General features: G+C 61.0%; 106 protein-coding genes, 1 tRNA gene, 2 pseudogenes and 2 riboswitches (1 of these 111 cut by a window edge). Of the genes and pseudogenes, 35 read left to right on the top strand and 74 right to left on the bottom strand.

Annotated features, from left to right (window positions below; genetic code table 11):
- The 3 genes from HNO82_RS12715 to hemE all read right to left on the bottom strand — a co-directional run.
- Positions 1–995, bottom strand: partial view of a primosomal protein N' gene (locus tag HNO82_RS12715; protein WP_175343970.1) — the beginning only. The gene continues 1,168 nt to the left of window position 1, outside the view; the window shows 995 of its 2,163 coding nt (coding positions 1–995); the start codon lies at positions 993–995; the stop codon falls past the left edge of the window.
- A 300-nt stretch (positions 996–1,295) separates the two neighbouring features.
- Complete coding sequence (locus HNO82_RS12710) at positions 1,296–1,559, bottom strand: hypothetical protein (RefSeq protein ID WP_175343969.1); 264 nt, start codon at positions 1,557–1,559, stop codon at positions 1,296–1,298.
- A gap of 152 nt (positions 1,560–1,711) precedes the next feature.
- Positions 1,712–2,809 carry a uroporphyrinogen decarboxylase gene (hemE, locus tag HNO82_RS12705; RefSeq protein ID WP_249776991.1) on the bottom strand — a complete coding sequence of 366 codons (1,098 nt, stop codon included), beginning with the start codon at positions 2,807–2,809 and terminating at the stop codon, positions 1,712–1,714.
- A 232-nt stretch (positions 2,810–3,041) separates the two neighbouring features.
- Here hemE and HNO82_RS12700 point away from each other — a divergent pair, with 232 nt between their 5' ends.
- Complete coding sequence (locus HNO82_RS12700) at positions 3,042–3,839, top strand: transporter substrate-binding domain-containing protein (protein WP_008332975.1); 798 nt, start codon at positions 3,042–3,044, stop codon at positions 3,837–3,839.
- 30 nt (positions 3,840–3,869) lie between these two features.
- Here HNO82_RS12700 and HNO82_RS12695 read toward each other — a convergent pair whose 3' ends face one another.
- The 11 genes from HNO82_RS12695 to HNO82_RS12645 all read right to left on the bottom strand — a co-directional run bounded on the left by HNO82_RS12695 (position 3,870) and on the right by HNO82_RS12645 (position 12,621).
- On the bottom strand, positions 3,870–4,682 hold the full coding sequence (locus tag HNO82_RS12695) for a polyphosphate kinase 2 family protein (RefSeq protein ID WP_175343968.1): 813 nt from the start codon (positions 4,680–4,682) through the stop codon (positions 3,870–3,872).
- Positions 4,683–4,734: 52 nt separating this feature from the next.
- Positions 4,735–5,202 (bottom strand): CoA-binding protein, encoded by a 468-nt coding sequence (locus HNO82_RS12690; RefSeq protein WP_175343967.1) that lies wholly within the window; start codon positions 5,200–5,202, stop codon positions 4,735–4,737.
- Positions 5,203–5,569: 367 nt separating this feature from the next.
- The gene (locus HNO82_RS12685; RefSeq protein ID WP_006461340.1) at positions 5,570–5,992 is read right to left on the bottom strand and encodes a F0F1 ATP synthase subunit epsilon; all 423 of its coding nucleotides are present in this window, start codon (positions 5,990–5,992) and stop codon (positions 5,570–5,572) included.
- 116 nt (positions 5,993–6,108) lie between these two features.
- Positions 6,109–7,509, bottom strand: coding sequence for a F0F1 ATP synthase subunit beta (atpD, locus tag HNO82_RS12680; protein WP_175343966.1), 1,401 nt, complete (start codon positions 7,507–7,509; stop codon positions 6,109–6,111).
- A gap of 57 nt (positions 7,510–7,566) precedes the next feature.
- Complete coding sequence (gene atpG, locus HNO82_RS12675; protein WP_175343965.1) at positions 7,567–8,439, bottom strand: F0F1 ATP synthase subunit gamma; 873 nt, start codon at positions 8,437–8,439, stop codon at positions 7,567–7,569.
- A gap of 30 nt (positions 8,440–8,469) precedes the next feature.
- The gene (atpA, locus tag HNO82_RS12670; protein WP_034330981.1) at positions 8,470–10,011 is read right to left on the bottom strand and encodes a F0F1 ATP synthase subunit alpha; all 1,542 of its coding nucleotides are present in this window, start codon (positions 10,009–10,011) and stop codon (positions 8,470–8,472) included.
- Positions 10,012–10,056: 45 nt separating this feature from the next.
- On the bottom strand, positions 10,057–10,590 hold the full coding sequence (locus HNO82_RS12665; protein ID WP_008332984.1) for a F0F1 ATP synthase subunit delta: 534 nt from the start codon (positions 10,588–10,590) through the stop codon (positions 10,057–10,059).
- A 1-nt stretch (position 10,591) separates the two neighbouring features.
- Positions 10,592–11,062, bottom strand: a complete 471-nt coding sequence (locus HNO82_RS12660) for a F0F1 ATP synthase subunit B (RefSeq protein ID WP_008332985.1) — start codon at positions 11,060–11,062, stop codon at positions 10,592–10,594.
- A gap of 74 nt (positions 11,063–11,136) precedes the next feature.
- On the bottom strand, positions 11,137–11,382 hold the full coding sequence (gene atpE / locus HNO82_RS12655) for a F0F1 ATP synthase subunit C (protein ID WP_006461334.1): 246 nt from the start codon (positions 11,380–11,382) through the stop codon (positions 11,137–11,139).
- A gap of 76 nt (positions 11,383–11,458) precedes the next feature.
- The gene (gene atpB / locus HNO82_RS12650) at positions 11,459–12,280 is read right to left on the bottom strand and encodes a F0F1 ATP synthase subunit A (protein ID WP_008332987.1); all 822 of its coding nucleotides are present in this window, start codon (positions 12,278–12,280) and stop codon (positions 11,459–11,461) included.
- Positions 12,277–12,621 carry an ATP synthase subunit I gene (locus HNO82_RS12645; RefSeq protein WP_008332989.1) on the bottom strand — a complete coding sequence of 115 codons (345 nt, stop codon included), beginning with the start codon at positions 12,619–12,621 and terminating at the stop codon, positions 12,277–12,279. Before HNO82_RS12645 ends, atpB begins: the two co-directional genes overlap by 4 nt.
- An 822-nt stretch (positions 12,622–13,443) precedes the next feature.
- Here HNO82_RS12645 and galE point away from each other — a divergent pair.
- From galE to rfbD, 4 genes and pseudogenes are all read left to right on the top strand, one after another.
- Positions 13,444–14,454: a UDP-glucose 4-epimerase GalE gene (galE, locus tag HNO82_RS12640; protein ID WP_008332990.1), complete on the top strand. Its 1,011-nt coding sequence runs from the start codon at positions 13,444–13,446 to the stop codon at positions 14,452–14,454.
- Positions 14,455–14,539: 85 nt separating this feature from the next.
- Positions 14,540–14,686: pseudogene (locus tag HNO82_RS12635) on the top strand (glucose-1-phosphate thymidylyltransferase RfbA); the annotation flags it as partial.
- 2 nt (positions 14,687–14,688) lie between these two features.
- A complete protein-coding gene (gene rfbC / locus HNO82_RS12630; protein ID WP_175343964.1) occupies positions 14,689–15,234 on the top strand; it encodes a dTDP-4-dehydrorhamnose 3,5-epimerase in 546 nt (181 codons plus the stop codon).
- Between the two features lie 5 nt (positions 15,235–15,239).
- Positions 15,240–16,139, top strand: a complete 900-nt coding sequence (gene rfbD, locus HNO82_RS12625; RefSeq protein WP_217509906.1) for a dTDP-4-dehydrorhamnose reductase — start codon at positions 15,240–15,242, stop codon at positions 16,137–16,139.
- Positions 16,140–16,363: 224 nt separating this feature from the next.
- Here the strand turns inward: rfbD and HNO82_RS12620 are convergent.
- A tRNA-Arg gene (locus tag HNO82_RS12620) sits at positions 16,364–16,439 on the bottom strand.
- Positions 16,440–16,680: 241 nt separating this feature from the next.
- Between HNO82_RS12620 and HNO82_RS12615 the strand changes: the two genes are divergently transcribed.
- Entirely contained in the window at positions 16,681–17,241 is a 561-nt protein-coding gene (locus tag HNO82_RS12615) for a c-type cytochrome (protein WP_175343962.1), read from the top strand.
- Positions 17,242–17,414: 173 nt separating this feature from the next.
- Here the strand turns inward: HNO82_RS12615 and HNO82_RS12610 are convergent, their stop codons facing one another.
- The 5 genes from HNO82_RS12610 to HNO82_RS12590 all read right to left on the bottom strand — a co-directional run bounded on the left by HNO82_RS12610 (position 17,415) and on the right by HNO82_RS12590 (position 20,898).
- Complete coding sequence (locus HNO82_RS12610) at positions 17,415–18,113, bottom strand: YiaD family glycine zipper/OmpA-like lipoprotein (protein ID WP_008332996.1); 699 nt, start codon at positions 18,111–18,113, stop codon at positions 17,415–17,417.
- 184 nt (positions 18,114–18,297) lie between these two features.
- Positions 18,298–18,735 carry a hypothetical protein gene (locus HNO82_RS12605; protein WP_175343961.1) on the bottom strand — a complete coding sequence of 146 codons (438 nt, stop codon included), beginning with the start codon at positions 18,733–18,735 and terminating at the stop codon, positions 18,298–18,300.
- Positions 18,736–18,790: 55 nt separating this feature from the next.
- Positions 18,791–19,192, bottom strand: a complete 402-nt coding sequence (locus HNO82_RS12600) for a phage holin family protein (RefSeq protein WP_008332998.1) — start codon at positions 19,190–19,192, stop codon at positions 18,791–18,793.
- Between the two features lie 11 nt (positions 19,193–19,203).
- Entirely contained in the window at positions 19,204–19,512 is a 309-nt protein-coding gene (locus tag HNO82_RS12595) for an ElaB/YgaM/YqjD family protein (protein WP_008333001.1), read from the bottom strand.
- A gap of 228 nt (positions 19,513–19,740) precedes the next feature.
- Positions 19,741–20,898: a gamma-glutamyl-gamma-aminobutyrate hydrolase family protein gene (locus tag HNO82_RS12590; protein WP_175343960.1), complete on the bottom strand. Its 1,158-nt coding sequence runs from the start codon at positions 20,896–20,898 to the stop codon at positions 19,741–19,743.
- A 255-nt stretch (positions 20,899–21,153) separates the two neighbouring features.
- Between HNO82_RS12590 and kefF the strand changes: the two genes are divergently transcribed.
- Together kefF and kefC are read left to right on the top strand one after the other, a co-directional pair.
- Positions 21,154–21,717, top strand: coding sequence for a glutathione-regulated potassium-efflux system oxidoreductase KefF (kefF, locus tag HNO82_RS12585; protein WP_241821306.1), 564 nt, complete (start codon positions 21,154–21,156; stop codon positions 21,715–21,717).
- A gap of 70 nt (positions 21,718–21,787) precedes the next feature.
- Positions 21,788–23,626: a glutathione-regulated potassium-efflux system protein KefC gene (gene kefC, locus HNO82_RS12580; RefSeq protein ID WP_175343959.1), complete on the top strand. Its 1,839-nt coding sequence runs from the start codon at positions 21,788–21,790 to the stop codon at positions 23,624–23,626.
- A 189-nt stretch (positions 23,627–23,815) separates the two neighbouring features.
- Here the strand turns inward: kefC and HNO82_RS12575 are convergent, their stop codons facing one another.
- The 5 genes from HNO82_RS12575 to HNO82_RS12555 all read right to left on the bottom strand — a co-directional run bounded on the left by HNO82_RS12575 (position 23,816) and on the right by HNO82_RS12555 (position 28,847).
- Entirely contained in the window at positions 23,816–25,300 is a 1,485-nt protein-coding gene (locus tag HNO82_RS12575) for a DegQ family serine endoprotease (RefSeq protein WP_175343958.1), read from the bottom strand.
- Between the two features lie 172 nt (positions 25,301–25,472).
- Positions 25,473–26,807 carry an ATP-binding protein gene (locus tag HNO82_RS12570; protein ID WP_175343957.1) on the bottom strand — a complete coding sequence of 445 codons (1,335 nt, stop codon included), beginning with the start codon at positions 26,805–26,807 and terminating at the stop codon, positions 25,473–25,475.
- The gene (locus HNO82_RS12565; protein WP_008333012.1) at positions 26,804–27,460 is read right to left on the bottom strand and encodes a response regulator; all 657 of its coding nucleotides are present in this window, start codon (positions 27,458–27,460) and stop codon (positions 26,804–26,806) included. Before HNO82_RS12565 ends, HNO82_RS12570 begins: the two co-directional genes overlap by 4 nt.
- 21 nt (positions 27,461–27,481) lie before the next feature.
- Positions 27,482–27,676, bottom strand: a complete 195-nt coding sequence (locus HNO82_RS12560) for a DUF2905 domain-containing protein (RefSeq protein WP_008333015.1) — start codon at positions 27,674–27,676, stop codon at positions 27,482–27,484.
- A 10-nt stretch (positions 27,677–27,686) separates the two neighbouring features.
- The gene (locus HNO82_RS12555; RefSeq protein WP_175343956.1) at positions 27,687–28,847 is read right to left on the bottom strand and encodes a class I SAM-dependent methyltransferase; all 1,161 of its coding nucleotides are present in this window, start codon (positions 28,845–28,847) and stop codon (positions 27,687–27,689) included.
- Positions 28,848–28,883: 36 nt separating this feature from the next.
- Between HNO82_RS12555 and HNO82_RS12550 the strand changes: the two genes are divergently transcribed.
- Positions 28,884–29,651: an SDR family oxidoreductase gene (locus HNO82_RS12550; protein WP_175343955.1), complete on the top strand. Its 768-nt coding sequence runs from the start codon at positions 28,884–28,886 to the stop codon at positions 29,649–29,651.
- An 18-nt stretch (positions 29,652–29,669) separates the two neighbouring features.
- The gene (locus HNO82_RS12545; protein WP_008333021.1) at positions 29,670–30,059 is read left to right on the top strand and encodes a dihydroneopterin aldolase; all 390 of its coding nucleotides are present in this window, start codon (positions 29,670–29,672) and stop codon (positions 30,057–30,059) included.
- 216 nt (positions 30,060–30,275) lie between these two features.
- On the opposite strand, the gene HNO82_RS12540 is transcribed toward HNO82_RS12545, so the two are convergent.
- From HNO82_RS12540 to HNO82_RS12525, 4 genes are all read right to left on the bottom strand, one after another.
- The gene (locus HNO82_RS12540) at positions 30,276–30,908 is read right to left on the bottom strand and encodes a YitT family protein (RefSeq protein ID WP_008333023.1); all 633 of its coding nucleotides are present in this window, start codon (positions 30,906–30,908) and stop codon (positions 30,276–30,278) included.
- Entirely contained in the window at positions 30,901–32,091 is a 1,191-nt protein-coding gene (locus HNO82_RS12535; RefSeq protein ID WP_175343954.1) for an amino acid aminotransferase, read from the bottom strand. The genes HNO82_RS12540 and HNO82_RS12535 overlap by 8 nt, the downstream gene beginning before the upstream one ends.
- 120 nt (positions 32,092–32,211) lie before the next feature.
- Complete coding sequence (locus HNO82_RS12530; protein WP_175343953.1) at positions 32,212–33,528, bottom strand: MFS transporter; 1,317 nt, start codon at positions 33,526–33,528, stop codon at positions 32,212–32,214.
- A gap of 71 nt (positions 33,529–33,599) precedes the next feature.
- Positions 33,600–35,015 carry a M20 family metallopeptidase gene (locus HNO82_RS12525; RefSeq protein ID WP_175343952.1) on the bottom strand — a complete coding sequence of 472 codons (1,416 nt, stop codon included), beginning with the start codon at positions 35,013–35,015 and terminating at the stop codon, positions 33,600–33,602.
- Between the two features lie 264 nt (positions 35,016–35,279).
- Here HNO82_RS12525 and HNO82_RS12520 point away from each other — a divergent pair, with 264 nt between their 5' ends.
- From HNO82_RS12520 to rfbG, 3 genes are all read left to right on the top strand, one after another.
- Complete coding sequence (locus HNO82_RS12520; RefSeq protein ID WP_034351412.1) at positions 35,280–36,215, top strand: LysR family transcriptional regulator; 936 nt, start codon at positions 35,280–35,282, stop codon at positions 36,213–36,215.
- A gap of 202 nt (positions 36,216–36,417) precedes the next feature.
- Positions 36,418–37,380, top strand: coding sequence for a tRNA 2-thiocytidine(32) synthetase TtcA (ttcA, locus tag HNO82_RS12515; protein WP_085943577.1), 963 nt, complete (start codon positions 36,418–36,420; stop codon positions 37,378–37,380).
- Positions 37,381–37,823: 443 nt separating this feature from the next.
- Entirely contained in the window at positions 37,824–38,894 is a 1,071-nt protein-coding gene (gene rfbG / locus HNO82_RS12510) for a CDP-glucose 4,6-dehydratase (RefSeq protein WP_008333046.1), read from the top strand.
- 31 nt (positions 38,895–38,925) lie between these two features.
- Here the strand turns inward: rfbG and HNO82_RS12505 are convergent, their stop codons facing one another.
- From HNO82_RS12505 to HNO82_RS12415, 19 genes are all read right to left on the bottom strand, one after another.
- On the bottom strand, positions 38,926–39,969 hold the full coding sequence (locus HNO82_RS12505; RefSeq protein ID WP_249776990.1) for a class I SAM-dependent methyltransferase: 1,044 nt from the start codon (positions 39,967–39,969) through the stop codon (positions 38,926–38,928).
- A 108-nt stretch (positions 39,970–40,077) separates the two neighbouring features.
- Positions 40,078–41,148 carry a 3-oxoacyl-ACP synthase III family protein gene (locus tag HNO82_RS12500; RefSeq protein WP_008333052.1) on the bottom strand — a complete coding sequence of 357 codons (1,071 nt, stop codon included), beginning with the start codon at positions 41,146–41,148 and terminating at the stop codon, positions 40,078–40,080.
- Entirely contained in the window at positions 41,141–41,905 is a 765-nt protein-coding gene (locus tag HNO82_RS12495) for an SDR family NAD(P)-dependent oxidoreductase (RefSeq protein WP_008333053.1), read from the bottom strand. The genes HNO82_RS12500 and HNO82_RS12495 overlap by 8 nt, the downstream gene beginning before the upstream one ends.
- On the bottom strand, positions 41,892–43,154 hold the full coding sequence (locus HNO82_RS12490; protein ID WP_349627559.1) for a class I adenylate-forming enzyme family protein: 1,263 nt from the start codon (positions 43,152–43,154) through the stop codon (positions 41,892–41,894). Before HNO82_RS12490 ends, HNO82_RS12495 begins: the two co-directional genes overlap by 14 nt.
- A gap of 8 nt (positions 43,155–43,162) precedes the next feature.
- Complete coding sequence (locus HNO82_RS12485) at positions 43,163–43,420, bottom strand: acyl carrier protein (protein ID WP_175343950.1); 258 nt, start codon at positions 43,418–43,420, stop codon at positions 43,163–43,165.
- A complete protein-coding gene (locus HNO82_RS12480; RefSeq protein ID WP_175343949.1) occupies positions 43,408–43,986 on the bottom strand; it encodes a GNAT family N-acetyltransferase in 579 nt (192 codons plus the stop codon). The genes HNO82_RS12485 and HNO82_RS12480 overlap by 13 nt, the downstream gene beginning before the upstream one ends.
- Positions 43,983–44,699 (bottom strand): alpha/beta fold hydrolase, encoded by a 717-nt coding sequence (locus HNO82_RS12475; protein ID WP_349627562.1) that lies wholly within the window; start codon positions 44,697–44,699, stop codon positions 43,983–43,985. The genes HNO82_RS12480 and HNO82_RS12475 overlap by 4 nt, the downstream gene beginning before the upstream one ends.
- 85 nt (positions 44,700–44,784) lie before the next feature.
- The gene (locus tag HNO82_RS12470) at positions 44,785–45,543 is read right to left on the bottom strand and encodes an SDR family NAD(P)-dependent oxidoreductase (RefSeq protein ID WP_008333065.1); all 759 of its coding nucleotides are present in this window, start codon (positions 45,541–45,543) and stop codon (positions 44,785–44,787) included.
- 24 nt (positions 45,544–45,567) lie between these two features.
- Positions 45,568–45,795, bottom strand: coding sequence for an acyl carrier protein (locus tag HNO82_RS12465; protein ID WP_008333067.1), 228 nt, complete (start codon positions 45,793–45,795; stop codon positions 45,568–45,570).
- Positions 45,796–45,918: 123 nt separating this feature from the next.
- On the bottom strand, positions 45,919–46,683 hold the full coding sequence (locus HNO82_RS12460; protein ID WP_175343947.1) for an SDR family NAD(P)-dependent oxidoreductase: 765 nt from the start codon (positions 46,681–46,683) through the stop codon (positions 45,919–45,921).
- The gene (locus HNO82_RS12455; protein WP_008333070.1) at positions 46,680–47,771 is read right to left on the bottom strand and encodes a 3-oxoacyl-ACP synthase III family protein; all 1,092 of its coding nucleotides are present in this window, start codon (positions 47,769–47,771) and stop codon (positions 46,680–46,682) included. The genes HNO82_RS12460 and HNO82_RS12455 overlap by 4 nt, the downstream gene beginning before the upstream one ends.
- Before the next feature lie 27 nt (positions 47,772–47,798).
- On the bottom strand, positions 47,799–48,965 hold the full coding sequence (locus HNO82_RS12450; RefSeq protein ID WP_175343946.1) for a class I SAM-dependent methyltransferase: 1,167 nt from the start codon (positions 48,963–48,965) through the stop codon (positions 47,799–47,801).
- The gene (locus tag HNO82_RS12445) at positions 48,962–49,720 is read right to left on the bottom strand and encodes a cytidylyltransferase domain-containing protein (protein WP_175343945.1); all 759 of its coding nucleotides are present in this window, start codon (positions 49,718–49,720) and stop codon (positions 48,962–48,964) included. The genes HNO82_RS12450 and HNO82_RS12445 overlap by 4 nt, the downstream gene beginning before the upstream one ends.
- Positions 49,720–50,781: a pseudaminic acid synthase gene (gene pseI / locus HNO82_RS12440; protein ID WP_175343944.1), complete on the bottom strand. Its 1,062-nt coding sequence runs from the start codon at positions 50,779–50,781 to the stop codon at positions 49,720–49,722. Before pseI ends, HNO82_RS12445 begins: the two co-directional genes overlap by 1 nt.
- The gene (gene pseG / locus HNO82_RS12435; protein WP_175343943.1) at positions 50,778–51,827 is read right to left on the bottom strand and encodes a UDP-2,4-diacetamido-2,4,6-trideoxy-beta-L-altropyranose hydrolase; all 1,050 of its coding nucleotides are present in this window, start codon (positions 51,825–51,827) and stop codon (positions 50,778–50,780) included. Before pseG ends, pseI begins: the two co-directional genes overlap by 4 nt.
- Before the next feature lie 9 nt (positions 51,828–51,836).
- Positions 51,837–52,934 carry an aromatic ring-hydroxylating oxygenase subunit alpha gene (locus HNO82_RS12430; protein ID WP_249776989.1) on the bottom strand — a complete coding sequence of 366 codons (1,098 nt, stop codon included), beginning with the start codon at positions 52,932–52,934 and terminating at the stop codon, positions 51,837–51,839.
- Between the two features lie 225 nt (positions 52,935–53,159).
- Positions 53,160–54,323, bottom strand: coding sequence for a UDP-4-amino-4,6-dideoxy-N-acetyl-beta-L-altrosamine transaminase (gene pseC, locus HNO82_RS12425; RefSeq protein WP_175343941.1), 1,164 nt, complete (start codon positions 54,321–54,323; stop codon positions 53,160–53,162).
- Positions 54,323–55,324: a UDP-N-acetylglucosamine 4,6-dehydratase (inverting) gene (gene pseB / locus HNO82_RS12420; RefSeq protein WP_008333091.1), complete on the bottom strand. Its 1,002-nt coding sequence runs from the start codon at positions 55,322–55,324 to the stop codon at positions 54,323–54,325. The genes pseC and pseB overlap by 1 nt, the downstream gene beginning before the upstream one ends.
- 62 nt (positions 55,325–55,386) lie before the next feature.
- Positions 55,387–56,379, bottom strand: a complete 993-nt coding sequence (locus tag HNO82_RS12415; RefSeq protein ID WP_175343940.1) for a hypothetical protein — start codon at positions 56,377–56,379, stop codon at positions 55,387–55,389.
- 299 nt (positions 56,380–56,678) lie between these two features.
- Between HNO82_RS12415 and glmU the strand changes: the two genes are divergently transcribed.
- The gene (gene glmU, locus HNO82_RS12410; RefSeq protein WP_175343939.1) at positions 56,679–58,037 is read left to right on the top strand and encodes a bifunctional UDP-N-acetylglucosamine diphosphorylase/glucosamine-1-phosphate N-acetyltransferase GlmU; all 1,359 of its coding nucleotides are present in this window, start codon (positions 56,679–56,681) and stop codon (positions 58,035–58,037) included.
- Positions 58,038–58,169: 132 nt separating this feature from the next.
- Here the strand turns inward: glmU and HNO82_RS12405 are convergent, their stop codons facing one another.
- The gene (locus HNO82_RS12405) at positions 58,170–58,658 is read right to left on the bottom strand and encodes an Lrp/AsnC family transcriptional regulator (protein WP_008333095.1); all 489 of its coding nucleotides are present in this window, start codon (positions 58,656–58,658) and stop codon (positions 58,170–58,172) included.
- A gap of 211 nt (positions 58,659–58,869) precedes the next feature.
- Here HNO82_RS12405 and glmS point away from each other — a divergent pair, with 211 nt between their 5' ends.
- Positions 58,870–60,687, top strand: coding sequence for a glutamine--fructose-6-phosphate transaminase (isomerizing) (gene glmS / locus HNO82_RS12400; RefSeq protein ID WP_008333096.1), 1,818 nt, complete (start codon positions 58,870–58,872; stop codon positions 60,685–60,687).
- 985 nt (positions 60,688–61,672) lie between these two features.
- On the opposite strand, the gene HNO82_RS12395 is transcribed toward glmS, so the two are convergent.
- The 3 genes from HNO82_RS12395 to HNO82_RS12385 all read right to left on the bottom strand — a co-directional run bounded on the left by HNO82_RS12395 (position 61,673) and on the right by HNO82_RS12385 (position 65,028).
- Positions 61,673–63,388: a hypothetical protein gene (locus tag HNO82_RS12395; protein WP_175343938.1), complete on the bottom strand. Its 1,716-nt coding sequence runs from the start codon at positions 63,386–63,388 to the stop codon at positions 61,673–61,675.
- A 637-nt stretch (positions 63,389–64,025) separates the two neighbouring features.
- Entirely contained in the window at positions 64,026–64,532 is a 507-nt protein-coding gene (locus HNO82_RS12390) for an AbrB/MazE/SpoVT family DNA-binding domain-containing protein (RefSeq protein WP_175343937.1), read from the bottom strand.
- 31 nt (positions 64,533–64,563) lie between these two features.
- A complete protein-coding gene (locus HNO82_RS12385) occupies positions 64,564–65,028 on the bottom strand; it encodes a hypothetical protein (RefSeq protein WP_175343936.1) in 465 nt (154 codons plus the stop codon).
- 250 nt (positions 65,029–65,278) lie between these two features.
- On the opposite strand from HNO82_RS12385, the gene HNO82_RS12380 reads away from it, so the two are divergent.
- From HNO82_RS12380 to HNO82_RS12370, 3 genes and pseudogenes are all read left to right on the top strand, one after another.
- The gene (locus HNO82_RS12380; protein WP_249776988.1) at positions 65,279–65,650 is read left to right on the top strand and encodes a hypothetical protein; all 372 of its coding nucleotides are present in this window, start codon (positions 65,279–65,281) and stop codon (positions 65,648–65,650) included.
- Positions 65,651–65,849: 199 nt separating this feature from the next.
- A complete protein-coding gene (locus HNO82_RS12375) occupies positions 65,850–66,977 on the top strand; it encodes a hypothetical protein (protein ID WP_175343935.1) in 1,128 nt (375 codons plus the stop codon).
- A 365-nt stretch (positions 66,978–67,342) separates the two neighbouring features.
- Positions 67,343–67,649 (top strand): annotated as a pseudogene (locus tag HNO82_RS12370) (transposase); the annotation flags it as partial.
- An 89-nt stretch (positions 67,650–67,738) separates the two neighbouring features.
- Here HNO82_RS12370 and HNO82_RS12365 read toward each other — a convergent pair.
- Complete coding sequence (locus HNO82_RS12365) at positions 67,739–68,704, bottom strand: LysR family transcriptional regulator (protein WP_175343934.1); 966 nt, start codon at positions 68,702–68,704, stop codon at positions 67,739–67,741.
- A 178-nt stretch (positions 68,705–68,882) separates the two neighbouring features.
- Here HNO82_RS12365 and mdlC point away from each other — a divergent pair, with 178 nt between their 5' ends.
- The 4 genes from mdlC to HNO82_RS12345 all read left to right on the top strand — a co-directional run bounded on the left by mdlC (position 68,883) and on the right by HNO82_RS12345 (position 74,536).
- Positions 68,883–70,481, top strand: coding sequence for a benzoylformate decarboxylase (gene mdlC, locus HNO82_RS12360; protein ID WP_175343933.1), 1,599 nt, complete (start codon positions 68,883–68,885; stop codon positions 70,479–70,481).
- A gap of 86 nt (positions 70,482–70,567) precedes the next feature.
- Entirely contained in the window at positions 70,568–72,019 is a 1,452-nt protein-coding gene (locus HNO82_RS12355) for an aldehyde dehydrogenase (protein ID WP_175343932.1), read from the top strand.
- 214 nt (positions 72,020–72,233) lie between these two features.
- The gene (locus HNO82_RS12350; RefSeq protein WP_008333105.1) at positions 72,234–73,613 is read left to right on the top strand and encodes an MFS transporter; all 1,380 of its coding nucleotides are present in this window, start codon (positions 72,234–72,236) and stop codon (positions 73,611–73,613) included.
- The gene (locus HNO82_RS12345) at positions 73,610–74,536 is read left to right on the top strand and encodes a ketopantoate reductase family protein (protein ID WP_175343931.1); all 927 of its coding nucleotides are present in this window, start codon (positions 73,610–73,612) and stop codon (positions 74,534–74,536) included. Before HNO82_RS12350 ends, HNO82_RS12345 begins: the two co-directional genes overlap by 4 nt.
- Before the next feature lie 104 nt (positions 74,537–74,640).
- On the opposite strand, the gene HNO82_RS22110 is transcribed toward HNO82_RS12345, so the two are convergent.
- Entirely contained in the window at positions 74,641–74,871 is a 231-nt protein-coding gene (locus HNO82_RS22110) for a hypothetical protein (protein WP_217509903.1), read from the bottom strand.
- A gap of 12 nt (positions 74,872–74,883) precedes the next feature.
- Positions 74,884–75,255, bottom strand: coding sequence for a carbon-nitrogen hydrolase family protein (locus tag HNO82_RS12340; RefSeq protein WP_217509902.1), 372 nt, complete (start codon positions 75,253–75,255; stop codon positions 74,884–74,886).
- 431 nt (positions 75,256–75,686) lie between these two features.
- Here HNO82_RS12340 and HNO82_RS12335 point away from each other — a divergent pair, with 431 nt between their 5' ends.
- The 3 genes from HNO82_RS12335 to HNO82_RS12325 all read left to right on the top strand — a co-directional run bounded on the left by HNO82_RS12335 (position 75,687) and on the right by HNO82_RS12325 (position 82,502).
- A complete protein-coding gene (locus tag HNO82_RS12335) occupies positions 75,687–78,098 on the top strand; it encodes an autotransporter domain-containing protein (RefSeq protein ID WP_175343930.1) in 2,412 nt (803 codons plus the stop codon).
- 195 nt (positions 78,099–78,293) lie between these two features.
- The gene (locus HNO82_RS12330) at positions 78,294–81,143 is read left to right on the top strand and encodes a hypothetical protein (protein ID WP_217509901.1); all 2,850 of its coding nucleotides are present in this window, start codon (positions 78,294–78,296) and stop codon (positions 81,141–81,143) included.
- Between the two features lie 63 nt (positions 81,144–81,206).
- The gene (locus HNO82_RS12325) at positions 81,207–82,502 is read left to right on the top strand and encodes an HNH endonuclease signature motif containing protein (RefSeq protein ID WP_175343928.1); all 1,296 of its coding nucleotides are present in this window, start codon (positions 81,207–81,209) and stop codon (positions 82,500–82,502) included.
- A gap of 163 nt (positions 82,503–82,665) precedes the next feature.
- Here HNO82_RS12325 and HNO82_RS12320 read toward each other — a convergent pair whose 3' ends face one another.
- Positions 82,666–83,247 (bottom strand): mechanosensitive ion channel family protein, encoded by a 582-nt coding sequence (locus tag HNO82_RS12320; RefSeq protein WP_175343927.1) that lies wholly within the window; start codon positions 83,245–83,247, stop codon positions 82,666–82,668.
- A gap of 364 nt (positions 83,248–83,611) precedes the next feature.
- Between HNO82_RS12320 and HNO82_RS12315 the strand changes: the two genes are divergently transcribed.
- A complete protein-coding gene (locus HNO82_RS12315; protein WP_175343926.1) occupies positions 83,612–84,541 on the top strand; it encodes an NADP-dependent oxidoreductase in 930 nt (309 codons plus the stop codon).
- A gap of 42 nt (positions 84,542–84,583) precedes the next feature.
- On the opposite strand, the gene HNO82_RS12310 is transcribed toward HNO82_RS12315, so the two are convergent.
- The 7 genes from HNO82_RS12310 to HNO82_RS12280 form a co-directional block, all read right to left on the bottom strand.
- Positions 84,584–85,171, bottom strand: coding sequence for a carboxymuconolactone decarboxylase family protein (locus HNO82_RS12310; RefSeq protein WP_175343925.1), 588 nt, complete (start codon positions 85,169–85,171; stop codon positions 84,584–84,586).
- 252 nt (positions 85,172–85,423) lie between these two features.
- A complete protein-coding gene (locus tag HNO82_RS12305; protein WP_175343924.1) occupies positions 85,424–86,746 on the bottom strand; it encodes an MFS transporter in 1,323 nt (440 codons plus the stop codon).
- Positions 86,747–86,808: 62 nt separating this feature from the next.
- Entirely contained in the window at positions 86,809–87,804 is a 996-nt protein-coding gene (locus tag HNO82_RS12300) for a hydroxyacid dehydrogenase (RefSeq protein WP_175343923.1), read from the bottom strand.
- The gene (locus HNO82_RS12295; protein WP_175343922.1) at positions 87,747–88,436 is read right to left on the bottom strand and encodes an RraA family protein; all 690 of its coding nucleotides are present in this window, start codon (positions 88,434–88,436) and stop codon (positions 87,747–87,749) included. The genes HNO82_RS12300 and HNO82_RS12295 overlap by 58 nt, the downstream gene beginning before the upstream one ends.
- A gap of 37 nt (positions 88,437–88,473) precedes the next feature.
- Complete coding sequence (locus HNO82_RS12290) at positions 88,474–89,394, bottom strand: SMP-30/gluconolactonase/LRE family protein (RefSeq protein WP_008333148.1); 921 nt, start codon at positions 89,392–89,394, stop codon at positions 88,474–88,476.
- On the bottom strand, positions 89,391–90,728 hold the full coding sequence (locus HNO82_RS12285; protein WP_175343921.1) for an MFS transporter: 1,338 nt from the start codon (positions 90,726–90,728) through the stop codon (positions 89,391–89,393). Before HNO82_RS12285 ends, HNO82_RS12290 begins: the two co-directional genes overlap by 4 nt.
- Before the next feature lie 11 nt (positions 90,729–90,739).
- Positions 90,740–91,687, bottom strand: a complete 948-nt coding sequence (locus HNO82_RS12280) for an amidohydrolase family protein (RefSeq protein WP_175343920.1) — start codon at positions 91,685–91,687, stop codon at positions 90,740–90,742.
- A 127-nt stretch (positions 91,688–91,814) separates the two neighbouring features.
- Between HNO82_RS12280 and HNO82_RS12275 the strand changes: the two genes are divergently transcribed.
- The 3 genes from HNO82_RS12275 (at position 91,815) to HNO82_RS12265 (ending at position 94,982) form a co-directional block, all read left to right on the top strand.
- Complete coding sequence (locus HNO82_RS12275; RefSeq protein ID WP_175343919.1) at positions 91,815–92,696, top strand: LysR family transcriptional regulator; 882 nt, start codon at positions 91,815–91,817, stop codon at positions 92,694–92,696.
- Between the two features lie 242 nt (positions 92,697–92,938).
- Complete coding sequence (locus tag HNO82_RS12270) at positions 92,939–93,616, top strand: YitT family protein (RefSeq protein ID WP_237713604.1); 678 nt, start codon at positions 92,939–92,941, stop codon at positions 93,614–93,616.
- Between the two features lie 106 nt (positions 93,617–93,722).
- Positions 93,723–94,982 (top strand): nitrate regulatory protein, encoded by a 1,260-nt coding sequence (locus HNO82_RS12265; protein WP_175343918.1) that lies wholly within the window; start codon positions 93,723–93,725, stop codon positions 94,980–94,982.
- A gap of 25 nt (positions 94,983–95,007) precedes the next feature.
- Here the strand turns inward: HNO82_RS12265 and atzF are convergent, their stop codons facing one another.
- The 7 genes from atzF to HNO82_RS12230 form a co-directional block, all read right to left on the bottom strand.
- The gene (gene atzF, locus HNO82_RS12260) at positions 95,008–96,423 is read right to left on the bottom strand and encodes an allophanate hydrolase (protein WP_175343917.1); all 1,416 of its coding nucleotides are present in this window, start codon (positions 96,421–96,423) and stop codon (positions 95,008–95,010) included.
- Positions 96,420–100,043 carry an urea carboxylase gene (uca, locus tag HNO82_RS12255; protein ID WP_175343916.1) on the bottom strand — a complete coding sequence of 1,208 codons (3,624 nt, stop codon included), beginning with the start codon at positions 100,041–100,043 and terminating at the stop codon, positions 96,420–96,422. Before uca ends, atzF begins: the two co-directional genes overlap by 4 nt.
- Before the next feature lie 98 nt (positions 100,044–100,141).
- Positions 100,142–100,777 (bottom strand): urea amidolyase associated protein UAAP2, encoded by a 636-nt coding sequence (locus HNO82_RS12250; RefSeq protein ID WP_008333183.1) that lies wholly within the window; start codon positions 100,775–100,777, stop codon positions 100,142–100,144.
- A 14-nt stretch (positions 100,778–100,791) separates the two neighbouring features.
- A complete protein-coding gene (locus HNO82_RS12245; protein WP_175343915.1) occupies positions 100,792–101,523 on the bottom strand; it encodes an urea amidolyase associated protein UAAP1 in 732 nt (243 codons plus the stop codon).
- Position 101,524: 1 nt separating this feature from the next.
- Positions 101,525–102,301: an ABC transporter ATP-binding protein gene (locus tag HNO82_RS12240; RefSeq protein WP_175343914.1), complete on the bottom strand. Its 777-nt coding sequence runs from the start codon at positions 102,299–102,301 to the stop codon at positions 101,525–101,527.
- On the bottom strand, positions 102,298–103,113 hold the full coding sequence (locus HNO82_RS12235) for an ABC transporter permease (RefSeq protein ID WP_175343913.1): 816 nt from the start codon (positions 103,111–103,113) through the stop codon (positions 102,298–102,300). The genes HNO82_RS12240 and HNO82_RS12235 overlap by 4 nt, the downstream gene beginning before the upstream one ends.
- Before the next feature lie 136 nt (positions 103,114–103,249).
- A riboswitch (guanidine-I (ykkC/yxkD leader) is annotated at positions 103,250–103,350 on the bottom strand.
- An 83-nt stretch (positions 103,351–103,433) separates the two neighbouring features.
- Positions 103,434–103,589 carry a hypothetical protein gene (locus HNO82_RS12230; protein ID WP_175343912.1) on the bottom strand — a complete coding sequence of 52 codons (156 nt, stop codon included), beginning with the start codon at positions 103,587–103,589 and terminating at the stop codon, positions 103,434–103,436.
- Between the two features lie 440 nt (positions 103,590–104,029).
- A riboswitch (guanidine-I (ykkC/yxkD leader) is annotated at positions 104,030–104,129 on the top strand.
- Positions 104,130–104,195: 66 nt separating this feature from the next.
- Between HNO82_RS12230 and HNO82_RS12220 the strand changes: the two genes are divergently transcribed.
- From HNO82_RS12220 to HNO82_RS12200, 5 genes are all read left to right on the top strand, one after another.
- Positions 104,196–105,272 carry a putative urea ABC transporter substrate-binding protein gene (locus HNO82_RS12220; RefSeq protein WP_175343910.1) on the top strand — a complete coding sequence of 359 codons (1,077 nt, stop codon included), beginning with the start codon at positions 104,196–104,198 and terminating at the stop codon, positions 105,270–105,272.
- 137 nt (positions 105,273–105,409) lie between these two features.
- Positions 105,410–106,357 carry a TorF family putative porin gene (locus tag HNO82_RS12215; protein WP_175343909.1) on the top strand — a complete coding sequence of 316 codons (948 nt, stop codon included), beginning with the start codon at positions 105,410–105,412 and terminating at the stop codon, positions 106,355–106,357.
- A 173-nt stretch (positions 106,358–106,530) separates the two neighbouring features.
- Positions 106,531–107,238 (top strand): gluconate 2-dehydrogenase subunit 3 family protein, encoded by a 708-nt coding sequence (locus tag HNO82_RS12210; protein WP_008333202.1) that lies wholly within the window; start codon positions 106,531–106,533, stop codon positions 107,236–107,238.
- A 44-nt stretch (positions 107,239–107,282) separates the two neighbouring features.
- A complete protein-coding gene (locus tag HNO82_RS12205; RefSeq protein ID WP_175343908.1) occupies positions 107,283–109,064 on the top strand; it encodes a GMC family oxidoreductase in 1,782 nt (593 codons plus the stop codon).
- Positions 109,065–109,075: 11 nt separating this feature from the next.
- Positions 109,076–110,527: a cytochrome c gene (locus HNO82_RS12200; protein WP_175343907.1), complete on the top strand. Its 1,452-nt coding sequence runs from the start codon at positions 109,076–109,078 to the stop codon at positions 110,525–110,527.
- 21 nt (positions 110,528–110,548) lie between these two features.
- Here the strand turns inward: HNO82_RS12200 and HNO82_RS12195 are convergent, their stop codons facing one another.
- The 3 genes from HNO82_RS12195 to HNO82_RS12185 are packed head-to-tail and all read right to left on the bottom strand — an operon-like array spanning position 110,549 to position 112,314.
- A complete protein-coding gene (locus HNO82_RS12195) occupies positions 110,549–111,349 on the bottom strand; it encodes an alpha/beta fold hydrolase (RefSeq protein WP_217509900.1) in 801 nt (266 codons plus the stop codon).
- A gap of 13 nt (positions 111,350–111,362) precedes the next feature.
- Positions 111,363–111,674 (bottom strand): YciI family protein, encoded by a 312-nt coding sequence (locus tag HNO82_RS12190; RefSeq protein WP_175343906.1) that lies wholly within the window; start codon positions 111,672–111,674, stop codon positions 111,363–111,365.
- A gap of 13 nt (positions 111,675–111,687) precedes the next feature.
- A complete protein-coding gene (locus HNO82_RS12185) occupies positions 111,688–112,314 on the bottom strand; it encodes an FMN-dependent NADH-azoreductase (protein ID WP_175343905.1) in 627 nt (208 codons plus the stop codon).
- Between the two features lie 155 nt (positions 112,315–112,469).
- Here HNO82_RS12185 and HNO82_RS12180 point away from each other — a divergent pair, with 155 nt between their 5' ends.
- Positions 112,470–113,450: a LysR substrate-binding domain-containing protein gene (locus tag HNO82_RS12180; protein WP_175343904.1), complete on the top strand. Its 981-nt coding sequence runs from the start codon at positions 112,470–112,472 to the stop codon at positions 113,448–113,450.
- Between the two features lie 59 nt (positions 113,451–113,509).
- Here HNO82_RS12180 and HNO82_RS12175 read toward each other — a convergent pair whose 3' ends face one another.
- Entirely contained in the window at positions 113,510–114,403 is an 894-nt protein-coding gene (locus HNO82_RS12175; protein ID WP_008333205.1) for a LysR family transcriptional regulator, read from the bottom strand.
- Positions 114,404–114,697 lie beyond the last annotated feature (294 nt).

Here is a 114,697-nt window from a genome sequence, read left to right as displayed (position 1 = left end):
CACACGGCCAGGTCGCGGGCGGAATAGCGAAGGCCCTCTTGCTGCTTGTAGGAAGGATCGTGCTCCTCGTCGATGACGATGAGCTTGAGCGCAGGCAACGAAGACAGGATCGCCAGCCGCGTACCCAGCACGATGTGGGCCTGCCCCAGGTGCGCGGCCAGCCAGTTGCGGGCGCGCTCGCCCTCGGCCAGGCCGCTGTGCAGCGCCACCACATTCAGATGCGGGAAGCGCGCGCGGATATTGCCTTCCAGTTGCGGCGTGAGATTGATTTCCGGCACCAGCACCAGGATCTGGGCCGGGGCCACGGCGGGATCGACGGGCGCAGCTTGCGATGCGGCAGCCTCATCGGCAGCGCGACGCAGGATGGCAGCAGCCGCTTGCAGGTAGACCTCGGTCTTGCCGCTGCCGGTGACGCCGTACAGGAGCAGCGGCGCAAAGTCCTTTGCGCCGGCGATGGCGTCCACGGCCTGCTGCTGCGCCGGGTTCAGCGCAGGCGCTTCACCCAGATGCAGCGGATCAGGGGCATCCGGCGGCACTAACTCCGCCACCGCCTGGGGAATGGCTTCTGCCTCGGTGCGGGTCTTGCGCCTGGCCTTGCTCTTCTTGGGTGCGGCCAGACGGCCCAGGGCCTTGAGCGCCTTGTCCAGCGCGACCGTGGTCAGGGCGCGCAGGTTCTTGGGCAGGCCCGGCAGCATCACCTCGCCCAGCGGGCGCTGGTAATAGTCGGCAGCAAAGCCGCACAGCGCCAGCCAGTGCGCTGACATCGGCGGTAACTGATGGCGCACGGCAATGACATCCTTGATCTTGTCGGCCTGCAGGTCGGTTTGCGCCGCATGACCGACCACCACCCCCACCGCCTCACGGCGGCCGAACGGTACCACCACCAGTTGGCCAATGGCCGGCATGGGTTCGTCCGGCGTGGCGGGTTGCCAGCGGTAATCGAAGACGGTATGCAGGGGCGTATCGAGCGCCACCTGAAGCAGACATTGTTCCACGAACTTAAAGTCAATCCTGAAAAACCCGGCTAAGCCTCGGTTTCATCATCATTTTTGGACCTATCCACACAGGCTGTGGATAACTTTGGGGACAAGTACCCCTTGACATTTCCCCACGCAGACTGGCTCTGGCCTGCGGCGCACTGCTCAACGGCGAGGCAAAAAATAAAGCCAACAAAATCAATGACTTGGACTCATCTCTTATCCTGCAGAAAAAAATTTGCAGCGAAGTATTGTGCAGGTGCCAAAATCATCCAGTGTGCATAAGTCCTTCCGGCGGCACCACGGAGCCGGCGTTTGTCAAGCCCTGAGCGGCAAAAATTTGTCGGCTTTGGCTTGCAGGCTGCCGCCTCCTTGTCCTACAAACTTAAAGTAAACCTTCAAAGATTTCGATAAGCGGCGGTTTTGTAAACGCTTTTCGATCTTATGCACAGCAGCTGTGGATAACTTTGTGGGCAAGTGCCTCTTGACAAGGCCGAAGCCCACGGCCAGCGCGGTTTCCCGCAAAAACGCGTCAAGACGGCGAAAAAATAAACCCAATAAAATCAATGACTTGTGCAGCACCCTTCTGCACAATCCTTCATATTCAAATAAATTTGATTCTCAACAAGAAAATGGGCCGCCATGTGCATAAGTCCCGGTGCACTGGCAAGGATGTGCATCGGGACTTGCCCATCCGCACAAATACGAACAGATAACGACAGATATACGCACGTTCAACCGCGCAGAGCGCGGCTGATCTCGTGGACGGCCTGGGCGAGGGTTGCCACGGCTTGCGGCGGGGTGTGCTGGGAGATGCCGTGACCGAGGTTGAAGACGTGGCCGCTGCCGGCGCCGGGGCGGCCGAAGGATTCCAGCAGCTTGCGCACTTCCGCCTGGATGGCGTCGTCGCCGGCGAAGAGCACGTTGGGATCCAGATTGCCTTGCAGTGCCACCTTGTCGCCCACGCGGCGACGGGCCTCACCCAGGTTGACGGTCCAGTCCAGGCCGACGGCGTCGGCACCGATGGCGGCGATCTGCTCCAGCCACAGGCCACCGCCCTTGGTGAAGACGATCACCGGAATCTGCTGACCATCTTGCAGGCGCTGCAACTGGCTGACCACCTGCTCCATGTAGGCCAGCGAGAATTGCTGGTAGATGCCATCGGCCAGGGCACCGCCCCAGGTATCGAAGATCATCACGGCCTGTGCACCGGCGGCGATCTGCGCGTTCAGGTAGGCGGCCACGGCATCGGCGTTGGTCTTGAGGATGTGGTGCATCAGGTCGGGACGACGGTAGAGCAGGCTCTTGACCAGGCGGAAGTCATCCGAGCCGCCGCCCTCGACCATGTAGCAGGCCAGCGTCCAGGGACTGCCGGAGAAGCCGATCAGGGGCACGCGGCCATCGAGTTCGCGGCGGATCTGGGTGACGGCCTTGAAGACGTAGTCCAGCTTGTCCAGGTCCGGCGCCCGCAGGGCCTGGATGGCGGCCTCGTCGCGCAGCGGGCGCTCGAACTTGGGACCCTCACCTTCAGCGAAATACAGGCCCAGGCCCATGGCGTCGGGCACGGTGAGGATGTCGGAGAAGAGGATGGCGGCGTCCAGCGGATAACGTTCCAGCGGCTGCAGCGTGACCTCGGTGGCATAGTCGGGATTGGTGGCCAGACCCATGAAGGAACCGGCGCGAGCGCGCGTGGCGCGGTATTCGGGCAGGTAGCGACCGGCCTGGCGCATCAGCCACAGCGGCGTGTAGTCGGTGGGCTGGCGCAGCAGCGCACGCAGGAAGGTATCGTTTTTGAGCGGAGCGAAGGTGGACATGGAAGAGGAAGAGGACATGGTCGGCCTGCAATGCGGTCTGACGACAATCCGGCATTATCTCATCCTCCGCGCATGGCTTCCGGCTAATTGTCGCTATCGGCGTGCGCTGATATTGATGCAGGTCCTGGCGCGCGGTTTTGCTATGATCTGGCAGCAGTATTTAAGCGGCCCATCCAATCAACTAGAACCCATTTAGCAGCGGGCCGCGTTCATCATTGATCATCCATCATCACATCCACGAGGAGACTCCATGAAGTCCATCATCCGTACCGCCCTGCTGGCGGGTCTGGCGGTTCTGTCATTTTCGCTGTCGCTGTCGGCGGCACAGGCCGACGAGGCGCTCCCCGCTTCGCGTCTGGACCAGGTCATCAAGGCTGGCAAGCTGCGCATCTGCATGACCGGTGACTACAAGCCCTTCACCTATTACCGCCCTGACCAGACTTTCGAAGGCATGGATGTGGAACTGGGCCAGTCCCTGGCCAAGTCGCTGGGCGTGGAGGCGCAGTTCGTCAAGACCACCTGGAGCAACCTGATGAACGACTTCGTCGCCCAGTGCGACATCGCCATGGGGGGCATCTCGATCACCCTGGACCGCGCCCGCAAGGCAGCCTTCTCGGAGCCGGTGATGGTCGATGGCAAGGCGCCCATCATCCGCTGCGCCGACAAGGACAAGTTCCGCAACTTCGACATGATCGACCAGCCTGGCACGCGCGCCATCGTCAACCCCGGCGGCACCAACGAGCGCTTTGCCAAGGCCCGCTACAAGAATGCCACCCTGACGCTGCATCCGGACAACGTCACCATCTTCCAGCAGATCGTCGACGGCAAGGCCGATGTGATGGTCACCGATGCCAGCGAGACGCGCTGGCAATCCAAGCTGCATCCGGAACTGTGCCCGGTACAGCCTGACCAGCCGCTGCAGTTCGCTGAAAAGGCGTACCTGCTGCCGCGCGGTGATGTCGCCTTCAAGGCCTATGTGGATACCTGGCTGCACCTGGCCAAGGCCACCGGCGAATATCAGCGCATCTTCGACAAGTGGCTGAAATAAGCCAGAGCGCGGCGGCCCCGCCCCTCTTGTTCAGTCGAACTTGAGATCCTTGAGTTCGGGCTTGGGGTCGGGGAAGCGCAGCTTGAGCTTTTGCAGAGTCTCCAGGACCACATTGGCCACCAGCAGGTTGCGATGGGTCTTGGAGTCGGCCGGTACCACGTACCAGGGTGCATGCAGGGTACTGGTCTGGCGCAGCACCTCCTGGTAGCGCTGCTGGTAGGCGTCCCAGAACTTGCGCTCGGCCAGGTCTTGCGCATCGAATTTCCAGTGCTTCTCGGGATCATCGATGCGCGATTGCAGGCGTGACTTCTGCTCGGCCTTCGAGATGTGCAGGAAGAATTTCAGCACCACGGTCCCGGTTTCCCACAGCATGCGTTCGAAGTCGTTGATCTGACGATAGCGACGTTTGCATTCCTTCTCATCGATCCAGTCGTGCACGCGGGTGATGAGCACATCCTCATAGTGACTGCGGTTGAAGACCGCGATCTCCCCGGCCACCGGTACCTGCGCATGGACACGCCACAGATAGTCGTGCGCCAGTTCGATGGCCGTCGGCCCCTTGAAGTTGGCGATACGGATGCCCTGCGGATTGACGGCGGCAAAGACGTCATTGACGGTGCCATCCTTGCCGCTGGTATCCGTGCCCTGCAGGATCACCAGCACCTTGTGCTTGTGGCCGGCATACAGCATCTCCTGCTGCAGGCCGATCTGTGCGGCCAGACGCTGCACGGTGGCACGGTCGGTTTCCTTGTCGCCGCTGGAGAGCGGTTTGGTGGAGGCGTCGCTTTCCTTGAGGACGAACTTGGGATGGACGATGAATTGCGGCCCGATCTTCTTAGCCATGCTGTCTCGCTTTTCTCGTTATAAATGATTTACGGATTTCGCCAGCCTGGCATTACAACACGCCATGCGACTGCCCCATGGCATGTTCGATCTTGATGCACTTGTCCATGACCACCTTCAACCCGGCCGCACGCGCGCGGGCTGCGGCCTCTTCGTGAACGATATCGAGCTGCATCCACACGCATTGGGCGCCGATGGCGATGGCCTCGTCGACGACGGGCGGGATGTCGGCTGACTTGCGGAAGCAATCGACGATGGCGATGCGCAGGCCGTCCTGCGCCAATGCCGCGCTGGCCTCCGCCAGGCTGGCATGGCAGTGCTCGCCCAGGATGGTCTGGCCGGCGTACATGGGATTGACGGCGACGATGCGGTATCCCGCTGACTGCATATAGGCGGCCACGTCAAAGCTGGCGCGCTCGGGTCGGTTGGACAGGCCGACCACGGCAATGATGGGCTTGCCATGCTGGCGCGCGGTGGTCGAAGAAGGCGATGCGGAAGATGCGGGTGCAGCTGACGACATGGGGGCTCCTGTCCGGCTGATGGAAATGAGGCTAATGCTATCAATGATTGGGTCGGACAGAATTGGTTCTATCCTTCACGTCAGCGCACTTTACCCGAGGATGAAAGTTGCCGCAGCGCCAGTGTGCGCGACATGTGGGCAAACTTGATCCAGGTTGATTCATACGGCCTGGAAGCCGCCAGATTTGGTCAGCCCTGGGGCGGCAGAAGCGCCCAGGATCTGCACGGAAGAACTGGCCACGCGCATGAGAGGAACTGTGCGCGCATGAAAAAAGGCAGCCGAAGCTGCCTTTCATCTACTGCTGTACTGCTGTGCTGCTGTGCTGCCGTGCCGGAGCGCTCTTCGCCGGGAAGAACGCTCGCAGCGATCAGCGCTTCTGACGCAACTTCTGGATCGCGGCCAGCTGTGCCACAGCGGCGGCCAGTTCGGCCTGGGCTGCAGCGTGGTCGATCTTGGAGTCGCGGTTGACCAGCGCTTCCTCGGCCAGACGCTTGGCTTCGGCGGCCTTGGCTTCGTCCAGGTCGGCACCACGGATGGCGGTGTCGGCCAGCACGGTCACGGCGTCGGGCTGCACTTCCAGGAGGCCGCCGGCCACGAACACGAATTCCTCGTGTGCCTGGCCCGAGACCTTGATACGGACAGCACCTGGCTTGATGCGCGTGATCAGCGGGGTGTGACGGGGATAGATACCCAGCTCACCCGCTTCGCCCGGCAACGCGACGAATTCTGCCTCGCCGGAGAAGATTTCCTCTTCCGCCGAGACCACGTCCACGTGAATAGTATGTGCCATGTCGTTTCCTAGTCGATTGACCGCTCCTGCGAACAGGAGCGGCGCCAATGAATCAATGATTACTTACCTGCCGTGGGGCTCCGGTACTGCACCGGAGCCCCACGGCGTGGTCAGTCTTAGTTGATCTTCTTGGCCTTTTCGATTGCTTCGTCGATGGTACCGACCATGTAGAACGCTTGTTCCGGCAGGTGGTCCAGTTCGCCGCTGGCGATCATCTTGAAGCCCTTGATCGTGTCCTTCAGCGAAACGTACTTGCCCGGGGAACCGGTGAACACTTCGGCGACGTGGAAGGGCTGCGACAGGAAACGCTGCATCTTGCGAGCGCGTGCGACGATCAGCTTGTCTTCCGGTGCCAGTTCGTCCATGCCCAGAATCGCGATGATGTCACGCAGTTCCTTGTAGCGCTGCAGGGTGCCCTGGACAGCGCGCGCGGTCTCGTAGTGCTCCTGGCCGACCACTTGCGGGTCCAGCTGGCGCGAGGTCGAGTCCAGCGGGTCGACGGCGGGGTAGATACCCAGCGAGGCGATGTCACGCGACAGAACGACGGTCGAGTCCAAGTGGGCGAAGGTAGTTGCCGGCGACGGGTCGGTCAAGTCATCCGCAGGGACGTACACGGCCTGGATCGAGGTGATCGAGCCAGTCTTGGTCGAGGTGATACGCTCTTGCAGGCGGCCCATTTCTTCGGCCAGCGTCGGCTGGTAGCCCACGGCGGAAGGCATACGGCCCAGCAGTGCGGACACTTCGGTACCGGCCAGGGTGTAACGATAGATGTTGTCGACGAAGAACAGCACGTCCTTGCCTTCATCACGGAAACCTTCCGCGATCGTCAGGCCGGTCAGCGCCACGCGCAGACGGTTGCCCGGCGGTTCGTTCATCTGGCCGTAGACCATGGCGACCTTGGAGTTTGTCGGGTTTTCCAGGTCCACCACCTTGGCTTCTGCCATTTCATGGTAGAAGTCGTTACCTTCACGGGTACGCTCACCAACGCCGGCGAACACGGACAGACCGCTGTGCGCCTTGGCGATGTTGTTGATCAGTTCCATCATGTTCACGGTCTTGCCCACACCGGCGCCACCGAACAGACCGACCTTACCACCCTTGGCGAACGGGCAGACCAGGTCAATGACCTTGATGCCGGTTTCCAGCAGCTCTTGCGAGGGCGACAGTTCGTCGTACGCAGGGGCCTTGCGGTGGATCGAAGCGGTTTGCTCGTGCGAGACCGGACCGCATTCGTCGATCGGGTTGCCCAGCACGTCCATGATGCGACCCAGGGTCGCGGTACCGACGGGCACGGAGATGGGCTTGCCGGTGTTCGAGATGGTCAGGCCGCGGCGCAGACCGTCCGACGAACCGAGCGCAATGGTACGAACCACGCCGTCGCCCAGCTGCTGCTGGACTTCCAGGGTCAGATCCGAACCTTCCAATTTCAAGGCATCGTAAACCTTGGGCATCGCATCGCGCGGAAACTCCACGTCCACCACAGCGCCGATACACTGAACGATTTTGCCATCAGCCATTTTCGTTCCTTCAATAGATAAAATTTAAATTCTGTTTCGCTACGCTACGCCAGCTGATCAGCCGACCGCAGCCGCACCGGAGACGATTTCCGACAGCTCTTTGGTAATCGCGGCCTGACGAGTCTTGTTGTAGACCAACTTCAACTCGCCGATCACGCTACCTGCGTTGTCGCTGGCGGCCTTCATCGCGACCATGCGCGCCGATTGCTCGGAGGCCATGTTCTCGGCGACGGCTTGATAGATCAGCGCTTCGACGTAACGCACCAGCAGTTCGTCCACCACGGATTGCACATCGGGCTCATAGATGTAGTCCCAGGAGTGCGCACCCTCGTCAGCCTTGAGCTTGTCGCTGGTCAGCGGCAGCAGCTGCTGCAGGGTGGCTTCCTGCTTCATCGTGTTGATGAACTTGGTGTACACCAGGTACACCGCGTCCAGCTTGCCTTCCTGGTAAGCGTCGAGCAGCACCTTGACGGGGCCGATCAGCTTTTCCAGGTGCGGCGTATCACCCAGTTGCGTCACGTTGGCGGCCACACGGGCGCCGATGCGATTCAGAAAACCCAAACCCTTGTTGCCAATGGCGACGGTTTCGATGGCCTTGCCCTGGCCTTCCAGCTCACGGAACTTGTTGCTCATCAGGCGCAGCGAGTTGGTGTTCATGCCGCCGCACAGACCCTTGTCGGTCGTGACGACGATGAAACCAACGCGCTTGGCCGTGTCTTGCTGGACCATGAACGGGTGCACGTACTCCGGATTGGCCTGCGACAGGTTGGCCGCAATGTTGCGGATCTTGTCGCTGTACGGGCGGGCTGCGTGCATCCGGTCCTGCGCCTTGCGCATTTTGGATGCCGCGACCATTTCCATCGCCTTGGTGATCTTCTTCGTATTTTCTACGCTCTTGATCTTGCCACGTATCTCTTTACCTGTAGCCATGAGTAAGACTCCTTATAGCTTCAGTAAGAATTAGTACGCGCCGGATTTCTTGAAGTCAGCGATGGCGGCTGCCAGGGCTGCCTCAGCATCCTTATCCAGTTGCTTGGTGTCTTCGATCTTCTTCAACAGGTCAGCGTGGCTGGTCTTCATGAAGTTGTGCAGACCCGACTCGAAGGCCAGGATCTTCTTCACTTCGACGTCGTCCATGTAGCCCTTGTTGACGGCGAACAGGGTGACGGCCATGATCGAGATCGATTGCGGGGTGTACTGAGCCTGCTTCAACAGTTCGGTCACGCGCGCACCACGGTCCAGCTGCTTGCGGGTGGCTTCGTCCAGGTCGGAAGCGAACTGCGCGAAGGCAGCCAGTTCACGGTACTGTGCCAGGTCGGTACGGATACCGCCGGACAGGCCCTTGATGACCTTGGTCTGGGCAGCACCACCGACGCGCGACACCGAGATACCGGCGTTGATCGCAGGACGGATACCGGCGTTGAACAGCGACGTTTCCAGGAAGATCTGGCCGTCGGTGATCGAGATCACGTTGGTCGGAACGAAGGCCGACACGTCGCCCGCCTGGGTTTCGATGATCGGCAGTGCGGTCAGGGAACCGGTCTGGCCCTTGACTTCGCCGTTGGTGAACTTCTCGACGTAGTCGGCGTTCACGCGGGCTGCACGTTCCAAGAGGCGGCTGTGCAGGTAGAACACGTCGCCAGGGTAAGCTTCACGGCCCGGCGGACGGCGCAGCAGCAGCGAGACCTGACGGTAGGCCACGGCTTGCTTGGACAGATCGTCATACACGATCAGGGCATCTTGACCGCGATCGCGGAAGTATTCGCCCATGGCGCAACCCGAGTAGGCCGACACGTATTGCATCGCTGCCGATTCGGAGGCGGTCGCGGCCACGACGATGGTGTATTCCATCGCGCCGTGGGCTTCCAGTGCGCGCACCACGTTCTTGACCGACGAAGCCTTCTGGCCGATCGCGACGTAGATGCAGGTCATGTTCTGACCCTTTTGATTGATGATGGCGTCAATCGCAACAGCGGTCTTGCCGGTCTGGCGGTCACCGATGATCAGCTCGCGCTGGCCACGGCCGACGGGCACCATGGAGTCGATCGACTTCAGGCCAGTCTGCATCGGCTGCGACACGGACTGACGTGCGATCACGCCCGGGGCGATCTTTTCGATCGGGGCGGTCAGCTTGGCGTTGATCGGACCCTTGCCGTCGATCGGCTGGCCCAGTGCGTTGACGACACGACCCTTCAGTTCAGGGCCGATCGGCACTTCCAGGATACGGCCGGTGCACTTGACCAGGTCGCCTTCGGAAATGTGTTCGTATTCGCCCAGGATAACGGCGCCCACCGAGTCACGCTCCAGGTTCAGCGCCAGGCCGAAGGTGTTGCCCGGGAATTCCAGCATCTCACCTTGCATCACGTCGGACAGACCATGGATACGGCAGATACCGTCGGACACGGAGATGACCGTGCCCTGATTGCGAATCTCAGCGGTATCGCCAAGGCCTTGGATCCGGCTCTTGATCAGCTCGCTGATTTCAGATGCGTTGAGTTGCATACTAACTCCTAAAAATTGTTCTTTCGCTTAGCCAGCCAGAGGCACTTACGCGGCCAGAGCAGCTTGCAGCTGCTGCAGCTTCGCGCGCACGGAGGTATCGAACACTTCGTCGCCGACCACGACGCGCACACCGCCAATGAGGCTGCTGTCGACCGTCACGGAGGGGTTCAGCTTGCGGCCGAACTTCTTCTCCAGTGCCGAGACCACATCCTTGACCTGGGCATCGCTGAGCTCAAAGGCGCTCACGATGTTGGCATCGGCCGAACCTTCCGACGCGTTCTTGAGCGCGTGGAATTGTTCGGCGATCTGCGGCAGCAGGACCAGGCGGCCGTTGTCGACCAGCGTCTTGACGAAATTGCTCGCCTCGACGGACAGCGGAGTCTTCACGGCGGCGGCAAACACTTCAGCCAGCTTGTCGTGCGTTACGGAAGGATTCTGCGCCAGGGCCTGCACCTCGGGATGCGCTGCCACCTGGGCCATCTCGTCGATGAGATCGGACCAGGCTGCCAGGCTGCCTGCCTTGGCCACACGGAACAAGGCTTCGGCGTAAGGACGAGCGATCGTTGCGAGTTCGGCCATATTACAGCTCTGTCTTCAGTTGATTCAGCAAGTCGGCATGAGCAGCCGCATTCACTTCGCGCTTGAGGATCTGTTCCGCGCCCTTGACGGCGAGCGTTGCGACCTGGCCGCGCAGTTCTTCGCGCGCCTGGTTCACTTGCTGTTGAGCGTCTGCACGAGCGTTGGCGATGATGCGGGCAGCTTCTTCAGCAGCCGTCTTCTTGGCTTCTTCGATGATCAGCTGTGCGCGCTTTTCGGCTTCGCCGATGCGCTTCTGGCCTTCATCACGAGCCGATGCCAGTTCGCCCTGGATACGCTTTTCGGCGGCGGCCAGATCGGCGCGACCGCGGTCAGCGGCTGCCAGCCCGTCCGCAATCTTCTTGGCGCGTTCGTCGAGCGCCTTAATCAACGGCGGCCACACGAATTTCATCGTGAAGCCGGCGAGGATGAAGAAGACCACGAACTGTGCAATCAATGTTGCATTTAAGTTCACGGTAATTTCCTTCTCAGAATAACGAGTGCCGGAACCAATCGTCCGGCAGATGAGAATCGGCTATGAAGCGCGAATTACTTGGCGATGAACGGGTTTGCGAATGCGAACAGCATGGCGATACCAACGCCGATCAGGAAGGCGGCGTCGATCAGGCCAGCCAGCAGGAACATCTTGGTTTGCAGGGTGTTCATCAGTTCAGGCTGACGTGCGGATGCTTCGAGGTACTTACCGCCCATGATCGCGATACCGATACAAGCGCCGATAGCACCCAGGCCAATGATCAAACCGCAAGCCAGAGCAACGAAAGAGACATCAGTCATGACAATTCCTTAAGAAAAGTTAAATTAAATACAAAACCAAAAAACAAACTGAAAAACAGGTACTGCAAGCCTTGTGTTAGTGCGCTTCGTGCGCCTGGCCCAGGTAAACCAGTGTCAACATCATGAAGATGAATGCTTGGAGCAACACGATCAGGATGTGGAAAATTGCCCAGATAGAACCGGCGATCACATGGCCGATGAAGCCGAATGCGGTCGCGGTCGATCCCAGCAATGCGATCAGCAGGAACAACAGTTCGCCTGCATACATGTTGCCGAACAGTCGCATGCCCAGGGACACGGTCTTGGCGGCGAATTCGATGATGTTGAGCAGCAGGTTGAACGGCGCAAGCCAGATGCCGAAAGGTGCTGCGAACAGTTCGTGGATGAAGCCACCGGCGCCCTTGATCTTGACGCTGTAGTACAGCATCAGGGCCAGCACGCCCAGGGCGATGCCCAGGGTGCCGTTGAGGTCGGCGGTGGGGACGATGCGGTGGTGCATTTCACCCAGACCGAACAGGCCCAGGATGCTGGAAGCCAGGTCCACCGGCAGGAAGTCCAGCGAGTTCATCAGGGCCACCCAGACGAACACGGTCAGCGCCACCGGGGCGATGAAGGTGCGGTCGCCATGGACGATGGCCTTGGACTGGTCTTCCACCATTTCCACGACCATCTCGACGAAGGCCTGGAAGCGGCCCGGCACGCCGGAAGTCGCCTTGCGGGCAGCCAGGAACATGAACAGGCAGCCCACCACGCCACAGAACACGGACCAGAAGATGGTGTCCACGTTGAGAACGGAGAAGTCGACGATCTTGGTCTGATGATGGGTGGAGAGGTGTCCGAGGTGGTGGACAATATATTCAGAGGCTGTCAGCGCGTGCTCTGCGGCTTCTACGGTCATGGTCGGTGTCTAAACAGTAAAATGAAATAACTCTTAAGCACCACGATGAAGCTCAGCAAAAATGCGAGCCAGTGCACACCGTGGTACAACCAAACGATCGCGCCCATGAGCGCAAAAGTCGTAGCAATCTTGATAAATTCCCCGAAGAAAAACGTCATCGGGTTGGTACCACCGGGTTTCTGCGCACTGACATGAAGTCGCAGTGCAAACAGGGCATTGGGGACGACACAGCAGACGCCTCCCAACAATGCGGACCAAAGCGCCGGAAGTCCGCCCAGCATGCCCGCCACCAAGGTGGCGATGACCGTGGCTACGAGCTGCAACAGAATGATGCGCAGCATATCTATCCAATATCGTGCATGCGCCGCACTCTTTACGAGCAGACGGCAGCTTAAAAGCCCGGCGATTATAAAGGTTCGTTTTCCGGTAAGTCAAACCTTTTACAGCCAGATCAAGGGCTTATCTGGGGCACTTCGCGGTGAGTTGTGGCAAATAAGCAGCCACTTCGATTTTTTGCAGTGCAGCATGAGAGCCTTCGTTCCGTTTCCGGTCAACTGCCCCTTCCGGATCCCGAGGGATCATTCCTTCTTGTTAATTTATTCAGATCTGTGCGCGAGGCAGTGAATTTGCTGGCAGGCCAACGGCCTGGCCGGGAAAATTGCCCCGGTTTTTGAAACAGCGCCCAATTTAATCAAAAATGTCCTGCCACGCCAGAGAAATATCCCGCAAATTCAATGATTTACGGAAATTCTCAGGCCGCTCGCAAACGTTGACGGACAATGCTGACATTTTGTCAGGAAATCAGAAGTGATCAGACGACCTGGCTCGCTTTTGGCGTCTCATGTTGCAGCACAGCGCAAGCCGTGCCAAAAGTGAGCCGACTCACCAGACCGGTGCAGTGGTCGGACCGCCGATGCCGTAGAAATACGGCATCGGGTCGGTGTCAGGACTACCCCTCCCGGGCGGCGTCCGCTCACCGATATGCGATGGCCGCCGAAACAGCAGCAAATGAAGAAAATGGACGGTCCATCGACGCTTGGTCAGCGGCTTCCGCCCCCTCCCTGTGCACTGCGCCAAACGACGCGTCCGGACCGAAGAAAGCGTAAGGATCATGCAGAGTCTGAGATAATCACGAGGTTGCCAACTTATCAAGCGAAGCTCATATGAACATTCTCGTCACCGGCGGTGCCGGCTACATTGGTTCGCACACCTGCGTGGAATTGCTCAAGGCCGGCCATGAAGTCATCGTCTTCGACAATTTCTGCAACAGCAGCCCGGAGTCGGCGGCGCGGGTCCAGCAGATTGCCGGGCGCACGCTCTCGCTGGTAAAGGGTGACATCCGCAATCGCGAGCAGCTGGAAAGCGTGCTGCGCGAATTCAAGTGCGAGGCCGTCATCCATTTCGCCGGGCTCAAGGCCGTGGGCGAATCGGTTGAGCAGCCGCTGATGTACTACGACAACAACGTGGTCGGCACCGTGCGCCTGCTGGAGGCCATGGAGGCCACGGGCGTGAAGACCATCGTCTTTTCTTCTTCGGCCACGGTCTATGGCGATCCGCAGTACCTGCCGCTGACCGAGGCGCATCCGCTGTCGGCCAGCAATCCCTATGGCCGCAGCAAGATCGTCATCGAGGACATGCTGCGCGACTACCATCGTGCCCATCCCGACTGGAAAATTGCCTTGCTGCGCTACTTCAATCCGGTGGGGGCGCACGAGAGCGGGCTCATCGGTGAAGATCCGGGCGGCATCCCCAACAACCTGATGCCCTTCGTGGCCCAGGTCGCGGTGGGTCGCCGCGAGAGGCTCAACATCTGGGGCGGCGATTATGCGACCCCCGATGGTACGGGCGTACGTGACTTCATCCACGTCGTCGACCTGGCCGTCGGCCATCTGGCGGCCCTGCAGGCGCTGACCGAACCGCAATGCTTTGCGGTCAACCTGGGCACCGGCAACGGCTACAGCGTGCTGGACGTGGTCAAGGCCTACGAGAAAGCCTCGGGCAAGCCGATTCCCTACATCATTGCTGCACGCCGCCCGGGCGACATCGCCTCCTGCTATGCCGATCCGGCCGAAGCGCGCCGCAAGCTCGGCTGGGAAGCCAGGCTGGGGCTGGACGCCATGTGTGCCGATTCGTGGCGCTGGCAGCAGATGAATCCCAACGGTTTCAGGTCCTGATCCGCCCGTCTGCATCATGATCTTCGTCACTGGCGGCGCCGGCTTCATGGACAACAGTTCCTGGCCGCCGATCCTGGACGACTGTCAAGAACTGAAGATCGCTTTTCCGGAGGAGATCGCCTATCGACGTGGCTACATCGACGCGGCGCAACTGGAACAACTGGCCATGCCGTTGAAGAAGAACGCCTACGGGCGATATCTGCTGCGACTCCTTTCGGACCCGGACATCTGAACATGCAGATTTTTCCTACCTCACTGGATGGCGTACTGCAGATCGCACCGCAGGTGTTCGGTGATGAACGCGGCTATTTCTACGAGAGCTTCAACGCCCGCACATTTGCCGAGCTCACGGGGCTGCATCCGGACTTCGTTCAGGACAACCATTCTCGTTCCATGCGCCATGTGCTGCGTGGCCTGCATTACCAAATCCGGCATCCGCAGGGCAAACTCGTCCGCGTCACAATGGGCGAGGTGCTCGACGTGGTGCTGGACATCCGTCGCAGTTCGCCGACCTTTGGCAAGTGGCAAAGCATGCGTCTGTCAGCGCAGAACAAGCATCAGTTGTGGATCCCTCCCGGCTTTGCACACGGCTTTGCGGTGTTGAGCGAGTGGGCCGAGGTGCAGTACAAGACGACGGACTACTGGATGCCGGAGCATGAACGCTGTATCGCGTGGAATGATCCCGCCCTCGGCATCGATTGGGAGCTGGACGGCCCGCCCAGCCTGTCTGCCAAGGATCAGCAAGGAAAGCCGCTGGCCCAAGCCGAGGTGTATCCGTGAAGATCATGCTCACCGGCGCGACCGGCCAGGTCGGCCATGCCCTGGCCGAAACGCTGGGAGGCCACACGCTGGTGATGCCTGGTCGTGATGCCCTGGACTTGTCCAGGCCGGACCGGATCGCTTCCTGCGTGGAGCGCATCGCACCCGATCTGATCATCAATCCGGCCGCCTATACGGCAGTCGACAAGGCCGAAGCCGAACCGGAACTGGCCAGGCTCATCAACACCGAAGCGGTCCGCGCACTGGCGCAGGCGGCTGCCCTTCACGGCATCGGGCTGGTACATTTTTCCACCGATTACGTCTTCGATGGCACCAAGGAAGAGGCCTATCTCGAATCCGACCCGACCTGCCCGATCAACGTCTATGGACGCACCAAACGGGACGGGGAATCCGCCATCATCGACAGCGGCTGCACCTTCTGGATCCTGCGCACCAGTTGGGTGTATGGCCGGCATGGGGGCAATTTCATGAAGACCATCCTGCGGCTGGCGCAAGAACGTGACGCGCTCTGCGTCGTCAATGACCAGTTTGGGGCACCCACCTTCGACGAAGTGATCGCGCAGACGCTCAGGCAGATGCTGGAAGCGGGCAAAGGCCGGATCACGGAGCACATGCGGGCCAGCACCGGGATCTATCACCTCACCTGCGGCGGCCAGACCAGCTGGCATGCCTATGCTTGCAAGCTGATCGACGCAATGCCCTCCCTGGGCCTGGTATCGCGCATGAGCAGCCGGGACGTGCAGGGCATTGCCAGCGCGGCCTACCCGACGGCGGCCCGACGCCCGGCCAATTCGCGGCTGCATACCGACAAACTGCGACACACCTTCCATCTGGATCTGCCCCACTGGGCCGAGGCGCTGGATCAGTGCCTTGCCCTGATGGCGTCTTCGCCGTCATCACATTGACCGCGCAGCATGGCTGCGGGTTGATATCGCGCAAAGCATCGGTCCGGCAACGCCTGCATACTGTTTCCCAGCAGAATACGTTGCTGTTTTTACAATTTTGTATCTATCCTGATGCCGGGTTGGAGCGTGGAAACCTGCTCCTGTCGCGGTGAGCCGGAAGGGTGACGCGGGCGGACGCCGATGTTGCGGCGGGGAGTTCAGAAGCTGAACCGCAAGGAAGAAGGTGGCGCGGCTGGCGGGGATCGAACCCACGACCCTTGGCTTCGGAGGCCAATACTCTATCCACTGAGCTACAGCCGCGCTGATGGGGAGAACCCCGGAAAGGCCTGAAGGATACCGTCTTTCCAGCGGGACGTCCATGGCGCTGGCGGTTTTTCCGTGTCAAACGGAAAGCATTGTGACTATAATCAAGAGTTCGGCGAGAGAGCGCAATGAAAGCCCTGCCTGATCCCAGTTCCACGCAATGCCAGGCGATAAGGCGATACAAAGGGAACCGACGTTTTCCGCCCCAATTTCGAGGAAACATTACGGAGGGACGCCCATGAGCTCAGCTCAGCATGAACACGAGTCGGCAATCAAGACTCCCAAGCAATTGATCGCAGCCGTCGTCGCAGGTTTCATGGTGCCCATCGTGTGCATCGTGCTGCTCGTGCAGTACGTGACCAACGGCCAGAAAACCGGGGCCGGCTCCGACGGCCAGACGCCCGAGATGATCGCGGCACGCATCAAACCCGTCTCCGACGAAGGCTTCACCTTCCGTGATGCCAACGGTCCCAAGCAACTGCTCTCCGGTGAAGAAGTCTACAAGACCACCTGCGCCGCCTGCCACAGCGCCGGCGTGGCCGGTGCCCCCAAGGTCGGTGACGCCGCCTCCTGGCAGGCCCGCATCGCACAAGGCTATGACACCCTGGTCTCGCACGCCATCAACGGCCTGCGCGCCATGCCCGCCAAGGGCGGCAACCCGGACCTGGACGATGTCGAAATCCAGCGTACCGTGGTCTACATGGCCAACCAGTCCGGCGCCAAATTCAAGGAACCCGAAGTGAAGGCCCCGGCAGCCGCCGAAGGCGCTGCACCAGCCACCGAAGCACCGGCCAAGTAATCGCCGCAACGCCGGCGTCCCGGCGGTCGGCCTGAACAAAAAATCCCCGAACCAGGCGTCGGGGATTTTTTCATTTCCATTCACCTGCATGCGGGGCTGAAAAACGGCCCCGCACATCAGCCGCTTCGGCTGCGCCCGCTCACCGGACGTTCCGAAGCATCCTTCATATCGCCTCAATACCGCTGTGGTGGCGGGGGCGGTGGATAGTTGCCCGGTGCGGCGGCCTGCTGCTCGGCCACGAAGATTTCCACACGGCGGTTCTTGGCGCGGTTGGCATCGCTGGTGTTGGGCACCAGCGGCTCATGCGAGCCACGCCCCATGATGCTGAAGCGGCTGGCGGCCACGCCACGCGCGGTCAGGTAATCGCGGGTACGCGCTGCGCGCTGCTGCGACAGCGGGTCGTTGATGGCATCGTTGCCGGTGTTGTCGGTGTGCCCCACGATGGTCACGGTGGTGGCCGGGTTCTCCACCAGGGTGGCGGCGAAACGGTCCAGCACCGGACGCATCTCCGGCTTGATGTCGGCACGGCCGGTATCGAAAGAGATATCGCTGGGGATTTCCAGCTTCAGGCGGTTGTCGGCGGTCTGCGTGACTTGTACGCCAGTACCCTGGGTCGCCTGCTCCATGGCACGCTTCTGGTTTTCCATGCGGTTGGACCAGATGTTGCCGGCCACCGCACCAATGGCACCACCAATGGCCGCACCGCCCAGTGCACGTCCGCCACCGCCGCCGCCGGTGGCCGCACCGATGATGCCGCCCAGGCCCGCGCCAATACCTGCACCGGTGGCCGTACCGCGCTGGGTCGGGCTCATGTCGGCACAGCCGGAGAGCGCCAGTACGCCGGCGATCGCTGCAATTGAAATTTTCTTCATGTCATGTCCTTTCTTGCCTTCTCAGTCTTGTTGTCCAGGCCATGGGCCGGTGTCCTTCAGAGCGCATCGGGGCCGATATGTTCCTGCCGCGCTTGGCAACGCGCCACGCATAAACGACAAAGGCATCCGGAACTCCGGATGCCTTCGGGGAAACCTCACGGCCCGGCAGCCCGTAGTGCAGCCATCATTCCTGCTCGGGCGGCCCTTGCAGTGCGGCCGCGTCGGCCTCCTCGCGGGCGCTGCCACGCTGGCTGAAGTAGTAGGTCAACCCGCCCGCCGCGGCGATCACGGCACCCATCATCAGCGGCTTGCGCAACCAGCGGCGCGACAACAGCGATGCGCCCGTCATCAGCAATGGGGTCACCGTCTGCAGGTTCAGGTTGCCCAGCCCGCCGCCAAGCGATTTCAGCGACTTGATCGACTGTACCGTTCTGCCGCCACCAAACAGCGAGGCGGCGAAATGGCCCACTCGGCTCAAGGCGCCCTTGGCGAGCGACTCGGCGCTCAGATTCTCGCGCACCACTTCGCGCGCCTCCATCACGCCCAGCCGGTACAACGCGCCCTGCGCCAGCACCTTGCGCTTGCGTTCCTCATGGGTCATGCCCTGGTCCTGATCGCTCATGCAGTCCTCATTGAACTAGGAAAATTGCCACAGACATCACGTGCAGGCCGTCTCATCACAACAGCGCATCGCGATCCTTGCGCAGCTCGGACATGGTCTGTGGCAACGACAGCTTGCCCTGCATCAGCACCGACCTGGCGTAGTACACCAGACCCACGGTCGCCACGCTGAAGACCACACCCAGCAGTGCCAGGATCTTCCAGCCCCAGGTGTCCCAGGCCAGCATGACCACCAGCACCGACCAGAAGGCGATGGCGAACCACAGCGCCACCGCCGCCAACACGAAGATGACGGCGAAGCGGACCAGGTTGGCACCGATCTCCGACATCTCCAGCGAAGCCAGTTCGATGCGGCTGATGATGAGGCCCAGCAGGTTCTTGGCCAGACCCAGCAAACCCGCCGTCAGACCTGGGTTGGCGGCGTGGGCGGTCGGGCCTTCCTTGTGGGGAGTCGCCATCGGCGCGGCGCTTACTTGCTGCGACCGATGACCAGGCCCACCAGCAGGCCCAGGCCTGCCGAAATGGCCACGGCACGCCACGGATTCTCATGGACGTAGTCGTCGGTCTTGGCAGCGACTTCCTTGCCCTTCTCGATGGCGGCGGTCTGGGCGGTCTGGGCGGCTTCGGCAGCGGCCTCCAGGAGGGTCAGGCCGCGTGCGCGCAGCTCGTCAGCCTTTTCGCCGGTGGCGGCGGCGGCTTCGGCGAACAATGCCTGGGCGTCCTTGACCAGTGTCTTCATGTCATTGCGAACGGTCTTCAATGCGGGGGATTGAGGCATGTAAATTCTCCTTTTTTGCCGGTGATGAAAAAGACAAGCAAGTCGCCGCTCCCTGAACGCTGCACCTCGACAGATGCTGCATTGCGACGACCTTTTGATTCTACAGAGTCCGCAACGAAGCGGATAGCGCATTGCAGCCATGCTGCAAAGGCGATGCAGCTGGCTTGCGCCAGCGCAAAGAGGGTTCGATGACGCCGGCGGGCTTAGGTTCCGGCCAATCCGGCAGGATCAGAAACGGGTTTCGCGTGCTGCCCGCAGGAAACTGTCCAGAATCGGCGTGCAGTCCAGCAATTCGGGACCGCCGGCCCGGTGGAATTCCGGGTGCCACTGCAGGCCCATGACGAAAGGCGCCTTGCGATAGCGGATCGCCTCCACGATCTGGTCCGGCCCCGACACGGCCTCCACCGACAGATCCCGTCCCAGGTTGTGTACCGCCTGGTGGTGGATGGAGTTGACGATCGCATTCTCGGTCTTGACCATGCCCGCCAGGGACGAACCCTGCGGGAAATGCAGGGCGTGGTAATTGCTGTCGTACTGCTCGTTGACGTGCGGGATGGCGGTGGGCACGTCAGAGGCAATGTCCTGGTAGAGCGTGCCGCCGAAAGCCACGTTGATCAGCTGGCAGCCACGGCAGATACCCAGTACCGGCTTGCCGGCCTCGATGAATTCATGCAGCAGTTCCAGCTCGTACATGTCGCGCACGCGGTCGCCGCTCCATTCGGGGCGGGTCGCGGCCTGCGCATAACTCTGCGGCGAAACGTCGGCACCGCCCTGCAATACCAGGCCATCCAGATGCTTGGCATAGTCACGCAGGCGGATGTTGCTGGGGTGGACCAGGCCATTGGTATTGACGGTCGGGATCATGAACACCAGCACGTCACGCGACATCACCCATTGCGCGATCGATTCTTCCAGGTACTGCAGGGTCTTGCTGCGCAAGCCCTTGGCGCCGCTCTCAGGATGGAAGATGCGTGCCGACACGCCGATCTTGAGGGTACGCTGCATGACGCGGCGCCCGGCCTTGTCCGACAGCTGGCGCAGGCGCGCCGTCAGGAAGCGCCAGGTCTGCGCCCAGGGCGCATCGCCCGCATGATGGGGCGGCGGCGGCAAGGAGGTGTAGACGCTCTGCTGCGCCTGACCTGTCGCCTGGGCCTCGGTCGCCTCGGCAACGGTTTGCGCGCCCGGTCCCGGCTGGGCCGGCGTGGTCGGGGTCCCGGCCGTTGCCGCTGCGGCTACCACCGTGGTAGCCGGTGCGACGGAAGGCTGTGCAGGCGTCTGGGAGGCGGCCGGCGCCCCGGAGGCATCGGCGGAGACTGGCTTGGCCGGCGCCGCACCCGGGGTGCGGTCTGGCGGCAGGTTGGCTTCGGAATCTTGGATGTCGGACATGGCTGCAATAAGTGATCAGGATGAATGAACTGCGGCCAGTGGCATCGTCGGCAAGCTAGCCGGCGATGGCGCGACGGGCCCGGGGAGTGGCTGAGTATAAGCGCATTGCCCGGCTTTGGACACCTGCCCGCCAGACAGTGGGCGAGCAGTTTCATACAAGCCGGCCCATGTGCTTTCATGGCACACTCCCTTTGCTCATCATGGCAGACAACACAAAGGCCACGCATGTTCCGGCCATTTGCGCCGCAGCCGCAAGTGTCCGCCCTGCCCGCCACCTACCTAGCCCGCACCGCCACCATGTCCAAGGTCCTGATTCTGTATGCCCATCCCGCCGCCGAGCTCTCACGCACCAACCGCCTGATGCTCCAGGCCGCCGCGCGCCTGCCCGGCGTGACCGTGCATGACCTCTACGAGCACTACCCCGACTTCCACATCGATGTGCCATACGAGCAGCAGTTGCTCAGTCAGGCCGAGCTGATCGTCATGCAGCATCCCATCCACTGGTACAGCATGCCGCCCCTGCAGAAGCAATGGCTGGACAGCGTACTGGCGCGCGGCTGGGCCTTCGGTCACGACGGCCATGCGCTGGAGGGCAAGCGATTCTGGCTGGTGGCCTCCACCGGCGGTGAGACGGCGTCCTACCAGAGCAGCGGCCGCCATGGCCATCACTTCGCCGACTTCCTGCCGCCCTACCAGCAGACCGCGCGCCTGTGCGGCATGCAGTGGGTGGAGCCGCTGATCCTGCATGGCGCCCATCACGTCCCGCCGGTAGCGTTCCAGCACCATGTGGATCGCTACCTGGAGGGCCTGCAGGCATGAGCCACGCCGCTGCTTTCTCACCAATCCTCGCGCATGCCCGCGCGACTGCTTCAACTGACCGGACCTCACCATGGATGAACAACTGCTGATCGCCCTCGTCTACCTGCTGGCGGCGGTGGCGGCCGTGCCCATCGCCAAGCGCCTGGGACTGGGCGCGGTACTGGGCTACCTGCTGGCCGGCATCGTCATCGGCCCGTGGGGATTGGGGCTCATTACCGAGGTCAAGCATATCCTCGAATTTTCTGAATTCGGCGTGGTACTGCTGCTGTTCCTGATCGGTCTCGAACTGGACCCCAAACGTTTGTGGGCCTTGCGCCGTTCGATCTTCGGCTGGGGCAGCGTGCAGGTAGCCGCCGTATCGCTGGCCCTGTTCGCCGCTGCGCTGGCGGCGGGGGTACCGTGGCGCATCGGGCTCATCGGCGCGCTCGGCATGTCGCTCTCGTCGACCGCCATCGCCCTGGCCACGCTGGGCGAGCGCAAGCTCACCGCCACGCCGGCAGGCGCGGCCGGGTTTTCCATCCTGCTGTTCCAGGACATCGCCGCCATCCCCATGATGGCCGCCGTCCCCCTGCTGGGCGTGGCCGCCAGCCAGGGCAGCGGGCAAGGCTGGCTGCATGCAGGCCAGGTAGCACTGGTGATCGCGCTGCTGATCTTCGGCGGGCGCGTGCTGATCCGCCCCATCCTGCGCATCATCGCCAAGACCGACATGCGCGAGATCTTCACCGCCTTCGCCCTGCTGCTGGTCATCTCCACCTGCCTGCTGATGCAGTCGGTGGGCATGTCGATGGCGCTGGGCACTTTCCTGGCCGGCGTGCTGCTGGCCGATTCCGAATACCGCCATGCACTGGAAAGCGACCTGGAACCCTTCAAGGGCTTGCTGCTGGGTCTGTTCTTCATAGCCGTGGGTATGTCGGTGGACTTTGGTGTCTTCCTCGCCCAACCCTGGCGCATCCTCGGCATGGTGGCGGGCTTCCTGACCATCAAGACGGGGGTGATGTGGTTCCTCGGACGCTGCTTCGGCATCCCGCGAGGACAGCAATTATTCTTTGCCTTCCTGCTGTCGCAGGGCGGGGAATTCGCCTTCATCGTCTTTGGCGCCGCCGTCACCGCCAAGGTACTGACCCCGGAGGTCTCCTCCATGCTGGTGGTCGTGGTGGCACTGTCGATGCTGGTCACGCCGCTGCTGTTACTGGTGCATGACCGCCTGCTGGTGCGCTGGCTGGAAGGCGGCAAGCGCCGCCCGGAAGACCGGATCGGCCCGCAGGACAATGCCGTCATCATCGCCGGCTTCGGACGCTTTGGCCAGATCGTGGGACGTCTGCTGGCAGCCAACGACATCGGTGCCACGGTGCTGGATCATGATCCGGACCAGATCGATTTCCTGCGCAAGTTCGGCTTCAAGGTGTTCTATGGCGACGCCACCCGCATCGACCTGTTGCGCACCGCCGGTGCCGACAAGGCCAAGGTCCTGGTGATCGCCATCGACGATGCGCAGGCCGCACTGGACATGGTGGAAAAAGTGCGCGAGGAATTCCCGCACCTGCAGATCGCGGCCCGTGCCCGCAACGTCACGCACTACTATGACCTGATGGACCGGGGCGTTACGGTACTGGAACGCGAGACTTTCGAAAGCGCCCTGCACATGGGGCGACAGGTGTTGCAGCAACTGGACTTCGGCGCCTATCGTGCGCGCGAGGCCGCCATGAAATTCCGCTCTCACAATCTGAAAACCCTGGCAGCGCTCTACCCGCACTACAAGGACCAGGCACAGATGGTATCGATGGCCGTGCAGGCCCGCGAAGAATTGCAGGCCATGTTCGCCGGTGACCGCGAGGCCATGGAGCGCGACCATGCGCATGACCAGTGGCGCGAGAAACCAGCAGCAACCCCGCCATCGTCGGAAGAATAAAAAAAGGCCGGACACGCTTGCGCACATCCGGCCAAATCCCTCACTGCTTACTGCTTACCACTTACTACTCACTACTCACTACTCACTACTCACTACTCACTACTCACTACTCACTGCTTACTGCTCACCGGTACTACTCACTGCTAAACCTCAAGACTTCAACGACGTCGATCGCATGAACCGTCCGGATCAATTCAGCGTCAGCGGGACGAATATCTTCTCGTCACCACGTTCCACCAGCAGGGCCACGTTCTTGCCTGCCTCGCTGGCCAGCTTGCGCAGTTGCGCCACACTGGAGACCGGGCTGCCGTTGAGCGCCAGGATCACGTCACCGCTCTCGATGCCGGCGATGGCCGCAGGACCACTGGCATCTTCCACCAGCAAGCCCTTCTGTCCGCCCAACTGGGCCTGCTCATCCTTGGTCAGCGGGCGTACCGACAGACCCAGGCGTCCCTGATCATCGGACTTGCCGGGCTTGGCCTCGTTCTTGGCCTGCTTCATTTCGCCCACGGTCACGTTCAAGGTCATCACCTTGCCGCCGCGCATGACCTGCATCGGCTTGTTGCTGCCCGGTGCGGTATCGGCCACCAGAGTGGGGAGGTCCACCGAATGATTGATGGCATGACCATCGAAACTGAGAATCACGTCACCCGCCTGCAGACCCGCCTTGTCAGCTGGGCTGCCCTTTTCCACCGAACTGATGAGTGCACCCTCGGCCTTCTTCATGCCGAAGGATTCGGACAAGGCCTGGTTCAGATCCTGCACCGAGACCCCCAGCCGTCCACGGGTCACCTTGCCGTGCGTGACCAGTTGCTGCTCGACCTTCATCGCCACATCGATGGGGATGGAGAAGGACAGCCCCTGGAAGCCGCCGGTCTGGCTGTAGATCTGCGAGTTGATACCGATCACCTGCCCGTTCAGATCAAACAGCGGCCCCCCGGAGTTGCCGGGATTGACGGCCACATCGGTCTGGATGAAAGGCACGTAGTTGTCGTCCGGCAGGCTGCGCGACTTGGCGCTGATGATGCCGGCCGTGGCGGTGTTGTCGAAACCGTAGGGTGAGCCGATGGCCAGGACCGGCTGACCGACCTTGACCCGGGAAGGATCGCCGATCTGCACCGTCGGCAGGTTCTTGGCATCGATGCGGATGACGGCGATGTCGCTCTGCTTGTCAATGCCCAGCACCTTGGCCTTGAACTCGCGGCGGTCGGTCAGCTTGACCACCACTTCCTGGGCACCATCGACCACGTGGGCATTGGTCAGGATCAGGCCATCGGGCGAGATGATGAAACCGGAACCGAGTCCGTGCATGATGCGCGGCTGCTGCGGCATCTGCAGCTGCGGGCCGAAGCGCTTGAAGAATTCGGAGAAGGGATCGTTGGGATCGAGGCCGTTGTCTTCATCATCGGACACCTTGCGGGCCTTGCCGGTGACACTGATGTTGACCACGGCCGGGCCATAGCGCTGGACGATGCCCGAGAAATCGGTCGGCGCCGCGACCACCGGTCCGGCCGGGGCAGCGGACGCGGTGCTGGAGGCCACCACCGGGGCGTTGAGCGCGGCCGCGTGCGCCGACGGCAGGTCGACGCCGCGAAAATAGACGTAGCTGCCGCCGACCACTGCGGCAATCATGACGGCCAAAGTGTTACGAACAAAAACCATACGACGGCTCATCTTCTTCTCCTTGATCGAACGGGATATCGATGGCTGAACCCTGGCAGCGCCGCTTGCAGCGCCTGTTGGCCTCAACCGTTGGAGTGAAGATTAAGCAGTGAAAATTAAGAGAAACTTAAGGCTGAAAAAAGCAGCATTCATCTGCGCTTAATGCTCGCCGGCTGCCATCCCCTCAGGACTTCAGCAGCGTGAACACCACCCGGGCCTGCAGGCCATGCCCGGTATTGCGCAAATCCACCGGCAAGCGGTGCAGATCGGCAATCTGGCGCACGATGGCCAGCCCCAGCCCGCTACCGAAAGCACCCCGCGCGCTGGTCTGCTCCTGGCTACGCCTTGCCCGATAGAAGCGGTCGAACACGCGCGGCAGTTCGCTCTCTGCGATCCCCGGCCCGCTGTCCTGGATCACCACCGTGCACTGGTCGGCCGCGCCAAACTCGAAGCCGACATCGACCACACCTCCCGTCGGGGTGTAGCGCAAGGCATTGTCCACCAGATTGTTGAAGAGAATGCGCAGGGCGTCGGCGTTGCCCTGTACCCGCAGCGCACGACCATCATCACCCTGTTCCGACAGACCCAGATCGATGCCACCATGCTCGGCTACCGTGGACAGGTCCCCCACCACGCTGCCCAGCAGTGCGCGCAGGTCGACCTCGGCAAAACCCATGGCATCCGGCTCCTGGCGCGCCAGCGTGAGCAGCTGGTGCACCAGATGAGTGGCGCGCTCCAATCCGTTCTTCAGGTCGTCGAAGGCTGCGCGTCGCTCCTGTTCATCGGTGGCGCGCTCGGCCAGTTGGGCCTGCAGACGCAGGGCCGTCAGCGGCGTGCGCAATTCATGGGCGGCGTCGGCGACGAAGGCGCGCTGCGTTTCGGTGGCGTGCTTGAGGCGCGTGAGCAGATCATTCAAGGCATGCGTGAGCGGCTGTATCTCCTGGGGCATGCCCACGTCCGACAAGGGTTGCAGCGAATTCATGTCGCGCGCCGCCACTTCGGCGGCGGCCTTGCGCACCGGCGCCAGCCCCCGGCTCACCGCCACCCACGACAGCACACCGATCAGCGGGAACAACAACAGCAAGGGCACCACCGTCTTGATCGCCATCTGCGCCGCGATCTCGTCGCGCGCACTCTGCGGCTGGGCCACCTGCACCACGGTACTGCCGATCTGGGCGCTATAGACACGCCACATGCCATTGGGTCCGCGCACATTGGCAAAGCCCAGTTCGGCCTGGCGCGGCATGGCACCGCGCGCATGGGAGTGATAGATGACTGCGCCGCGACTGTCCCAGATCTGCATCATGATCTCGTCTTCCAGCTCGGGAAATTGCTGGCCGGGAGAGATGGGAGAAAATGCCTGGCGCGGCAGCGAGGCCGCGATCTGACGCATCTGATAATCGAAGATCTGATTGGCTTCGCCGCGCGCCTGGAAGTACAGCGCCACCCCGGCCATCACGATGATGGAAAACAGTCCCAAGCCCAGCCACAGCAACAGCTTGTTGCGGATCGATTTCATGCCGGCACCAGGTAGCCCACGCCGCGCACGTTCTTGATGAAGTCGCTGCCGACCTTCTTGCGCAGCGCATGAATGTGGACTTCGACGGCATTGCTCTCGATGCTGTCATCCCAGCCGTAGAGTTTTTCTTCCAGCTGGGCGCGCGAGAGCACCACACCGGGCCGGTCCATGAAGGCATGCAGGAGGGTGAATTCGCGCGCCGACAGGTTGACCGGCTTGCCGCTCACGGTCACTTCATGGGTGGCCGGATTCAAGACCACCTCGCGCACCTGCACCAGGCTTTCGGCACGTCCGGCCTGGCGGCGCGAGAGGGCGCGCATGCGGGCCGAGAGTTCTTCCAGGTCGAAGGGCTTGATGAGGTAATCGTCGGCACCGGCATCGAGTCCGGCAACGCGGTCGGCCACCGCATCGCGGGCCGTGGTGATGAGGACGGGAATGACGCTGCCCCGTTCGCGCAGGGTGCGCAGCACGGCCAGGCCATCCTTTTGCGGCAGGCCCAGATCCAGCAGCAACATGGCGTAGTCCTCGGCGCGCAGGGCGACGTCGGCCGACTTGCCATCCTGCACCCAGTCGATGGTGAAGCCATCCTGGCGCAAACCCTTGCGCACGGCCTCACCCACCATGGGATCGTCTTCCACCAGCAATACGCGCATGTCTACAACTCCTGATCGGACTCAGAGAATCTTCGCCAGCAGGAACACCACCATGGAAATGAGGATGGTCGAGGCGAAGGGCAGCGAAAAGATGCGGCCGAACAAACGGAAACGCAAGTCCCCCGGCAAGCGCCCGATACCCAGCTTTTCCAGCCAGGGCAGCAAGGTCGAGAACACGATGACCGAAAGAAAGATGACGACGATCCAGCGAATCATGCGTGGCTCCTCACAGGCGATGAGTGCGGTCATGGCGCAACATGCGCGTGGGCCACTCAACGTTCTTGCCGACGGCCAGCACCTTGAAGAGCTCGCCCATCTCGGCCGGGGAAATCAGTTTCTGCATGCCGTTGGCCAGCGGCAGATAACGCAGGCTGTCCTCGGGCGAAGTACGCAGCAGCAGCTCACCGATGCCGGCATTGAGCAGGAAGGCGCCCTGGCTGGTGTAGGCCAGCACTTCAGCACCCTCTTCCACGGCGGCCACCGCCATGGCCGTGAAATCCACGTGCGCGGTGATGTCCTGCAAGCCCGGCCAGTAGAAGGGATCGGTGTGGGCGTGATGGCGATAGTGGCACATCAGCGTGCCCTGGTCGCGATCATGCAGATAATATTCTGCGGCGGGGAATCCGTAATCCGGAAGGATCGCCAGCGCGCCGGGACCGCTGGCCAGCATGCGGCCCAGCGTGCGCATGAAGCCGATGGCCACTGGCGACAGTTCGGTGAGATAGCCGGTCGGCAATGCGTCGGCATCAGGAATCTGCGCCACCGGCAGATCGCTCGCGGCGCGGTCCGCAAACTGCAGGCGGCCCGTGGCATCGACCGTGACACCACGTTCCTGCCAGCCATCTTCGGCCTTGATGGCCAGGCGCACCGGCATGGCATCGAGCACTTCATTGCCGACCACCACGCCCGAGAATGTTTCCGGCAGGGCATCGAGCCACTCGACCAGCGGTGCGAAGGCTGCCAAGGCTTCCTGCTGGCGGGCGCACAACTGGGCCGAGATTTCCACGATGAAATATTTCTCCGGCAGGGCGCCGCGCGTCTGCAATTCGGTGAGGATGTCGCGCGCCAGCTTGCCGGTGCCGGCACCGAATTCCAGCAGCACATTGGCCACCTGCGGACTGGATGCGATCACTTCGGCAGCCAGATGGGCCAGGGTCGCGCCGTACAAGGGCGAGATTTCCGGGGCGGTTGTAAAATCCCCTTCCTTGCCCAGTTTGGAAGAACCCCCGCTGTAATAGCCGACCTGCGGCGCATACAGGGCCAGTTCCATGTAACGTTCGAAGGAGATCCAGCCGCCGGCTGCGGCGATCTCGTCCGCAATCAGGTGCTGGAGGGTCTGCGAGGCGGACTGTGCGTCAGCGCCGGGTTCGGGTAGTTGCAGTTGCATGGGCCGTATTGTATTGGACTATTGGAAACCGGGAACATGACTTCATCCTCTTCTGCAGGCGTTGCGCTGGTCACCGGCGCAGCACGCCGTATCGGCCGTCACATCGCCCTGGCCCTGGCGCGCGCTGGCTGGGACGTGGCGGTCCACTACCACCGCTCGCGCGAGGAAGCCGACACGCTGGTGCGCGAGATCGAAGCCCTGGGCCGGCGCGCCCTGGCCGTGCAGGGCGAGCTGGGCGACGAAGCCCAGGTGCGCACCCTGCTGCCCCAGGCTGCACCGCTGGGCCGCATCACCTGCGTGGTCAACAACGCCTCGCTGTTCGATTACGATGACGCCGCCAGCTTCGGCAACGAACGCCTGCTGCGTCACATGAGCGCCAACGTCGGCGCTCCCGTACTCTTGGCACAGGCCTTGTTCGAGGCCACGCCGCAAGGCCAGCAAGCCGTGGTCATCAACCTGCTGGACCAGAAACTGTACAATCCCAATCCTGACTTCCTGTCCTACACCCTCTCCAAGGCCGCCCTGCACAGCGCAACCACGCTGCTGGCACAGGCACTGGCGCCCAAGGTGCGGGTGGTCGGCGTGGCGCCCGGGCTGACCATGGTTTCGGGCGACCAGACCGAGGAGCAGTTCGACAAGGCGCACACGGTCACCCCACTGGGCCGTGGCAGCACGCCCGAGGACATTGCCGCTGCGGTCTGCTACGTCGCTTCGGCGCGGGCCGTCACGGGCACCACCCTGCTGGTCGATGGCGGCCAGCATTTGCTTCCCCTTTCGCGCGACGTCATGTTCGTGGCGAAATAACCTTAATTTTTTCTGATCATGCTCTTTCTCTCCCATCCTTCCCTGCAAGATTGCCGCCGCCTGTTCCTGCGCAACTACGAGGTGTTCATCAACATCGGCGTGCACGAGTTCGAAAAGAAGGGTGAGCAGCGCATCCTGATCAATGTCGACCTCTACGTCCCGCTGGCCGAGACCACCCCGACCGCCGACCACCTGGACGAAGTGGTGGACTACGACTTCATCCGCTCCACCATCGCCGAGCGCATGGCGCGCGGCCACATCCATCTGCAGGAAACCCTGTGCGACGACGTCATGACCGCCATGCTGGCCCACCCCAAGGTGCGCGCGGTGCGGGTGTCGACCGAGAAGCCGGATGTGTATCCGGATTGTGATTCGGTGGGGGTGGAGACTTTCCGGATCAAGGCTTGAATCAAGGTCGCATCCAGATGGCCGTTCGGACTGAGTAGCGAAGCGTATCGAAGGCGCCCCTGTCAGATGAGTGCATGCGCCTTCGATACGATCCTTCGGATCTACTCAGTCCGAACGGAAAGCAGTAGCGCAGCAGAGCCCCGACCATCAAAAAAAATGCCGCCCAGTCTGCACTGAACGGCATTCATTCCGGCAAGGCGATCCCGCCTTCCCCTCTTACATTCCCATGTACCTGCCCGCCCGGTGATTCAGGGCAATCACCAGATTGGCCGTCACCGCCCCGAGGATGGACGCCAGCAGCACGCGCGGCGTCACCACGAACAGCGAACACAGAACGATCACCACATCCACGCCCATCTGCAGCTTGCCCGCGCGCAGGCCGTAGCGGTCCTGCAGGAACAGCGTCACCACATTGATGCCACCCAGGCTGGCACCATGGCGGAACAGCATCACGAAACCCACACCCATCAGCAGTCCACCCAGCACCGCGCTGTAAAACAGGTCCAGCTTGGCATAGCCGATGAAATGCGGGTGCATCAGCGAAAAGCCAGACACCAGCGCCACCGCACAGAAGGTCTTGCCGGTGAAGCGCAAGCCCATGCGGCGAAACGCGAAATAGTAGAACGGGATGTTGATGGTGAAGAACACCACGCCAAAGGGCAGCCCCGTCAAGTAATGCGTCAGGAAGGCCAGGCCGGCAGTGCTGCCGGTCAACAGGCCTACCTGGCTGTACATGTTCACCGCCAGCGAGACAAAGAGCGTACCGGCCACCAGGGCCAGCACGTCTTCATAGCTCTTGTGGCGCAGGTCGGCCGCAGAAACGGCGGCCTTGCTTGCCACTTCAGCCACGCAGCACCTCGGCCATGGTCTCGGCCACGCGTGCAACGTTGCTGTCGTTCAAGCCCGCCACGCAGATGCGGCCGGTGCCCACGGCATAGACGCCGAACTCGTCACGCAGGCGATCGACCTGGGCCGAGGACAGGCCGGTGTAGCCGAACATGCCGTTCTGGCGCAGCAGGAAGGAGAAGTCCTGGTCCGGCACCGCGCTCTTCAATTGCGAGGCCAGCTTGACGCGCATGTCACGCACACGCACCCGCATCTCCTCGACTTCGGCGCGCCATTGCGTGGCCAGCTTCTCGTCATTGAGGACGTGGGCCACCAGCAGCGCACCATTGCGTGCAGGGCTGGAGTAGTTGCGGCGCACGGTCAGCTTGAGCTGGCCCAGCACGTTGGCGGCCTGACCCGCTTGCGGGCAGAACACCGACAAGGCGCCGATGCGCTCGCTGTAGAGCGAGAAGATCTTGGAGAAGGAGTTGGAGAGGAAGAAGGGAATCTGGCGACGCACCGCTTCACGCACCGGCCAGATGTCCTCGTCCAGGCTCTCGGCAAAGCCCTGATAGGCCAGGTCGAAGAAGGGCAGCAGGCCGCGCTGCTCGACCACGGCGATGATCTGCTCCCACTGCGCGCGGGTCGGGTCGACGCCGGTCGGGTTGTGGCAGCACGGGTGCAGCAGTACCACGGCGCCCTTGGGCAGGCTTTGCAGCTTGTCCAGCATGCCGTTGAAGTTGAGGCCCTTGGTCTGGGCATCGTAGTAGGGATAACGCTCGGTCTTGAAGCCGGCGCCTTCGAAGATGCCGACGTGATTGTCCCAGGTCGGGTCCGGCAACCAGATGGTGGGCTGCGGGAAGAAGCGCGCGATCAGGTCGGCACCGACCTTCAATGCGCCCGACCCGCCCAGGGTCTGGACGATGGCCAGGTGCTCGGAGGACGGCAGATCAGCACCGAAGAGCAGTTTGGCCACGGCCTGACGATAGGCGGCATGGCCTTCCATGGGCAGATAGACGTAGGGTGCACCGGTCTCGGCCACCGCAGCCGAAGCGGTGCGCACGGAGGGCAGCACCGGCACCACGCCACGACCATCGGTGTAGATGCCGATGCTCAGGTTGACCTTGTTGCTGCGCTCGTCGCGCTGGAATTGTTCCATCAGGCTCAGGATGGGATCGCCGGCATACGGCGGGAGATGCGAAAACATGAGGACCTCGTCAATGTGGGAAAACGCCGGTGCCGGCAGCGTTGAACTTGTCCGGCAAGACCGCCATGGTAGCGCGGCACGGGAAAAAATTCCCGTGCCGTGTGCCACCTGTGCGTTTTTTCACAGGTATTTTTTCAGGCGGAAGTGATAAATGCTCACGCACACCAGGCTGATGGCCGCGCAAATCATCAGGTAATAGCTGGGCGAGACCGGGTTGCCGGTCCTGCCCACCAGCCAGGTCACCATGAAGGGGGTGAAGCCGCCGAAAATGGTGGCCCCCAGGCTATAGCTGATCCCCATGCCGCGCACCCGCGTGGCCGGCGGGAAGATCGAGGACAGCACCACGCCCAGCGAGCCGAAATACACCGCCTTGAGGATGCCGGCCCAGATCATGATGGCCATCATCACCCACACCGTCGGCACGGCGATCACCCAGACGAACGATGCGTAGATGGTGGCCAGCGTCAGTACCGTGGACACCACCATGATGCGGGTCCGGCCCACGCGGTCAGCCAGCATGCCCATGAAGGGTGCGCCGATCATCAGGATGGCACCGGTCACGGCGGCAGCGGCAAAGGCAGTCGATTGCGGCAGATGCAGTTGCTTGATGGCAAAGGTCGGCATGTACAGCAGCATCAGGTAGGTGGCGGCGGTAGAGACCGAGAGAATGCCCATGGCCACCAGCACCCGCGTGAGCTGCAGGTCCCAGCTGGCATCGTCCTCGCCAGCCACTTGCACCTTCTTCGCCATCGGCACTTCATCGATATGACGGCGGATGTACAAACCCACCGGCGCGATCAGCAGGCCGAAGGCGAACGGCAGGCGCCAGCCCCAGGCGGCGATCTGCTCGGGCGTGAGCCACTGATTCAACAAGAACCCGGCCAGTGCCGCCATCAGCGCGGCGGCGCCCTGGCTGGAGAATTGCCAGCTGGCCATGAAGGCGCGGCGCTTGGAGCCGGTCTCGGTGAGCAGAGCAGTGGCCGAGCCGAACTCGCCGCCGGCCGACAGCGCCAGCAGGATGCGCGCCACCAGGATACCGATGGGCGCAGCCACGCCGATACTTTGGTAGGTCGGGATGACGGTGCAGATGAGGGTACCGACCACCGTCATCGAGAGAGACACCAGCAGCGCCGGCTTGCGGCCGACCTTGTCGCCATACCAGCCCAGCAGGATCGCACCCAGCGGACGGAACAGGTAGGACAGGCCGAAGGTGGCAAAGGTCACCAGCAGCGAGACCGTATCGTCCCCGGTGGGAAAGAAGAGTTTGGAGATGGTCACCGCAAAGAAGCCGTAGGCCACGAAGTCAAACCACTCCAGCGCATTGCCGATGGAGGAGGCGACGATCAGTCGCCGCGTGCGCGCGGCCGACATCGGCGCGGGGGACGCTTCTGCTGCTGGAGAAATTTCCGGTGTTGCCGAGGGTGACGCTGCGTTCATGGTCGTGTTCCCGTTGGAAGATGGACTGCGCTGGCTTGCGTTCGCGAAAATGAAAATGAAAAAGGGGGGATTCAGGCAACCGCAGACTGCGTCCGCTGCTGGCGCACCTGCCGTCCCTGCTGGCCGATATCCCACAACAGGCCCGCCATCAGTTGCAGGCCTTCGCGCGCCACCGGTGCGAGCAGGTGTTCGTCCGGCGCATGCTGCGAACAGGAGGGATAGGAGTGCGGCATCCACAGCGTGGGCAGGCCCAGCGCTTCCGAGAAGCAGTGATTGGGGATGGTGCCGCCCAGGTTGGGCAGGATGGTCACGGGCTTGCCACAGGTTTGCTGCAGGGAGCCGGTGGCCAGGCGCACCCAGGCATCGTCCGGATCGAGCCGCGTAGCGGGTGCGGCCGCCTGGATCTCGATCTGTACATCGGCATAGCCGTGTTCATCGAGATGGCGGCGCAGGCTCTGCTGGACGTCTTCCCAGACTGTGCCGACCACGAAGCGCAGCTGGAACACCGCCTGTGCCCGCGCCGGAATCGCCCCCACCGGGCGCTGCGCATTGCCGGCCTCGAAGGCAATCAGCTCCAGCGTATTCCAGGCAAACAGGCGTTCACCGGCGCTCAGGCCCGGCTCCCCCCAGTGCGCATCGAGCACCGGATCACCGGCATCGCTGCCCACCGCAAAATCGCGCACCAGCGAGCGCACGCGCTCGCTCACATTGCGTGGACGCAGACCCGGCACCCGGATCACGCCGCGCCCATCCACCAGCGAGGCGGCCGCATTGGCCAGGACGGTGGCCGGATTGCGCAGCACCCCGCCCCAGTTGCCGGCGTGGTGCGCGCCATTGCCCGTATCGAGCACCAGCTTGAATTGCAGCGCCCCGCGCGAACCGAGAAACAGCGTCGGACTGGACGCGGCCAGGCGCGGGCCATCCGAGGCGAGGAACAGATCGGCCTCCAGATAGTCGGCATGATCGCGGCAGGCCTCGTAGAGACCGGGCGAGCCCACCTCCTCGCCCATTTCGAAAATCATTTTCAGGTTGCAGCCCAGCTTGCCATCAGCGGCCTGGATGGCTGCGGCCAGCGCGCCCAGGTTGATGCTGTGCTGGCCCTTGTTGTCAGCCGTCCCGCGCCCGTACCAGCGCTCGCCGTCCGGACTCAGCTGCCAGGGGGAGCGATCCTGCTGCCAGCGACCTTCCTGGCCGTTGACCACATCGCCGTGGCCGTACATGAGCACCGTCACCGCCTCGACTGATTCGATACGGCGTGCCAGCAGCAGGGGCGGCGCGCCCTCGACCGGATTGACGATCTGCCGCGTCTCGAAACCCAACGCGGCCAGCGCCGGCGCGATCTCTTCACGCAGGTAGGTGGCCAGCTCGTCGGCGCGCGCCGGGTTCTGGCTTTCGGTTGGCAGTGCAATGCGACGTTGCAGATCACGCTGGAAACGGCCCGAATCGAAATACTCTGTGGCCAGACGAAGGGCGCTGCTGCGGGACATGAAGGACTCCAGGTGAACTGTCATTGGAGACGATTCTAGAAGCCACCATGGTTTCCAACAATGTCAATTTTTAAAACGATTCTTTCTCAAATTGGCAAAATAATTTATTGTGTTGTATACGGCGTTTCAGCCCAAGAAGCGTGCACGAATCCAGTAGTATGCCGATTATTTCGTGCATCATTGTTGTTGTGCACCATGATGGTCTTGCGCAGCTTTGCAATGATTTTCTCTTCACCTTGCCAAAATCAGAAAGCCATTTCTGCCATGCAAAGTACCGCTCTGCGCTATTTCTATCAGGTTGGTCGCACCGGCTCGCTGACCGCCGCCGCCGAACGGCTGCATGTGGCGGTCTCGGCGGTGAGCCGCCAGATCGCCAAGATGGAAGAAGAAACCGGCGTGCCCCTCTTCGAGCGCCGCGCGCGCGGGATGGTGCTCACGCCGGCGGGCGAAGTGCTGATGGCCTTCGCGCGGCGCAACCTGCTGGAGGTGGAGCAGGTCATGGCCGAGGTCAAGGGCCTGCATGCCGTGGGCCAGAGCGTGGTCACGCTGGCCTGCTCGGAAGGCTTTGCCTGGGACCTGCTGCCCAACGTGATGGCGCACTTTCGCGAACAATATCCGGGCATGCAGTTCAAGCTCAACGTGGTGGGCGCGGCCAAGGCCTCGCAGATGGTCATCGATGGCGAGGCCGATATCTCGGTCACCTACAGCCTGGGCCCGGTGGAAGGACTGAACATCGCCTACCGCGAATCGGGACCAATCTTCGCATTGATGCGACGCGACCATCCGCTGGCCGCGCGCACGCTGCTCGCCCTGAACGATCTTTCACCCTACCCGCTGGCCTTGCCGGAACAGGGCTCCACGGTACGCCAGCTGTTCGACATTGCCTGCGGCATGCGCGGGTTGCTGTTCGCGCCCGTCTTCACCAGCCACTCGCTGGGCGCGGTCTACCGCTTCACCGCCCGCTCGCCCGACACCGTGGCGCTGGGCGGCTTCCTCACCGTACAGGAACGCGCCGAGGAAGACGGCATGGCCCTGGTGCCCATGGCCGAGAGCGAACTGCATCAGCGCACCCTGCAGGTCCAGACCATGGCTGGACGCAAGCTGCCGCCGGCGGTAGCGGCCTTCATCGACTTCCTGGTGGCGGCGATCCGGCAGATCCGTACCCGCCACGAACTGGGCGGGCTGCAAGCCGACAAATGAGCCGGACCCAGCAGCGATATGAGGCATCCATGCGACGCTTGCCGCGCAGCAAGCCACACAGAAATGGCAGGATCCGGCGCTGCATGAGAAAATGCCGGTCCTCCGCCCGCACGCAGCCTTCCGCCCCTATCCCCTACGGACATGGATGAGCGGCAACATTGCTCGTCCGGCAGCAACAGCCTACCGATTGAAGGAATATCCCATGAACGACATTGCCGCTGCAGTGCAACTGTCCGACCTCGCCGACCTCGATGCCTCCTCCGCACAGGAGCAGGAAGAACGCGGCCAGCCCGAAGTGACCGCGCGCGGTTCGCGCCGCTTCGAGCTGCTGGAAAAGAACATCCGCCGCCTGACCGGTCGTGCCATCGCCGACTTCGACATGATCCGCGACGGCGACGTCATCATGGCCTGCATGTCGGGCGGTGCCGACAGCTACACCATGCTCGATACGCTGCGCTACCTGCAGACGGTAGCACCGGTGAAGTTCGAGATCATCGCGGTCAACCTGGACCAGAAGCAACCGGGCTTCCCCGAGCACATCCTGCCGGAATACTTCGAACGTATCGGCGTGCGTTATCGCATCGTCGAGGAAGACACCTACAGCATCGTCAAGGAAAAGATCGCCCCCGGCAAGACCACCTGCTCGCTCTGCTCACGCCTGCGTCGCGGCATCCTGTACCGCGTGGCCAAGGAACTGGGCGCGACCAAGATCGCACTGGGCCATCACCGCGATGACATCCTGCACACCTTCATGCTCAACATGTTCTACGGCGGCAAGATCAAGACCATGCCGCCCAAGCTGATTGCCGATGACGGCGAGAACGTGGTGATCCGCCCGCTGGCCTACGTGCGCGAGCCCGACATCAAGAAATATGCGGCGGCCATGGAGTTCCCCATCATCCCCTGCAACCTGTGCGGCTCACAGCCCAACCTGCAGCGCCAGGCCATGCGCGAGATGCTGAACCAGTGGGAGAAGACCAATCCCCTGTGGATCAAGAGCATGTTTACCGCCATGGCCAACATCACGCCCTCGCACATGCTGGACCGCAGCCTGTTCGATTTCACGAACTTCACCGCCGGTGCAGGCAAAGAGGCACAGGGCGACACCCTCTTCGACCGTGACGACAAACTGGACCAGGGCCAGTCTGTCATCAACCTGGTGTGAGCCGGCGAGACGCTTCGGCTCATCGCAGCGTCTCGCAAAAAACTTAGTCCGACGAGACACTGCGTTCCACCTCATCCGGGCGAAATCCCCCTGCGGCGCGGCTTTCGCGCCCATCGCCGATTCCCGGGAGATGATGCAAAAGTAAATTTTTGTTGTCGTGCGGCTATAGTCGGGGATTGGGCATCAAATACCCTCCTCTTCCGCGCTTGAAGGCCAAAACACGCATGTTCTAATCTGTCCCATCGCAATGCCGAGCCGCGAGGCTGCATTGCCAGGGAAAGAAAAAACATAACCATGCAGTCGTGGTTTCGCAGGGAAACGTGGTCCCGGCCAGTGTCACGGTCGGACTGCGTGGTATCGCCATCCGCGTCATTGAACGGCTTGCCGCCGTCATGCCTCTGCACCCCGAACGACTCTCTGCCATACGTGTAAGAGGCTGCCTGATGGCTAACTTTTGGCGCGACAAGCGCGTTTTCATCACCGGTCATACCGGCTTCAAGGGAAGCTGGCTGACCCTGTGGCTGCACCTCATGGGAGCCCGGGTGAGCGGTTACGCGTTGCCGGCGCCGACCAATCCCAGCCTGTTCCATCTGGCGCGTCTGCAGAACTGCGTGCAGACCACTACCGGCGACGTGCGCGACCCCAAGCATCTGGCCGACACGCTGGCGGCCGTGCAACCCGATGTGGTATTCCATCTGGCCGGACAACCGCAGATCAGCCAGGCCTTCCTCAATCCGCTGGATACCTTCGCCACCAACATGATGGGCACGGCCCATCTGCTGGAGGCTGTGCGTTTGACGCCCAGCGTGCGCGCCGTCGTGATCGCCACCAGCAACAAGTGCTACGAAAACCGCGAATGGCTGTGGGGATACCGCGAAGATGACCCCATGGGCGGACGTGACCCCTTCAGCAGCAGCAAGGGAGCGGCCGAACTGGTGACCTCGGCCTATCGCCGCTCCTACTTCTCGCCCGAGAAGGGCAGCCAGGTCGGCGTGGCCACGGTGCGCACCGGCAATGTCATCGGTGGGGGCGATTTCTCGCCGGAGCGGCTGGTCCCCGATTTCATCCGCGCGCTGGAAAGCCAGGAGCCGGTCATCATCCGCCAACCGCGCGCGGTACGTCCCTGGCAATTCGTGCTGGAGCCGCTGTCGGGTTATCTGCAGATTGGCAAGCTGCTCTACGAGCACGGCAGCGCCTATGCCGAAGCCTGGAATTTCGGACCGGCCGAAACCGACCTGCAGACCGTGGCCCAGATCTGCGCCACCTTCAACCACTCACTGCAGAAGAACGATGTGGAACCGATCGAAGTGCGGCTGGAACCGGAGGAAGAGCCGCAGGAAGCCGTGCTGCGCCTCGACATTTCCAAGGCCCGCCAGCGCCTGGACTGGATCCCGCGCATGGAACTCTATACCGCTCTTGAGCTGACCGCGCAGTGGTATGCCGGCTATCTCAACAACGAAGACCTGCGCACCCTGAGCGAGAATCAGATCGCCTTCTACCAGAGCCTGACTTAGTCGCCTCACCCCCTGCCCGGCGGGCGCATCCTCAGGACAGATAAGGGTCGACGATGCGCGCGGCAAAACCCGACTTGCCGGCGATTTTCATCATGTTGAGCCGGGTCAGCGCCGGTCTTGGGGTGATGACCACCGGAATGGAAGCTGCGCTGAGCAAATCCGAACTCTGTATCAAGGCACCCGCCAGGCGTTCGCCGGCGCGTTCGCGATCATGGGGGATGATCCTTCCAGCCCCTACCCGCTCGGCGAGCACCGTATCGCCAGCCGTGGCCAGCAGCAGATCGGTACCCGCTCCCCAGGCTGCCACCGGCCCGCTCTCGCTGAGCCGCAACAAGGTCTGGCTCAGACGGGCATTCAGATCTGCCCTGAACGTCAGGAAGCGTCGGGTACAGCCGATGGCATCTGTGCCGCCCTCCCGATGCAGCAGTAGACGGGCGCGGGGCACAAACCCGAACAGGCTGACCTCTTCACGCATGACGGTCCAGCCACAGGAACGCGCCAGGGCCGCCAGCCGGTCCACGGTGAAATAATGAAGATGCTGCGGACAGATCTGGTTGCTCATGCTGAGTACCTCATCGTTGAGCAAACTGTGGTCGGGCGTCTCGAGGTAGAGATAGGCACCAGGCCGTGCCTGGTTGCGCAAGCCGCGCAAGAGACGACGCGGGTCGATGATGTGCTCGAATACATGGCTGCAGAATCCCAGGTCGAACTGCGCATCTTGCTCTGCATGTTCATCCAGCACATCCAGCCGCAAGGTTCTCGTAGAGATTCCATCCAGCGGCAATGGCGCAAAGTCGTAACCCGTCAGTTGCTCGCGCGGCACGCCGAAGCGCTGATGCAGCGCCTTGAGCACCTCCCCGCGCCCGTAACCGAAGTCGGCAATGCGAGGGGATTGCTGAGTTTTTCTGACCGTTTCCAGGGCATCGGCGGCAAACGCCACCATGTCTTCGTAAGGTGAACTGCCGTCCGTCGACCAGACCTGCTCGTCCAGCGGGCGCGCATACAGGTCGGCGATCAGTTCTTCGGTGATGACGCGCAGATCCACCATGACATGCCCGCACGTTCGGCATCCCATGATCTGATGCTCGTGCATCTTGCTGCCCAGCATGAAAGGAACGCGGCCAACAGGATCAAAGGCGCTGCCGACGCAAATGGGACACTGAAGTGACATTTCTGCTCCTGATCAGGAGGATGAAGCCGCCGGACTGGCGACTTCCACGATCTCGCAATACTGCAACGGCGCTGTCCGCCATGCAGCCGAGGCCCAGCGCCAACCTACACCGAAGCCGCTCATGAGCAGATTGAGCGGCGCCGTCGCCTGCACTGCCGGGCCCGCCAGGGCCGAGGCGATCGCCAGCGGGATCGATGCCGAACTGGTATTGCCGAAGCCGTCCAGTGCCAGCACCATCTGCTGCTCGCTGAACCCGACCTTGTTGGCCAGATGCCGCAACATGGTTTCGTTGGCCTGGTGCAGCAGCAGGTAATCGACGTCAGCGTTGTTCCAGCCGGCCACCTCCATGGCCGCGGCGATATTTTTCGGGACCTGGCGCAAGGTGAAGGCGAAGACCTGGGCACCGTCCATGAACAGATGACCGAAACAGGCATCATCTACCGGATGACGCGCAGCGCCATCGCGTACGGTCAGATAGGGCGCGCCACTGCCGTCCACCCCCGGCACCACGGCCAGGAAACCGCTGTCCTGGTCACCGCGCTCCAGCGCGATTGCGCAAACGGCATCACCGAACAGGGGACGGGTATTGTGATCCTGCGGCGGGACGAACTGGGTAGTGGTATCCCCCACCACCAGCAGGGCACGGCGGCCATTGCTGCTGGCCAGCAGACTGGACGCAACCCACAGGCCGTCAACGAAACCGGAACAGCCACTGGTGATATCCAGGCTGCCACAATGCTTGCGCAACCCCAGCCGATGCTGCAGCAAAGGCGCATTGCCGGGGAGCGGGTAGTCAGGGGTCTGCGTCACCACGATCAACAGATCCACACTGTCGGCCGGCCACTGCAGGCCCTCCAGCAACTTGCGTGCCGCGGCCTCGCCAAGATCGCAGGCGGTCATGCCGGGCGGGACCAGGTGGCGGGTGTGGATCCCGGTGGCGGCGGCGACCTTGTGCGCATTCTCGTAGCCCCACTGACGGGTGAGCGTGTCGGCGTCTTCGGTCTGCGCTGGCAGGGCGGCCACCAGGCCCCGCAGGTGGATGCCGGCCAGACGGCTGTGCAGGGCGGATGTGGTATCAGGCATTGATGCCACCATCGATGGTGATGACCTGCCCTGTAATGAATGCCGCCTCGGGAGAGAGCAGGAAGCGCACCATCGGCACCACGTCATCGACACGGCCCAGGCGACCCAGCGGGGTTCTGCGCACGATCTGCTGGCGTCGCTCCGGTTGCAGCGATGAGGACATGTCGGTTTCCATGTAGCCGGGCGCGACCGAATTGACCGTGATGCCGCGTCGGCCCACTTCGCGCGCCAGCGAACGGGTGAAGCCATCGAGCCCGGCCTTGGTCGCGGAATACGGACCGAGGCCGTTATAGCCATGACTGCCGATGATGGAACTGATGTTGATGATGCGACCGGCTCCGCCATGACGCAACATCAGCTGCACGACCGCACGCGTCATCTCGATGGCGCCGACCAGGTTGACGTCGATCATCTTCCTGATTTCGACACTGGGCAGCGTGGCCAGCACGCCATCGCGTGCCACACCGGCATTGTTGATCAGGGCATAGGGGCTCTTGACCTGGTGCCGGGTGCAAGCCTGCCTGACGAACACGGGCACCGCATCTGCATCGGCCACGTCCAGACGACTGTAGCTGAGGCGCGCGCCGAAACGGCTCGCCAGCGCGTCAAGCCCGGCCCCCGGTTCCTCGCTGCGCGCGCAGGTAGCGACCTCATATCCGGCTTCCAGCAGGGCGGTGGCAAACGCCAGGCCCAGGCCCTTGCTGGCACCGGTGACCAGCACCAGTTGGACATCCTGTCCTTGCTCATTGGGAGACATGTTTTCTACCTTTCTTTCCGGACTCCAGGACCACACTGTCCACGAATCGATAGCGCGCCGGTCTGGCTACCGCAGGCAGCAGTTCCACGGCACGCGCCCTGAGTGCCGCTTCCACGACGGCTGGATCACTGCCCTCGCGGGCGCACACCTGAACCACCAGAAGATGGCCGAGAATGGGATTGGGATGCGCAATCACGCACAGGTCGGCCACCCCATCCACCCCTTCCAGCAAGGCTTCCACCTTCTCCGGTACGACCTTGGTCCCGCCGATATTGACGACCGAATCGCGTCGGCCCACGAACTGCACGCGATCGGCCTGCAGCTCCACCAGATCCCCCGTACGCAGCCAGCCATCAAGCTGTGCCGTCGTACCGCCGGCATAGCCCAGCATGCCGCGCGCACTGCGGATCTCCAGTTCTCCTTCATGGATGCGCAAGTGCACCCCTTCCACCGGATGGGTCAGCCACTGCGCCGGAAAGCCGGCCTTGCCGTCGGCAACGGTGAAGCCGACGCCGGCCTCGGTGGAGGCGTAGATGTGTCGCACGCTCGCCTGCGGGAATCGCTGGCTCAGCGCGTCCAGCAGGGGCTGTGAGCAAGCCTCGCCGCCCAGGGTAATCACCTTGAGCGTGCAGGTCGGATCGGCGGGCAAGGCCGCCAACAGGGCGCGCCAGAAGGAAGGAGTGGCGCTCACGTGGGTGGCGCCACTTTGCAGGGCGCTGCAAAGTGCGTGGATGCTGCGTTCGGGTGCCAGCAGACGGGCGCCGTTGACGGCTGCCGTCAACAGCACCTGCAGACCGGCGAAGGATGCGGGTTCATAGCTGAGCAGCCAGACCGCCTGGCTGCCGTGCGGATGATGACGGACGCCGGCCAGCAGCCGTTGCAGCGAATACACCGCAGACTTGGCGCGTCCGGTCGTGCCGGACGTAAACAGCCGCAAGCCGGGCTGCGCGTCGGACTGCTCAGGATCGATCCAGGCCGGCACGCCCGGCGCCAGCTCGCGCGACATCAGGCCGGCATACTGCTCGACCGTGCCTTCGCGCGCCAGGGCGATATCCAGCGGCGCAAGCTGCGCCATGATCACCCCCACCAGAGCTGCGCGCGCACTGCGGGCATCGAGCGTCAGCCTGACGGTGTCGCCCAGCGCCTGCACAGCCTGCTCGGCCAGGCCCAGCAGTTCCTGCAGAGCACACTCGCCCCTGTCATCCTGGAGGACCAATGCTGGCGCAAAGTGCAGTCTGGACGACGCCACGACAGGCCTCAACGCTCGGAATAGATCGCGGCCAGATCACCGACCGTGACGAAGGAGCGAAAGCCTTCGCGGAACGGATCGTGTCCGATCTTCTCTTCCAGAACCAGCAGGAATACCGCAAGGTCCAGCGAATCGATCGGCAGTTCACCATGCAGGAACACCGTATCGGCGCCCAGGGTGGCGGGCACCGGGAAGTTCTTCTGTGCCAGCAACTCGCGCAGGCTTTCAATGATGACGTCGAGAACGTCGGAATTTACGGCTGACACTTGTTCTCCTCTATGCCGAATGCTCTGAGGCTATCAGCGATGCTTTGGGTATTCCAGCGGCGCGCCTCCCACTCCTGGCGGAGCAGTTCGAAGACATGAACGTCCCGATACACGCCGTTCTTGATTATATGCTCTTTGAGTACACCGACTTCCCGCATTCCCAGCAGTCTCTGCAGCTTCAGCACGCGCTGATTGGCGTCGATGATCTGGATGACGTTCTTGTGCATGCCCAGCACGTAGAACAGGTAATCCATGAAGTAGGCATGCACATGTCCCCCGAACTTGCGGGCAGCCTCGACGGTGCCAAAGTAGGAGCCGCAACTGCAGCGACCATTGACACGATCGATATCGGCATAGGAAAGAAAACCGACCGGTTCGCCATCGCCCAGGATCAGGAAATGTTCGTAGTCGCTGCGGGCTTCGCAGCCGGCCAGCCAGCGACGCTGCTGTTCGAGCTGGTCCGGATGTACATCCGAAAACATCATGTCGTTGATGCGTGGCTGCGAGCGCCAGCTCAGGATCAGCGCGGCGTCATCCAGGGTGGGGCGTCGGAAGGTGATGCTCATGCGGGTTGCCTTTGCAAAGATGCGAGGAAGTCGCCGATCCCCGCCGTCAGCCAGGCAGGCCGCAGAATGTGGGGAATGTGGCCGCCATCCTCGTTGAGCATGAGGTCCGGCGCAGGCGGGAAGGACGAACTCTCCGGCAGGGGAACGATACGATCATCGCGACTCCAGAAGAATCGCAGCGGCATGGGCAGCGCCTCCCAGTTCACGGTCCGCGCCTCACCGGAGGCGGCAGTCACGATCATGTCCTCCAGCATCGCCGTCAGTATCGTCCTGCGCTGGGCACTGCCCATCTGTTCCAGGTGATGACGCGCCATGCGCGGTACGCTGTCGCAGCTCCGTCCGGCCAGCGATTGTGCATACGCCAGCGCCTTGTCGAGATCATCGGCCGCCAGCGCCTGGCGCAGCAGGGGAAGATTGAAGCGGCTGTCCAGTCCGGCGCAGGCCACCAGCGACAGCGAGGCGAATCGATCCGGCGCACGCAATGCCCCCTGCAAGGCAATCCAGGCGCCGAAAGAATGGGCCACGACATGGCAGCGCGACACCTCGAGAGCGTCCAGCGCATCCTCCAGCCAGCCGGCCGGATGACCGGACCATGAGGCCAGATTGCGCCCATGACCGGGCAAATCCAGCGCCATGATCCTTCCGTACCGCGCCAGAGGCACGATGCAGTACTGCCAGGAAAACATGTCGCCCAGAAAACCGTGCAGCATCACGATCGGCAAGGAGCTCTCCCGGCCATGAGTGAGCACATGATGCCGGGCGCGCCGACCGGAAACCGTCGTGACTTCCATGAAAGACCTAGCCGACCATATGACCGCCATCTACGGTCAGGTTGGTGCCGGTGATCCACTTGCTGGCGTCCGAGAGCAGGAAGGCGATGGGTGCCGCGACGTCCTCGGGCTGTCCCATGCCCATGGGATGGCGTTGCAGGATGGAGGCGACCTGGGACTCGTTCATCTCGGCAAAGGCCTTGCGCGACATGGCCGTATCGATCATGGCGGGCGCAACGGAATTAACCCGGATACCATCGCGCAACAGCTCCATGGCCAGGCCGCGCGCGGCAGACATCAGGCCGGCCTTGCTGGCACCGTAGACCACATTGCCCGGCTGACCGAGAAAACCACCGATCGACGACACCAGGACCATGGAGGCAGCAGGCGCGGCACATCCTTTCTGCCGCATGCCTCGGGCCAGGGCCAGGGCCGAGCCCAGGTTGGTGTGCATGATTCTGTCGAAATGCGCAGTACTGAAACTGCGTACGGGAAGCGTCTGCTGCACGCCTACGCAATAGACCATGCCATGCAGCGGCCCTTGCCGGCACACTTCGTTCTTGAACCAGGCGGGCACCTCATCGAGGCGGGTAACGTCAAAGGGAGCAATGGCATGGCCCTCGCCGGCGAGTTCGGGCAGCACGGCCTCGAGGCGCTCGCCGTCACGGCCGTTGAGGATCACGCTGGCGCCAAGGCTGGCGACCAGGATGGCGGCAGCACGTCCGATGCCGGCCGAGGCGCCTGCGATGAGGATGCGCCGACCGGCAAGATCGAAGGGATCAGTCATGGCACCGCCGCAACAGCAGCCGGTTCAGTTGCCAGCCTTGGCCAGTGCGACCAGGTCACCGATGGTCTTGGCCTTTTGCAGATCGTCGCCCGCCAGGACGTGACCGGCCTTTTCATCGACCAGGGCGATGAAGCTGATGGTCGCCAGCGAATCCCAGGTATCGAGGGTATCGAGCGGCGTGGCAGCGGAAATCTCGCTGGCATCCACTTCGAGAATTTCGGCGAGTGCGTTGATGATGTCTTGATCGTTCACTATGGGCCTCTGTACGCAAATTGACTGGAAGGCATCTTAACACCCGCATCACGGCTTCATACAAGTAAGAAACGCCGGTTTTCCCGGTCAATTCTAACGGGGCCAGGCCGGGCGGAAACCCGCTCAGCCAGCCAGATAGCCGCCATCCACGGGCAGCGTTGCCCCGGTGATCCAGGCACTGTCAGGCCCCAGAAGAAAGGCGCATGCCTTGGCGATATCAAGCGGCCGCACCAGTCCCAGCGGATGGGCCTGCAGCAGCGCCTGACGCTGCGCCTCGGCCAGCAGCTGGAACTGTTCATCGGCCTTGGGGCCCTGCACGACGGCGGGGGCCAGGCAGTTGACGCGAATCGGCTTGTCAGCCAGCTCCAGCGCAAGCGACTGGGTCAGCGACACCAGCGCGGCCTTGGACGCCGCATAGAGGCTGCGGGCTTTCTGCCCGCGCAGCCCGGCAACGGAACCGATGAGCACCATGCTGGCACCGGCCGCAGAGACGCCCTTCTGACGCAGGCCCTTGGCCAGCATCAGAGGCGCGGCCACGTTGACATGAAAATACCGGTCGAACTGCTCGGCATTGATGCGGCTCAAGGGCGAATATCCCTGGAACGACGCCGAATGCACCAGCCCGTTCAGAGCAGTCTCAGCGGCGATGGCCTTGATCCGTGCCGGGATTGCATCCAGCTCGGCCAGGTCCATCACTTCCACGGTGTGACGCTCAGGATGGGCGATGGTATCCCGCGTCTGTTCCAGCGCATCCCTTCGCCGCCCCAGCAGGACCAGCGCAGCGCCCAGGTCGGCCAGCTCCCGGCAGATGCTCAGCCCGATGGCCGAATCGGCGGACGCGCCGGTGACCAGGATGCGCTGTCCCTGCCATTTCCCTGACTCGCTCATCGTCCGCCGAGCCGCAGTGGCGGGAAATCGTCAGGGATCTCGATGACCGCCGGTGCCGGGATCGGCCCGACGTCGGCGACCAATGAGGCCCACGACCAACCGACCCCGAAGCCGGCCAGCATGAGCTTGCGGGTGCCCTTGCCCAGTTGTTCGGCCAGACTGCTGCAAATGGCCAGTGGAATCGACGCCGAACTGGTATTGCCGTAATCGTGAAGATCAACGATGAAGCGCTCGGCATCGACGGCGATCTTGCGGCGGATCTGGTCGAGCATCAGCTTGTTGGCCTGGTGCAATACGAAATGATCGATCTGCTCGCTGCTCACCCCGGCCAGTTCCAGATTGGCCTTGACCAGGGGCGGCACTGCACGCAAGGAGAAGGAAAATACCTCGGGACCATTCAGGCTCAAGCGGGCATCGCGATAGGCCGCTTCATGCTGCTCCGCATTCATCGGCTGCTCTTGCGGAATGAGCGGGTTGCGACGACCACCGGCCTTGACGACGATATGCGGTGCACCCCGTCCGTCGGTGCCCATGACCACGTGCATGGCGCCACTGCCCGGCCGTTTCTCCAGCGCGACAGCGGCACCGGCGTCACCGAACAGGGGGCGGGTGGAGCGGTCATCGGGCATCAGATGCCTGGTGCTGGTATCGCCGCACAGCACGAGTGCCCGCTTGCCACTGGCCCCGGAGAGCATGGTGGAGGCGATCCAGGTCGCATAGATGAAGCCCGAGCAACCGAGGTTGATATCAAGCGCTGCGCAACTGGTTGGCAAACCCAGGCGATTCTGGATCAGACAGGCCGTGGCGGGGAGGTTGTAATCGCTGTCCTGGGAAACGAAGATCAGCACTTCCACCGTCGACGGATCCCATTGCAGCGACTTCAGCAGATCCTCCGCTGCGGCCACGCACATGTCGGAGGCACACAGATGCGGCGGCAACACGCGGCGCTCGTAGATGCCGGTACTCTGCTCCAGCTTTTCCGCCTCGGCGGGAGTGAAGATGCCGGGTTCCCTGACGTAGGAATGACGATGGACCGGGACGGCGACCCGGAACCCTGCGAAAGCGATGTCTTGGACTGTGGCGTGCATGGCGGCGATCCTGAATATCAGAGTACGTTACTGGGCATAGAGGTCGACAAGTCTAGCGTCGAACTCTTCAGACCGGGCAAAATTAATCATGCTGCGGCGGGTACCGGAATAGGCGGGCATGAGGATCACCGGCCCCTCCTGATTCCGGATATCGGACGAGGACAGTATCTGCTGGCCATGGATCGTCGCACCGGCCAGCGCACGATCGACAATGCGTACCCGACCGCTTTCCAGCAGGGCCCCTGTCTGCGGGTGCTCTTCGAGCATGCGCCAGAGATCACCACCGGCGCCCCACAGCAGGACCGGACCGGCGCACATCAGACTGCGCGCGATCTGCTCCCTGGTCTCGACACCCGCTTGCAGACTGGCGCGCAGCCTGGCCGCCGGTTCGTCGGCGGGCGCGGCGCGCGCCCGCATGCGCAAACGCGGGATTCCCCCTGTGACCTGTGTATCGACATGCTCGACCAGCAAGCCGACCGATGCCATCAGTTTTGCCAGCGAGTCTGCGGTGAAATAGTTGATATGCTGCGGATGGATCAGATTGCACACATCCGGACGACCGACGTCAACGGCGGAGAAGTCCGGCGTCTCGATGTAAATCACCCCGCCGCAATGTTGCACCAGCTTCTTGAGCTGCCGCAGGAAGCGACGCGGATCGAGGACGTGCTCGATGACATGGGAGGACATGACGGCATCGACGGGTGTTCCGGCCTGCACCAGCGCCATGAGATCCGTGGTGTTCAGATCGGCCTGCCGGAACGCAAACCGGTCCGGCAGCATGCGATTGAAATCAATGCCCAGCAGGCGTGGCAAGGCAATGTCGAAGCGTTCGGCCAGCGTGACCAGCAGCGGACCATTGCCGCACCCCACGTCGATGATCAGCCCTGCCGAGGACTTCAGCGCCGCGCCACCGGCAAGCTCCACCATCTCCGCATAGGGCTGCAGGGCATCGGCCCCCTTGAGGTCGCCCCAGGACACCGGTTGCTGACTCTCCTGTGCATAGAGCCTGGAAAAGACGGCGGCATCGTATTGCTCAATCGTGCGGACATGCCCGCAATTGCGACACGCACCCAAGGCGAATTCCTGCTCGACGCGTTGCAGTGAGGTCCCCTCGCGGCGGGTCTCGCCGGCGTGGACCGCACCAATGCGATCCCATTCATCGCCATCACAGATGACGCAACGGATGCTGTTCATGCGCTCTCTCCTTTCTGCCGGACATGCTGGTTCAATTGCCCCCAGTCGGGATGCTGTCGCATCACCGCATCGCAATCGCGCCAGGAGAAATCCGGATGCCCGGGCAACAATACTTCCATGATCCGGGAGACCAGTTCAAAATCGGCCGGCTCATCCACACACCACCGCCAACCCGGCGCTCCGGCGGGATCGCTTGCTCCCGCCGCTACGGCGCGCAGGTGATAGCGTTCCGGACGATGATAGATATAGGGCGTGACGTGCTCGCGCTCATAGGGAGTCGTCGCACTGTCCTGGTCGGCCTGATCGAGCAATGCACGTCGGAAGACCTCCACGTCCAGACCGCGGGGATAGAAATTCATGTCCAGATGCGCATAGTCCACCTGCGGATCCTCAAGCACGGCCGCGACCACCTGATCCAGCAAGACCGGATCGATCAGCGGACAGTCCGAGGTCACGCGCACGATCACCTCAGCCTCGGCCATCCTGGCGGCGATGACGAAACGGGCCAGGACGTCATGCTCTGGACCGCGCGCCACCTTCACGCCCAGCCTTGCGCCGAGCGCGGCGATTTCATCATCGCTGGCGTTGGTCGTAGTGGCCAGCACCACCTCATCAACCGTGACGCTGCGTTGCAGGCGCCCGATGTGGTGCGCCAGCAGAGTCTTGCCCATGACGTCGAGCAGGACCTTGCGCGGCAGTCGGGTCGAGGTAGTCCGCGCCTGCGTGATGCAGACGACCTTGGGTCGATGGCTCATCAGCGCTGCTCGGAAAGCCTTACCATGGGCCAGGCCAACGGCTCGCCCCGCTTGATGTCGCGGCTGGCGCTGGCACCGATGACCGTGTCGAGATGCTTGGGCGGCAGCCCCAGTCCCGGGCGGATGGAGCGCACGTTCTCGGCGGTGAAGGCGGCACCGGCGGCGATATCCTGCACGGCATAGAGCGAACGGCGATAGTCGCGTCCCTTTCCTTCGCCCGGCGTCGGACCGTAGGTCACTTCGCCCAGGCAATCGAAGGCCGTGCGCGCCGCCACCACCAGTTGACGCAGTTCTTCCGGCTCCAGCGAAAACGCCGAATCCACGCCGCCGTCAGCGCGCGCCAGGCACAGGTGCTTTTCGATGACGCTGGCACCCAGAGCCACCGCAGCGGTCGGCACGGCAGTGCCATGGGTATGATCGGACAGGCCGGCCGGTGCCTGGAAGGCTTGCGACAGATGAGGGATCGTGCGCAGATTGCTCTCGCGCGGATCGCTGGGATAAGCGCTCACACAATGCAGCAGAATGACGCCATCGGCGCCTCCCTGGCGGGCTGTCTCCACCGCTTCCTCGATCTCGGCCAGCGTGGCCAGACCGGTCGACATGATCAGCGGCTTGCCGAAACTGGCCGCATAGCGGATCAGGGGCAAGTCGTTGAGCTCGAAGGAGGCGATCTTGAAGGCTGGCGCCCCAAGCTCATCAAGCATCTTCACTGCGGCGCGGTCAAACGGACTGCTGAACAGAGCAATGCCGCGCTTGCGCGCATGTTCGAACAACGCAGGGTGCCACTCGTAGGGCGTGGCCGCTTCCTGGTAGAGGTCATACAGGCTGCGCCCGGCCCACAACCCGCCCTCGATGACAAAGCCGGGCGCGGTGGAGTCGATCGTCATGCTGTCTGCCGTATAGGTCTGCATCTTGACGGCATCGGCCCCCGCATCGGCGGCTGCATCAATGAGCGCGATGGCGCGCGCGATCTCTCCGTTATGGTTGCCCGACATCTCCGCAATGATGTACGGAGGATGTCCCGGCCCAATCACGCGATCGGCGATCTTGACATGATTCATGACGCAAGTCTTTCCCTAAAATGTGTTGTAAGAAGCGCGTTGGCCACACGCACGGCACCCTGGCCATCGACCACACCGCGCAGTCCCTGCACGAGGCGTTCCCGTCCCGGCAGATCTTGCCACATTGCCGCCGCCATCGTGGCGATGTGTTCCGGCGCTGCGGCCGTGCGGCCATCCACGCAGGGATACGGACCATCGACACTGGCGGCCACCTGATTCTGCGCCACCACCACCGACAGCGCCGGCAGCCCCAGCGCCACCAGTTCGCCGATGGTGCCACCGGCTGCCGACACCACCAGCCCGGCACCAAGAAACAGCGGCACCACCGACGGCGGATTGACCACAACCCGTACTGCCGGACTTAGTTTATCGGCCAGGTCCTGCAAATCTTGATGATGCGCATAGGCTGCACCGGCCAGCACGGTCAACCCGACGTTGGCCGGCAAGCGTTCACGCAACAGTGGCAGCAAGGCCATCGAGAGATTGAGCGGATCCGACCCGCCAAAGCTGATGAGCACCTGCTCACGTGCAGCCAGCGCCTGCTGCGGCTGTGCGGCGGCGTGGCGGATGTCGCGACGGATCAGCGCCATCCTCGGCCCCAGCAGCAGCAAGGCTTGCGCCGAGATCGCCGCGTAGGCGTCCCGGGGCGCGTTGGGGGAGGCATCGATGATGAGATCGGCGGCCACGTCCTGATGCTCGGCACTGTCCCACAGCACCCCGAGCGGGGCCTCTCGGGCCACGGCACGCAGGTAGGCGTCATCGAGATGATAGCCGTCCACGACGGTGATACGCGGCCTGAGCACGCGCATCAATTCCCGCAGAGCGGCCAGGTCCTCTTCACTGTTGGCCGGCCCCGGCAGCGCGATCAACTGGGCGGGGATGGCCGCCATCATCGCCTGCGCCGCCGCCAGCGGATCGACCATGGCAAACACGACCGTGCCGCCCTGTTCGGTGATGGCTTCGGCAATGGCACGGCAGCGCATCAGGTGGCCCATGCCCATCGCCGCAGTTGCATCGACGCGAAACAGGACCAGGGAAGAGGACATGACGGGCTCTCAGTCGCGCTTGGCATTCTCACCGGAAGCCAGACTCATCCAGTGATGCCAGTGTTGATGGAACTTGCGGATGCGCGCTTCGTTGCTGCCGTGAACCGGGGCCATGCTCATCTGCGCGTTGCCCTTCTGCACCTGCTCCATGATGTGCTGATCTTCCCCGAGAATGACCCGGTTGAAGGTGGTCACGTTCTCCACCACCGCCTTGCGCACCGCGGCCTGACGCCCCGCTTCGAGGTCGCTGGCGGCCATGAAGATACGGTAATGCAGCTCATTGGTCTGCGGTGTGAGCGGCGTATAGGTCTGCACGCTCATGAGGCAGCCATGGGACAGACCGATGGCCAGGTTCGGGAAGATGAAGAAGTGGTCATAGTTCGGGAAACGCTGGCTCTGGTGCAGCTTGAGGCGCTGACGCACCCCATCCCACCATTTGGCGCTGTTCTCGGAAAGATAGGCCACACCGTTGTTGAAGCCTTCGCCGACATCGATCTCCCAGCGTGCCTGCACGTAATTCTTGAAACTCTCCGGGTGCACCAGGCCCACATGGTAGACCTCCAGCACACTCTCCACGCCCAGCTTCCAGTTGGCCTGCCAGAGGCTGCGCTGGTCATCGACCTGGTCCGTGAATATCTCCGAGAGATGCAGCAGGATGTCCGCGTAAGGGCCCAGGTATTGCGGCAGGGACGGCCCCTCTTCGGCCAGCCGTACGAACAGGAAGCGACCGCACTGCTCCAGCTTGAAACTGCGCAGCGCACGGGCCTTGCGGCCGGCGTCATCGAGCTGGAAGTACTTGGCATTGCCGGGGATGAAGGGCGTGCCCTCCTTGTCGTAGGTCCAGCCATGATAAGGACACGTCAGCGCGCGCTTGCCGCATTTCTCTTCCTGGATCTTGGCGAAACGATGCGTGCAGACATTGTGCAGCGCGCGCAGCTCGCCCTGAAAGTTCTGGACCACGACCGAGGTGCCGCCGATCTCCACCGTCAGGAACTGACCATGCTCGGCGACCTGTTCGGCAAAACCGACGAAATTCCAGCAGCGGGCAAAGATGCGTTCGCGCTCCTGTTGCTGGACGCTGTCTTCGAAATAATAGCCAGGCTGCATCGAGACATCCTGGTCCGTTGCAGCCGGGAAAGCGTCAGGAAATGGCGACGAAGAAGTCATTGAAGTTTCCGTATTCGTATCAGATTGAGTGGGCTTGCCGTGCCCGGCGCAGTGGTCATCTCGTCACCGGTCAGCAGCTGCAACATTATCGTTGCCGGCACAAGCCACGCTCAGCAAGACTTCACGCCGGGTTGCAGCACCTCAACTGAAGCGAAAATAACAGCGCTAGGCAAGGTAAAAAGCCAGTCGTTCGCAGATGAAATCCTGCTGCGCCTCACTGAGACCCGGATACATGGGCAACGAGATCGCATGGGCGTAATAGTGCTCGGCATGCGGGAACTGGGCAGGATCGCAACTCACCCGTTGGCGATAATAAGGCTGCCGGTAGACCGGCAGGTAATGCACGTTGACCAGGATGCCGTCCGCGCGCAAGCCATCGAAGACGGCCTTGCGATCACGCCCGGCTTGCTCGCCCACCAGCACGACGTAGAGGTGCATGCCGGAATAGGTCTGCGGCAACTGCCACGGAAGCTGAAGTGGCAAGTCGGCCAGCAGGCTATCGTAGCGCTGCGCAATACGGTGCCGCTGCGCCACCACCTGCTCCAGGCGCTTGGCCTGGCTGCTGCCCAGGGCGGCCTGCATATCGGTCATGCGATAGTTGAAGCCCAGATCGATCTGCTCGTAATACCAGTCGCCGTGAGGGGGCTCCTGCATCAGCCCGGCCTCGCGCGTAATGCCGTGGCTGCGCAGCAGACGCAGGCGGCTCGCCAGCAGGTCGCTCCGGGTCAGCGCGGCGCCACCCTCCCCGGTCGTGATGATCTTGACCGGATGAAAGCTGAAGACGGTGATATCACTGTAGCGGCAATTGCCGATGGGCTCGCCCGCGTATGTTCCACCGATGGCATGGGACGCGTCTTCGATCACCTTGAACCCATATTGCGCAGCCAACGCGCCGATGGCCCGCATGTCGCAAGACTGGCCACACAGGTGCACGGGGATGACCACCTTGGGCAGTCGTCCGCTGCGGCTGGCCTGCTCGAGCTTGGCCGCCAGGGCTTGCGGGTCCATGTTCCAGGTGCGCGGATCGATATCGACGAAGTCGACCTCGGCACCGCAATACAGTGCGCAATTGGCGCTGGCCACAAAGGTGATCGGCGAGGTCCAGACCAGGTCGCCCGGTCCGACCTCCAGCGCACGGCAGGCGATGTGCAGGGCCGCCGTGGCATTGGAGAAAGCCACGGCATGACTGGCCTGGCAATGCGCCTGCAGCGTCTGCTCAAAGGCAGGGACGGCAGGTCCCTGGGTGAGAAAATCCGATCGCAGGATCTCGACCACGGCATCGATATCGTCCTGCGTGACGTCCTGTCGGCCGTAAGGAATGGGAGTCATCAGAGTTTTCCGACGACATTGCGATGCGCCGCAATCCACCCTGCCAACTCTTGCGAGGACATCCACTCCTGGTTGTTGTCGGACGAATAGACGAAATCGGCAGCGACCTTGTGACCATCGCGAATCCGGGCCGGATCTTCGCTCCATTTGTGAATGGCCGGCAGGATCTTGAAATGCTCGGGATATTCGTAGGTGTAGGGCGCATCCTCGATGCCGATCATCTGCTCATGCAGCTTCTCGCCGGGACGCACGCCGACGATGTCGAACTCGGCATCGGCACGCACTGCACGGGCGATATCCGGCAGTCGCATCGAGGGAATTTTCTTGACGTAGATTTCCCCGCCCACCATGTCCTCGAAGGCATGCCATACCAGTTCCACACCCTGCTCCAGCGTGATCATGAAGCGCGTCATGCGCTCATCGGTGATGGGAAATTTTTTCCCGCTCTCCGCCAGCGCCATGAAATGAGGAATCACCGAACCGCGCGACCCCATGACGTTACCGTAACGCACCACCGCAAAGCGGGTCTCGTTGCCGCCCGAATACGAATTGCCGGCCACGAAGAGTTTGTCCGAGGCCAGCTTGGTGGCACCATAGAGATTGGCGGGACTGCTGGCCTTGTCGGTAGAAAGCGCCACCACGCGCTTGACGCCGTGATCGATGCAGGCGTCGATGAGATTCATGGCGCCGATGACATTGGTCTTGACGCATTCGAAGGGATTGTATTCTGCCGTCGGCACGATCTTGGTGGCGGCGGCGTGGACAACGTAATCGATGCCGGAGAGGGCGCGTCCCAGACGATCCTTGTCGCGCACATCACCGATGAAGAAGCGCACGCGGCTATCGTCGGCATACAGCTTGGCCATTTCCCACTGCTTCATTTCATCGCGAGAGAAGATCACGAGTCGGCGCGGGTTGTATTTGGCCAGGGTCATCGGAACAAAGGTATGGCCGAATGACCCGGTACCACCGGTAACGAGAATGGACTGGTTGGTAAGCATGATGTGCCGTTGCGGTAAGTGAGATGGCTGCGATGCCGGGCGCGTGGATCAGGGATCCGTCTTCAGTCCAGTTTGACCGGGACGACGCTCTCCTCCCCGCGGAACTGGCGGACATACAGCAAGGCGGAAGAATCGTTGACCACGATGAACTTCGTGAAGTTGTACAAGGCCGGTTCATAGCCGACCGGGAAATCGTTCATGTCGAAGAAATCACGGTAGCCGGTCCCCATCGCATAGAAATTGTTCTTGAACCCTTCGTTGAAATACGCGTCATCGGCCGGGTGGAACTTGATGACCAGTGCACCGCCGACGTTTTTCACCAGGGCCGCCTGCATGCGCACCATCATCAGCAGGCCATACAGGAACTTGTCCAGCAGGGGCTTGTTCTTCTCGTGCTCGGCAACGAAGTTGATCAGGCACGGCAGCAGACACAGCCAGACGGTCTCATTGGCCGGAATGATCTCGCGCGTGCTCATCGGCAGCACCGTGACCTCGGAGAGGGTTGGGAAGGCCTTGTCCGAGACGCAGAAGGCGCCGGCAAAACCGGGCAGGCGCGGATTGAAGAACCAGGAATCCATCGCATTGAGACCGGCCAGACGCTGGCGGTCGATCTGGAGCACATCCAGGATGCCTCGACGCTCGAGCTCATCGGTGAGCAGACCGACATCGATCTCCGGGCTGGTCCATGGCGTGAGAACGTTGGAGGGATCGTAGGCGGCCGTCCCTTCCTCGATGTAGTGCACCTTGCGCACCACCCCGGCCATGCTGAAGAGCTTGCCCACCAGAAAACCACTGTGCGGCACGTAGAGGTTCAGGCCGATCGCGGCATAGCCCTTCAGGACTGCGCAGATCTTTTCCAGATAATCGCAGGTGCGCGAGATCGACCACACGCCATCGTTTTCCACGCTGATGAAGGGCCCGTCCCATTGCGTGTTGCGCCCGCAGACCACGAGCAGCTCGTTTTCCAGATAGCCATTCTCGACAAGATGACGCCCGATCGAATAGGTGATCGGACTGTGCATGTAGAGCAGATCAAAAGTTTTTTCAGTTGCCATGGAGTCGCCTGGGCGCCAAAGGTGGGCGCAACCGTAAGAAGGAAACATTGAAGACGCAATGCCTCACGGGTAGACGCATCAACATTGTTTTTAGTCATTTAATCATGGTCGTCTGCAACTACATCAGGAGATTAATATGACTTTTGAGGTTTATTCCTGATTTATGAAATTGCCACCAATGCAACATCCAGACCGGGATACCGGGCGCTCAATCCCCTGGGGAATGGATGGTGCGCATGGTAGACTCCGCGCTCCAGTTTCGGTCCTTTTTTCTTTTGCCTCCTTGGCTTCACACTGCCATGAACATCGTCATTCTCGCCGCCGGCATGGGCAAACGCATGCAATCCTCCCTGCCCAAGGTCCTGCATCCGCTGGCCGGCAAGCCCCTGCTGGGCCATGTCATCGATACCGCGCGCCAGCTTGCGCCCACGCAGCTGTGCGTGATCTACGGCCATGGCGGCGATGCCGTACCGCAGGCTTTCGCCGGCCAGGGCCTGGCCTTTGCCCTGCAGCAACCGCAGCTGGGTACCGGGCATGCAGTCATGCAGGCCGCGCCGCATCTTGACGATGACGTACCTACCCTGGTGCTGTATGGCGATGTGCCGCTGACCACCGCGGCTTCCCTGCGGCGCCTGCTGGAGGCCGCCGGCCACGACAAGCTGGGCGTGCTGACCGTGACCCTGGACGACCCCACCGGCTATGGCCGCATCGTGCGCGAGGACGGCCGGATCAAGCGCATCGTCGAGCAGAAGGATGCCAGCGCGGCCGAGCGCGCCATCCGCGAAGTCAATACCGGCATCATCGTTGCGCCCACGGCGCGGCTGCGCCAGTGGCTCGCCAATCTCTCCAACAACAATGCCCAGGGCGAGTACTACCTGACCGACGTGATCGCGGCCGCCGTGGCCGATGGCGTGGAAGTGGTCTCGGCCCAACCCGATGACGTAACCGAGACCCTGGGCGTGAACAGCAAGGTGCAACTGGCCGAGCTGGAGCGCGTCCACCAGCGCAACATCGCCCATGGCCTGCTGGAAACCGGCGTGACCCTGGCCGACCCGGCCCGCATCGATGTGCGCGGCGTGCTGGAATGTGCACGTGATGTGAGCATCGACGTCAACTGCGTCTTCGAAGGCCAGGTCAGCATCGGCGAAGGCAGCAGCATCGGTGCCCACTGCGTGATCCGCAATGCGCGCATCGGTGCCGGCGTGACCATCAAGCCCTTCACCCATATCGAAGATGCGGTGGTCGGCGCCGGCGCACAGATCGGCCCCTACGCGCGCCTGCGCCCCGGCACCGAACTGGCGCAGGACGTGCACATCGGCAACTTCGTCGAAGTCAAGAACAGCATCGTGGGCGTGGGCAGCAAAGCCAATCACCTGGCCTACGTGGGCGATGCCGACGTGGGCAGCGGCGTCAATGTCGGCGCCGGGGTGATTACCTGCAACTACGACGGCGCCAACAAATTCCGCACCATCATCGAAGACGACGCCTTCATCGGCAGCGACAGCCAGCTGGTCGCTCCGGTGCGCGTGGGCAAGGGTGCCACCATCGGCGCGGGCACCACGCTGACCAAGGACGCCCCGGCCGGGCAACTGACCTTGTCGCGCGCCAAACAGCTGTCTCTGGCGGGCTGGCAACGACCGGTCAAGATCAAGAAATAGGCGCGTGCCCTGTGGATAACGCCAACTGAGGGGTGGTTTTAGGGCGATATGAAGGAAAAATCCCGGAAATACGCTGCTTCCTGACTTGCCCACAAGCCCGGACGGCCGATACCTGAAGGTATCGGCCGTTTTTCATGGGGCGGCGCCGAGCTCGAGGGGGATGGCGGTCTCGAACTTGCTGCGGTGGATGGAGAAGTAGCTGCGCACGTTGCGCACATTGCGCTGCGAAGCGAAGAGCCGATGCGCCAGGGCGTGATAGGCGGGCATGTCGCGCACCAGCACCACCAGCACGAAATCCGGCCCCGGCGACACCCGGTAACACTGCTGTACCGCCGCCTCCCCGGCCACCAGCGCTTCGAAGGCCTGCTGTTCTTCCTCGCCCTGGCGGTCCAGCGTGATTTCCACCAGCGCCGTGAGCGTGGCAGAAACCTGAGCCGGATCCAGCAAGGCCACCTGGCGCGCGATCACCCCCGCCTCCACCAACCGCTTGACCCGACGCAGGCAGGTCGGCGGCGAGGCATGCACCTGCGCAGCCAACTCCTGGTTGGTCTGGCTGGCATCGCTCTGCAAGGCTTGCAGAATACGGCGGTCGAGATCGTCCAGATCGAGGGGTGCTTTCATGGGCGCATAGGAAAACTTGTGAATTTGCCTGGCATTGCCTGAGTACAAGCCAGCACACATGACATATAAATTCAAAAAACTTACATGAATTTAATAATATTTCATCAGCAAGCAATGAAGCAATAATAATTCAAAACTCTAATTTTTTAGAAATCTTATTTCACATTGCCTCGCCTAATATGCAGGCACATCTTTTCCAGCGAGGTATTCCATGTGCGGCATCGTCGGCGCGGTAGCGCAGCAAAACGTCACTCCCATTCTGCTCGAGGGCCTCAAGCGCCTTGAATATCGGGGTTATGACTCCTGCGGCGTGGCGCTGCACGTGGATGGCAAGCTGCAGCGTTCGCGCAGCACGTCACGGGTAGCCGAGTTGCAGCAGCAGGTGGCGCAGAGCGGGCTGTCCGGTTTCACCGGCATCGCTCATACCCGCTGGGCCACCCATGGTGCTCCGGCCACGCACAATGCGCACCCGCACTTCTCGCGCGACCGCATTGCGCTGGTGCACAACGGCATCATCGAGAACCATGACGAGCTGCGTGCCGAACTGCAGGCTGCCGGTTACGTCTTCGAGAGCCAGACCGATACCGAGGTGATCGCCCATCTGGTCGATCACATGTATGACGGCGATCTTTTCCAGACCGTGCAGCAGGCCGTGCGTCGCCTGACCGGTGCTTACGCCATTGCGGTTTTCTGCGCGGATGAGCCGCATCGTGTGGTAGCGGCGCGCCAGGGTTCGCCGCTGATCGTGGGCGTGGGTGAAGGACAGAACTTCGTGGCCTCGGACGCGATGGCGCTGGCCGGCACGACCGACCAGATCATCTATCTTGAGGAAGGCGACGTAGTGGACCTGCAGTTGCAGAGGGTGTGGATCGTCGATGCGGCTGGCCGTTCGGCCGAGCGTGAGGTGCGCACCGTACAGGCCTACACCAGCGCGGTCGAACTGGGACCGTATCAGCACTACATGCAGAAGGAAATCTTCGAGCAGCCGCGCGCCATCGCCGACACGCTGGAGGGGGTGGTCGGCATCATGCCCGAGCTGTTTGGCGACAAGGCCTACAAGGTCTTCAAGGAAGTGGATTCGATCCTGATTCTGGCCTGTGGCACCAGCTATTACGCCGGGCTGACGGCCAAGTACTGGCTGGAATCGATCGCGAAGATCCCGGTCAACGTCGAGATTGCCAGCGAATATCGTTACCGGGACAGCGTACCCAATCCGAAGTCGCTGGTGGTGACCATCTCGCAGAGCGGCGAGACGGCCGACACGCTGGCGGCCTTGAAGCATGCGCGTGGCCTGGGCATGCAGCATACGCTGACCATTTGCAATGTGGCCACCAGTGCCATGGTGCGCGAATGCGAACTGGCCTACATCACCCGTGCCGGTGTGGAAGTGGGCGTGGCCTCGACCAAGGCGTTCACCACGCAGCTGGCGGCGCTGTTCCTGCTGACGCTGGCGCTGGCACAGACGCGCGGCCTGCTCAGTGAAGCGCAGGAGGCCGAGCACCTCAAGGCCATGCGCCACCTTCCGGCGGCGCTGCAGAGCGTCCTGGCGCTGGAGCCCTCCATCGTCGCCTGGGCCGAAGCCTTTGCGCGCCGCGAGAATGCGCTGTTCCTGGGACGTGGCCTGCATTACCCGATCGCCCTGGAAGGTGCGCTCAAGCTCAAGGAGATCACTTACATCCACGCTGAAGCTTATGCCGCGGGCGAACTCAAGCATGGTCCGCTGGCGCTGGTGACGGACCAGATGCCGGTGGTGACCATTGCCCCCAATGATGCGCTGGTGGAGAAGCTCAAGTCCAACATGCAGGAAGTACGGGCGCGTGGCGGTCAGCTGTATGTGTTTGCCGATGGCGATTCGCGCATCACCTCGGCAGAAGGTCTGCACGTGATCCGCATGCCGGAGCACTATGGCGTGCTCTCGCCGATTCTGCACGTGGTGCCGTTGCAGTTGCTGTCGTATCACACGGCATTGGCCAGGGGGACGGATGTGGACAAGCCGCGCAATTTGGCTAAGTCGGTGACGGTGGAGTGAGGGTGTTTTGCGATTCCTGACTACTGTTTCATACAATTATAGTCAGAGACATGCAATTAAAGTCTGAGACATGTAATTAAAGTCTGGGACAAGTTTTTCGTGCAGCTCTAGGATTGAAAATCCTTGTGTCGGTGGTTCGATTCCGCCCCGGGCCACCAAGAATGTCCCAAGCAAAAACGCCAGCCCTCGCCGGTTGGCGTTTTTCATTTCCGGGACTGAAAATCCTTAGCTCCGGTCTATTCCTGGTGCCGGCAAATTTAATCTGCCACCACAAATAGCCAAGGCGATGGCCAAGCACGCCTCGCACACCACCGCCCGCGAAATTAAGTCCATGAATATTTTGGAAGCCAATCGCAGGCCCCGAAAAAGTCAATTTCAACCGCAGCCTCATAGTGCTTCGGAAGTCACCCTTTAGACTGCATTACCGAAACCAGCTTCTGACCATAGAAAACCATATTAATGCTCACAATTTGATGGTCTTCGATCACCTGATAGGCAAACACGTCAGTGAATTCCCCATGAATTGGGTACTTTTCAAGGTCCCGAATGGTATAAGCCTCTATCGTCCTCAGCCTTTCAGTTGGCCGAGCAAGGTCTGTTAGAGCGAGTCCCAGCAAAGCTACCGTGGAATACCAAATACAAGCCGGTAGCAGAAACGCACGCTGAAGTAAGAGCCAAGCTGCTATCGTTCGCCCCAGCAAAGCGACAGTGATAAAAAGGGGCTGCGTTGAATCAGGTACCTATGCGCCTACTCAAATGCTAGCGCCTGTTGTAGTAAATGAAGAGTCCTGTCTCGCTCTTTATTCTTGAGCGATTCCCAATAACTTTGAGCGAATTTGAATTACAACAACCTCTCGTAAAACTGGATCGCGATGCCCTCTTTGAGGTCGGTTCTGTGGCGGCCCCGTCAATTCGAAGCGGCAAAGAAAGGGCGAAGCTGCCACTTTCTTTGCATGCGCCCAAAATCACGAGTCTCGGCCTCTTACTATTGGCCAAATGCAGCCACGGAACCTTTCTTGCTTGAACTTCTAAATCTAGAAGCCACGTAGCGACGCACAGAGCTCTTGATAAACCTTTTAACGGGCTTCCAGAAGAAACCTTGGATGGCGTACTGCACAGGGAGAATCGTCCAATACATTCCAAAAAGAGACAAATCTGAATCAGCTGATGCACGCAGAAAATTAATAATTGCCGACATTACTACAATCGGAACGCACCAATAAATGGCCATCACGCTTTTGGAAACTCGCTGCGCTCTCCGCAAGATAGGCAAATTAGTTTCACGACGTTTGAAACGCAACTCCTGATTTTTATGAGCTCGCTCCCGATCTTCTCGTTCCGCCTCATACGCTATCATCTTGAGCCGGGTCTTTTCGCGCTCCTCTGCAATATGATCGACAGCTAACTGCAAATCCTCTTTTGCCTTTCGTCCTGCCTCAGCCTCAGCCATAAGGGTAGCGTGCTCTGCCACTGCGTTGCTCACAAAGTCATCGCTGGCAAGAAACTCAACATCTAAGTTTTCGTCAGTAACATCTTCAGGCCTCTTCATCTTGTTCATGAGATCGGCAACAACATAGCCCAAGGTCTCTTGATCCATGCGTGTTCGTACATCTTTTTGCTGTCTTTGCAGCAATTGATATTCATCTGAAACTTTGCTCCCCAATTGAGCAGAAAGAACCAGCCTGGTACGTGCAACAACGTCAAACGAAGTTGGAATGCTTCCTGAGTTGAAGCCCTTATTCAACTTCAGCCACAGACGCTCTGTCATGTAGTCAAGGTCCGTGGAGAATGAAACCACACCAGGCTGCATGTGGCCAAGACCTTGAGAAAATGCCGCCGCACGCACGACACTTTTATCCGATAAAAATATATGGCCTACGGCTTCGAGGTGTGTCTTACTGTCCCCCCTTCGCAAGTAATTTATTCGAGTGAACTGCTGGAGCGCCTGATGAATTCTCACTTCATCCGCCGATAATTCAACTTTCAAAACCTTAATAAGGTCAGCACTTTCCACGTTGAAATTAGGTGGATCGTAAAAATCTCTAGCGTTGTCCGGTGTTATCTTTAGCCGAGTTAGCTCCTGTTTAAACATTGCTTGTTTACCTAGTACATGGGTGCCGTTTGCGCACCCATTTACTATGGTCGTCATAGCTTGCTTCCCGGGCTCCGGTCGGCCACCTTTATCAACGATCAGTCGGGCTGCTTCAAAATAATTCAAAACTTCTCTATATGTCGCGTCGAAATAGCGAAGCAGAACCTTTCCCGATGACGACTTTTCAGCCTTTTTATTTAACTCGCCAACGAGAGTATGGAAATCTTTGAACAGCTGCTGGCGAAGTGATCCGTGATAGCCCACGGCGCTAAAAAGAATCTCAGTATCTAGGTAAATATTCAGGTCTCGTGGAAGCTTTTCGCTGGATGTCTCCGCTGAATAGCGCAAACCATCCACAATAATTAGCCCCTGCCTTGCAAGTTCCAGCCGTTCTTTTGCAGCGAAATCCTTTTCCATCGCCAAAATGAAATGCCCAATTAACGGGAAATTATCATTCTGGCGGGGAACCCCCTTCAAGTGAGAAAAGAAATCATCAATCAGGGTTGCTCTTTGCTGCTCAGAGAGGCTTTGTTTCCGTAAGGCCTCTGCATGCTCAACAAGTTTTTCTGTTAGTACAGTATTGTCCGAACGCGCATCGTCTAAGCGCATTTGTAGATCAGGATTCGCATCAAAAGCTATAGTCCTGTGCCACGTATTTTGCCGAGGGTCTCCCGACCTCTCGATCTGCGTCTTCATTTTCTGTTTGACGCACCGCCTGACAACCGCTTCGGGAATATCGAACCCAAAGTCTGCCCTTAAAAGACGAGTGCACTCTGAAAGTGGGAACGAATGCAGATTGTTGAGAGTTATCGTTGCCGAAATAAATCGTGCTAGTACGTCGTACTGGTCAAGCGATTCCGAATACAGCCCCCGAAAAACAGCCGCTGATGCTAACAACCGTTGATTGTCCATATTACTTATTCTTAATAGCTCCATAAGCACCTCGCTGTGTTGCAACAGTATTGGTAAGTACCGAATAGTCCCCCATGAACATGTATCGGCTACGAATGGATTACTTGATTTTGAGTTAACAATACTACTACAACGGACGGCAAAACATCGATCACAGTGGGCAAGCGCGTCGGCTCACGCTGCCACACTTCCATTCACGTTCAACAGCCGGTATTCAGTAGGTGATTCCCCGAAAGCATTGGTCCTCCTCAGCGTGGCAATGAGCGAGTCCACATCAGCATAGTCGAATTGGCTCGACCACTGCGCCATCTTGACCAGGCAGCGGACGAACCCGTCAGGATTCTGTCTCCCTGTAAGCGCCCGTACCGTGCGCAACAGCCCGGCCTGCGGTGGTCATCAGTATGTTGGGAGGCCGTTTTCCCAGTAGCGCACAAATGATGGCGTGAAGTTCGGCTAATGCCTTCTCTGCCCCGACGGAAAGAGAGATGGCAGCGGCTTGGCCAAGAAGGACTTTGAGAGCCCATGCACCAGAGGTATAGAGCAGTACGATGAGGTGGATTTCGACACCGATTGCTGATGCCCGATGGTCATCTTCGGGTCCAAGTCTTTCGAGCAACATGCGGGCCTGGCTGGCGAGCTCATGTGCGTCGGTATTTGGCATTGAGGTAGTGAAGAGCAGATCGGGCGTTGATTGGGGCATTTGCGCCGTGCGCAAAATGAAAGCAGCCCCATCACCCTGGATGATGCTGCTTCGAGTACCCGCCTTCCAGCCACGGGCACGCCGAATGTCCTTCGGGATGGTTACTTGCCCGTGTTTATTGATGATTGCAACATAGGCCATATAGCTCCCCCACGCTTTCCTGCAGGCCCGGCTATGCCTGGTCCGGCTTCAGTTCGGCAATTCTCCCCCCGGCGATAGCTCGGCGGATTTCTTCTTCTGTGCGCGGGGGCGTCGAGGTCAAGTCCGCGAGTGAGACCTGTAGCTTGGTTGATTCGGGATCGCCGGGATTCATTCCCTCCCCTGTCGTTAAGCTGGCTTGGGTACGGAAACGTTCCACAGCAATCTGGACCTGAGTTTTGACTAGCGACTCGTTCGCCGGCCCGACGGGACCTTCCCTCATATGCCTCAACACCTCCTTGTCGAAGATGTCGAGCTCGAAGCCCAACTTCTCCAGGAGAACCATGAGCTCCTTTACCGAGTAATCGCCGGCGCCGTCCAGGATACGCGCGACGGTGCCTTCGACCAGCCCTAGTTCCGAGTCCTGAGGGGAGTAGCTGAAGCCGTACTGGCTCAGTTCATATCGCAGAAAGTTGGAGATGTCTTCGAGGGACTTCATGGTGGTGTCTGGTGGCGATTCGAATGACTAAGGCAGCCAGTTTATGGTTAGCGTGAAGAGAATTGGTAGCAAGGCGCCGTTAATTGAGTCCTGGGAATTTAGTGCTCGATTTAAGGTGCATCAGACTAAGCGGATGTACACCCAGTTCTTCCCAACGGCTAACGAGCAATTGGCCCGCGATTGCCTAACAGCAATTCACCGCTATAATTCCCACGGGGTAATAATTAATTAAAATCGAAAGGGGAAGTGCATGCAATTGCATCCAGTGCTCAGCAAAACATTTGGGGGGCTGAACAGCCGCTATTACTTCAGGCAGTTCGTTTTCGGCCTGATTTTCCCCGTCATGGTCTATTTTGCGTCAACGAGCGGTAACCATCCGTTTCCACTGAAGCTCATTCCATTCTTCATAATCTGCACGCTTCTGTATCCGTACGCCCGCTTCGTCTACGAAAGCATCGTGTCCTTCATCATGGGAGACAACGTCTTCTATGTGAATGCCATCCTGATGTTGGCTGTGAAGGTCATTATGATGAGTGTTTGCTGGTCTCTGTCGCCGGTCATCGCGCCTATTGGCCTGCTTTATCTCTACTTCCACCACAGCCGCTCTGAGCGGGCAAGATAAAAAAATGGGGGCCACGATGGCTCCCAAATTACTTGAGCATAAGTTCTGGCGGCAGACAGTTCGAAGTTAATACAAAAAGCAACGCTCAGAACGAAGTTCAATCATCCTCTCAATAAGATGCTCGATCCAGATATCGGAACTACCCGACCGAAGATACCAATCTGATGCATCTGATTCGCAACCAAATCAAGGAATTGATATGTGGACGTCGACCGCAGAAGCAGACCTTAAATCTGCATTTGATGATGCGATAAAAAATGCCTACGGCAGTGGACTGAATGGTGAACTAGAAAATCTGGCAGAGCTATTTTCTCCAGCTGCTCTGTATGCCTACAAAACATCGCTCCTCAAGGGCCTTGATAATCAGAGTGATGCGGCTGTCGATTTAGCTTGGATCGACAAACGGCCAGTGGCGTATAGAGCAAAGGTAAACGCCTCGCCGATAGCTGATGAGGTGATAAAGCCGGGATGTGAACTCGGCGATATGCTGCTCATTGCAAATACTTATGGACCTGATGGTACGTTGCAAAAATCTCAGGCGTGCATTCTCGAAGTGAAACAGGCAAATGCGGTACCGATACCAGCAGTTCCCGTTTTTCCAAACGAAGATAGCACTAGAAATCAATTTAAAATTCTTGAGAGCTGGCCGAAGCTGTATGGAATAAAAAAGACTGGCAGTAACAATGATTATTTAGTTAAGGCAGTCAATACATGGCCAAACTCCCCTAAGAATGGAGGTGTTCGCGCACAGGCATGGTACGTTGCCGTTCTGTCTCATGGAACACCACTTGGAACCTTGAAGTCGCCCTGGATGGCAGCTCCTGCGGTCTCGGGAGAACCATTTGATAAGTACACACTAGGCGAAATATTCTCTGCTTGTGCTCAAGGTATATCTCTTAAAACCAGTATTGGGGACATCCAGGTTGGCCGTGAATTCGAACGAAAGAACTATGCTTCTGCAAGTAACTGGAATGCTGTGATTAACTCAATCATCCACACCACGCAGGCATATGACCTCCCCAAATCACTCTTTCCGTCCGACGAATTAAGTAGATATTTCTGGGGCTATCGTGCTCGCGGTAGTTGGATGTGGGGAGCGATTGGTTTAGCCTTACCTTCCACAGAATTCACTACAGGTGTGGTCACCGGCCTTGCCATAAGCGCGGCAGCATTCATGGCGCTGAGACTTTATAAATGGGTGCAAGATAGACAAGACCACGAGCGCCGACTTGAAGATTGGGAAGCACAGAAGGCAGATCGCTTCTGGATATTGTCTTTTAATGTGAAACTCAGCCGCCCTCTCGACGAGGTCTCACGGCCAGACTAACTGTCGATTTCGAAGTAGGTAGCTATATCTACGCTCAAACCCGCATGGCATTGGGAAAAGAAAGGCTTTCATTTCCCAGATTTCGAAATGTGTAAATTTTGCGGAAAGGCATGCCCAATAAATGGCTTTCCTTTTTTGAAAATCAAGCGGGATAAGGGATTGCGGGCAGCTTTTCAGAAAAGGAAAGCTTTTCATTTCTGCTTAACACTACAATGAATAAAGTTGGTCGGGATTTAATGCCGCTGCGCCCCAAAATTAAAAGCCACCTAATACAGGTGGCTTTTCTTTTGCCCACCGCCACAACGGAGATCTCAGAAAGTTTGCCGTCTCCTAAAGAGTTGAAAGAAGTCCTCCCTGAGTATTGAATGGACTTGTACAACGGCGAGATCGTGTCGTATCAGTCAAGCCGTTCACCTCAGTTCCAGACGGTCGACAGCATGCTCAGGAAGGCCATCTCGACCTTGAAGGGGACTGCGCCCCATGCTGCACTCGGATCAGGGATGGCAATATCAGATGCACACTTACCGCCGCACCTTGGCCGACAACGGCATTACGCAGAGCATGTCGCGTAGCGGAAACTGCCTGGATAATGCGGCCATGGAACGCTTCTTCGGCACGCTTAAGTCAGAGTGTTTTTACCTGGTTCGCTTCTCCAGCATCGAGCAGTTACAGATCGAGTCACCGTACATCGCTCACTCATCATGGAACGAATTTGCGGATTTGCATTGAAAACTGACTCATTGAGAGTGCCATCGCAGGGATCACCGCGAAGAATAGTGCGGTGAAACGTTATCTGCAGAGCTGGGATGAGGACCAAAAGACTGCAAGGAACCCGCGAGATTGCGCAATTCGTCCAGCAAGCGGGTCGCTGGTGTGGGCAGTATCCCTTGGCGGCGTCGAAATGCCATCAAGGTCCGAGGGGCTTTCAGTCCCTCCACCGGCAGCGCATCAATCAGGCCGGCCTTGCGTTCCGTATCGAACATGGGGCCGGACATCCAGCCCACGAATCCGCAGCGTGCTACCAGGCTCTTGAGTACCGTGACGGAACGCGATTCCACTGCGATCTCAGGCATCGGCAATCCAGCCTTCGCAAACGTTTCCTTCAAATGCAGATAAGGTCCTGTGCCAGCAGGAGTCAATGCCCATCGCAGCTCAAGGGTTTCGGCCAGGGTGATCTTGTCTTTGCCCCGCAGGGGATGATCGTTTCCTGCCACCACGTAGCTCAGGTCTGTCCAGCAGCAGTCCGCGATCGCTGCCACGCCATCGGTTTCCATGCCCGACGTGCCTAGTGCCAGGTCGATCTCGTGGGTCAGCAAGCCCTCTGCCAGACGATCCCAAACGCCTTCGATGATTTCCACGCGCAGGTTGGGCCATTTTTCCAGTACACCGGCCACAGCCAGTGGCAGTACCAGACTGGCAATGCTCCCCACCGCGCCGACCTTGATGACGCCCTTGCTCAAACCACGCAGGGCATCCAGTTCGTCGCGCGCCTGCTTGGCTTCCCGTTGCAAGGAAAGTGCGTGCGGCAGCAGCGCCTGTCCAAGCTGTGTCAGGTGCATGCCGGTGGTGTGACGTTCAAACAGGACGCCGCCAACGGATTCCTCGAGACGCTTGATGGCGCGACTCAAGGCCGGTTGGGTCAGGCCAAGCACGTGCGCCGCTCGCCCCAGGCTACCGGCACCGACGATGGCACAGAACATTTCCAGTTGCTGCAGATTGAAGCTCAATGATTTCTCCCGATGATGGTGCTGGCTGAGCATTTCGGCGCTTGCGTGAGATGAGTCAGCACATTACCAAAGGTTATGACTTTTATCCAATTTGGCAATTTTCAAAGAGATGATTGCGTCACATACTCCACCCGAATCACTTTCCACCCAAGTCACAAGATCTTCCATAGGACTTCACATGCAGGCGCCCCAATCACCTGGAATCACAGTTCGCGACGCCGTCCTCGATCTGATGCGTCGCCTGGACATGACCTCCGTCTTTGCCAATCCGGGCTCAACTGAACTGCCCATGTTCCGGGACTTCCCGGCCGATTTCCGATACGTGCTGGGCTTGCAGGAAGCAGTGGTGGTCGGCATGGCCGATGGGTATGCCCAAGCCAGCGGCAAGGCCGCCCTGGTCAATTTGCATTCGGCGGCGGGCGTCGGCAATGCCATGGGCAACATCTTCACCGCCTTCCGCAATCGCACTCCGCTCATCATCACTGCCGGCCAGCAGGCGCGCTCCATCCTGCCATTCGATCCGTTCCTGGCCGCCTCGCACGCCACCGAACTTCCCAAGCCCTACGTCAAGTGGAGTATCGAGCCCGCGCGCGCCGCCGACGTTCCGCGTGCACTTGCCCGGGCCTACCACATTGCCATGCAGGAACCGCGTGGTCCGGTGTTCGTTTCCATTCCCGTGGATGACTGGGATCAGCCTGGGGAGTTGCTCGAGGCCACCGAAGTCACCACGCGCAGCCGCCCGGAGCCTGAGGCCATCGCTGCCCTCGCCACCGCCCTGCACCGCAGTGAGCGTCCGGCCATCGTCGTCGGTTCGGAGCTGGACCGTGCCGGGGCTTGGGAGGAGGTGCTTCGTCTGGCCGAGACCTCCAACGCACGCGTGTTTGTTGCGCCCATGTCCTCGCGTTGCAGCTTCCCGGAAGACCACCACCTGTTCGCTGGATTCCTGCCGGCCATGCGCGAGAAGATCGTGCAATTGCTCAACGGCCATGACCTGATTTTCGTAGCCGGCGCTCCGGCCTTCACCTATCACGTCGAAGGCAGTGGGCCGCATCTGCCACCCGGTGCGCAGCTGTACCAATTGATTGATGATCCGGTGACGGCTTCCTGGACGCCGTCCGGGACCGCCATCGTCGGCAATATCCAGCTGGGATTGCAAGACCTGTTGGCGCAGCTGCTGAAGCATCCGCCGGCCGCTCGTCCGCTGCCACCTGCGCGTGCTGCGCGTCCCCGCGCCGAGCCGGAGACACCGATGTCAGCGGCCTTTGCAATGCAGACCCTCGCTGAGGTGCGCGCAGCAGAGGATATCGTCGTGGAGGAAGCGCCAGGATCTCGTCCGACCATGCAGGCCTATCTGCCCTTTACACGCCCGGGAACCTTCTACACCATGGCCAGCGGCGGTCTTGGCTATGGCATGCCGGCGGCGGTGGGGGTTGCCCTGGCCAGGCCGCAGCAACGCGTCATCGGGCTGATCGGGGATGGTTCTGCCATGTACTCGCCGCAAGCCATCTACAGCGCTGTGCAGCTGCGTCTTCCTCTCACCTTCGTGATCATCAACAACAGGCGCTACGCCGCCCTGCAGGACTTCGCGCCGGTTTTCGGCTTCGGTGCCGGCGACGTGGTCCAAGGGACTGATCTTCCCGGCCTCGACTTCGTTGCACTGGCGCAGTCGATGGGATGCAAAGGGGTGCGTGTGAGTGAGCCCGGCGAGCTGGCCGCTGCACTGCAGATGGCGATATCGTCGAAGGAACCCCGTCTGGTGGAAGTCGTGGTGCGCTGATTGTTTTCGTTAGGATTCTGCTTGGTTGCAAATCGATACTAATGCCCTGGCAGCGAGAAAGAAGCTAGAAACAACAGGAGGAGACTATGAAAGAAGTTGACATGCTGATCAACGGCCAGCGCCGTCCAGCCACTGGCGGTGCTTGCTTCGAGCGGCGCAACCCGCTCGATGAGAGCGTTGCCTCGCGAGCACCGGCGGCGACCGTCGCGGATGCACAATCGGCCGTTCGCGCTGCTGCTGAGGCTTTCCCGGCCTGGGCAGCGATGGGGCCCGGAGAACGCCGCGGCCTGCTCGCCCGTGCGGCTGATGCGCTGCAAGCCCGCGCAGACGCCTTTGCGGAGGCCATGGCCTCCGAGACCGGTGCGTCTCATCACTGGGCGGCTTTCAACGTGCATCTGGCCGCCGACGGCCTGCGCGAAGCCGCAGCGATGACGACCCAGATCGCGGGGCAGCTCATTCCCTCCGATGTCCCAGGCAACCTCGCCATGGGTGTTCGCCAGGCGGCCGGCGTCGTATTGGGTATCGCCCCCTGGAATGCCCCCGTCATCCTGGGCGTGCGTGCGGTCGCACTTCCGCTGGCCTGCGGCAATACCGTGATCTTCAAGGGATCTGAAATCTGCCCGGCCACGCATGGCCTCATCATTGACGCATTCCAGGATGCCGGATTGCCGCCTGGCGTGGTGAACTTCATCACCAACGCGCCGGAAGATGCCGGCAAAATTGTTGAAGCCATCATCGCTGATCCGGCAGTGCGACGTGTCAATTTTACGGGCTCCACGCGCGTGGGCCGCATCATCGCCGGCCAATGCGCCAAGTACCTCAAGCCATCCGTGCTGGAGCTGGGGGGCAAGGCACCTTTCATCGTGCTGCACGATGCGGACATCGAGGCTGCGGTGCAGGCAGCGGCCTTCGGTGCCTTCGCCAATTCCGGACAGATCTGCATGTCCACCGAGCGCATCATCGTCGACGAACGTGTGGCCGATGACTTTGTCGCCCGCCTGGTAGCCAAGGCGCGCAGCCTTCCGCTGGGTGATCCCCGCCAAGGGCCGGTCGTGCTGGGTTCGGTCGTCGACCGGGCAACCGTGCAGCGCTGCAACGCGCTGATCGATGATGCCCTTGCCAAGGGAGCACGGCTGGTGTGCGGCGGCAAGGCCGAGAGCACGCTCATGCCGGCCACGCTGCTGGACCATGTCACAGCGCAGATGGACATCTACCACGAGGAGTCCTTCGGTCCGGTCAAGCCCATCGTGCGGGTCAAGGATGACGATGCCGCCATTGCATGTGCCAACGACAATGAATATGGCCTCTCGGCCGCACTGTTCAGCCGTGATATCGCCCGCGCACTGAACCTGGTACGCCGTATCGAGTCCGGGATCTGCCACATCAACGGAGCGACCGTGCATGACGAGGCGCATATGCCCTTCGGCGGCGTGAAGTCCAGTGGCTTCGGTCATTTTGGCGGTAGCGCCGGGGTGGCCGAATTCACTGATCTGCGTTGGATCACGGTTCAAACCTCGCAGCGCCAGTATCCGTTCTGAGAGGGTTCGCTGCACGCGGGGCGGTACGCCGTCCGGCGTTGCCAATCATTATAAAAACAATCGCCAATGCGGGCCGAAAATGACCGGACCCGTGCGATACAACCAAGGAGACAGCCATGAAAATGACATCCTGGCACCAGCATCACAGGCACGATCCAATCCGCATCAATGCGTTCGCCGCGGTCACCATCGAAGACACTATCCGGGAGCGCACATGAGCACCTACGGGATCGATCAAGCAAAGGTCGTCGACATCGGGCGCGTGCTGGATGAAGGGACGTTTACCGGCTTCCAGAAGATGGTGGTCATCCTGGCAGCGCTGTCGATCGTCATGGACGGATTCGACGGGCAGCTGATTGGCTTCGCCATTCCCAGCCTGATCAAGGAGTGGGGTGTCACGCGCAATGCGTTTGCTCCGGCAGTGGCCGCTGGCCTGGTCGGCATGGGGTTGGGAAGCGCCTTTGCCGGCTTGTTCGCAGATCGCTTCGGTCGCCGCCTGGCCATCATTGGCAGTGTCTTCGTGTTCGGGATCGCTACCAGCCTGATCTCGCTTTCTCCGGATATCACCACGATTGCAATTCTGCGGTTTTTCGCCGGCCTCGGAATCGGCGGTGCCCTGCCTGTCTCCACCACGATTACGGCAGAATTCAGCCCGGCCCGGATACGTACCTTTGCCGTCACCGCGACCATCGTCTGCGTTCCCCTGGGAGGAATGTTGGCCGGGCTCTTCGCCAACCTGGTGCTGCCCCACTATGGCTGGCGTGGTCTCTTCTTGCTGGGTGGCATGCTGCCGTTGGCATTTTCTGTACTGCTATGGTTCAGCATTCCGGAGTCGCCACGATATCTGGCACGCCAGCCCGACCGTTGGGATGAGCTGCGGTCCCTGCTCACGCGTATGTCCCGCACGATCGCTGCGGGGATGCGCTTCACCGATGCGCGCGAACAGAATTCTCAGCCAAAAGCAGGATTCCGTGCGCTATTCACTGATGGAAGGGCACGCGACACCATTGCAATCTGGGTCGCCTTCTTCATGAACCTGCTGGCCGTCTATAGTGCATTCAGTTGGCTCCCCACGATGCTGGCAGGAGAAGGCCTTAGCCCATCGTTAGCCGCCAACGGTCTCACGGCCTACAACATCGGCGGAGTCTTTGGCGCACTGTTGTGCGCGGTAGTCATCGGTCGCTTCGGCTCACGTGTTCCCATGCTGCTCTGCTGCCTGGCCGCCGCAGGGACTGCATTTGCGTTGCGCAGCCTGGACGTGAGCAGCCAGACGACCTTGTTGGTCGCGGGGATAGGCTTGCACGGACTTTTCGTCAACGCCGTCCAATGCACCATGTACGCGCTTTGCGCTTATATCTATCCGACCCAGGTACGCGCGACTGGTACGGCGGGCGCGCTGGCATTCGGTCGCCTGGGGGCAATCCTCAGTGCATTTGCGGGTGCCATCGTGATCACCCAAGGTGGTGCTTCCGGCTATCTCGCCATGCTGGGAGGGGCGATGCTGTTCGTCTTCGTGACCCTGCTGATGGTGAGCAAGCATATTCCCCGCGCAGCGGCGACCGTCAAACATCAAGAGAAGGAGCAGCAAGCATGAACATTGCCATTGTTGGCGCTGGTGCCATGGGCGGACTATTTGGTGCGCGTCTTGCGTTGAACGGACAGAAGGTCAGTTTCATCGAAGTCGCGCCCGCTACGATAGCGGCGATCAGCGATAACGGCCTGGCCTTTTCCGATGACAGTGGCACCCATACGGTAAGAGTCCCGGTAGGCAGGGCTGACTCCTTTGCCGAGCCGTTTGACCTCATCGTGTTCTTTACCAAGAGCCTGCATACCCAAAGCGCAGTACGTAGCATCTCCCATCTTGTGGGCCAGGATACCTGGGCCTTATCCGTGCAGAATGGATTGGGTAATGCGGAAATCATTTCCGAGGTCGTTCCGAGCGAGCGCATCATTGTCGGGATGACCAATCTCCCTGCAGATCTCAAGTCTGCGGGGGTGGTGCATAGTCATGGGGAGGGTTATGTCAGGATCTGGACGATGTCGGGCAAGGAGCGGCCGGAAGTAAGCCGAGTGGCGGAAATCTTCAGTGCAGCCGGACTCAATTGCAGTGCTGATCCTCAGGTACGAGCTGCCATCTGGGAAAAGGTCGCTTTCAATGCGGCACTCAACTCGGTGTGCGCGGTTATCGGCTGTACAGTCGGTACGGCTGGATCGACCGAGCAAGGGCGAGCATTGGCGATGCGCATTGCCGCTGAAACGGTGTCGGTAGCTCAGGCGCTCCAGATTCCCGCCCGCATGGCGAAGGTGGAGGAGGCCCTCCTGGATGCCTTCAGGATGCACGTCAACCACAAGCCGTCGATGCTGCAGGATATCGAGGCAGGCCGACAGACGGAAATCGATTTCATCAATGGCGCCGTCGCCGAACAGGCGTGCGGCTGTGGGGTTTCCGTTCCTACCGTCACGGCGCTTTACGAGCTGGTCAAGATGAAGCAGGAGGCTGTGCTCAATCGGAAGTAAGCACATCAGGTGGGGAGCAGGAAGAGAAAAGGGGGGAAGCTCAATCTTCCACCCCCTTTCTTCATGTGCGCGAAGCTATTGCGGGATTGCTGGCAATGATCACTTCAAGCTTCGCGCTCTCTCGGTGTGCTCTCATCGTCTGTGCTCTTCAGAGACGGCAGGGCTTCCATAGCCTCTTGCACTGACGTGCCTGTCGCAGAAAAAAATTCGACAGGGCGGTGGCGCTTGGAATTGAGCAACAGCCGGGTCACGTCCGGACGCGCATAGTGACCTGCCGGATCGGCTGCACTCTTTGCGATGCTGATGACGCCAAGATCAAGCTCGGCAAAGAGCAATCCCTCTTCCGTCTACGGAATTTTCGGGGTCAAGGAGCTTCCGTCAGGCCCGTAAATGACGGAGTGTCCGCCTCCTGCATGGATCAGGTTTTTCTTGTCGGCGGTATCGCAGAGTTCGTCAACCGCTTCCTGGCTGATCACGCAACTGGGTGCCAGCACGAAGCAGGATCCCTCAACAGCATACACACGGCTTACCGCATTGTTGACCTCCCATCCGAGGGCGGGAGCAAACGGCTCATACAGCGAGAAGCAGGGCCAGGCTGCCAGAGTACATGTTTTGTTAGCGTCAAATGAAAGCACTACTTTCTTAGCCTGAAAACTTGGATTTTTGAGGACGCCCAACTCCCCAGAAACCCAGTGCACAGCTGACACTGCATCAATCATTTGCAGCTGATTTTCAGGCTTCACGCATGACCGGAATTACGTCATCGCTATAAGGCAGCAGTTGCCCTTTGTCTGGAAGCAAGTCATGGCCAAGCTTGTGGCCATGAGTACAAAGATGCACGGCAACGCTACGCCGACCGACCTTGCATACCCTCCTTCACAGTGCGCAAGGGTGCTCCTAACGGTCTCAGTCAGCTCATCAATGAATTGCCAAATTTCATCTGCGCGCGTCGGAGCGAATGCCTCCTGATCGACCCGCGTCGCGCTCCGCCAATGAAGAGCTTCCTATCCCGGCAGGAAGTTTCCTTACTAATTCCACGGAGTTAACTTAGGTAAAGACAGGAGAAACTCCCTTACTCCTGACTTAAACCAAAGAGACAAGCAACTAAAATCGTAATTCTTTGTAACACGGACAATTACGGAAATTTGACATGAGATTTGATGGGGAAGAGGTTTCTCGCTTGAACAGGGGCAAGCGGAAATCGCGCAAGGAGTTATCTCTGAAGCGGTTTGCGGGGTTGCTTGTCTTGCTGGTATTGCAGCTGGTGCTGGGAACAAATGCGGCATACGCGGCATTGTCCGCGTCATGTACAGCCGTCAATGCGCTCAGCGGAAGCGCCTACAGTGCCTCATACGCTGCAGGATCATTTAACAGCGATGAATCGGTCTCCGTTTCGTACAGCGATAACGGCAATGATCCTGCCAGCATTAATGCGCTAGCCACTGACTATGTGCTCCTCCAAGATGCGGCACAAACCAACGCATACGGCTATAACTATTACAGTAGCAGCCATGTCTCCGGGTCTCACTCCTATCAGGTCACGTCATCCCAACTCTCAGCCACTGGCCTGAATCTGGTCGTCAATGTCGGGACCTACATCACTGGCCTCACTGTGACTTGCTCAGCTTCTTCAGTGTCGGCGCCGACTGTTGCCGCGACGTCGACCACCGTCGCCGCCAATAGCAGCAACAACACAGTCACCCTGTCGATCACCGGTACGGCGACCTCCGTCGCGGTGGCTTCAGCACCAAGCCACGGTACGGCAACGGCATCCGGCACCAGCATCACCTATACCCCCGTGGCAGGTTATTCCGGCGCCGACAGCTTCACCTATACTGCCACCAACAGCGGCGGGACCTCAACTGCCGCGACGGCCAACATTACGGTCACCGCGACCGCGGTTGCACTGTCCCCCACCGCTGGCGCACTAGCCTCGGCAACAGTAAATGCCGCTTATAGCCAGACGTTCAGCGCCAGTGGTGGCACCAGTCCCTACACTTATGCCCTGTCGGGAACGTTGCCGACCGGGCTCACCCTTAACACAACGACCGGTCTCCTGTCTGGCACGCCAACCACATCGGGCAGCTATTCTTTCACCGTGACAGTGACGGATGCCGCCTCTGCCACAGCCTCAAATGCCTATACATTGACTGTCGCAGCTGCCGGATCCACAAGTGTGCCGGTCGCAGTGAATCAGACCGCAACCGTGATGGCCGGCCAGACCATTACTGTCAATCTGACCAACGGCGCTACCGGTAGCCCATATACGGGAGCTACCCTGCTAAACACGCCAAGTGCGTCGCAAGGTACGGCGACCATCACCAATACCTACTACCTGACGTTCGCGGCCGCAGCGCAGGCTAGCGGAACCCTGGCACTGCAGTATTCGCTGACCAACGCCACCGGCACATCCAATACGGCAACCGTGACGGTGCAGATCACCAAGCGCTCAGATCCCAGCAAGGATCAGCAGGTAACCGGGCTGGTGAACGCGCAGGCCCAGAGCGCGGTGCAGTTCGCCAGCGCTCAGCTCAGCAACTTCAACAACCGCCTGGAGCATCTACACAAGGAATCCGAACGCCGCAGCGGCCTGTTCAATATCACTGTCGCGGTCCCGCGTAACACTCGCAACCAAGACGGACTGGCAAGCTCTACAGCTTCCAAAGATGCGAGCGGTCTGGCCACCGGCGAAGATCCGGCCAAAGCCAAGGCAGGCGGCCAGCCCTGGGTGACTGACCCCAATTTGGCGCTGTGGACCGGCGGCTACGTGAACTTCGGCACGACGAACAAGGATAGCCTGCGCCTCGATCACACCACGGTCGGCATCAGCGCCGGTGCCGATTACCGATTTGGGCCGGACTTCGTTGCCGGCCTGGGACTTGGCTTCGGTCGTGATGTCAGCGATATTGCTTCGTCGGGCACCCAGAGCAAGGGCAATGCCGCCAGCGCGGCGCTCTACGCCAGTTATCATCCTGGACAGCTCTTTGTGGACACGCTGCTGGGCTATAGTTACCTGAACTTCGACAGCCATCGATACATTACCGACTCCGGTGGATCGGCCAACGGTAGTCGCAACGGCCAGCAATTCTTCGGAGCCCTCAGCAGCGGCTATGAATTCCAATGGCAAAACCTGATGCTGTCGCCCTACGGCCGCCTGCAGTTCTCGACCACCCTGCTGCGCCACTACACCGAGACCGGCGGCGGCGACTACAACCTCTCCTACGCAAACCAGCGAATCAACACGCTGGCACTTGTCGGCGGCTTGCGTAGCCAGTACGGCATCCCGACATCATGGGGTGCCCTCAGACTGACCGGCCGACTGGAATACAGTCAGTCCCTGAAGGGCGATAGCGTGGCCACGATGGGCTATGCCGACGTTGGCAATGACACCTATGCGGTAACGGTGCTGGGCCTGGATCAGAACACCCTATCGGCCTCCGCCGGCATCGAGTTTCTCCTGCGCCGTGGATGGACCCTGGGCCTGAGCTACCAGGGCAGCACCAGCATGGATAGCAGCACGCGCGAAAACACACTGATAGTGCGCGGAGTCTACAAGTACTGACACGGAACGAGGGGCCCAAGCCCCTCGTTTTTTTTAAACATCAATTCCATATTCGATATGCCAGATACACGGAAGACTCTTCAGAACTTCAACACGAAGCCACGGAAGGTCCGCGAGGACCAAGATCTGGTCAACATTGAAACCGTTAAGCCATCGATCAATACGAATGGTGCAAGCCTGGATTCAAATTACCCCGTGCCAGCCAATCCATATGAAGATGATGATGATTTGGATGAACAAGGGATAACACTTACCGAGCGAGAGCTTAAGGATGGACTCACCAAACGCGAAGCCAAGATTGAACAACGGGAACGAGAAGCCCGAGATCATCGGTCGCAGCTACTTGAAGCGGTAAAAGTTTCGGCACCGGAGATCAACAAAAGACTGCTCGATACATTCGAGAAACTCAGCCTGGAAGACCATAAGTTCGCAGAAAAGCATCTGACTCGAATATTCCAGAATGATGCGCAACTGCAAAACACAATAGACTTCTTCGACCTTAACCTTGCACAGCGTGAGGACCTGTTGGATCGAATTGGTTTTTACAAGGGCATCATCATCGACCACAGTATGTCCAATCCGGTAGAGACAGGTTTCAAAGAAGTGCTACGCCGGGAAGTTGACGTTGAAAGAGAGGGAAAGATCAAACCAACTTCCATAGCAGCTCTCTTATATCGCAAGCCTAACTTCACCGGCTATTTTGAGAATCACTTTGCATCAACCGAAGCGATGCACCAAGTTCAGAAAAATGGTGTTACCGATATCAAGTCCTCATTGACTGTCGCTGCAGGTAAAGCAGCCAGTGTTGGCGTTGGCGTTTCAGCTGCCTATTACGACGCTGAAGGATCCAATGGGGGTGGAATAAAAAAGAAAATCTACATCACGGCAAACTTCTTCCTTCCGAAAGTTGAGCTATCGTTCGACACAACTTCGCCCTGTGCAAGCCAAGAGTTTGAAGATGCCTGCTTGCTCGCACTTGCGGAAGAAAACGAAGAGAGCAAATTCAAGGCAATCGTGAAAGTGCTTGGGTGCTTTGGGCAATTCGTCGCGACACAGACACTTGTGGGCGGACGACTTTTTGCGACAGACGTGAAAACTTTCGATGGCAGCGAGTCCGAGTCGGAGGCAGTAAACCGATATGCCGGGCGTCTTAAGGTAGCCGGAGATACCGGCACGGCATCGTTCGAATCCGATACCAGCTTCGAGAAAAGCAAACAAGAAAATTCCAGAAACAAAGATACGGCTGAAAAACAGTCCTTCACCATACATGCCGTTGGAGGCGAAGGTGCAGTCATCGAACAAGCTGGCAAGTGGGCTGAATCTCTTTATGATTATCAGCGGTGGTCAGCTGTGCAGCGAGAACGGCTAATTCCAAGTATCAATGTTCTCACCCCAGGCACAAGAACAAGCATCGCCAATGTTCTGAAAGAGTTCGCTACCAAACACTCCGCCATGGACCTGGTGACCAAATACCGAGCTTACTTCCTCTTTTATGGAAAATATGATGACGAAATTGGGCGCCACACTAGACATGACATTGTGGTATTCAAGAATTCGAACGATAAGAAATGCCTTGCCGTGCATGGCGAATCGCCACAAGCAGGCAGTGTCACCGGGAAAGAATTTGAGTGGACACGACAAGCTCTATGGCGTGTAACTCCAAATGGGAACATTGTCAGTGTTATCCCGGTAGCGTACGGCTTTCCCGGCAACCGCAAGACCACTGAATTCGCGCTGACAGCATTGATTCAAACACCGAAGGAAGGCGAGACAGCCCCTACCACGGTCAAAGTCGGTCTGGCTGAATTAGCAGAAATTGACCGCAGCCAAGTTTGGGAACTGACAGGGACTGGCGAACTTCGAAACGCGGGACTCGGGCCAAAATATTCTCTGAGTTTGCCGCTCAATGGGACGCCTGTACTGAAACAGCGGAACGATACAAGCGACAGCACCATTATTTGGAACGTTCAAGAGGCAACGGCAGACGACATCACAAGATCGGAAATACAACAAGCGTATTTCGTTCTGAAAGCTCCCAATGGTTTGGTACTTTCAATTGAGGGATGCGAGGACACGGACAGTCGATTCACAACGGCCGACAGACGTCGAATTGCCTTGCAACGCGATATCGGAAGTCGACATCAGCTTTGGACCCAAAAATCAGATGGAACCCTTGTCTCAGCAATCACCATCGTACGTGATTCCACCGGGGACACAGCAGAGGTATGCCTTTCGACAGGCACCGGAGGCGTCGCCATCGCCCAAGCAAATATCGGGCAGGTAAGTGCATTCAAGCTTGACCCAGAAAATCGACTGAAATTCGAGGGTGCGGAGAATGTAACGTATCTGGTTGCAGTACTAAAAGAGAGGCAGTCAGCACAACGTGTTATCACGTCCAACGAAGTCGGCGATGCACTTACATTGCAACGCATCGCCTCCAACGCCTCGCCTATCGCGTATTCGGTTGGCGTGCCAAAAACAAATTTCAAGGAATTTGAACGAATAGCCACCGTTGACAAGCGAGAACTCCGCGTCGATGGCCACCTGACGGGCATCAAATTCATTGTTGAAGAGCGTGGCAAGGGACGCGCATCGTATAACGAATACTATCGCCTTCGAATGATGTTGTCGGTGGAGCGGAAAGATGGCACGAGCTCATCCGACGTCGAACTGTCAGACGAGCCAGATGAAAAAGACAATGACCGCGATCATCTGGACTGGAGCGAGGGAGGTTATGTATTTGTCGATAACCGCTACTTATTCTTGCCAGATGAACCCATCTACTCGATCCGTTTGATTACAAGCACGGACGGCGATCAACGACGTCGACTTGCGTTTGAATATCGGCTAACCAGCAATGGCGACTGGTATGGCTTATCAAGCTGCAGCGAAAAAATGGAATTGCTTAAGCAGGACCGTCTTGGCGCGTATCAGGAATTTGATGATCTGCAAAAGAACGGCAACAAGATTACGGCAATTGCGCTCGATTATGATCCTTACTCACAGCGAATTCGACCAAAGTTCTTGCGCCGCATGATCGGGTAATTACATCGCCACAGATATCCGATATAGCGCTTGTTCATCAAGAAGTGCATGTTTCAGGTCCAAATGAAACAACGTAACCCCAGGAAAAATTTCATGGTCGGTCCTACAGATAAGCTGAAAAATCTCAGGTTCAAATTCGCAACGAAAAACGGCAACAAAGGCGAAAGTTCGACTGTCCTTAAAAAGCCCATCTCAAAGGAGAGAAGAACCGTCAATAGTCCTTTGACACGCGCCCTGGCCAACAACCAGATCCAAGACATTATCTCTACAAGCATTGAAAATTTTGAGGGGGCGACGTTACCTGATTTCCCCTCGGAATTTGAGAACTTGAAGAGAGCCAGGGGCTTCGCTAAAGAGGTGAGAGCAAAATATATAGATTGCCTGCCATATTTCTATATTAAAGAGCCGACCACCCCGATCTACTGGTGCCCGTGGTGCATGCATTCGATCCCTATTGATGGAATGCATGTGGATCACGTGATTGCGAAGCGCATCTATGTCCGCTATCGAATCTTTCAAGATTTCAGCAAAGGGGAAAGATTCCGGGATCACGACGCAGATACTTACCTGGATCATTACCTGCACGAGACCATTAATCTCGTCTTGTCGTGTGCATCGTGCAATGTCAAGAAGCAAGACAATCTGGTGACAGCGGAGAGATTGCGGACCCTGAAATTCAACTCCGACAAATATCCAGACAAATGGGAAATACGAGACAAGATCGACCAGGCCGTAGCGATTCGCAAGGTATATGGCGAGGAAGAAAGCGATCACCGAAAGTACATGACGAGCGGTGATCTTGGATTTATCGGCGGCAGCAATCTAGAGAAAGCAGGTGTAACTGCGCTTGAGAATAGGATGAACTTATGGGGGGGAAATAGCGGCAGACCAGCTTTCCGTCCCAAGGATGTTCACCCGACTCTGCAAGTACAGCAACTTGCCAATCAACACATAGGATATGGAGCACGACTTTGTTTTTACTGTTTGGGCTTTTACCATCCATCCGCGTTCCAAATCGACCATATAAATGCCAAAAAAAGAGGCACAACCTACACGTTGAAAACTAACAATGTCTCTGGCAACTTATTTCCTGTTTGCGCTCGCTGCAATAATAAAAAAAGAGAAAAGACTTTTAGTTTTGATATGTTGAATGACTTTATCAACGAACGAAGAAACGCTGAGATTCCTGGAATTGAGCTAACGGACTGGGTCATCTTCGATGATGTGGCTACTGCAGTCGAGAGAGCGCAGGCACGAGTAATCGAAATTTTTATCAGCAAAGTGACTAAAAAATCCTACGCCGACTTTATTCAAAATGGAGCAGGCCATTCTCTCTACCAACTAGGACTTATCGACTAGAAAGACGAATCCCCTCCTCTAGCGCCCATTCATACTGATGAAATCAAGAATCGGCTTGGGAGGGGATTCAGCATTTTTTCAAATATGTGCTTCCTCAATGACGGCTAATGAAGGTGGCCACGCATCACTAGAACCCATTTCATCAATAGGCGTGAGATGCGTTCTAAAATCCCGTCCCACGCTCATCACTCCACCTGCGCACTATCCGCTGAAAGAACAGACTGTTCGGCAACTGCAGGATCGTCTTCTCTTCCTGCCCCTCCTCCAGCAAGGTGGTATAGACCAGGTTGATATCCAGCACCCGCCCCTTTACGCCAGGCTTGTCTCCGCCTTCCAGCACCTCGATCATGTCCCCCACGCGGAACGGCCCTGTAGTAAAGATCAGGATGGCGCAAAACAGATTGGACAACACACTCCACACCGCAAAGAACGCCACCGCACCCACGGCGGCGAATCCGGTAAACGCAGACCATAGCACCGTACCGGACACTCCCATCCGCTCCAGCGCCCACAGTACGGCACCGCCATAGATGAAAAATCCCAGCACCCGCTGCGTGAGCATGATGGCCGTAGCCGGCAAACCGTAATCGCGTTCGACCCTCGCGATGAGGCGCCTGGCAACCCGCATGATCGCCAGCGCCAGCAGAAAAATCAGCACCACCTCCGTCGCCGGCACCAGCACGTCGAACCAGTCAGCCACCCATTGCGGCAAATTATCGTGGATGGATTGCAAAACTCTGTTCATTCAATTCCTCTTGAAAATTATTTGCACAGGCCTTTCCTGCTCGCCAGCGACACCGCGCACGCAGAAAAAGTGCCGCAAAATCCGGACGTACGATAACACCACGGAAACAGCGTCACGCACTCGCGCAAGGGCAGGCAGAACGTCCGAATGACAGTGGCTTATAGCATCATCAGTCAAACTTATCGAGACATCAGCCCAGCTTATTACTGGAATATGGATAGTCTATTTGCATTGCCTTGACGCTTCTCTCTAGGATCCGATCCTGAAGTAGCTCACGGCGGACCGGCTGCTCTTCAAACCAACGCTGCGCACGGTCTGCCAGCAGGGTTTTCCACAAGGACCAAACATCCACGAAAGAGGCACGATGAATACGAAGGCAATCCGCTATCACCAATACGGCCCCCCGGAAGTCATGGTTCTGGAAACCATCGAGGCGCCCGCCCTGACCTCGGGCCAGGTCCGTGTCAGCCTGTGCGCGGCGGGAGTCGCTCCCCTGGATACCAAACTCAGGGCCGGTCTGCTTGAACGCCACGTACCACTCAGACTACCCAAGATCCCCGGCCGCGACGGTGCGGGCGTGATCGTCGAATCCAGCGCCGAGGGTCTCCATGTCGGCGACGCCGTCTGCGTGATCGCCGACATGTTCGGCCAGGGTACCTACGCCGACAGCATCGTCCTGCCGGCAGCGCGCGTGGTCGCGCAGCCCGCTTCGCTGACGAAGCGACAGGCAGCGGCGCTGTTGCAGCCCGGCGCAAGTGCCTGGATTCCCATGGTCAGAACAGCACAGGTATCCAGCGGCATGAAGATACTGGTACACGCCGGTTCCGGCGCAGTAGGCAGTCTGATGATCCAGCTGGCGGTGCACCTGGGCGCCGAGGTCTGGGCAACCTGCAGCAGTGCCAACCGGGATGCCGTGCTGGCATTGGGTGCGACCGGGGTCATCGCCCATGACAAGGAGGATTTCTCGACATTGCGCGGGTTCGATGTCGTCTTCGACTTGGTGGGCGCAGACACCCACGACCGTTCCTATCCCGTCCTCAAACCCGGGGGCCAGTTGGTCTGGCTGGTCGCTGCCCCGATCCGGGAACGCGGGGACGAATTCAAGGTACGTGTGATCCGCTCGATCATCGATGACGATCCGGAGTGCCTGCGACAGGTCGCGCTGCTGGCGCAACAACAGGTGCTGGTACCCGCGGTCGGTCAGTGCTTCCCCCTCGCAGAGGCTGCCTTCGCGCACGCGCTGCTGGAGTCCGGCAAGGCGCCGCGCGGAAGGATCGTGCTCGATATCGCGTAAGCCTGGCCGGCGGCATGCCACTGCCAGACACACCCCCGACATTCACTCCGCCGCGCTGCCGGCAGGTTCATCAAAGGGCAGCGGTGCTTGTCCATGGCGCACATGGAATACGTTCAGCGTCATAGCCACCAGAGAATAGTAGCCCAGCAGTCCCACAAGATTGACCAGCACCTCGATACCGAAGCGCTCTTGCGCCTCCCGATACAAGGGCTCGGAAATACGTCTGTTCTCGTACAGTTCTTCCACGAATTCCCAGATCATCTGTTCGTCGCGCGCCTCAAAGGCAGGGGGCCTGCCCAGACGAATCCGCTCGATATTGTCCGCGTCCAGTCCAGCCTCGATGGCGATGGGATAGTGAATCTGCCACTCCGCCTGAGCTTGCCATTTCGCGGCCGTGCACAGGATGGCCAGCTCCGACAGTCGCAACGGCAGCTGCGTGTGATAACGGCAGAATGCGCCCAGCTTCTGGGCAGGCTGCGCCAGTTCGGGACTGTGGATCCAGGACAGGAAGGGACCGGCCAGGTTGCCACGCGGGCCCTTCAGGATATCGTCCAGGACTTCCTTTTGTGCGGGGGTGGCGGTGGCGATGTCGACCACCGGCAGGCGTGGCTTGCTCTCGTGTTGCTGCATGGGATTCCTTGTCAGAGTCAGAGGCGGGAATGTGAAGACCGTGCGTGATATTGCCCGATCCAGACGCCCCAACGCAACCTTGTCCGAAGACAAAGATGAATGCGCTCCTCGCCGCAGGCTTCGGACACCGACAGGTGACAGCCATCATCACATCTGCGACGCACGCGTTCTGCTGTTGCAGACAGCCCGAACGAAAAGAGCCGCCTGCAAATGCAGGCGGCTCTCATGTACTCCATCACGCTTGCGTCAGGCTCAGCGCACCGCTTCCTTCAGGGCACCCGTACCTGCCGCGCGCGACTTGCGCGACAACACCAGCAGGATGGCCACGCTCACCACCGACATACCCACCATCGGCAGCAAGGCCATGGCATAACTGCCGGTGGCAGACTTGACCCAGCCGTAGACGTTGACCATCACGCCGCCACCGATCAGATTGGATACCGCATTGATACCCGCCAGCCCGGCTGCGGCCGAGCCTGTGGCCAACCAGCTGGACGCCATGGCCCAGAACGGTCCCTTGAACGAGTAGGCGCCAATGAGCACCATGGTCAGCAACAGCACCACCGGCACCAACGTATGGGCCAGCGTAGCCAGTGCCAGACCACTGCCGATCAGGATCAGCGGAACGGCGGTATGCCAGCGACGTTCGCCAGTACGGTCGGAATGACGACCCCACCACACCATCAGCACCGAAGCGATCAGGTAGGGAATCGAATTGACCAGCCCGGTCTGCATCACTGTCAGGCCGAAGGACCTGAGCAACTGCGGCTGCCATACGTTCAAGACCGAACCGGCCGCCGAGGCGCAGGAGCACACCAGCGCCATGCCCCATACATGCGGCTGGCTGAACAGCTTCCACAAGGGGATATGCTGCTTGGCGGCACGGCTGGCGGCCTCACGGTTCATGGTTGCGACCAGCCACTGGCGCTGTTGCTCATTGAGCCAGCGAGCCTGGTCGGGACGATCCGTCAGGAAGGACAGACACACCAGCCCCAGCAACACCGTCGGCAGGCCCTCCAGCACGAACAGCCAGTGCCAGCCCCGCAATCCGCCGATACCATCCATCTGCAGCAGCAGCGCCGAGACCGGCGAGGCCACGAAGCTGGCCGCCGGAATGGCCACCATGAACAGCGCCACGATACGGGCACGATAGGCCGAAGGCACCCAGTAAGTCAGGTACAGCACCACACCGGGGAAGAATCCGGCCTCCGCTGCCCCCAGGATGAAGCGCACGAAATACAACGACGTCGGCCCCTGCACCAGCGCCGTACTGGCAGAGATCAGGCCCCAGCTGATCATGATGCGGGCCAGCCACTTGCGTGCGCCGAACTTCTGCAGTGCCAGGTTGCTGGGCACTTCAAAGATGAAGTAGGCGATGAAGAAAAGGCTGCTGGCAAAGCCGAACATCTTGGGTGACAGACCGATATCCTGGTTCATCTGCAAGGCCGCCATACCGATGTTGCCACGGTCGATGAAGGCAAACAGGTAACACAGCATCAGGAAGGGCAACAGGCGCCAGGTCACCTTGCGTACGGTCTCGCTCTCGAGCCGCTTTTCGTCTTGGATTGTCTCCATGTCTCTCTCTCTCGGAAGTCGGGTGCCGCCTGTGTCGGCGGCTGGCCCAGGGTCATTATGGATCAGGCGGCAACCGCCTGAGCGTTCAGAACGGCCAGCACGTTACTGGCCGCACCGGTGCCCATGGCGATATAGGCATCTGCGGTCACGCCGCCGATGTGCGGGCTGAGGATGGCATTGCCGACGTTTTGCAGGGGATGCGGTGCAGTGAATGGTTCTTTTTCGAAACTATCCAGTCCGGCCGCGCGCAGCCTGCCCGAAGCCAGTGCGGCAATGAGCGCCTGTTCATCGATCAGCCCGCCACGGGCCGTATTGACGAGGATGCTGCCATCCTTCATGCAGGCCAGCGACTGCGCGTTGATCATGTGCTTGTTCTCGGGCGTGAGCGGGCAATGCAGCGAGACCACGTCAGACTGCGCAAGGAGCGTATCGAGATCGACCAGCTGTACGCCTTGCGGGGCCTGAGCGGCATACGGATCATGGGCCAGCACCGGCATTTCCAGCGCAGCTGCAACGGCTGCCACACGACGACCGATCGCGCCCAGGCCCACCAGTCCAAGGGTGCGCCCGCGCAGCTCCACACTCTTGTGGGTGGATTTGTCCCAGTGCCCTTCCCGCATGCGCTGGTCCAGCCCCACCACGTTCTTGGCGCAGGCCATGATGAGTGCCCAGGTGTGCTCGGCCACGGCCGGGGCATTGGCGCCCGCCGCTGCCTTGACGGCAATGCCGCGTTGCTGCGCCGCCTGGCTGTCGATGGAATCGATGCCCGTGCCATGCTTGGAAATGACGCGCAAGCCTGGAGCCGCATCCATCACGCGGGCGCTCACGCCGCCATAACGCACGATGATGGCCACCGGCTGGTGTTGTCGGGCCAGCGCGATCAGATCATCCTCGGTCGGCTTGGCACCGGCATAGACCAGTTGATAGTCCCGCAGCAGCTCGACCGCCTCCGCTGCCAGGTCGACACCGGTGACGATCACCACCTCCTTGTTTGCCGCGCTCACAGCGTTTCTCCTTCTGCCAATACGCCACCCTTGCGCAGTGCGCCCTCCAGCCATGTCGGACGCAACGGACCACCGCCACGGATCTCGGAGAGGCGCTTGGTTTCATCGGCCACCTTCTTGGCCGCAGCAGCCAGCAGAGATGCCGCTTTCTCGCGCTCGACCACTACCACGCCATCGGCATCGCCCACGATCAGGTCTCCCGGTTGCACCGCCGTGCCACCCACCGAGATCGGCCAGTTCACACGGCCTGCAATGTTCTTGGTCGGGCCATTCGGATTGGTGCCCACGGCATAGACCGGAAAGCCGATCTCGCGCAGGGCTTCAGTGTCACGCACCGAGCCATAGATGATGATGCCGGCCAGGCCGCTGGCCTTGCACTGCGAGACCATGATCTCGCCCATCAGCGCACAGGTCTCATCGCCCTTGCCATCGATGACCAGCACGTCGCCCGGCTTGGCGATGGCCATGGCGGCGTGGATCATGAGGTTGTCACCCGGACGGACTTCCACGGTCAGTGCCGGTCCGGCCACGCGCATGGTGGGCGACAGCGGCGCCACTCGGCTGCACAGGGTGCCGCGACGACCGGCCACATCGGCCAGGATGGAAGCGGCAAATTCCGATGCCTGGGCCACGACGGCGGCATCGACGCGGTCGAAATCGCGGATGAAATCAGGTTGGGAGCTCATGGTGATCCTTTGATGAAAACGAAGAGGAAGCCCACGCTCAAGCGTGGGAGTACATGGGCAGGCCGGCTACCGGCACGTCGGCGCGCAGGATGGATCCGGTCTGGGATTCGGTGATGAAGAGGCTCTTGCCATCCGGTCCGCCAAAGGCCAGGTTGGTGGTCGAAATACCGGCTGTGGAACGGATGCGCAGCAGCGGTTCGGCAAACTTCGACAGGCGCCAGATGGAGCCGAAGCCGGTATGGGCGATATAGAGACAACTCTGCGCATCCAGCGCCAGACCATCGGGCCCGGCCATACCGCCGTGCAGGTTGGCGAACACGCCGACCTTGCCGACCACACCGTTGTGATGCAGCGGGATGCGCCAGATCTGCTGCGCCCGCGTCACCGCCACCAGCAGGTGATTGAGGACCGGGTCATGGACGATGCCATTGGGACTGGGAATGGTGTTGATCAGACAGCTCAGCTGACCATCGGGCGCGAGACGGTAGACGCGACCGGTGGCGTCCTGCAATCCGGTCTGACCCTGGTCAGTGAAATAGATCTCGCCACCGGGTCCGAACACCAGATCATTGACACCCTTGAAGCCTTCCGAACCGACCGTCTCCAGCAGTGGCGTGACACTGCCGCTGTCGGGATCGAGCTGTACCAGTCCGCGCTTGTAGTCGGTGATGACGATACGACCGGTCTTGTCGATCTTCAGGCCATTGGGCCAGCCGTCGTATTCGGTGACCAGTTCCCACTGGCCATCCATGGAGATGCGGAAGATCCGGCCATAGGGAATGTCGGTGACGTACAGCCGGCCCTGGCGGTCGAAGGAAGGACCTTCGAGGAAGGAATCGATGGGCAGGCCGCCCCGGTTGGCATCACCCCAGGCGTTCTTGCGGGGCTTGCGAAAATGCTCGGGCAGGCGCGTGAAGACACCGGCCTCGATCACGGGAGGCGGGGCAAAGAAGCTCATGCTGTTTCCTTGGAAGCGGGAGGAACGCGGGACGGATCACCCAGTGCCAGGGTGATGACGGCACCCAGCAGCAAGGCACCGGCCACGAAGATCAACGGATACGTAAAGCCCTGCGTGGCCTGGCGGATGAAGCCGATCACGGACGGCCCGACGAAGCCGCCCAGGTTGCCGATGGAAACGATCAGCGCCAGGCCGCCAGCCGCCGCACGTCCGGTCAGGAAGCCCGAGGGGATGGCCCAGAAGGTCGCCTGGAAGGAGAGGATGGACGCCACCGCGATGGTAATGGCCAGCATCTTCAGCAGCGGCGTATGCAGGAAGGCCGAGATCGCCAGCGACACGGCCGCCAGCACGATGGCCCCGGCCACGAAGAACAGGCGTCGCTCGCTGCGATTGGCCAGACGCGCCCAGAGAATCATCGCCACCGCACCGACCAGGTAAGGAACGGCCGCGACCAGGCCAACCTGATGCGATGGCAGGCCGAACTCGCGGATGATCTGCGGCAGCCACAAGCCAATGCCGAGGGAACCGATGATGCCGCAGAAGTTGGCAGCGGCCAGCGCGAACACACGCCAGTTGGTAAAGGCATCCTTGAGCTTGTTGCCATGACGGGCGGCCAGGACGTTCTGTTCGGTGGACAGGGCATTGTCCAGCCACTGCTTTTCGTCAGGGGTGAGCCAGGCAGCCTTGGACGGGCGATCCGGCAACAGGAACAGGCACAGCACGCCCAGCAGCACAGCCGGCAAGGCTTCCAGCAAGAGCAGCACCTGCCAGCCCTGATAGCCCCACATGCCGTGCAATTCCATCAGAGCGCCCGACAGCGGCGAGCCGATGATGTTGGCGATCGGAATGCCGATCAGGAAAAAGGCCGTGGCCTTGCCGCGCCAGGCACCGGGGAACCACTGCGTGAAGTACAGGTAGATGCCCGGCGTGAATCCGGCCTCGGCCATGCCCAGCAGGAAGCGCGCCAGAGCAAAGCTCTTGGGACCGACCACGAAGGCGGTGGCCATCGAGATCAGGCCCCAGGAAATCATGATGCGCGAGATCCACATGCGGGCGCCGAAGCGATGCAGCGCCAGGTTGCTGGGGATCTCGAAGAGAAAATAGCCGATGAAGAACAGCCCCGCCCCCAGACCGAACTGCGACGGTGTCAGGCCCAGATCCTTGTTCATGGTCAGCGCGGCGAAACCGACGTTGATGCGATCGAGGTAGCTGACCACGTAGCACAACAGAATGAAGGGAATGAGACGGCGCAACACCTTCTTCATGATGGCCTCTTCGCTGACGACGGGTGTAGCCACAGCCGCTGCTGCGGGAGAAATGGAAACCTGCGACATGGGCGACTCCGTCAGAATTGGTAAAGGCGAGTGGGGTTGTCGACCAACACGGTATGCACCATCGCGTCCGAACCCAGCCAGGCCGTCATGACATCGAGCAGGCGTGCATCGTCGGGCTTGTGTTGCTCGGTCGGATGCGGCCAGTCGCTGCCCCACACCAGCTGGGACGGCGCCACTTGCAGCAGGGCGCGCGCCAATGGTGCGACGTCCTCGTAATCGGGGGCGCCACGCTTGCTGTGGAGATAGGCGCCGGAGAGCTTGACGCTGGCGCGCTGCTCGCGCATCAAGCCGGTGACGAAATCGAATACCGGATGGGTCGGGCCGGCCTGCAGGGGAATGCGGGCGAAGTGGTCGAACACCAGAGGCACCGGGAGCTTCGATAGCAGCGCACGGTTGTTCAGCAGGACCTCATTGGGCATGTTGACCTGAAGATGCCAGCCCAGCGGCGCCACACGGCGTGCCAGCGGCTCCATCATCGCAACGCTGGTGACCGACCCCAGCGCCAGGTTGAAGCGCAGTCCGCGCACTCCGGCGTGATGCAGGCGCTGCAGTTCGGCGTCGCTGACCTGGTCATTGACCACGGCCACGCCACGGGCGACATTGCCCAGTTGTGCCAGCGCATCGAGCATGCAGCTGTTGTCCACGCCATAAGCCGAAGGGGTCACCACGACGTTGCGCGTCGTACCCAGTCGCTGTTGCAGATGACGATACATGGCCACGGTGGCCGGCGCATGCAGCAGCTTGGCGCCGGGCGCCCATGCGAAGCGCGGGTCGTAGATGTGCATGTGACAGTCGCAGGCATCGGCCGGCAGACGGCTGGCGGCGTGTTCGCTGCCGGAGGAATGGGCATAGGTTTCGGATTGCGCCAGCGCCAGCGGCAGGTATGTCGCGGCCCCGAGGCCAAACGCGAGGTGCGCGCTGCGCCGCAGGAAATGGCGCCGAGAAGGCAAGTCTTGCATCGTACTGGTCTCCATGTTGTCGTCACCGCCGAGGGCGAGTGTTCTTGTTTGGAGGGCAGTCTACGTGCGGGAATATTTAATGTATATTTGCTTTTATTTTTGAATTCATAACTTTCAGGAATGAATCATGGACTTCCGTGATCTCAAGTATTTTGCCGTCATCGCCGAGGAAGGGCATGTGGGACGGGCTGCCGAACGGCTCTACAAGACACAGCCGGCGCTGACCAAATGTATTGATCGCCTGGAAGAACAACTGGGTGCACCGCTGTTCGAACGCGTGGGGCGCGGCATCCGCCTGACCGCGGTGGGTGAGGCCCTGCTCAACCGCGCGCGGCGCATCAGCCTGATGATGGACGAGACCGCCCGCGAGATCGGCGACTATGCCCACGGGCGCGAGGGCAACATCCGCCTGGGCTGTATCCCCACCCTGGCCGAGCACATCCTGCCGGGCATCTGCCAGCAGCTGCTGGCGGAGGCGGAGAAGGTCACGATCGATCTGAAGGTCTCCATGAACGACGCCCTGCTGGAGGGATTGAAGGCGGGAGAACTGGATGTGGTGCTGGGGCCGATGATCCAGGATGACGAAGTCTTCCATACCGAAGAGATCATGCGCGACGAGATGGTCGTCATGGCCAGTCCGAATCATCCGGTCTTCGACAGGAAGATCAAGCTGCGCCACCTGCTGGACTATCAATGGGTGCTGCCCGCGCAATCGGTCCTGAGCCGCCAGTGGCTGGACAACGTGTTCGACCGCCATCACCTCCCCCGCCCCACGGTCCAGATCACCCCGACCGTGCTGAACATGATCATGCCGCTCATCGAGCGCAGCAACCTGCTGGGCTTTGCCTCCAAGCTGAACCTGCTGGCCGGGCGCGGCCATCTGCGCGAAGTGGTGCTGAAGGAGACCACCATGCTGCGCCGGATGGGACTGACCTACCGGCGCGATACCTATCTCTCGCCGGCGGCACTGAGGCTCATCAAGATCATTCGCGGCACTTCGCTGGACTAACATTTCCAGCCCTTCCGAAAATTCAGGCTCTGGCACATTTCCTGCTTGCCCAGAAGTGTTGCAGCGGCGCCGCGCCGTCTCATCCGGCTCTCGCCGCACTGCAACAAATCCATTACCATGCGCCCCAGCGGCGGCTGTCGACGATTGAAGGCAGCTGCACACCGTTGGCTGTACCGGCTTACCCGCCGACCTGGCCAGCGACGTGACGCGTTCGTTATCCACGATTGATGATTGGTATTGCCATGACGACTTCCACTGCGGATTCCTCGCCCTCCTCGCCCATTGCCGCTGCGCCCGCCGCACGTGCCAGTACCGCGGCCCTACCTGCCGTGCGCCACAGCTGGATCGACAACCTGCAAGGCCAGCTCTTCGGTGTGGTGATGATCGCCTTCGGCATGTCCATGCTGCACAGCCTGGGCCTGATCATCGGTCAGATCGCCGGTGTGGCCTTCCTGGTGACCTATGCCACCGGCATCAGCTTCGGCATGGCCTTTACCCTCATCAACCTGCCCTTCTACCTGCTGGCCGCCCTGCGCATGGGCGCCGCCTTCACCTGGCGCACCCTGGCCGCCGTCACGGCAGTCTCGGTACTGACCAACGTAGCCGGCAACTACATCAGCTACAGCCACCTCGATCCCGCCGTCGGGGCAGTGCTGGCCGGACTGTGCGTGGGCATCGGCCTGATCGGGCTGTTCCGCCACCAGGCCAGCTGCGGCGGCATGAGCATCCTGGCCACCTACGTGCAGGAACGCACCGGCTTCAAGGCCGGCTGGCTTCTGATGGGCTTTGACCTGGCGCTGTTTGCGACGGCGGCCCTGTTCCTGCCGATGGATCGCGTGTTCTATTCGCTCATCGGCGCCATCACGATGAACCTGTTCGTGGCGTGGAATCATCGCTACGAATGGTATATCGCCCGCTAAGGAGCGGATGCCGGGCAAGTCGATTCCATTACAATCCGGGGATGCAGCGCCATTGCATGAAACTTGCTGGCGCTGAGGGTCTCCCTGATTCTTCGTCCTGCCGTCCATGAGCCAAGTCCTGAACTACCTGATCACCGCCCGCCGCTGCGAAGTGGAGGAACTGCAACGCCTGGCTCGCACCTGCCAGCTGGTACTCACCGTGGGCAAGCTGATTCATTGCCTGCAGCAGGAACGCGGGGTCTCCAACATCTATCTCGGCTCGCGCGGCGAGCGGGATGCGCAAGAGTGCCAGGAGCGCGTAGCGGCGAGCCAGGCGGCACGGTGTGAATTCGATACCTGGCTGGAATCCACCGAGCACGACAACGCTCTCTCCAATGGCGCGCGTCTCTACACCCGCATCGCCTTCGCCCTGCATGCACTGGACGGGCTGCCCAAGCTGCGCGCCGATGTGGTGGCCCTCACCTGTACCCCGAGCGCCAGCTACGAGCGTTTCAAGACGGTGGTGGGCGCCCTGCTGGCGCTGGTGTTTGAAGCGGCCGATGTGGCCGTGGACCCCGAGATATCGCGTCTGCTGGTGGCGCTGTTCAACCTGATGCAGGGCAAGGAATTTGCCGGACGCGAACGGGCCGCCGGTGCTGCCGCGTTTGCCATGGGCAAGATCACGCGCGAACAGGAACAGACCATCGAAACCCAGATCGAGATGCAGGAACAGGCCCTGCGTCGTTTCGAATCCTTCGCCGAAGGTTTCCGCAACGAGTGGAGCGCCATGCAGGCCACCCTGCCGCTGGCCGATCTGGAAAGGCTGCGTCGCAAGCTGCTCACCGCGCATGGCCGTCCGCTTGATCCCGAACTGGCCGATGCCTGGTACCAGTGCTGCTCCACCCGCATGGATGGCCTGCACCGGGTCGAGATCCATCTGGCCAACTACCTGCAGTCGCAATGCAGGGACAAGATCGCCGAATTGCAGAAGGAACTGGACCACCAGGGCCAGCTCTTCAGCCAGGATGATGCACTCGATCCATTGGCCCCGCTGGTCGCCTTCCCCTCCAGCCTGGAAGACCAGGCGCTGCCGGACCAATCGCTGCGTACCGGGGTGGGGCCGCACCTGACCCACTCCATCGTCGACATCCTGCGCACCCAGTCCGAGCGCCTGCAGAACCTGACCCAGGAACTGGCCACCGTGCGCGAGAGCCTGGAAGAACGCAAGCTCATCGAGCGGGCCAAGGGTGTGCTGATGATGAAGCAGGGCCTCAACGAAGAAGCCGCCTATCGCCTGCTGCGCAAACACGCCATGAACCAGAACCGGCGCATCGCCGAAGTGGCGCAGGCCATTCTCTCGCTGACCGAAATCCTGCCGGACGCCTGACCAGGCGTCCGCCCTCCCCGGTCACTCACGCCGCCAGCAGGCGGTTTTCGATCTGCCGCTGTCCGACCAGTGGCCTTCCATGTGCGCGCTGCAAGGCATCGGCCACGCCCAGCAGTGCCTGGTCGGTGAAGGCCGGGCCGAATACCGTGATGCCCCAGGGCAGGCCGTTCTTCATGAAGTTCATCGGGGTGGCGACGGCCGCGTAGTCCAGCATGTTCATGAAATTGGTGTACCAGCCCAGATCCGAATTGCGCTGCACCGGCTGCTCGTGCAATTCCTCCAGGGTCACCGGACGCGGATAGGCAGGCGTGACCACGCAATCGACAGTGCTGAGGATGCGGTCGCATTGCACCTTCAGTTGCTGCAGGCGATATTGTGCGCGGAAGGTATCGACGGCGCTGTACTGCGGTGCCTTGCGCAGCACGTCGCGAATCACCGGGAGGATCTCCTCAGGCCGTTCCTGCAACAGCGCTTCGATGGTGCTGTAGCGCTCGGCCACCCACGGGCCCTCGTAGAGCAGGCGCGCTGCCTCCAGAAAGGGGCTGAAATCGATGGACACGGGTACGCCGCCGATGGCCTCCAGTTGTCCCAGCGCTTCCACGAACAGGACCGGACTCTCGCTGCAGCCGAGGAATTCCAGCTGGCGCGGTACTCCCACGCGCAAGCCCTCGCGTGGCGCCTGGAAGGCCGCTGCATCATTGTGCGGCAGGTTGGCCCTGCTGTATTCGTCGCGCTCGTCGGGCTGTCCTGATTGCGTGCAAAGCGCCAGCAGCTGACTGGCTTCGGCTGCCGTGGCGGTGAAGAAGGTCACGCAATCCAGCGTACGGCAGGCGGGCACTACCCCGGCGGTGGAGAGCAGTCCCTTGGTCGCCTTCAGTCCGACCAGATTGTTCAGGGCGGCAGGGACGCGGCCACTGCCGGCCGTGTCAGTGCCCAATGCAAAGCTGCTCAAACCCAATGCCACCGCCAGCGATGAACCGGAGGACGAACCGCCGGAAGGATAATCCGGATGCACGCTGTTGCGGCAGGCGCCATAGGGCGAGCGGGTGCCGTTGAGACCGGTGGCGAACTGATCCAGATTGCATTTGCCCATCGGCACCGCACCGAGCGCGATCAGTTGCGCTACCAGGGTGGCACTCTCGCGCGGTACGTAGCTGAAGGCCGGACAGGCCGCCGTGGTGGCAATACCCGCCAGGTCGATGTTGTCCTTGATCGAGAAGGGCACACCATACAGCGGGAGGCTGTGCGGGGATTGCCGTTCCAGCGCCTGCAGGTAGGGCTCGGTCTCTTCCTCGCTCAACAGGTGGAGGTAGAGCCGGTATTGCGCATTGAGTGCGATGGCACGCTCACGCAGGCGGCCGATCACGGTGCGCGGGGACAGGCTGCCATCGCGATAGGCCGTCGTGAGCGCATCGATGCGCAAGTCGAAAGGATGGATCATGCGGCCTCCTGTTCAATCTCTTCCATGACCAGCACGCACTGTCCCGCACGTACCGGACTGCCCGGCTGCACCCGTACTTCGGCGACGATGCCGGCTTCGGGGGCGGCGATGTTGATTTCCATCTTCATCGATTCCAGAATCATCAGCAGTTCGCCTTGCGCCACCCGCTGGCCGGGACTGACCTTGACCTGCCACAGGTTGCCGGCAATGGGCGCATCCACGGCCAGTTGTCCCGCCTGCAGGGGTTGGTCTTCCTGCATGAGGGCACTGCCTTCCTCGCTCTCGTAGTCGGCCTGGCCGTTGGCGATCCAGCGCTGGCGCTCGGCATCGAAGGCTGCTTGCTGATGCTGGCGGAAGGCAGCGATACCCTCGGCTTCGCGTTGCAGAAAATCCTGGTAGTGCGCCAGATCCAGTCGCGTCTCCTCGATGCCGACCTCGAAGCGGCCCAGCGGGAAGTCGCGGCGGATGGTCTGCAATTCTTCGGCCGTGACCGGATAGAAACGGATCTGGTCGAAGAAGCGCAGCAGCCAGGGCTTGCCCCGGAAGGCCGCGACTTCGCGATAGCGGTTCCACATCTGCAGGGTGCGGCCCACGAACTGGTAACCGCCCGGTCCTTCCATGCCATAGATGCACATATAGGCACCGCCGATACCTACCGAGTTCTCGGCAGTCCAGGTGCGCGCCGGGTTGTACTTGGTCGTGACCAGGCGATGACGCGGGTCCAGCGGCGTAGCCACCGGCGCGCCCAGATAGACATCGCCCAGTCCCATGACCAGATAGCTGGCATCGAACACGGTCTGGCGCACCGCGCCGATATCCTTGAGGTCGTTGATGCGGCGGATGAATTCAAGATTGCTGGGGCACCACGGTGCATCCTTGCGCACGGTGGTCATGTATTTCTCGATGGCGAGCTGACAGGCCGGGTCGTCCCAGGACAAAGGCAGGTGCACGATACGCGAGGATACCGTCAGGTTCTGGCGGGCGCAGACGGCATCCCACAATCCGGCGATGGTCTCCAGCAAGGTCGGCAAGGGCAAGGCTTCCGGCTGGTAGTGCACCTGCAGCGAGCGAATACCGGGCGTGAGGTCGATCACGCCGGGAAGATGCTGTTCTTCCAAGGCCGCGATCAGGGCATGCACGCGGAAGCGCAGCACCAGGTCCAGTTGCGGGCTGCCCACTTCCAGCAGCAGATTGGCATCGCCCGACAGACGCGCCACCAGACGGTGTTCATCCTGTCCCAGGTCAAGCACGACGGGCGAGGCCAGCGGTGCCGGCGACCAGTCCACCGGCTGCGGCTGCAGGCTGGTGATACCGGCTTGTGCGGCCAGGGCGATGCGGCGTGCAGTGCTCACCTCCACCGGAACGAAGCGCAGCTTGTCACCGGCCTTGAGCTGGCCAATCTGCCAGAGATCGGCCTCGATCACCGTGACCGGGCAGACGAAGCCGCCCAGGCTGGGGCCATCCGGTCCGAGGATGACCGGCATGTCGCCCGTGAAATCGACGGCACCGACGGCATAGGGATTGTCATGAATGTTGGAGGGATGCAGGCCGGCTTCGCCACCGCTGTCGCGCACCCATTCCGGCTTGGGACCGATCAGGCGCACGCCGGTGCGGCTGGAATTGAAATGGACTTCCCAGTCGGTGGCGAAGAAGGTCGCCATGTAGGTCGGCGTGAAATATTCCGGCGCGCCATGCGGACCATAGATCACGCGGACCTGACGTACCGCATCGAGGGCGGGATACAGGTTGGCCGGCAAGACCTGGCCGACCGCGGGCATGTCACCCTCGGACAATGGCAGCAGATGCAGGATGTCGCCACTGGCCAGCGCACGACCCGCATGACCACCAAACTGGCCCAGCGTGAAGGTGCTGCGGCTGCCCAGATAGGCCGGCACCTGCACGCCACCGCGCACGGCCAGATAGCTGCGCGCACCGGCGCCGCTGATGGTGCCAAGCTTCAGGGTGCTGCCGGCGGCGATGTGCAACACGGTGGCCATGGGCTGGGCTACGCCATCGAGCAAGACCGGGATCACGGCACCGGTGACCACCACCCTGGCGGCGGTATTGAAACGCAGTACCGGCCCCATCATGGTCACTTCCAGTCCCGCCGCATCCTCGGCATTGCCCAGCAGGCGATTGCCCAGCCGCAGGGCGCGCTCATCCATGGGCCCTGAGGGCGGCACGCCGACGGCCCAATAACCGATGCGGCCAGGATGATCCTGCACCGTGGTCTGGGTACCGGGTGACAGGACCTCCACCGTATCGGCGTGATAGACCAGTTGTTCCAGACAACGCGTCCATGGCTGGCCGTCGGCAAAGGGGGCATCAGCCAGGATCTGGCGCAGGTAATGCTGATTGGTTTCCACGCCATACAGCAGGGTCTCGCGCAGCGCCGCATCCAGCGCCACACGGGCAGCTTCACGGGTGGGCTGCCAGCCGATCAGCTTGGCGATCATGGGATCGAAATACGGCGGGATCTCACAACCGGCCTCGACCCAGGTATCGATGCGCAAGGTCTGCCCATCGGCAGGCGGGAAATCGACGGCGGTCAGCAAGCCCGGGCAGGGCTGGAACTGGCGCCCCGGATCTTCCGCATACAGACGCGCCTGGATCGCATGGCCACGCGGCTGCAAACGGGACGCCAGTTGCGACAGCGGTGGCAGGTCGCCGGCTGCCAGTTCGATCATCCAGCGCACCAGATCCACGCCCCAGACCTGTTCGGTCACGCCGTGTTCCACCTGCAGGCGCGTGTTGACTTCGAGGAAGTAGAACTGCCCGGCCAGACTGTCATAGACGAACTCCACCGTACCGGCACTGCGATAGTTCACCGCGCGCGCCAGCTGGATGGCTGCCGCGCACAGGGCCTCGGCCATGCCCTCGGGAAGATGGGGCGCGGGCGTTTCTTCCAGCACTTTCTGGTTGCGTCGTTGCACCGAGCAGTCCCGTACGCCCAGGGCGATCACCTCGCCCTGCCCGTCACCGAAGACCTGCACTTCCAGATGGCGGGCACGTTCGATGTATTTCTCGATGAAGACGCCGGCGTCGCTGAAATTGTTCTGGCCCAGTCGACGCACCGAATCAAAGGCGTCCGTCAATTCCGCATCGCTGCGGCAGACGCGCATGCCGATGCCGCCACCGCCCGCCGTGCTTTTGAGCATCACCGGATAACCCACGCGCGACGCAGCCGAGAGCGCATCGTCGAGGCTCTCCAGCAGGTCGGTGCCTTCCAGCATCGGCACGCCCTGCTCACGCGCCAGTGCGCGCGCGGTGTGCTTGAGTCCGAAGATGCGCAGCTGCGCCGGGGTGGGGCCGACGAAGGCGATGCCGGCGGCTTCGCAGGCTTCGGCAAAGGCGGCATTCTCGGAGAGAAAACCATAACCGGGATGGATGGCCTGCGCGCCACTGTCGCGGGCGGCGGCCAATATCTTGTCCACAGCCAGATAGGTCTGGGCCGCCGCACCTTCTCCCAAAGAGATGGCGCGGTCGGCCTGCAGGACGTGCAGGCTGCCGAGGTCGGCTTCGGAATAGACACACACGCCGGTCACGTCCAGCGTGCGCAGGGTGCGCAGGATGCGGCAGGCAATGGCGCCACGATTGGCGATGAGCAGATGGTCAAACATGGAATGGGCCTGGAAATCCGGGTCGTCCCGTGATTCGAAAAACCGGCTCGCGGTCGTCCGCGAGGGGTGCAGGGCTGCGTACGTTCAAGGTCTCGGGATCAGTCCCACACCAGTACTTCGGCGGCGGTCGGGTTCCAGCCGTTGCAGGGATTGTTCAGCTGTGGACAGTTGGAAATAAGCACGATCAGGTCCTGCTCGGCGCGCAGCTCCACGTACTTGCCGGCAGCGGAAATACCATCCTCGAAGGTGAGACCGCCTTCCGGGGTGACCGGCACGTTCATGAAGAAATTGATGTTGGCACCGATGTCGCGCTTGTTGAGCCGTCCATCATGCAGGCAGGCGCACAGAAAATTGTCGCGGCAGCTGTGCATGTAGCGTTTCTCCAGTGCATAGCGCACGGTATTGCTCTCCTGCGCGCACGCGCCACCCAGCGTGTCATGACGACCGCAGGTGTCGGCCACGATGGTGGCCAGGGCGCGCCCCAGGTTGGAATACAGCACGCTGCCCGCACCCAGGTAGGCCCGGTTCTGGCGACGCAGCGTGCGCTGCGGATCGTAACGTTCACGCGGATTGGCGGCGCTGTAGAACAGCGTATCGATGGCCTGGTTGCCTTCCAGGTCCAGCAGGCGCACGGTCTGTCCGGCACTGAGGTTGAAGAGATACGGTTCGCCCGCCGGAATCACATGACGGAACACGGCTTGTTCGGGGGTGCGCTGGCTTTCGATGATGTGCATGAGATTCTCCCTCTTCAGAGATGGAAGCGTTCGGTGTTGTGGAAGGCGCGCTCATTCTCGGGGCGCGAATGGCGGCAGGCGTGCGTGGTGTCATCGCTGTGCGTATGCAGCCATTCCAGCCGGACCGGCAGCGGCGCGTACTGTGGATGCGGGTCCATGGGATGCTGCAGGGCGGTCAGGATGATGAGCGTGTCCATCGGTGCGGCCAGCTCGATGTAGTCACCGGCCCTGGAATTGCCGGGCACGAAGTGGAACACCCCTTCGGCATCCACGTTCACGCGCGAGAACAGGTTCACCACCATCAGCAGGTCCTGCAGGTCGAGGTTCCACTTGCCCATTTCCACCAGCAGGTTGTCCACACCGTTGCGATGGAAACCGTTGCGCAATTCCTGATAGCGGCCCTGGCCGTATTTCTCGCGCACTTCCTCGGCATTGAGGACGCCGCCGAAGCTGTCATGCCAGCCACAGGTGTCTTCGGTGATGGCGGCCAGTACGCGGCCCATGTCGGAGTACAGGCAATGGCCGGCCTGCAGGCGCGCGGTGTGCTGGCCCTTCAGGGTATCGGGCAGGTTCAGCCGCTCGCTGGGTTGCCGGGCATTCAACATCATCATGCTGACGTTGGCGCCGCCTTCGATGTCGGTGATGCGCAGCGACTGGCCGCGCTTGAGGATGAAGGAGGTATGGCCGCCGCCGGGCAGCAGTTCTTCATAGAGTCTGGCCTGCAGGACCAGGGGATCCTTGCTCATGTCAGCTTTCCTTTGCAGTGAGGAGGGAGGCCAGCTTGCCGGCCTGTTCGCGGGCACGCGCCTCGTTGAGGGCAATGTCGTAAGTGATGTGGGCGCCATAGGCCTGCGGGTATTGCGGATCGACGCGCACCTTGTCGAAGACCAGCAAGCGGGTGCCCAGGGTGAACCCTTCGGAGAGATCGTGGGTCACCATGAAGACGGTCAGGCCGCTGTCCTTCCACAGATCCAGCAGCAGGATGTGCATCTCCTTGCGGATGCCCGGATCGAGCGCACCGAAAGGTTCATCCAGCAACAGCACGCGCGGGCGCACGATGAGCGCCTGGGCGATGGCCAGCCGCTGCTGCATACCGCCCGAGAGACTGCCGGGATACAGATTCAGCGCATGTCCCAGCCCCACGCGGTGCAGCAGCTGCGCCGCCTCCTCGCGTGCGCGCCGTTTGGCGCCACCGAACAGCCGTCCCAGGAGCGGGGATTGCGGCAGCTCGAGACCGATGGTCACGTTGTCCAGCACGTTCAGGTGCGGGAACACGGAATAACGTTGGAACACCACGCCACGCGTGGCATCGGGCTCGGCCGGGAAAGGCTGGCCCTGCAGCAGGAGCTGCCCCTTGCTCGGTCGTTCCTGCCCCAGCAGCAGGCGCAGGAAGGTCGACTTGCCACAGCCGGAAGCGCCGACCAGGGTGCAGAACTGGCCTTCGTCCACGCGCAGGTTCAGGCGCTCCAGCACCACGTGCTGGCCGTATTGCTGCCACACGTTGCCAATCTCGATATAGCTCATGCGCGGCCTCCTTCAGCCCAGGGAAAGAAGCGACGATGGATGGCGCGCAGCAGCCAGTCCATCATCCACGCCAACAGCGTGATCCAGACTACGTAGGGCAGGATGATGTCCATGGCCAGGTAACGGCGCACGAGGAAGATGCGATAGCCGAGACCGGCCGTGGCCGAAATCGCTTCTGCGGAAATGAGGAACAGCCACGCTGCCCCCAGCGACAAGCGCAGCGACACCAGCAGGCGCGCCAGCATCTGCGGCAGGGCTACCCGCAGCACCAGCGTCCAGCTGTTGGCGCCCAGCGTCTGCGCCTTGATCAGCAGTTCGGCCGGGAGGGCGCGCCCCGTGTGTTCCAGATCGCGCGCCAGCAGAGGGGTGACACCGATGACGATGAGCATCACCTTGGACAATTCATCCAGCCCCATGACGATGAAGAGAATCGGCAGGATCGCCAGCGGCGGCACCATCGACATCACCGTCAGCAGCGGTGAGAAGCCGGCACGCAGAACAGGGAAGAGGCCATTGGCAATGCCCAGCACCAGCCCGACCGCGGCGGCGATGCCCAGGCCCAGCAGCACCCGCTGCAGGCTGGCCAGGGTATCGCTCCAGAACAGGTAGTCGCCGGTGCGCGGATCTTCCATGAAGGCCATGTGACGAACCGCATCGACCATCTGCGTGAGACTGGGCAGGAGCTTGTCGTTGGGATTGTCGGCCAGACGGGTAGCCGAGCCGAAGGCATACAACAGCACCAGGATGAGGAAGGGCAGAAGCGTGAGCAGCCACTGCCCGGAGCGACCGGGGTGGCGGTTCAGGAAACGCATGGCGCGCCTCCCTGCGACTGGGACGCAAGCAGTACGGCAGCTGCGGGGTGGGACCTGGGAAGACGGACAGCGATCACGAGAAACTCCGGTCGGGGTTGAACAAAAGCAGGAGCAGCGCGGCACCTGTGGTGCAACTCTCTCCCGGGCTTTTGTCCCGCCGTGTAACCTCGACCGAGGTCGCCGGCTCTCGGACCAGTCATCTGCCTGCGGCAGACCGGAACCCTAGCCAGCTATTGGAACATCTTCTACAGCCGTTGGATGATCAGCTCATCGATGCGGGCTGCTCTGCATGTACGTTGATTTCAGCAAATTCCATACCATTAGCGCGCCCGTCGCAGCCAGCGCACGGCATGCGTGAGCGCTTCGATGAGGACGAGCGAGCTGCGCATGCGACCACACAGCGGCAGTGCCTGTGCGGCGTCATCAGAAAAGGCGATGGAAAAAACGGGGGTGTCACTTGATCGGGTCATGGGCATGGTCTACTCCTGCGAACATGGCCTGGCCGTCCAGGATGGTTATCGAGGCCAACGTCTGCGCTATGCGCCTGGTCTGCTTCGATCCAAGTCGTCTTGGCTCGCCCACTGCGAGAACGACAATCTTGCATGCAAGATCCAGACCAGCCCCTTCCGCACAGAGACAGCTGTCGCAAAGCCGCTCCTGCAAAGGATTGCAGCCCATCGCGGGTTTCTTCGCAAACAGTCAGAGCGCAAGCATGGTGCACATCGGCACCGATTTGGCGCGTGGAGAATGCGCCAGCATCGATCATGTCTGGCGCGTCGCAGCTGGCTTTTCAGCGGCCGCTATTAATAGCGAAAAACAGCCTCATGCAGCCTCGACGCAATCTCACGGGATTGGCATGAACCTTGCTGAAAAGCGAGCGGGAGCCGGCGAGTCCGGTCTTGAGTCAGCACAATTTGCAATGGACAGCTAGGGTTCCGGTTCGCTGGTGCGGATGTCTGGTCCGAGAGCAGTCGACCTCGCAAGGGGTTACACGGCGGGAGAAAAGCCCGGGAGATGACGCGATCGCAAGAGCGCGCCGCTCCCGGGCTTTTTTCCAATAAACCCTTCGAGGACCCTACGCCGTGTACAACATTTCCCGAATCCTTGGTGGCGCTGCCATCGCCCTGGCCGCCTTCGCAGGCGCGCTCTCATCCGCCCACGCCGCACCCCGCACCGATTTCAAGGTCTGCACCTCCATCTACGCTGGCTGGATGCCCTGGGGCGAAGCCCAGGCACAAGGCATCCTGGCCAAGTGGGGCAAGAAGTACGGCATCACCATCAGCGCCGTGCAGTTGAACGACTACGTGGAGTCGATCAACCAGTACACCGCCGGCAAGTTCGACGGCTGCACCATGACCAACATGGATGCGCTCACCATTCCCGCAGCCGGTGGCGTGGACTCCACGGCCCTGATCGTGGGCGACTATTCCAACGGCAACGATGGCATCGTGTTGAAGGGAAAGAACAAGAAGCTGGCCGACATCAAGGGCCAGTCGGTGCAACTGGTGGAATTCTCGGTCTCGCACTACCTGCTGGCGCGCGCGCTGGAATCGGTGGGCCTGCGCGAACGTGACGTCAAGGTGGTCAACACCAGCGATGCCGACATCACCGCCGCCTTCGCCACCCCGGCCGTGACCAGCACGGTGACCTGGAACCCGATGCTGTCCTCGCTGGCGGCATCGCCCGATGTTTCGCTGGTCTACACCTCCAGGCAGCTGCCCGGCGAAATCATGGACCTGATGGTGGTCAACACCAAGACCCTGCAGGAGAACCCGGCCTTCGGCAAGGCGCTCACCGGTGCCTGGTACGAGATGATGTCCATCATGACCGCCAAGGACGAGCGCGCCACCCGTGCGCTGACCGCCATGGGCAAGGCTTCCGGCACCGACCTGGCAGGCTTCCGGTCGCAACTGGCGGCCACGGCCATGTTCTACCAGCCCAAGGCGGCGCTGGAGTTCGCGACCAAGAAGGAACTGCCGGCCATCATGGGGCGCATCGCCAAGTTCAGCTTTGATCACGGCATCCTTGGCCCCAACGTCAAGAGTGCCGATGGCATCGGCATCGCCTTCGACGGCAACGTGATCATCGGCGACAAGAAGAACGTCAAGCTGCGTTTCGATCCGACCTACATGAAGATGGCGGCTGACGGAAAACTCTAAGTTTTTCGCGCGCATGCACCTGTAGTTCCAACAGTACCGGCATCACCAACGACTTGCGCGGGTCCGGCAACGGACCCGCCAGGGCCTGCTCGTCCCTTGCTTCCACAACGATACAGTTCAACCCAACGGAGAGAACCTTGACTACCACCACCGCTTCCCTGTCGCGCCTGCACGCCCGCTATGCGCTGGGCACCTGCACCGCTGCCCTTGCCTCCCTGCTGGTCTGCGCACCGGCGCTGGCCGACGATGCCGCTGCGGCTGCCACCACCGAACCGGCCGGTCCCTGGACCATCACCAAGCATATCGACCTGGCCTCGCGCTACGTGCTGCGCGGTGCTACCACCACCTATGGCAACGGCCAGGCGCTGGGCAATGCCGGTGCGGATGCGCCCGAATCGGACCAGGCAGCGCTGCAATGGGGCATCGATTTCGTGCACAGCAGCGGCTGGAGCTTCGGTTACTGGGCTTCCACCATCAACTATTCGTACAAGCAACTGGGCAAGTCCTACAGTGATCGCAGCATCACCGAGTTCCAGAAACCGCGCTCGGTGGAAAACGATCTCTACTTCGCCTACGCCGGCAACATCAGCGGCGACCTCGGCTACACCCTGGGCATGACCGGCTACTACTACGCCAACGGCAGCCACGCCAATGCACTGGAAACCAAGGCCGGCCTGACCTGGGGCGCGCTGTCCTTGAATGCGCAGACGCTGCTCAACGATGTCATCTGGGGCAACAAGGGCGACACCTACTGGACCCTGGTCTACACCAGGCCCCTGCCCTACGACATCACCTTCACCAGTACGCTGGGCGCCTACACCTACAAGCGTGAAGGCAAGTACCTCGGCACCCGCGACACCGCCACCGGCACCGCCTGCGGCGCCGGTCAGGCCTTCGTCGTCAATGGCTGCTACGCCGGCAACGGCCCCAGCAGCGGCGGCCTGCGTCACCTGACGCTGGGCCTGTCGGCCCCCTTCCCCAATTCGCCCATCACCTGGTCGCTGCAGGCCATCCTCGGTGGCTACAACCGCTTTGACATCAAGCAGGGCAACCAGCTGGTCGGCATGTTGAGCTGGGGCTTCTGAAGTCGCGCTGACGCATCACAGGCCCTAGCCCTGCAGCGTATGCGTCAGACATTTCCCACACCAAAACCGCAGGATGGCTGATCCCCCTGCGGCATCATCGCGCGCATCATGGCTGGGCCGTGAGCAAGGCAAGGCATTGCTCACGCTCCGGATTTCCCTCAAGGAAACGCGCCATGAAAAAAATAAGCATCTCTCCCGATCGCCGCCGTTTCCTGCGTGGCGCTCTCACCGCCGCACCTGCTGCCGCACTGGCCGTGACGACCGGCAGCCTGGCCGTCAGCGCCCAGGGGCAAGCGGCCGACTCTCCGTACAAACCGGTCTTCTTCAACCAGGAGGAATTCGCGCTGCTCAGCGCGCTGGCCGATACCCTCATTCCCGCCGACGAGAGTGGTCCCGGTGCCTTGGAAGCCGGGGTCCCGGCCTTCATCGATGCGCAGATGAACACCCCCTACGGCCAGGGCCAGCTGTGGTACATGCAGGGACCCTTCACCCCGGACGCACCACCCGAATTCGGCTACCAGCTGCCCTATCCGCCGCGCGAACTGTACAAGAAAGGCCTGGCCGAATTCGATGCGGCCATCCGTGAGCAATACAGGCACGGCTATGTGGAGCTCAATGCCCAGCAACGCGAAAAAATGATGGGCGAGCTGGAGAAGGGCCGGCAGGGCAGCCTGAAGATGGCCACCATCCCGCCCGCCGCGCTGTTCAACCTGTTGCTGCAAAACGTCCACGAAGGCTATTTCTGCGATCCGGCCGACGGCGGCAACAAGGGCATGGGCGCGTGGAAGATGATCGGCTTCCCCGGTGCCCGCGCCGACTACTACGACTGGGTCGACCAGTACGGTCGCACCTATCCCCTGCCCCCGATCTCGCGCGGCTGATGGCCGCCCCTCTTCGCATCGTCTGACCCCGAAAGCCCAAGCACATGGCCAACAAGAACATGAAAGCAGTCGACGTCGTCATCGTCGGCTTCGGCTGGACCGGCGCCATCATGGCCAAGGAAATGACCGAGGCCGGACAAAGCGTGGTGGCGCTGGAACGTGGCGTCTATCGCGACACCTATCCCGACGGCGCCTATCCCAAGACCATCGATGAACTGGAATACCAGCAGCGTTTCAAGTTATTCCAGAATCTGAACAAATCCTCGTTCACCTTCCGCCGCAAGAGCGGCGACAGCGCCATCCCCTATCGCCAGATCGCCATGTTCAAGCCCGGCGAAGGCGTGGGCGGGGCCGGGCTGCACTGGTCGGGCTGCCACTGGCGCGTGCTGCCGGAGGAGCTGCGCATGCGCAGCCATTACGAGGAACGTTACGGCAAGGGTTTCATCCCCAAGGACATGACCCTGCAGGACTGGGGCGTGACCTACGAAGAACTGGAACCGTATTTCGATTTCGCCGAGAAAATGATGGGCACGTCCGGCACTGCCTACCGGGTGCAGGGCAAGGTGGTCGACGACAGCGGCAATCCCTTCGAGGCCAACCGCTCGGACAACTTTCCGTTGCCGGCGCAGAAGGAGCAATACCAGGCGGCGCTGTTTCGCAAGGCCGCGCAGCAGGCGGGCTTTCATCCCTTCACGCTGCCTTCGGCCAATGCCTCGGCCCCTTACGTGAACCAGTACGGTTGCCAGATGGGCCCCTGTACCTTCTGCGGCTATTGCTCCGGCTATGCCTGCTACAACTATTCCAAGGCCTCGCCCAACGTCAACATCATGCCGGCCCTGCGCAAGAGCGCGCTGTTCGAATTGCGCAGCAGCTGCAACGTGCTGCGCATCGAACTGGACAGCACGCGCAAGAAAGCCACTGGTGTCACCTACGTGGATGTCAATGGCGATACCGTCTTCCAGCCCGCCAACATCGTCATCGCCAGTACCTTTGCCTACAACAATGCGCGGCTGTTCCTGCTCTCGGGCATCGGCAAGCCCTACGACCCGGTCAGCAACACCGGAGCGGTCGGACGCAATATCGCCTTCCAGATGATGTCCTCCATCAATGCCTTCTTCGATCCGGGCAAGAACATCAACGGCTTCATCGGTGCCGGTGGCAATGGCGTGGCCGTGGATGACTTCAATGGCGATCATATGGACCACGGCCCGCTGGGCTTCGTCGGTGGTTCGCCGATCTGGTGCAATCCGGCCGGGGCCAAGCCGATCTCGGGCATCCCCCTGCCCAGTGGCACGCCCAAGTGGGGACGCGACTGGAAGCGTGCAGTCAAGGCCAGCTATCTCAACACCATGTCCTTCGACGTGCATGGTGCCAACATGGTCTATCGCGACGTGTATGTGGATCTCGATCCCAATTACAAGGATGCCTTCGGCCAGCCGCTGCTGCGCTTTACCTTCGACTGGAAGGACAACGACATCCGCATGAGCCGCTATGTCACCGACCAGGCCGTCAAGATCGCGCATGAGCTGAAGGCGCGCGAGATCAAGGTGACCGTCAAGGACTTCGGTGCAGCGCCGGACTTGCGTACCTACCAGACCACGCACTGGGCCGGTGGCGTGGCCATGGGCACGGACCCGTCCACCAGCGTGGTGAACCGCTATCTGCAGAGCTGGGATGTGCACAACGTCTTCGCGGTCGGATCGGGCGTGTTTGCCCAGGGTATCGGCTACAACCCGACTGGTGCGGCCGTAGCGCTGGCTTACTGGTCGGCGCGCGCCATCCGTGAGCAGTACCTGAAGGATCCGCGCCCGCTGGTCAGCGCGTGAAGACGGGAGCGATGATGAGACGAATGATCCTGATCGCCACCCTGGCCCTGGGTGCCGCCGCGCTGGCGGCCACTGCCGCCTGCAACCTGGCGCATGCCGATGATTCGCTGACGGTACCGGCCCCGCCCAAACCACCCGTGGGCGCGCGCCTGCTCAACCGGGAAATCCCGGCGCAACGTCCCATGAGCATCCCGCCAGCCGATGCGGCACTGGCGGCACGTATCGCCAAGCAAGGCGGCGCCGGTGCCGATGACCGGCAACTGCTGCGCGGTGCCTACCTGGCGCGGGCCGGCGATTGCGTGGCCTGCCACACCAGCAGGGGCGGTACGCCCTTCGCCGGGGGACTGGCACTGGCCTCGCCGATCGGTGCGATCTACTCCACCAACATCACGCCCGACAGGGAACACGGCATCGGTGACTGGAGCTATGAGGACTTCGCGCGCCTCATGCGTACCGGCGTCACCAAGGCCGGCTATACGGTCTATCCGGCCATGCCCTATCCCTCCTACTCGCGCCTGACCGACGAGGACATGCAGGCGCTGTATGCGTATTTCACCAAGGCCGTGCCGCCCTCGGCACAGGCCAATCGCGCCAATGACATCCCCTGGCCCTTGTCGATGCGCTGGCCGCTGGCGATCTGGCGCAAGCTGTTCGCGCCTACCCCGGCGCCCTATGCGGCACCGGCAGGTACCGATGCGCAGCTGGCGCGCGGGGCCTATCTGGTCGAAGGACTGGGTCACTGCGGCAGCTGCCACACGCCGCGCTCGACCACCCTGCAGGAGAAATCGCTGCGGGATGACAGCAGCCGTCTGTATCTCTCCGGCGGCCAGGTAGTCGATGGCTGGAGCGTACCGTCCTTGCGCAACGAACATGGTGGCGGCATTGCCGGCTGGAGTCAGGCCGATCTGGTCGAATTCCTGCGCACCGGTCGCAACCAATACACGGCCTCCTTCGGCGCCATGAACGATGTCATCGAGCATTCCATGCAGTACATGACCGAAGCTGATCTCAACGCCATGTCGCGCTACCTGTTGAGCCTGGCACCGCGCAATGGGGCCGAGCCTTACCGCTATGACGAAGTGACGGCCACCGCTGCCTACGAAGGACGTCCGCAAACGCCGGGGGCGGCCCTCTATCTGGACCGCTGCGCCGCCTGCCATCGCAGCAATGGCACCGGCTACGGCAAGGCCTTCCCGGCCCTGGCGGGCAACCCGGCGCTGCAAACCCAGGATGCGACCTCGGCCATCCGCATCATCCTGCAAGGGGGACGCCAGCCTTCCACCGACTCGGCCACGGCCGGGCTGGTGATGGCACCGTATGCGCAATTGCTCAACGACCGGCAGGTCGCCGAAGTGACTTCCTACATCCAGACTGCCTGGGGCAATCGTGGTGCAACGGTCAGCGCGGCTGATGTGGCCAAGATTCGCAAGACGGCCAGGCCGGTGGAGGAGCGGGTGCCCTGATCGGGAGCGATCAGCATTCATTCAATGCAGGCTGCGCGCGGCACGATCGATCAGATCGGCCACCTGCTGCGGATGTGACACCAGCGACAGATGACTGGATACGATGGTCTCGGTGCGCGCCTTCATGGCCGCGGCGAACTGTTGCTGCACGGCGGTTGGCAAGGCGTGATCGCCTTGCGTGACCAGATACCAGCTGGGCTTGTCGTGCCAGGCTGCATGGCCAATGGCCACGCCAAAGGCCGCAGCGGCGATGGGCTGCTGCACGGCCACCAGCGCAAGCACCTCATCGGCAGGCAGGTCATTGGCCATCACCTGCGCAAACACCTCCGGATCATCCAGCCAGATCAGGCCCTGTGCGTCCGCTTGCAGGCCCTGCATGGGCAGCTGCAAGCGCTGCAAGGCTTGCGCCACGCTCTCGCCGGAATCCGGCGCCAGCGCAGACAGATAGACCAGTCCCTTCACCTTGTCCTGGTTGCCTGCCACAGAAATCACCGCCCCACCCCACGAATGGCCGACCAGCAGCACCGGATGCGGCTGGCGTGCGATCACGCGGGTGGTAGCCTCAACATCGGCGGCCAGGCTGCTCAGGGGATTCTGTACCGCGGTGACGCGATAGCCCTTCTGCTGCAACAGGGCGATTACCCTGGACCAGCTGGAGCCATCGGCGAAGGCGCCGTGGACCAGCACGATATCGATGGGAGGTGGAGTCTCTGTGCGCATGGTCTGTGCCAGTGAAAGAAACGGGATCAAGCAGAGCAGGGCCATCAAGCCCGCCAGCAGCAAACGCCAGCCGGGCCGATGCCCATCATGGTTGTACATCATCAGCGGTGCCTCCTCATCCGACAAACTTGGCCTGCGGCGCCCAGTGCGGCGGGAGACCAGCTGCGGCCAGGGCGGGCGCGCAACCGTAGGCCTGATAGCTGGCCACGGCGTGGGTAACGAAGCAATCCTGCGCCATCATCGCGTGCAGTTCCTCTTCATCGGCACAGGCCGCCAGCACCAGGCCACCGCCACCAGCAGCCAGCGGGCCGGCAAAGATCACGCGGCCTTGCTTGAGGTTGGCGGCCAGCCAGGCCTTGTGGGTATCGAGGTGCTGGTTCACTTCCTCGATCGGACGGAGATAGGTCAATACGACGAAAAAGATCATGATGGACTCCCGGTCAGTTGGATTGCAGAGCCGCCACCATGGACGGTATCTCGTCGAGTGCCGCGCGCATGGACTGGCTGCGCAGCTCGGCGCCCTTGGTCAGCCGTTCGGCGCGCACGAAGCGCACACGCTGGATGCCGAGGAAACCGAAGAAGGCCTTCAGGTAAGACTCTTGATGATCCATCACCGTCGCCGGCCCGCTGGAATACATTCCACCACGCGTGGAGGTCACGATTACCGCCTTGTCGCCGGACAGTCCCAGCGGCCCCTGCTCGGTATAGCGGAAGGTGCGGCCAGGCTGGGCCAACCGATCCAGCCAGGCCTTGAGCTGGCTGGGAATGGAAAAGTTGTACATCGGCACGCCCAGAACGATGACGTCGCTGGCGAGGAATTCGCTGACCAGGGTCTCGGAGAGAACATGCTCGACCAGCACGGCCGCGTCCGTGACGGTGCCACCGGGCTGGCGGAAGCCCGCCGCAATGGCGCCGTCTAGGTGGGCAATGGGGCTGCTCGCGAGGTCGCGCACGCTGACCTGGGCTTCGGGATGCAGGGTACACAGATGCTCAACCACGGCGGCGCTGAGCACGCGCGAGGCGGAAGCATCGGCCAGGATGCTGGAATCGAGGTGGAGAATCTTCATGGCGAGGTCCTTTCAGGGAGCGGTTAGGGAAGGCACGCAATGGAAGATACCGGCCGGGGCGCCCTGCCACTAGTCGTCGCCTGCGCATCAGATTGTTCCATTCATAGGACAATCCGGACTTTATAATCGGGCTTTTCCTCACTGACAGACTGCGCATGGAAGACCTCAACGATCTGGCCTTGTTTGCGGCCGTGGTGGTACACGGCAGCTTCTCGGCCGCAGCCCGTGCGCTGGATATCCCCAAGTCGCGCATCAGCCGCCGCGTAGCCGAACTGGAGCAGCGGCTGGGCGTTCGGTTGCTGCAACGTTCCACCCGCGTGGTACGGGTCACCGACGTGGGGGCGGCCTTCTTCACCCATTGCGAAGCCATGACTCACGCTGCGCGCGCGGCCGTGGAAGTGAGCGAGCAGGCGGGTGCCAGACCGGCAGGCCGGCTGCGCGTGAGTTCACCGATGGGCGTGGCGCACATCTTCCTGGCGCCACTGCTGGCGCGCTTCCTGTGCGCCCATCCGGATGTGCGGCTGGAACTGGAACTGAGCAATCGCCGCGTCGACGTCATCGGCGAAGGCTTCGATGTGGCCATGCGGGTCAGGAGTACGCTGGAGGATTCCAACCTGGTGGTGCGCACCTTCGGCACCAGCCAGCAGGTATTGGCCGCCAGCCCGGCGTTCATCCGCCGGCACGGTCCCTTGGACAGCGTGGAAGCACTGCAGGGGCAGCGCGGGCTCGGTCCGGGCGGCATGCCTGGCCAGGCGCAGCGCTGGCGCCTGCACGGCCCGCAAGGTGAGGTCGCCGAGATCGATTACGTCTCGGCGATGGTGACGGATGACATGCAGCTGGTCATGCAGACCGCTATCGGCGGTGCCGGTCTGGCGCTGCTGCCCTTCAACGTCTGCCACGGCGCCATCGAACGCGGCGAGCTGGTAGTGTTGCTGCCGCAGTATCGCGGCACGCCGCATCAGCTGCATGCAGTGTTTCCGTCGCGGCGCGGGCTGGTACCGGCAGTGCGCGCCTTCATCGAATTCCTGGCCGTGGAACTGTCGCAGACCATGCAAGCGGAAAACCAGGCCCTGTTGAAACTGTTGGCGCGCAAACCGGTGCGCTTGGGCAAGACCAACAGGGCCAGGCGAGAATGATGCGCCGATGCCGGGGGCCTGCGCGCTCCTGACCGGTTCCCCCCGACGGCCAGGCAGCCTCAGGCCGACTGGCAACGCCTCAGTTCATCGCGCAAATCGGCAGCAAAGGTTTCAGCCAGTGCCAGCCGCTTCCCGGGATAAGGAAAGATGATGGCGCAGCGCGTATCGAGTTCCTCCACCACCGGCCGGATCACCACACCGGCACTGATGAACGGCTCGGCCGTGATGCGCGAGACCAGCGTGATCCCCGCCCCTTCGGCCACCAGCGCACAGGCCACCAGCGAATTGGGCGTTTCCATGGCCACCTGCACCGATACCCGCAGCTTGGAGAGCGCATCATCGATCTGGTAGCGCATGTAGCTGTGCTGCGACAACAGAATCATGCGCTCCCCATCCAGCTCCTTGAGCGACACCCTCTTGCGGCGCGCCAGCCGGTGCCCGGCTGGCAGCACCAGCGCGCGCTCCAGCGGCTCCAGCGGTTCGATCGAAATCGAAGGCTGCGACAAGGGCAGCTCGACAATTCCAATATCGAACTGCTTGGTCGCGACCATCTCGGCAATCTGGCGCGACGGCAAGGTCTGCACGAACACCGACACCTGCGGACGCGCCGCTGCGAAGCGCGCCACCGTGCGCGGCACCAGGCTTTGCGAGAGCGCCGGCAATGTCGCAATGCGCAATGCGCCGGCACGCTGGTGACCGATATCGTGGGCCACCTGGGCGATGCGATCCAGGTTGCCGTAGATCGGTTCAAGCTCGGCATACAAGGCTTGCGCCTCGGGGGTGGCGACCAGCTTGCGGCCGCGCCGCTCGAACAGGTCGTAACCGATACGGATCTCCAGATGGGCAATGGCACGGCTGACCGCCGGCTGGGTCACGCTCATCATCTGCGCGGCACCGACCACGGTGCCCGTGCGCATGACCGAATAGAAGGCTTCGATCTGGCGCAAATTCACGCTATTTCTCATATAACCAACTCGCTATCATCACTCGGAAAATATGCCTCAATGAGGTGCAGTATCGCATCTTTCCAGTGCCTTTTACCTCGTAAAAACCCCTATTTGCACTGCAACAATACACATAACAAATAGGCATAAGCAACCTCAGAAAATTTAATATTTGCGGTGCGTCCTAGTGCCTACACTAGGGCCTGTTCACATTAAATCTGCGAGTGCGAGAGGTCGCCAAGCGTTGTCTGCCTAGGCGCAGCGACGCGCCGTGGTGGTGCCACGGCAAGGAGCTGCAACAAC

It is taken from the genome of Herbaspirillum sp. C9C3, from assembly GCF_013359625.1.
Lineage (GTDB): Bacteria > Pseudomonadota > Gammaproteobacteria > Burkholderiales > Burkholderiaceae_D > Herbaspirillum.
Note: the sequence above shows the minus strand (reverse complement) of the source record. Positions and strands in the feature narration are given on the sequence as shown.

Bases quoted from the DNA above. Each gene is read 5' to 3' on its own strand.
- hemE (WP_249776991.1), bottom strand. From the start codon at position 2,809: ATGTCCTCTTCCTCTTCCATGTCCACCTTCGCTCCGCTCAAAAACGAT.
- HNO82_RS12700 (WP_008332975.1), top strand. From the start codon at position 3,042: ATGAAGTCCATCATCCGTACCGCCCTGCTGGCGGGTCTGGCGGTTCTG.
- HNO82_RS12695 (WP_175343968.1), bottom strand. From the start codon at position 4,682: ATGGCTAAGAAGATCGGGCCGCAATTCATCGTCCATCCCAAGTTCGTC.
- HNO82_RS12690 (WP_175343967.1), bottom strand. From the start codon at position 5,202: ATGTCGTCAGCTGCACCCGCATCTTCCGCATCGCCTTCTTCGACCACC.
- HNO82_RS12685 (WP_006461340.1), bottom strand. From the start codon at position 5,992: ATGGCACATACTATTCACGTGGACGTGGTCTCGGCGGAAGAGGAAATC.
- atpD (WP_175343966.1), bottom strand. From the start codon at position 7,509: ATGGCTGATGGCAAAATCGTTCAGTGTATCGGCGCTGTGGTGGACGTG.
- atpG (WP_175343965.1), bottom strand. From the start codon at position 8,439: ATGGCTACAGGTAAAGAGATACGTGGCAAGATCAAGAGCGTAGAAAAT.
- atpA (WP_034330981.1), bottom strand. From the start codon at position 10,011: ATGCAACTCAACGCATCTGAAATCAGCGAGCTGATCAAGAGCCGGATC.
- HNO82_RS12665 (WP_008332984.1), bottom strand. From the start codon at position 10,590: ATGGCCGAACTCGCAACGATCGCTCGTCCTTACGCCGAAGCCTTGTTC.
- atpE (WP_006461334.1), bottom strand. From the start codon at position 11,382: ATGACTGATGTCTCTTTCGTTGCTCTGGCTTGCGGTTTGATCATTGGC.
- atpB (WP_008332987.1), bottom strand. From the start codon at position 12,280: ATGACCGTAGAAGCCGCAGAGCACGCGCTGACAGCCTCTGAATATATT.
- HNO82_RS12645 (WP_008332989.1), bottom strand. From the start codon at position 12,621: ATGCTGCGCATCATTCTGTTGCAGCTCGTAGCCACGGTCATCGCCACC.
- galE (WP_008332990.1), top strand. From the start codon at position 13,444: ATGAACATTCTCGTCACCGGCGGTGCCGGCTACATTGGTTCGCACACC.
- rfbC (WP_175343964.1), top strand. From the start codon at position 14,689: ATGCAGATTTTTCCTACCTCACTGGATGGCGTACTGCAGATCGCACCG.
- rfbD (WP_217509906.1), top strand. From the start codon at position 15,240: ATGCTCACCGGCGCGACCGGCCAGGTCGGCCATGCCCTGGCCGAAACG.
- HNO82_RS12615 (WP_175343962.1), top strand. From the start codon at position 16,681: ATGAGCTCAGCTCAGCATGAACACGAGTCGGCAATCAAGACTCCCAAG.
- HNO82_RS12610 (WP_008332996.1), bottom strand. From the start codon at position 18,113: ATGAAGAAAATTTCAATTGCAGCGATCGCCGGCGTACTGGCGCTCTCC.
- HNO82_RS12605 (WP_175343961.1), bottom strand. From the start codon at position 18,735: ATGAGCGATCAGGACCAGGGCATGACCCATGAGGAACGCAAGCGCAAG.
- HNO82_RS12600 (WP_008332998.1), bottom strand. From the start codon at position 19,192: ATGGCGACTCCCCACAAGGAAGGCCCGACCGCCCACGCCGCCAACCCA.
- HNO82_RS12595 (WP_008333001.1), bottom strand. From the start codon at position 19,512: ATGCCTCAATCCCCCGCATTGAAGACCGTTCGCAATGACATGAAGACA.
- HNO82_RS12590 (WP_175343960.1), bottom strand. From the start codon at position 20,898: ATGTCCGACATCCAAGATTCCGAAGCCAACCTGCCGCCAGACCGCACC.
- kefC (WP_175343959.1), top strand. From the start codon at position 21,788: ATGGATGAACAACTGCTGATCGCCCTCGTCTACCTGCTGGCGGCGGTG.
- HNO82_RS12575 (WP_175343958.1), bottom strand. From the start codon at position 25,300: ATGAGCCGTCGTATGGTTTTTGTTCGTAACACTTTGGCCGTCATGATT.
- HNO82_RS12570 (WP_175343957.1), bottom strand. From the start codon at position 26,807: ATGAAATCGATCCGCAACAAGCTGTTGCTGTGGCTGGGCTTGGGACTG.
- HNO82_RS12565 (WP_008333012.1), bottom strand. From the start codon at position 27,460: ATGCGCGTATTGCTGGTGGAAGACGATCCCATGGTGGGTGAGGCCGTG.
- HNO82_RS12560 (WP_008333015.1), bottom strand. From the start codon at position 27,676: ATGATTCGCTGGATCGTCGTCATCTTTCTTTCGGTCATCGTGTTCTCG.
- HNO82_RS12555 (WP_175343956.1), bottom strand. From the start codon at position 28,847: ATGCAACTGCAACTACCCGAACCCGGCGCTGACGCACAGTCCGCCTCG.
- HNO82_RS12550 (WP_175343955.1), top strand. From the start codon at position 28,884: ATGACTTCATCCTCTTCTGCAGGCGTTGCGCTGGTCACCGGCGCAGCA.
- HNO82_RS12545 (WP_008333021.1), top strand. From the start codon at position 29,670: ATGCTCTTTCTCTCCCATCCTTCCCTGCAAGATTGCCGCCGCCTGTTC.
- HNO82_RS12535 (WP_175343954.1), bottom strand. From the start codon at position 32,091: ATGTTTTCGCATCTCCCGCCGTATGCCGGCGATCCCATCCTGAGCCTG.
- HNO82_RS12530 (WP_175343953.1), bottom strand. From the start codon at position 33,528: ATGAACGCAGCGTCACCCTCGGCAACACCGGAAATTTCTCCAGCAGCA.
- HNO82_RS12525 (WP_175343952.1), bottom strand. From the start codon at position 35,015: ATGTCCCGCAGCAGCGCCCTTCGTCTGGCCACAGAGTATTTCGATTCG.
- HNO82_RS12520 (WP_034351412.1), top strand. From the start codon at position 35,280: ATGCAAAGTACCGCTCTGCGCTATTTCTATCAGGTTGGTCGCACCGGC.
- ttcA (WP_085943577.1), top strand. From the start codon at position 36,418: ATGAACGACATTGCCGCTGCAGTGCAACTGTCCGACCTCGCCGACCTC.
- rfbG (WP_008333046.1), top strand. From the start codon at position 37,824: ATGGCTAACTTTTGGCGCGACAAGCGCGTTTTCATCACCGGTCATACC.
- HNO82_RS12505 (WP_249776990.1), bottom strand. From the start codon at position 39,969: ATGGGATGCCGAACGTGCGGGCATGTCATGGTGGATCTGCGCGTCATC.
- HNO82_RS12500 (WP_008333052.1), bottom strand. From the start codon at position 41,148: ATGCCTGATACCACATCCGCCCTGCACAGCCGTCTGGCCGGCATCCAC.
- HNO82_RS12495 (WP_008333053.1), bottom strand. From the start codon at position 41,905: ATGTCTCCCAATGAGCAAGGACAGGATGTCCAACTGGTGCTGGTCACC.
- HNO82_RS12480 (WP_175343949.1), bottom strand. From the start codon at position 43,986: ATGAGCATCACCTTCCGACGCCCCACCCTGGATGACGCCGCGCTGATC.
- HNO82_RS12470 (WP_008333065.1), bottom strand. From the start codon at position 45,543: ATGACTGATCCCTTCGATCTTGCCGGTCGGCGCATCCTCATCGCAGGC.
- HNO82_RS12460 (WP_175343947.1), bottom strand. From the start codon at position 46,683: ATGAGCGAGTCAGGGAAATGGCAGGGACAGCGCATCCTGGTCACCGGC.
- HNO82_RS12455 (WP_008333070.1), bottom strand. From the start codon at position 47,771: ATGCACGCCACAGTCCAAGACATCGCTTTCGCAGGGTTCCGGGTCGCC.
- HNO82_RS12450 (WP_175343946.1), bottom strand. From the start codon at position 48,965: ATGAACAGCATCCGTTGCGTCATCTGTGATGGCGATGAATGGGATCGC.
- HNO82_RS12445 (WP_175343945.1), bottom strand. From the start codon at position 49,720: ATGAGCCATCGACCCAAGGTCGTCTGCATCACGCAGGCGCGGACTACC.
- pseI (WP_175343944.1), bottom strand. From the start codon at position 50,781: ATGAATCATGTCAAGATCGCCGATCGCGTGATTGGGCCGGGACATCCT.
- pseG (WP_175343943.1), bottom strand. From the start codon at position 51,827: ATGTCCTCTTCCCTGGTCCTGTTTCGCGTCGATGCAACTGCGGCGATG.
- HNO82_RS12430 (WP_249776989.1), bottom strand. From the start codon at position 52,934: ATGCAGCCTGGCTATTATTTCGAAGACAGCGTCCAGCAACAGGAGCGC.
- pseC (WP_175343941.1), bottom strand. From the start codon at position 54,323: ATGACTCCCATTCCTTACGGCCGACAGGACGTCACGCAGGACGATATC.
- pseB (WP_008333091.1), bottom strand. From the start codon at position 55,324: ATGCTTACCAACCAGTCCATTCTCGTTACCGGTGGTACCGGGTCATTC.
- HNO82_RS12415 (WP_175343940.1), bottom strand. From the start codon at position 56,379: ATGGCAACTGAAAAAACTTTTGATCTGCTCTACATGCACAGTCCGATC.
- glmU (WP_175343939.1), top strand. From the start codon at position 56,679: ATGAACATCGTCATTCTCGCCGCCGGCATGGGCAAACGCATGCAATCC.
- HNO82_RS12405 (WP_008333095.1), bottom strand. From the start codon at position 58,658: ATGAAAGCACCCCTCGATCTGGACGATCTCGACCGCCGTATTCTGCAA.
- glmS (WP_008333096.1), top strand. From the start codon at position 58,870: ATGTGCGGCATCGTCGGCGCGGTAGCGCAGCAAAACGTCACTCCCATT.
- HNO82_RS12395 (WP_175343938.1), bottom strand. From the start codon at position 63,388: ATGCGCTTAGACGATGCGCGTTCGGACAATACTGTACTAACAGAAAAA.
- HNO82_RS12390 (WP_175343937.1), bottom strand. From the start codon at position 64,532: ATGGCCTATGTTGCAATCATCAATAAACACGGGCAAGTAACCATCCCG.
- HNO82_RS12385 (WP_175343936.1), bottom strand. From the start codon at position 65,028: ATGAAGTCCCTCGAAGACATCTCCAACTTTCTGCGATATGAACTGAGC.
- HNO82_RS12380 (WP_249776988.1), top strand. From the start codon at position 65,279: ATGCAATTGCATCCAGTGCTCAGCAAAACATTTGGGGGGCTGAACAGC.
- HNO82_RS12375 (WP_175343935.1), top strand. From the start codon at position 65,850: ATGTGGACGTCGACCGCAGAAGCAGACCTTAAATCTGCATTTGATGAT.
- mdlC (WP_175343933.1), top strand. From the start codon at position 68,883: ATGCAGGCGCCCCAATCACCTGGAATCACAGTTCGCGACGCCGTCCTC.
- HNO82_RS12355 (WP_175343932.1), top strand. From the start codon at position 70,568: ATGAAAGAAGTTGACATGCTGATCAACGGCCAGCGCCGTCCAGCCACT.
- HNO82_RS12350 (WP_008333105.1), top strand. From the start codon at position 72,234: ATGAGCACCTACGGGATCGATCAAGCAAAGGTCGTCGACATCGGGCGC.
- HNO82_RS12345 (WP_175343931.1), top strand. From the start codon at position 73,610: ATGAACATTGCCATTGTTGGCGCTGGTGCCATGGGCGGACTATTTGGT.
- HNO82_RS12340 (WP_217509902.1), bottom strand. From the start codon at position 75,255: ATGATTGATGCAGTGTCAGCTGTGCACTGGGTTTCTGGGGAGTTGGGC.
- HNO82_RS12335 (WP_175343930.1), top strand. From the start codon at position 75,687: ATGAGATTTGATGGGGAAGAGGTTTCTCGCTTGAACAGGGGCAAGCGG.
- HNO82_RS12325 (WP_175343928.1), top strand. From the start codon at position 81,207: ATGAAACAACGTAACCCCAGGAAAAATTTCATGGTCGGTCCTACAGAT.
- HNO82_RS12320 (WP_175343927.1), bottom strand. From the start codon at position 83,247: ATGAACAGAGTTTTGCAATCCATCCACGATAATTTGCCGCAATGGGTG.
- HNO82_RS12315 (WP_175343926.1), top strand. From the start codon at position 83,612: ATGAATACGAAGGCAATCCGCTATCACCAATACGGCCCCCCGGAAGTC.
- HNO82_RS12310 (WP_175343925.1), bottom strand. From the start codon at position 85,171: ATGCAGCAACACGAGAGCAAGCCACGCCTGCCGGTGGTCGACATCGCC.
- HNO82_RS12305 (WP_175343924.1), bottom strand. From the start codon at position 86,746: ATGGAGACAATCCAAGACGAAAAGCGGCTCGAGAGCGAGACCGTACGC.
- HNO82_RS12300 (WP_175343923.1), bottom strand. From the start codon at position 87,804: ATGGCTGGAGGGCGCACTGCGCAAGGGTGGCGTATTGGCAGAAGGAGA.
- HNO82_RS12295 (WP_175343922.1), bottom strand. From the start codon at position 88,436: ATGAGCTCCCAACCTGATTTCATCCGCGATTTCGACCGCGTCGATGCC.
- HNO82_RS12290 (WP_008333148.1), bottom strand. From the start codon at position 89,394: ATGAGCTTCTTTGCCCCGCCTCCCGTGATCGAGGCCGGTGTCTTCACG.
- HNO82_RS12285 (WP_175343921.1), bottom strand. From the start codon at position 90,728: ATGTCGCAGGTTTCCATTTCTCCCGCAGCAGCGGCTGTGGCTACACCC.
- HNO82_RS12280 (WP_175343920.1), bottom strand. From the start codon at position 91,687: ATGCAAGACTTGCCTTCTCGGCGCCATTTCCTGCGGCGCAGCGCGCAC.
- HNO82_RS12275 (WP_175343919.1), top strand. From the start codon at position 91,815: ATGGACTTCCGTGATCTCAAGTATTTTGCCGTCATCGCCGAGGAAGGG.
- HNO82_RS12270 (WP_237713604.1), top strand. From the start codon at position 92,939: ATGACGACTTCCACTGCGGATTCCTCGCCCTCCTCGCCCATTGCCGCT.
- HNO82_RS12265 (WP_175343918.1), top strand. From the start codon at position 93,723: ATGAGCCAAGTCCTGAACTACCTGATCACCGCCCGCCGCTGCGAAGTG.
- atzF (WP_175343917.1), bottom strand. From the start codon at position 96,423: ATGATCCATCCTTTCGACTTGCGCATCGATGCGCTCACGACGGCCTAT.
- uca (WP_175343916.1), bottom strand. From the start codon at position 100,043: ATGTTTGACCATCTGCTCATCGCCAATCGTGGCGCCATTGCCTGCCGC.
- HNO82_RS12250 (WP_008333183.1), bottom strand. From the start codon at position 100,777: ATGCACATCATCGAAAGCCAGCGCACCCCCGAACAAGCCGTGTTCCGT.
- HNO82_RS12245 (WP_175343915.1), bottom strand. From the start codon at position 101,523: ATGAGCAAGGATCCCCTGGTCCTGCAGGCCAGACTCTATGAAGAACTG.
- HNO82_RS12240 (WP_175343914.1), bottom strand. From the start codon at position 102,301: ATGAGCTATATCGAGATTGGCAACGTGTGGCAGCAATACGGCCAGCAC.
- HNO82_RS12235 (WP_175343913.1), bottom strand. From the start codon at position 103,113: ATGCGTTTCCTGAACCGCCACCCCGGTCGCTCCGGGCAGTGGCTGCTC.
- HNO82_RS12230 (WP_175343912.1), bottom strand. From the start codon at position 103,589: ATGCCCATGACCCGATCAAGTGACACCCCCGTTTTTTCCATCGCCTTT.
- HNO82_RS12210 (WP_008333202.1), top strand. From the start codon at position 106,531: ATGAAAAAAATAAGCATCTCTCCCGATCGCCGCCGTTTCCTGCGTGGC.
- HNO82_RS12205 (WP_175343908.1), top strand. From the start codon at position 107,283: ATGGCCAACAAGAACATGAAAGCAGTCGACGTCGTCATCGTCGGCTTC.
- HNO82_RS12200 (WP_175343907.1), top strand. From the start codon at position 109,076: ATGATGAGACGAATGATCCTGATCGCCACCCTGGCCCTGGGTGCCGCC.
- HNO82_RS12195 (WP_217509900.1), bottom strand. From the start codon at position 111,349: ATGATGTACAACCATGATGGGCATCGGCCCGGCTGGCGTTTGCTGCTG.
- HNO82_RS12190 (WP_175343906.1), bottom strand. From the start codon at position 111,674: ATGATCTTTTTCGTCGTATTGACCTATCTCCGTCCGATCGAGGAAGTG.
- HNO82_RS12185 (WP_175343905.1), bottom strand. From the start codon at position 112,314: ATGAAGATTCTCCACCTCGATTCCAGCATCCTGGCCGATGCTTCCGCC.
- HNO82_RS12180 (WP_175343904.1), top strand. From the start codon at position 112,470: ATGGAAGACCTCAACGATCTGGCCTTGTTTGCGGCCGTGGTGGTACAC.